61 protein-coding genes and 9 pseudogenes are annotated in these 86,087 nt (G+C 58.2%); 42 read left to right on the top strand and 28 right to left on the bottom strand.

Annotated features, from left to right (window positions below):
* Window positions 1-406 precede the first annotated feature (406 nt).
* A pseudogene (locus tag QTL95_RS24605) lies at window positions 407-1,179 on the bottom strand (Glu/Leu/Phe/Val family dehydrogenase); the annotation flags it as partial.
* A 52-nt stretch (window positions 1,180-1,231) separates the two neighbouring features.
* Window positions 1,232-1,540 carry a DUF982 domain-containing protein gene (locus tag QTL95_RS24600; RefSeq protein ID WP_289722533.1) on the bottom strand — a complete coding sequence of 103 codons (309 nt, stop codon included), beginning with the start codon at window positions 1,538-1,540 and terminating at the stop codon, window positions 1,232-1,234.
* Window positions 1,541-1,834: 294 nt separating this feature from the next.
* Between QTL95_RS24600 and QTL95_RS24595 the strand changes: the two genes are divergently transcribed.
* The 6 genes from QTL95_RS24595 (at window position 1,835) to QTL95_RS24570 (ending at window position 11,274) form a co-directional block, all read left to right on the top strand.
* Complete coding sequence (locus QTL95_RS24595) at window positions 1,835-2,011, top strand: hypothetical protein (protein ID WP_289722526.1); 177 nt, start codon at window positions 1,835-1,837, stop codon at window positions 2,009-2,011.
* A 701-nt stretch (window positions 2,012-2,712) separates the two neighbouring features.
* Entirely contained in the window at window positions 2,713-4,668 is a 1,956-nt protein-coding gene (locus QTL95_RS24590) for a hypothetical protein (RefSeq protein WP_289722525.1), read from the top strand.
* 97 nt (window positions 4,669-4,765) lie between these two features.
* Entirely contained in the window at window positions 4,766-6,751 is a 1,986-nt protein-coding gene (locus QTL95_RS24585) for a peptidoglycan-binding domain-containing protein (RefSeq protein WP_289722524.1), read from the top strand.
* A gap of 181 nt (window positions 6,752-6,932) precedes the next feature.
* Window positions 6,933-8,078, top strand: coding sequence for a DUF2235 domain-containing protein (locus QTL95_RS24580; protein ID WP_289722523.1), 1,146 nt, complete (start codon window positions 6,933-6,935; stop codon window positions 8,076-8,078).
* A gap of 765 nt (window positions 8,079-8,843) precedes the next feature.
* Entirely contained in the window at window positions 8,844-10,916 is a 2,073-nt protein-coding gene (locus QTL95_RS24575) for an SUMF1/EgtB/PvdO family nonheme iron enzyme (RefSeq protein ID WP_289722522.1), read from the top strand.
* Between the two features lies 1 nt (window position 10,917).
* Window positions 10,918-11,274, top strand: coding sequence for a Pepco domain-containing protein (locus tag QTL95_RS24570; RefSeq protein WP_289722521.1), 357 nt, complete (start codon window positions 10,918-10,920; stop codon window positions 11,272-11,274).
* Window positions 11,275-11,296: 22 nt separating this feature from the next.
* Here the strand turns inward: QTL95_RS24570 and QTL95_RS24565 are convergent, their stop codons facing one another.
* Window positions 11,297-11,599: a hypothetical protein gene (locus tag QTL95_RS24565; RefSeq protein ID WP_289722520.1), complete on the bottom strand. Its 303-nt coding sequence runs from the start codon at window positions 11,597-11,599 to the stop codon at window positions 11,297-11,299.
* A gap of 128 nt (window positions 11,600-11,727) precedes the next feature.
* On the opposite strand from QTL95_RS24565, the pseudogene QTL95_RS24560 reads away from it, so the two are divergent.
* The 5 genes and pseudogenes from QTL95_RS24560 (at window position 11,728) to QTL95_RS24540 (ending at window position 14,768) form a co-directional block, all read left to right on the top strand.
* Window positions 11,728-12,563 (top strand): annotated as a pseudogene (locus QTL95_RS24560) (SDR family NAD(P)-dependent oxidoreductase).
* Between the two features lie 172 nt (window positions 12,564-12,735).
* Complete coding sequence (locus QTL95_RS24555) at window positions 12,736-13,059, top strand: DinB/UmuC family translesion DNA polymerase (RefSeq protein WP_442981352.1); 324 nt, start codon at window positions 12,736-12,738, stop codon at window positions 13,057-13,059.
* A pseudogene (locus QTL95_RS24550) lies at window positions 13,046-13,402 on the top strand (hypothetical protein); the annotation flags it as partial. The gene QTL95_RS24555 and the pseudogene QTL95_RS24550, both read left to right, overlap by 14 nt.
* A 143-nt stretch (window positions 13,403-13,545) precedes the next feature.
* A complete protein-coding gene (locus tag QTL95_RS24545; RefSeq protein ID WP_289722519.1) occupies window positions 13,546-14,214 on the top strand; it encodes a hypothetical protein in 669 nt (222 codons plus the stop codon).
* Between the two features lie 50 nt (window positions 14,215-14,264).
* Window positions 14,265-14,768, top strand: coding sequence for an RES family NAD+ phosphorylase (locus QTL95_RS24540; RefSeq protein ID WP_289722518.1), 504 nt, complete (start codon window positions 14,265-14,267; stop codon window positions 14,766-14,768).
* Window positions 14,769-15,002: 234 nt separating this feature from the next.
* On the opposite strand, the gene QTL95_RS24535 is transcribed toward QTL95_RS24540, so the two are convergent.
* The 3 genes from QTL95_RS24535 to QTL95_RS24525 are packed head-to-tail and all read right to left on the bottom strand — an operon-like array spanning window position 15,003 to window position 20,453.
* Window positions 15,003-18,260 (bottom strand): error-prone DNA polymerase, encoded by a 3,258-nt coding sequence (locus QTL95_RS24535; RefSeq protein WP_289722517.1) that lies wholly within the window; start codon window positions 18,258-18,260, stop codon window positions 15,003-15,005.
* Window positions 18,257-19,768 carry a Y-family DNA polymerase gene (locus QTL95_RS24530; protein WP_289722516.1) on the bottom strand — a complete coding sequence of 504 codons (1,512 nt, stop codon included), beginning with the start codon at window positions 19,766-19,768 and terminating at the stop codon, window positions 18,257-18,259. Before QTL95_RS24530 ends, QTL95_RS24535 begins: the two co-directional genes overlap by 4 nt.
* Window positions 19,689-20,453: an ImuA family protein gene (locus QTL95_RS24525; protein WP_289722515.1), complete on the bottom strand. Its 765-nt coding sequence runs from the start codon at window positions 20,451-20,453 to the stop codon at window positions 19,689-19,691. Before QTL95_RS24525 ends, QTL95_RS24530 begins: the two co-directional genes overlap by 80 nt.
* Before the next feature lie 379 nt (window positions 20,454-20,832).
* Between QTL95_RS24525 and QTL95_RS24520 the strand changes: the two genes are divergently transcribed.
* A complete protein-coding gene (locus QTL95_RS24520) occupies window positions 20,833-21,972 on the top strand; it encodes a Fic family protein (protein WP_289722514.1) in 1,140 nt (379 codons plus the stop codon).
* Window positions 21,973-22,171: 199 nt separating this feature from the next.
* Here the strand turns inward: QTL95_RS24520 and QTL95_RS24515 are convergent, their stop codons facing one another.
* Window positions 22,172-22,804 carry a hypothetical protein gene (locus QTL95_RS24515; protein WP_289722513.1) on the bottom strand — a complete coding sequence of 211 codons (633 nt, stop codon included), beginning with the start codon at window positions 22,802-22,804 and terminating at the stop codon, window positions 22,172-22,174.
* 332 nt (window positions 22,805-23,136) lie between these two features.
* Between QTL95_RS24515 and QTL95_RS24510 the strand changes: the two genes are divergently transcribed.
* On the top strand, window positions 23,137-23,304 hold the full coding sequence (locus QTL95_RS24510; protein ID WP_289722512.1) for a hypothetical protein: 168 nt from the start codon (window positions 23,137-23,139) through the stop codon (window positions 23,302-23,304).
* Between the two features lie 139 nt (window positions 23,305-23,443).
* On the opposite strand, the gene QTL95_RS24505 is transcribed toward QTL95_RS24510, so the two are convergent.
* Window positions 23,444-24,100, bottom strand: a complete 657-nt coding sequence (locus QTL95_RS24505) for a transcriptional regulator (RefSeq protein WP_289722511.1) — start codon at window positions 24,098-24,100, stop codon at window positions 23,444-23,446.
* A 286-nt stretch (window positions 24,101-24,386) separates the two neighbouring features.
* Between QTL95_RS24505 and QTL95_RS24500 the strand changes: the two genes are divergently transcribed.
* The gene (locus QTL95_RS24500; protein WP_289722510.1) at window positions 24,387-25,160 is read left to right on the top strand and encodes an SOS response-associated peptidase family protein; all 774 of its coding nucleotides are present in this window, start codon (window positions 24,387-24,389) and stop codon (window positions 25,158-25,160) included.
* 308 nt (window positions 25,161-25,468) lie between these two features.
* On the top strand, window positions 25,469-26,557 hold the full coding sequence (gene dinB / locus QTL95_RS24495) for a DNA polymerase IV (protein WP_289722532.1): 1,089 nt from the start codon (window positions 25,469-25,471) through the stop codon (window positions 26,555-26,557).
* A 113-nt stretch (window positions 26,558-26,670) separates the two neighbouring features.
* Here dinB and QTL95_RS24490 read toward each other — a convergent pair whose 3' ends face one another.
* The 3 genes from QTL95_RS24490 to QTL95_RS24480 form a co-directional block, all read right to left on the bottom strand.
* Complete coding sequence (locus QTL95_RS24490) at window positions 26,671-27,657, bottom strand: 3'-5' exonuclease (protein WP_442981350.1); 987 nt, start codon at window positions 27,655-27,657, stop codon at window positions 26,671-26,673.
* Window positions 27,658-27,730: 73 nt separating this feature from the next.
* Window positions 27,731-27,928 carry a hypothetical protein gene (locus QTL95_RS24485; RefSeq protein ID WP_289722509.1) on the bottom strand — a complete coding sequence of 66 codons (198 nt, stop codon included), beginning with the start codon at window positions 27,926-27,928 and terminating at the stop codon, window positions 27,731-27,733.
* Window positions 27,929-28,489: 561 nt separating this feature from the next.
* Window positions 28,490-29,611, bottom strand: coding sequence for a flavin-containing monooxygenase (locus QTL95_RS24480; protein WP_289722508.1), 1,122 nt, complete (start codon window positions 29,609-29,611; stop codon window positions 28,490-28,492).
* 78 nt (window positions 29,612-29,689) lie between these two features.
* Between QTL95_RS24480 and QTL95_RS24475 the strand changes: the two genes are divergently transcribed.
* Window positions 29,690-29,980, top strand: coding sequence for an acylphosphatase (locus QTL95_RS24475; protein WP_289722507.1), 291 nt, complete (start codon window positions 29,690-29,692; stop codon window positions 29,978-29,980).
* 191 nt (window positions 29,981-30,171) lie between these two features.
* Here the strand turns inward: QTL95_RS24475 and QTL95_RS24470 are convergent, their stop codons facing one another.
* Window positions 30,172-30,444 (bottom strand): hypothetical protein, encoded by a 273-nt coding sequence (locus QTL95_RS24470; protein WP_289722506.1) that lies wholly within the window; start codon window positions 30,442-30,444, stop codon window positions 30,172-30,174.
* Window positions 30,445-30,484: 40 nt separating this feature from the next.
* Window positions 30,485-30,662, bottom strand: a pseudogene (locus QTL95_RS24465) (molybdopterin-dependent oxidoreductase); the annotation flags it as partial.
* Window positions 30,663-30,825: 163 nt separating this feature from the next.
* Here QTL95_RS24465 and QTL95_RS24455 point away from each other — a divergent pair.
* Window positions 30,826-30,999 carry a hypothetical protein gene (locus QTL95_RS24455; RefSeq protein ID WP_289722534.1) on the top strand — a complete coding sequence of 58 codons (174 nt, stop codon included), beginning with the start codon at window positions 30,826-30,828 and terminating at the stop codon, window positions 30,997-30,999.
* A 299-nt stretch (window positions 31,000-31,298) separates the two neighbouring features.
* Here the strand turns inward: QTL95_RS24455 and QTL95_RS24450 are convergent, their stop codons facing one another.
* From QTL95_RS24450 to QTL95_RS24435, 4 genes and pseudogenes are all read right to left on the bottom strand, one after another.
* A complete protein-coding gene (locus QTL95_RS24450) occupies window positions 31,299-32,228 on the bottom strand; it encodes an HD-GYP domain-containing protein (protein ID WP_289722505.1) in 930 nt (309 codons plus the stop codon).
* A gap of 97 nt (window positions 32,229-32,325) precedes the next feature.
* Window positions 32,326-34,026 carry a methyl-accepting chemotaxis protein gene (locus tag QTL95_RS24445; protein WP_289722504.1) on the bottom strand — a complete coding sequence of 567 codons (1,701 nt, stop codon included), beginning with the start codon at window positions 34,024-34,026 and terminating at the stop codon, window positions 32,326-32,328.
* Window positions 34,027-34,538: 512 nt separating this feature from the next.
* Window positions 34,539-35,134, bottom strand: a pseudogene (locus tag QTL95_RS24440) (Fic family protein); the annotation flags it as partial.
* A 179-nt stretch (window positions 35,135-35,313) separates the two neighbouring features.
* A complete protein-coding gene (locus tag QTL95_RS24435; RefSeq protein ID WP_289722503.1) occupies window positions 35,314-36,375 on the bottom strand; it encodes a LacI family DNA-binding transcriptional regulator in 1,062 nt (353 codons plus the stop codon).
* 524 nt (window positions 36,376-36,899) lie between these two features.
* Here QTL95_RS24435 and QTL95_RS24425 point away from each other — a divergent pair.
* Genes QTL95_RS24425 through QTL95_RS24410 form a run of 4 tightly spaced genes read left to right on the top strand, consistent with a single transcriptional unit; the run spans window position 36,900 to window position 42,256 of the window.
* Entirely contained in the window at window positions 36,900-37,850 is a 951-nt protein-coding gene (locus tag QTL95_RS24425) for an ABC transporter permease subunit (protein ID WP_442981351.1), read from the top strand.
* A complete protein-coding gene (locus QTL95_RS24420; RefSeq protein WP_289722501.1) occupies window positions 37,847-38,692 on the top strand; it encodes a carbohydrate ABC transporter permease in 846 nt (281 codons plus the stop codon). The genes QTL95_RS24425 and QTL95_RS24420 overlap by 4 nt, the downstream gene beginning before the upstream one ends.
* Window positions 38,693-38,710: 18 nt before the next feature.
* The gene (locus QTL95_RS24415; protein ID WP_289722500.1) at window positions 38,711-40,165 is read left to right on the top strand and encodes a sulfatase family protein; all 1,455 of its coding nucleotides are present in this window, start codon (window positions 38,711-38,713) and stop codon (window positions 40,163-40,165) included.
* 18 nt (window positions 40,166-40,183) lie between these two features.
* Entirely contained in the window at window positions 40,184-42,256 is a 2,073-nt protein-coding gene (locus QTL95_RS24410) for a glutaminase domain-containing protein (protein ID WP_289722499.1), read from the top strand.
* A gap of 631 nt (window positions 42,257-42,887) precedes the next feature.
* Here the strand turns inward: QTL95_RS24410 and QTL95_RS24405 are convergent.
* Entirely contained in the window at window positions 42,888-44,069 is a 1,182-nt protein-coding gene (locus QTL95_RS24405) for a GNAT family N-acetyltransferase (protein WP_289722498.1), read from the bottom strand.
* A gap of 435 nt (window positions 44,070-44,504) precedes the next feature.
* Between QTL95_RS24405 and QTL95_RS24400 the strand changes: the two genes are divergently transcribed.
* The 5 genes from QTL95_RS24400 to fhuB are packed head-to-tail and all read left to right on the top strand — an operon-like array spanning window position 44,505 to window position 51,237.
* Window positions 44,505-46,622 (top strand): TonB-dependent siderophore receptor, encoded by a 2,118-nt coding sequence (locus QTL95_RS24400; protein ID WP_289722497.1) that lies wholly within the window; start codon window positions 44,505-44,507, stop codon window positions 46,620-46,622.
* Between the two features lie 29 nt (window positions 46,623-46,651).
* Window positions 46,652-47,572: an alpha/beta hydrolase gene (locus QTL95_RS24395; protein ID WP_442981349.1), complete on the top strand. Its 921-nt coding sequence runs from the start codon at window positions 46,652-46,654 to the stop codon at window positions 47,570-47,572.
* Between the two features lie 23 nt (window positions 47,573-47,595).
* The gene (locus QTL95_RS24390) at window positions 47,596-48,381 is read left to right on the top strand and encodes an ABC transporter ATP-binding protein (protein WP_289722529.1); all 786 of its coding nucleotides are present in this window, start codon (window positions 47,596-47,598) and stop codon (window positions 48,379-48,381) included.
* 10 nt (window positions 48,382-48,391) lie between these two features.
* The gene (locus tag QTL95_RS24385; RefSeq protein ID WP_289722496.1) at window positions 48,392-49,273 is read left to right on the top strand and encodes an ABC transporter substrate-binding protein; all 882 of its coding nucleotides are present in this window, start codon (window positions 48,392-48,394) and stop codon (window positions 49,271-49,273) included.
* Window positions 49,270-51,237, top strand: a complete 1,968-nt coding sequence (fhuB, locus tag QTL95_RS24380; protein WP_289722495.1) for a Fe(3+)-hydroxamate ABC transporter permease FhuB — start codon at window positions 49,270-49,272, stop codon at window positions 51,235-51,237. The genes QTL95_RS24385 and fhuB overlap by 4 nt, the downstream gene beginning before the upstream one ends.
* 411 nt (window positions 51,238-51,648) lie before the next feature.
* Here fhuB and QTL95_RS24375 read toward each other — a convergent pair whose 3' ends face one another.
* The 3 genes and pseudogenes from QTL95_RS24375 to QTL95_RS24365 form a co-directional block, all read right to left on the bottom strand.
* Window positions 51,649-52,803 (bottom strand): GGDEF domain-containing protein, encoded by a 1,155-nt coding sequence (locus tag QTL95_RS24375; protein ID WP_289722494.1) that lies wholly within the window; start codon window positions 52,801-52,803, stop codon window positions 51,649-51,651.
* A gap of 225 nt (window positions 52,804-53,028) precedes the next feature.
* Window positions 53,029-53,778: a transporter substrate-binding domain-containing protein gene (locus tag QTL95_RS24370; protein WP_289722493.1), complete on the bottom strand. Its 750-nt coding sequence runs from the start codon at window positions 53,776-53,778 to the stop codon at window positions 53,029-53,031.
* A gap of 145 nt (window positions 53,779-53,923) precedes the next feature.
* Window positions 53,924-54,296: pseudogene (locus QTL95_RS24365) on the bottom strand (DUF2147 domain-containing protein).
* A 153-nt stretch (window positions 54,297-54,449) separates the two neighbouring features.
* Between QTL95_RS24365 and QTL95_RS24360 the strand changes: the two are divergent.
* The 5 genes from QTL95_RS24360 (at window position 54,450) to QTL95_RS24340 (ending at window position 58,708) form a co-directional block, all read left to right on the top strand.
* Window positions 54,450-55,250 carry a DUF1295 domain-containing protein gene (locus tag QTL95_RS24360; protein WP_442981348.1) on the top strand — a complete coding sequence of 267 codons (801 nt, stop codon included), beginning with the start codon at window positions 54,450-54,452 and terminating at the stop codon, window positions 55,248-55,250.
* Window positions 55,247-56,275 (top strand): SAM-dependent methyltransferase, encoded by a 1,029-nt coding sequence (locus QTL95_RS24355; protein WP_289722492.1) that lies wholly within the window; start codon window positions 55,247-55,249, stop codon window positions 56,273-56,275. Before QTL95_RS24360 ends, QTL95_RS24355 begins: the two co-directional genes overlap by 4 nt.
* Window positions 56,272-56,799, top strand: coding sequence for a hypothetical protein (locus QTL95_RS24350; protein ID WP_289722491.1), 528 nt, complete (start codon window positions 56,272-56,274; stop codon window positions 56,797-56,799). Before QTL95_RS24355 ends, QTL95_RS24350 begins: the two co-directional genes overlap by 4 nt.
* An 89-nt stretch (window positions 56,800-56,888) precedes the next feature.
* The gene (locus tag QTL95_RS24345; protein WP_289722527.1) at window positions 56,889-57,374 is read left to right on the top strand and encodes a lipocalin family protein; all 486 of its coding nucleotides are present in this window, start codon (window positions 56,889-56,891) and stop codon (window positions 57,372-57,374) included.
* 1,112 nt (window positions 57,375-58,486) lie between these two features.
* The gene (locus QTL95_RS24340; RefSeq protein WP_289722490.1) at window positions 58,487-58,708 is read left to right on the top strand and encodes a hypothetical protein; all 222 of its coding nucleotides are present in this window, start codon (window positions 58,487-58,489) and stop codon (window positions 58,706-58,708) included.
* Window positions 58,709-59,364: 656 nt separating this feature from the next.
* On the opposite strand, the pseudogene QTL95_RS24335 reads toward QTL95_RS24340, so the two are convergent.
* Both QTL95_RS24335 and QTL95_RS24330 read right to left on the bottom strand, forming a co-directional pair.
* Window positions 59,365-59,881 (bottom strand): annotated as a pseudogene (locus QTL95_RS24335) (IS5 family transposase); the annotation flags it as partial.
* A gap of 80 nt (window positions 59,882-59,961) precedes the next feature.
* Window positions 59,962-61,008, bottom strand: coding sequence for a LacI family DNA-binding transcriptional regulator (locus QTL95_RS24330; protein WP_289722489.1), 1,047 nt, complete (start codon window positions 61,006-61,008; stop codon window positions 59,962-59,964).
* Window positions 61,009-61,307: 299 nt separating this feature from the next.
* Here QTL95_RS24330 and QTL95_RS24325 point away from each other — a divergent pair, with 299 nt between their 5' ends.
* The 9 genes and pseudogenes from QTL95_RS24325 (at window position 61,308) to QTL95_RS24285 (ending at window position 77,891) form a co-directional block, all read left to right on the top strand.
* Window positions 61,308-62,441, top strand: a complete 1,134-nt coding sequence (locus QTL95_RS24325; RefSeq protein WP_289722488.1) for an ABC transporter substrate-binding protein — start codon at window positions 61,308-61,310, stop codon at window positions 62,439-62,441.
* A gap of 20 nt (window positions 62,442-62,461) precedes the next feature.
* Entirely contained in the window at window positions 62,462-64,111 is a 1,650-nt protein-coding gene (locus QTL95_RS24320) for an acyltransferase (protein WP_289722487.1), read from the top strand.
* Between the two features lie 246 nt (window positions 64,112-64,357).
* Window positions 64,358-64,495, top strand: a pseudogene (locus tag QTL95_RS24315) (IS30 family transposase); the annotation flags it as partial.
* A gap of 251 nt (window positions 64,496-64,746) precedes the next feature.
* Window positions 64,747-66,159: a TolC family outer membrane protein gene (locus QTL95_RS24310; protein WP_289722486.1), complete on the top strand. Its 1,413-nt coding sequence runs from the start codon at window positions 64,747-64,749 to the stop codon at window positions 66,157-66,159.
* A 363-nt stretch (window positions 66,160-66,522) separates the two neighbouring features.
* The gene (locus QTL95_RS24305) at window positions 66,523-72,345 is read left to right on the top strand and encodes an Ig-like domain-containing protein (protein WP_289722485.1); all 5,823 of its coding nucleotides are present in this window, start codon (window positions 66,523-66,525) and stop codon (window positions 72,343-72,345) included.
* Between the two features lie 25 nt (window positions 72,346-72,370).
* Window positions 72,371-74,671, top strand: a complete 2,301-nt coding sequence (locus tag QTL95_RS24300) for a type I secretion system permease/ATPase (protein WP_289722484.1) — start codon at window positions 72,371-72,373, stop codon at window positions 74,669-74,671.
* Window positions 74,668-75,864: an HlyD family efflux transporter periplasmic adaptor subunit gene (locus QTL95_RS24295; protein ID WP_289722483.1), complete on the top strand. Its 1,197-nt coding sequence runs from the start codon at window positions 74,668-74,670 to the stop codon at window positions 75,862-75,864. Before QTL95_RS24300 ends, QTL95_RS24295 begins: the two co-directional genes overlap by 4 nt.
* 42 nt (window positions 75,865-75,906) lie before the next feature.
* The gene (locus QTL95_RS24290) at window positions 75,907-77,643 is read left to right on the top strand and encodes a hypothetical protein (RefSeq protein ID WP_289722482.1); all 1,737 of its coding nucleotides are present in this window, start codon (window positions 75,907-75,909) and stop codon (window positions 77,641-77,643) included.
* 122 nt (window positions 77,644-77,765) lie between these two features.
* The gene (locus tag QTL95_RS24285; protein WP_289722481.1) at window positions 77,766-77,891 is read left to right on the top strand and encodes a hypothetical protein; all 126 of its coding nucleotides are present in this window, start codon (window positions 77,766-77,768) and stop codon (window positions 77,889-77,891) included.
* A 268-nt stretch (window positions 77,892-78,159) separates the two neighbouring features.
* On the opposite strand, the gene QTL95_RS24280 is transcribed toward QTL95_RS24285, so the two are convergent.
* From QTL95_RS24280 to QTL95_RS24270, 3 genes are all read right to left on the bottom strand, one after another.
* A complete protein-coding gene (locus QTL95_RS24280; protein WP_289722480.1) occupies window positions 78,160-80,010 on the bottom strand; it encodes a cytochrome c biogenesis protein DipZ in 1,851 nt (616 codons plus the stop codon).
* Between the two features lie 18 nt (window positions 80,011-80,028).
* On the bottom strand, window positions 80,029-80,514 hold the full coding sequence (msrB, locus tag QTL95_RS24275; RefSeq protein ID WP_289722479.1) for a peptide-methionine (R)-S-oxide reductase MsrB: 486 nt from the start codon (window positions 80,512-80,514) through the stop codon (window positions 80,029-80,031).
* 272 nt (window positions 80,515-80,786) lie between these two features.
* A complete protein-coding gene (locus QTL95_RS24270) occupies window positions 80,787-81,575 on the bottom strand; it encodes a class I SAM-dependent methyltransferase (protein ID WP_289722478.1) in 789 nt (262 codons plus the stop codon).
* A gap of 150 nt (window positions 81,576-81,725) precedes the next feature.
* Here QTL95_RS24270 and QTL95_RS24265 point away from each other — a divergent pair, with 150 nt between their 5' ends.
* Together QTL95_RS24265 and QTL95_RS24260 are read left to right on the top strand one after the other, a co-directional pair.
* The gene (locus tag QTL95_RS24265; RefSeq protein ID WP_289722477.1) at window positions 81,726-82,613 is read left to right on the top strand and encodes a LysR family transcriptional regulator; all 888 of its coding nucleotides are present in this window, start codon (window positions 81,726-81,728) and stop codon (window positions 82,611-82,613) included.
* Window positions 82,614-83,045: 432 nt separating this feature from the next.
* The gene (locus QTL95_RS24260) at window positions 83,046-83,816 is read left to right on the top strand and encodes a hypothetical protein (RefSeq protein WP_289722476.1); all 771 of its coding nucleotides are present in this window, start codon (window positions 83,046-83,048) and stop codon (window positions 83,814-83,816) included.
* A gap of 111 nt (window positions 83,817-83,927) precedes the next feature.
* Here QTL95_RS24260 and QTL95_RS24255 read toward each other — a convergent pair whose 3' ends face one another.
* Window positions 83,928-85,877, bottom strand: coding sequence for an acyltransferase family protein (locus QTL95_RS24255; protein WP_289722475.1), 1,950 nt, complete (start codon window positions 85,875-85,877; stop codon window positions 83,928-83,930).
* A pseudogene (locus QTL95_RS24250) lies at window positions 85,874-86,087 on the bottom strand (UDP-glucuronate 5-epimerase); the annotation flags it as partial. The gene QTL95_RS24255 and the pseudogene QTL95_RS24250, both read right to left, overlap by 4 nt.

The following is an 86,087-nucleotide window of genomic DNA, read 5'->3' as shown; positions in this document are numbered from 1 at the left end:
TCCATGTCGATATGGGAATAGGTGCGGTTCATTGCAGCTTCCTTGCGAGTGACAACCCATTGGTATCATTCGCAAGTCGCACTTCATCCTTGAACCCACCCCCCTACAGATTGGTGTCGCATAACATAGATTATGGAACTTTTGAGTATGGGCCATATCGCGTAAGCACCATCATCTCCGTAATCGCGGCCACGACCTCTTGGAGTAGTACTGCCCGAGGACGAATTTTCTCCGATAAGTGGCCGGATTCCAACATGCCAATTTCCCGCGCATTCTCTGATACTTTGGGTATAGCGAGAAAACATAACTCGCAGAAATTTGGCCTGCCAGATCGGCAGGCCTGCCAAAATCGCAAGTCGTGCCACTGCCTTGACGGCGAAAGCTTCGCATTCCAGTCGGACCAGGTTCAAATACCAATCGCTTTGTACGCTTCGGCAATCCGGTTCAGCGCAATGCAATAGGATGCGGTGCGGAAATCCTTGGTGTCAGCACGTGCGGCAAGGGTTGCGGAAATCTGTTCGTAGGCGGCCCTCATCACATCTTCCAATCCAGATCGCACGAGATCGATCTCGCTGCCCCCCTCCAGGAATTCGTTGCGCATTGACGGCGGAAAGTCCTGGCCCGTCATCGTCTCCAGAGCACTTGCGATGTTCAGGTTGCGACGTTCGCGCCTCCTGCGTTCCATGAGCCCGAAGGGAATGTGGGTGATGTTCTTGACCCACTCGAAATAACTGACGATCACGCCACCTGCATTCACGAACAAGTCCGGGAGGATGACTGTGCCTTGGAATACAGGATGTCTTCCGCTTCGAAAGAGATCGGGCCGTTGGCAGCCTCCGCGATCAGAGATGCTCTGATGAGATGAGCGTTCTTTCTCGTGATGACGCTTTCCATCGCCGCGGGAATGAGAATATCGCAGGGCGTCGTAAGGCCCTCGGAACCGTCGGTATGGCTCTTCGCGCCGGCAAACCCGAGGATTGAGCCGTGCTCCAGATGATGTTGCTTTAGCGCCTCGATATCCAGGCCCGAACGGTCCAACACGTATCCGTCGCGTTCGACAACGCAAATGATCTTTGCGCCGTCCTCCTCGCTGAGAAACTTGGCAGCGTGATAGCCCACGTTGCCAAAGCCCCGAATCACGACAGTCATCTTTGAAAGATCTCGGCAACCGTTGATGCCGTCCCTGGAGCGCGGGGCCGGGTGTGCAGCGCCCGCCCTCCTCCCCCGCCTCCTAGATCTTCAAGTGGTCCGATGTGGGCTGCATAGGCTTGTAGCCCAGCGACTTTGGAAAGATGCCACCTCTAATGACGAAGCCGGCTTCCAAGCACGCGGAGGAGAACAACTCCCGGCTTACCGCTGGTGGTGTCTGGCGGGCGAGTGCGTGCCGACAACTCACCAGCGCTGCATCATAGTAATCCCCTCGTTGCGTGGGCCACTCGTTCTCGAGAAAATCGATCGTGTCGTGGATGCTAGCGAATGATTTTTCGGTGCCATTCTGCAGTCGCACGATAACAGAATGCGTCCATAGGATATCAAGCATCGGCATTTAATCCTCCATTCCTTATCGGCATATCAGGATAGGTGAATATGACTAATTCGGCATTTAAGTTTGACAATCGGATGCTGAAAAGGCGCTGCAACGCTGCGGGGCATCGGCGTCCGGATAGGAACCCAGTTAGATAACTGAGCGATGGCTTCGTGCCGTGCGCCGTCTCATATGTTGCATTGCGGGAACCGGAATCGCAGACCTATGATACAGTGCCTCCCAGCAATATTTTCGGCCATTGATTGACGACCGACCTCAACGCATGTTTCTATCCTGTTGGAGACGCGAATGAGCGAGATTGCAAACCTGATAAATACGTTGCGTGCGCTTCGCGACATAGCCGACAAGGAGCGGGCCGCGGCAGGGCTTCATTTTCTCATCACGCAAGCGCTCAATGAAGCGTTGCTGGTAGCCCAACGCCGAGAACTACCGATACCGCCTGAAGCCAATCCTACAAAACACTGATCTTCCCTTGCGCGCAACACGTAATGCTGCTCGTGGCAAGCTAGGCATGTCGTCGGTTCATCTTGCCACGTTCCCGGTCATCAGCCGCGCGCCCTAATTCCTCACCTGCACCTTGTAGGCCGAGCAAGCGGGCGAAGGGCTAGGGTTGGTCCGCACTTTTGTTGAGCATCCCGTCGATGCTAGGCCTGCGCCGCTTGCATGCAGGACGAAGGGCAAAGTGCTTGATAGCTCTTCAATTCGACGAGTGTTCGAAAATGGTCTGGCCAATCAGCGGGCGGGCGATCGAGGGTATTCTTGGCCGTGCCTTTCAAAACCAGGCTGGCATCCATCGTTGAAAAGGCCGTAGTACCCGTGCGTGCTATTGGGCCAGCAGACATTTTCGATCAGGCCCGGCATGTCAATGCGACGCAGCATGATGCTGCCTGCTGTTTAGACTTCCAGTGCGCGTACTGACTGCACCAGCAACCACTCAGACGAAGTATAATAGGGACGGAAGACCACTCAGGGGAAATAACTCGTGGTTGCATGTATTTACACGGCATGGTTCTGTGCTAATGTATTAGCTTCCCCTAAAGTGAGGATACAAGTAATGCGTATGATTATAGGGATGCTGATCGCGGTAGCGCTGGTATTCGTGACAACCCCACTCCAAATAGCGCAAGCCGCCGGGTGCAATCCGACAGCACAAGTCCGGTGCTAGAATGGCCGGCGAGGTAGCTGCAGAGATTCCGAAGGTCGCTGAGTTGTTCGGACGGGATTCGTTTGCTTTTTCTTTCATCTTCGGTGCGGTCGTCATTGCCCTCTACGCAGGCAAACGACTGGGCGAGCTGATCTCTCCTCCAAAGGATGAAGAGTATGATTTCACGAAGATGCTCAGCCTGTCGACGATGGTGGGTCAGGACGTCTATTATCGTTCGTACGTCTTCTATGTTTTCCTTCTGGAGTTCTTCTACCTGATCCTTTGCATGTTTCAGCCACTTACGGATGTGTTGCTGGACAAGACGAACAAGATCGTTTTCGAGGGAACGACATGGCCACTCGCTGCAGCTCTGCTGGTTGTCGGCGTATTGCCCGCGACGCCTGTCGTTGTACAGATTGAGCAATCTCTTCGACGCTTCGCTCACAACATGGCGCAAATTCCGGATGACTTTTACAATCGAGTCACTGCCCTATCGACCCAGGACATTGAGGCAATCGTCAGCAATGTAGGGGAGTACGCGCCGGAGGGTGAGCTATTCTGGACCGTGAGAAACCTCCTGATTATCACCGGCTTTGATCAGGATGAAGCCGTCCGCAAAGCGCGCAAGTGTGCCTCACTGAGGTTGTTCGGTGAGTGGACTCTGGATCGGAAAGAATTGTGGTCCCAATCTGAATATCAGAAATACCGGGACGTCATCGATCTTCTGCGCCCGCGCTACGAATTGCTTAGTGAACAGCTCGCAGAATTGATCCGATCATCTGAAAACACCGACTTCGTGTCAGCGGTAACAGCGACGGTTGGAGTCGATATCCGTCGCAAAATCGATGATCCGGAAAGCCTTGAGCGCCTGAGAACGCCCGCCGAGAATTTTCTCTCCGGCTCAAATCGCAACCATGCGAACTCGCTCACTCCGAAGGACGTCGAGCAGTTGAAACACATGCGCGACTCCTGGAGCAAACTGACCAAGGAGTGCGATACAGCGGCCAAACGGCTGATGGCTCTGTTCGCGATCATCGCACGTAACGATAGGAGGACGTTGCGCGAATTGGAAAGACCAGTCGATGCAGCAATGCTGACAACCGGTGGCATTGCCGAACGCGACGGGCGGTTCAAGGACCCGGTCCTGCGCGCATTTGCGCAGTTGATCAGATCGGACGGAACGACCAAGGAACCGTGGTACAATAGCCTTTTGATGTCGAGTGTACTGGTTGTCGTGGTCTCTGCGTTGGCAATTGGTATCTACAGGATTGCGACGGAAAACTCTGCGTTTCTTGATCTAATCCACGTCGATGGTGGCAGAAGTACAATAGACGTAGTCGTACGGACCGGTTTTCTAAAGGCCGGGCTTGATGCGGTCTGCCTGACACTCGCATTTTGGTTTGGTGCCGCGACAGCACTGTTCCTACGATCCGCCAAGCTTCGAAATCAAGAATGGCTGACATTCTATGATTTTCAAGGGATGCCTATCTCGTCCTACGGCGGCATTCTGCTGGCCTCAAGCGTCGCGGCATTTCCCGCGCTCATGCTGCAGTACGTTGCCTACTACAAGTTTGTGATGTTCGAGACCGGTGCATCCGACCTGCTCCACACGATGCTGACGAATATAGGGGTTGCCGTGAGCATTGGCGTCTATTCCGTGGGACTGTGCATCCTCACTGACATTATCAGTCTGAAGCTGCCTCGCAACGAAAAAACCTTGTATTTGATCTTGAGTGTAGGCCCGATCGCGTTGAACGCCTTCACGCTGATAATAAGCCCAGGATATCTGGCCCAACCCGTCTATCTGCTCAATCAGGTTCTCCTTTTCATCATAGTCTGCGTCGGCGGACTGATCGTCTACGGGAGGAGCTTGGAGTCCAGAATGATCAAGCCGACGATAACCGCTTCCGACGGCCTTTCCAAAATACCGGACGCAGTAATTGTCGGGTCCTCGCTCCAATCCGGATCGGTGCCGTAACGGCCGTATCGACAATCCAAGCGCTTGCTTCAATGCCCTTTGCGTACGCATGCCAGCCGACCGTCTCCATAGTTTGATATGTTGGGAGGATGTATTAGTGGACTATGTTCTGATTGCAGCAACCTCGCTTCGACCAGATCCGGACGATACGTCACCGGAGGTCGCCAGACTCAAAATCGGCGATGCTGTGTCGAGCCTACGCGAAGTCAAGCCATGGATGAAGGTCGCTTTTGCCGGCGATAAGGGAAAGCAAGTCCTTGGTTGGGTGCATTCCGATGCACTTAAAGAGGACTCCGGGCATGAGATCCAGCTGTTCGATGAACCGGCGGGTAAGCCTTCGGTCATTTCGGGTTCGATCGTCAGTGTTCGCTTGCAGCTTCCACCCTGGCAGAAAGTCGACATACGATTGGCGGATGGAAGCGTTGTAAGCGGATGGATAGATTCCGCCTCATCAGGCGCATCGGAGGAAAGAGCCTCGGCTGATGATCAGGCTATCGACACGACCTATAGCGAACTCGTCCTTGGTCCAAATGAGACATATCGTCCGCATCTGTTGACCGCGGAGAAGCGTACGGACATCGCTGCTGCAGCACTCGCCGCATTGATTAATGCAGAAGCAGCCAAGCTTCCAAACGGCGAGTGGGACAGGAACTCGACGGCTTCCACCAGCAGCGCCGCCGGCCTAACCCAGTTCCTCGCCGCGACCTGGCTTGGGGAGGCAACGAAGAAACTCACCTATCTGAACGAGCACGCACGGATCGCTGGCTGCATTGCGCCCGGCAATCGAATTGTGCCGGGGATGGAAGAGACGCTGCTTTCGCTCAGGTTCGACCCCGAACTTTCCATCATCGCGGCTGCAGAATACGGAGCGTCCAATCTCAAGGCTCTTGTTGATTCTGGTCTGGTGAACGAAGAAATCGGTGACGATGAGAAGGCGGCGTTCATTTACCTTGCCCACCACGAAGGATTGGGAGGCGCGCAGGCGTTCCTGAAGGGAACAAAGGCCTATACCTTCAGTGATCTTGCCAAACAGGTTGGCCAGAGCAAAGCACAGGCTTATGTCGACGCAGCCGCAGGCAATTCAACGAAGGCATACAGGAATTGGCTGAATGACTACCTTGCGAAGAACATCCAGCCATCGAAGTTCAGAAAATCTGCAGCCAGCGGACCGGTTTCAGGCGGAGAAGGCACAAGGGCGCTCTCCCAATACAATGGCCCCCCTGTTCTCGTCGCTGAACTGAGCGGGAATGAAGCGCTCGCAAAAGCGGTTCAGTGGAGACTCAACGAACTGGGATATCTCGACCCCCCGGCAGACGGGATGTTCGGGCCGGTATCTTCGTGGGCGCTCAGTGAATTTTGCGATCTGAATGGCGTCTCCCTACAGGACGGCTTTAATGTGGAGATTGCGCAGCGACTAGCAGCCCCGACCGCGTTCCTGCCAGACGTCGCAGCGAGCGGAGCATGGTTTGACAAGGTAATCCGATACATGCGGAGCAGAGGCTACTTCATCAGCCAACACCCCGACTGCAAGAACATCGTCTATCTCGAAGGAGTGAACCCAGATGGCACGCTCAATGATGACGCGCCGAATAAGTTCAATGACCTTCGCGTTGTCTTTTCACTCGATGCGGGAGGGAGATTGGACTTCCAAGCCTCGACATGGGATGGCACGACCGAACCAGGTCGCTATTGGACGGTTCAGCCAATGAACCGGAAAGGCGCGGCCCGCATCGCCTTCAACCAGTACAAGGCCTGGGTTGTTGGAACCCATCACGCAAACTCCCCCTCGGCTCATGAGGCGCTAGTTCAGGTCGAGCCGATTACCGTTTGCAGAGATCTTAACATGGACTTCCGGCGAACTGGGGACGAGGTCGATACCGGTCTGTTCGCAATCAACCAACACTGGGGGTACGACGCACCCAAAGATGACCTAGGTCGAACCAGTGCCGGGTGCCTGGTCGGACGGACCAAAGAAGGTCACCGGAAATTCATGTCGATGATCAAGAGCGATCCCAGATACGTTGCCAACCATTCGTATCGCTTCATGACAGCGGTCATGCCTGGCGATGAAGTATTTAAGTAGAGTTTTCAACTGTCACGCATGGGCAGACAAGCGCTTCTGAAGCCTTTTCGCAAGGTGGGTCTACCACAATGGCGAACCATGCCCGTCGCAAACCGAGCGCAACCAAGTGCAGAGAGACTGGCTGCGTTTGCAAGCCCTGTAACCACATTGAGACACGTCCTTTCATGAGAGGCTAATTGCTATGAAGAAAAGGCTCATCATCTGTTTCGATGGAACCTGGAACAGCGCCGACAGCGGCGGAGCGGAAACCAACGTCGCGCATATCGCGCGGTCGATCCATGCAACCAAGAATACAAGGGGAATTCCACAGATAGTTTTATACCTTCGTGGCATAGGCGCGGCGGGACTTCAGATCCAGAGGATTGTGGAAGGGGCAACCGGTCTGGGGATAGATGAAAATATCAAGTCCGGCTACATGTTCCTTGCTCAGAACTATCTGCCCGGTGACGAGATCTATCTGTTCGGCTTCTCCAGGGGAGCGTTTACGGCGCGGAGTCTTGCAGGACTGATAGGTTCATGTGGATTGCTGAAGCGCCAGACGCTGGCGGACCTCGACAAGGCCTGGCGGTATTACAGGGATAAAGATGTGCGAAGTCCAGAGGACTTTGTTCGTGTCGCATCGACCGAAGCACACGTGCGGGTAACAATTCAGTTTATGGGTGTCTGGGACACAGTCGGCGCGCTAGGGGTGCCGAGCCACCTCTTAAGCTTTTTAAACGACAAAGAATACGGCTTCCACAATACAAGCCCCTCAAAAATTGTGAAAAATGCCTATCACGCCTTGGCGGTCGATGAATTCAGAGACGAGTTTGTGCCCACTTTATGGACTGGCATCCAACCGCCAGATACCGACATACAGCAGGTCTGGTTTGCGGGCGCTCACGCTGATGTCGGCGGCGGATACAAGGATCGGGCACTCGCGGATATCCCGCTGATCTGGATGGCCAGGATGGCAGAAAAGTGTGGCCTTGTCATAGACTGGAGCACGCTGCCGCAAGGCCTCGACACAATCTCGCCTCGTCACGATTCTCGCACGAGCTGGTCGGGAAAGGACCGATTAACGCCAACCATCAGGCAGGTCTGCGAAACACCGATTCACGTCGATTTCTACGAAACCCTGTATCGTCCACGCAACGGGGCCGGAGCGCCTGTAGCGACAATAAACGAATATCTCCATGCCAGTCTCGTTGAGCGGTATGGGCGGCAATCCAACGTCTCAGCGGACGACAATTCAGCGACGCGCTCCCAAGAGACATATAACCCACGCAACCTCGCACCGTTCTTCACAAAAGCAGGAGTGAGAAAGTCCGTAAACGTAACGCCGTAGATACATTGAAAACGCGGTTCTCCCGTGTCGATTGGATCCAAGCTCCTTAAGGCAGTTGCGGGACGCGTGCGGTCCAACAAGAAATCCGGATTGAAGCAATAACTGATGGAACCTGCACACAAGCGTGACCCTTCGTCGGCCTTCCGTCTGGGTGACGTCAAATATCAGGCCCATGATTGTCCGAGCCCGCCTCGCAACATCGTGTGGCTGCTTCCGCAACATCCATTGTCAACGCTCTTCGTTCGGTGTTGCTGCCGCCTGTATTCCTCACTGCCGACCTATACTTGCCTTGCAAGCTGCTCGTCGTGGGATCAATGCACGACGAGGTTACGTTCATAGTTTTTTTGCTAGCAACTCTTGGTATGTGAGAATACACTAAATTACCGTTGCCACAGGAGGGTATTATGGATGTGATAGTAAGTAGTGCTTTCACCGCCGGCGTGCTTATGGCCATTGGAATAGTTTCAGCAACTGCTGCACCGGCACCAGGCGGTCAACCGGTTAAACCGACGGCCGATGCTGCCATGTTCCAGCTTGTGAAATGCAAGGCTCCGAAGAGCGGATCGAGGAGTGGCACAGGTTGCACAGACAAGCCCGGCAGCGCCGCTTTCCAGCAGGGTCAGGGCCGCAATTCGGGTGGGAACACCAACAGTTCGTCATCTACGAGGTCTTCGTCAAGCCAGTCGCCGATGGGACCCGGTAGCGCTCCCATGAATGATGGGTCGGCACCGATGAGAAACTAGGTTTTCAGGACCTGTGATCCAGATGAGTGAAAACTGGGCAATCTGCGTCGGGATCAACAGATATGACAACATAAAGTCCCTCGGCTTCGCGAAGCAGGACGCTGAGGCAGTTGCCGGCTATTTCAGGAGATCCGCCAAGTTTAATAACATATACCTATTTGGCGAGGGCGCGGAGCCGATAGAGGCTGACTTTGGTCATTCACTTCAGGCCACCCCTACGTTCATTAATTTGAGACGCTTCCTACGCGTACGCTTTGACCAGCCCTTTCTGAGACCGAGTGACAATCTTTGGTTCTTCTTCGCGGGTCATGGAAAACGTTCGGGCGAACAGGACTATCTGCTCCCCATGGACGTCGATCCAGGAAACGTCGACGAGACGGGAATTCCCGTCCGATATGTTGTGGAGCGGCTGCGCCGAAGCGGTGCTGGCAACGTTGTCATGTTGCTCGACGCCTGCCGAAATGAGGGCGCGCGCGATGGACAGGGAGCCGGCCTGGAAAAACTCAAGGGTACCGTTACGTTGAGCTCATGCTCAGCATCCGAGTTCTCCTATGAAATTCCGGAACTTGGCCACGGCGCGTTTACATACGGGCTGCTGGAGGCACTGGAACTGAGGGGCGAACACAACTGCGCTACCGTTGAGCGATTGGACAGCTACCTGCAGACGCGTGTACCCGAGATATGCCGCCTTTATGGAAAGCCCGTACAAACTCCCTGCACCTTCGCGGAGCCGCTTTCGAAGCGGAAGTTTATACTTCTGCCTTCGGTCGCTGTGGTCGACGATCTTGAACCACTGAAGCTGGAGGCCTACCAGGCGGAAGAGAGTGCCGATCTCGCTCTTGCCGATCAGCTATGGTGGCGCGTTCTGACGGTCGATCCCGGCGACGCGTTGGCGCAGTCGTCCATCAGGCGAATTGCGGCAAAGCTCCAGCGAATAGATGAAGATGACGTCGGCGAGCGGAGCAACGTTCACGACCCCGCGACCTCACCGCGCACGCGCCAGCTTGATCCGACCAACAAGTTTGCCGAACCCGCCCTGGGTCCCAGCCGACGACAGGTGCTGACGGGCCTCGGAATCGGATCCATTGCGGTGGCCGGTGTGGCTGCCGGAGTGGTTCAGTGGAGAACCCGGAATTGGGCTGGGAAAGCTCCTCCCATTAACGCCATGAGCACCTATGTTGATGTCAAAACGGTAAACGCGGAGGGAAAGCCGCTTCCCACCTTTCGCCAAAGAATTCGATACTTTGCCGAAAATATTGACGACCAGACGACATTTGAAATGAGTCTGTTGCCCGGCGGGGAGTTCCAGATGGGAGCTGCTGTCGGTGAGTGGCCTGCCAAGTCCGCCGAAAGCCGTCGAATGCAGCCGTTACGTATTGCCCCGTTCGCGATGAGCAGAACGGTCGTGACGCAACAGCAATGGCTTTCCGTCTATGATGGTCATCCGGAGACTTTAAACTGGCCACTGTCACCTGATCCCTCCTCCTTCAAAGGCGGCGACCAACCAGTGGAAACCGTTTCCTGGCAGGAGGCGACAGAGTTCTGTGCTCGCCTAAGCAACATCTCGAGGCGTCGATACCGATTGCCCAGCGAGGCGGAGTGGGAATACGCCTGCCGTGCAGGAACGACGACTGCCTTTCATTTCGGGCCGACGCTCACCGATACACTTGCCAATTATTGTGGTGACGGAGGCGCGGTCTGCGGTACAAGTTTCGAAAGAGAAATTGCATCGACCACATATGACGGCATCGAATACCCTTCCGGTACCTATGCAGGTGGACCACCGGGCGTGTTTCGCGGCAAACCTACGCCCGTCGCATCCTACCCTCCGAACGGATTTGGTCTTTTCGATATGCACGGCAACGTCTGGGAGCATTGTCTGGATAGGTGGTCCCCACGGCTCGATTGGTTGCCAAGCGACGGAAGCGCCTTCGACACAGAGGACGGTGATAACCTGCGTGCCTTGAGAGGCGGCGCCTGGTCTCACAATCCCGCGCTCTGCCGCTCTGCGTCGCGAGATCGGATGGCCCAAGACTCAACCGGATGGGAAGGGCGTGTCGGATTCCGTGTTGTTTGTGAACTAGAGGACATCTAGCATGACGAAAGAGATATATGTGATTACCTCGTCGTCCCACCTGAATGCCGACGCAAGAAGCGGAGATGATATCGGCGGGGGGTTTGGTTCGGGCGTAATATCCGCCGGGTCGAGGATGGTGAAAGTCAGTGGTGATACATTGCGGGAGCAATTCGCCAATTTGGCCGAGGTCGTCGAGTATGCTTTCGATAGGGCGGCACCTGCTGTTCACCTGGAGCAGATTGAACTATCGGTCGAAATCACTGCCGAAGGGAGAGTGGGGCTACTCGGTAGTGGTACCAGCGTTGGAGGCACTGGCGCCATAAAGCTCACCTTTAAGCGAAATGTCGCTGACGCAGGCTCCAAACCCGTCGGCTAGGGGCCAGTCGGGAATTTTCTTGTCAACCCCGAAGTATCAGTTGACCGACGACGAGGCGCTTTTCTCGGATGGGGTGGTCGAAATCGGCACCCGCTCGAGAAGGCACGCACAGGCGGCGCTTTTGCGGGAAGGCCTTCCAGTGGACGAGAAGCTCGTTGACCTTCTGGTACATCAACCATGGGAACGACTTCACTCCGCGTTTCAAGATCGGCGCGGTGCCCTCCAGGCTTTGGAGCGCTTTCGACGTCAACAATTTTCGAAGCTGATTGTAGAACCCGAGCCACGGATAGCGGAGACGGTCGGGCGCACTCTCGACGAGATGCATGGTTTCCGACCCGCCCTTAATGGGGATACGAGCTTGCTTGGGACTTGGCGGACTATAAGTCTGGTCTGATCCGTTGGCGAGATGTCGATGCTGGGGTCTTGATTAGCGGGCCGCCGGGCGTCGGCTAGATGATGTTCTCAGCCGCGCTGGCGAACACCTGCGGAGTGCCGCTCATTTATGGGTCTGTTTCCCGCGGATCACGCCGCAGCCCCATCATGACTAGACTAGCCGGCAAAATTGCAGTCATCAGCGGTGGAAGCAGTGGCATCGGACTGGCAATAGCTGAACGCTTCGTCAAGGAGGGCGCCTATGTCTTCATCTTTGGCCGCCGCCAGGACGCTCTCGACGAGGCTGAAAAGTTATTGGGAGCAACGTTACCGCGATCCAGGCGGATGCAGGCAAACTCGAGGCCCTGGACCGGGTTACTGACATCGTCCGAAAGTCGAAGGGCAAGGTCAATGTGGTGGCCAGCGCCCGGTTTACCGAGCAGGTGCCGCTCCTCGAAATCACAGAGGATCACTATGACCGCACCTTCCTTCTGATGGCGAAGGATCCTCTGTTTCTGACGCAGAAGATGCTGCCACTGATGCAAGGCGGCGGATCGATCATACTTGTTGCGTCTGCTGGGCACTATATGGGGCTTCCGAACCATTCCACCTATTCTTCAGCAACGCTGTCACTCATGCCGCTAGTCATTGCTGCTATTGTACTCGCATTGACTGGCCTGACAGGCGCCATGATGACCCTAGCGTCGCTCACCGCTGTTTGGGGCCTCGCGTACGGAGCAGTTCCCGTCGCTTGGTCCACTTGGATGGCCAAAGCCGCACCCAATAAGACTGAAACGGGCGGCGGCGTTATCTATGCCTTGGCAGGTGTCGTCGGTGTGTTCGTAACCGGCGGCATGCTGCTGCTTGTTACGTCTGGCCTCATCGTGACAAATGTGAAGTTGGAAGCCACGACGTAAGGTGCCACATCTGCTTCCCAGGGCAGCGCATGTGGCTGTTGCCGCCTGCGCATTCTCCTGCTTTTCGAGGATAAGCTCCGCTCTCACTGGATGAGAGACGTGATCACCGGCTTCGACGCTTCAACTAGCTTGGATTGGATGGGACTGCGGCGGTCTTCCGCCTATTCGTTAGATCCAAAATGCTCTTGAGCGGAATCGAACCATCGACCCTCTACGCCGCATTTTATGGCGATATTGCGAGTCCGATGCCATACGGGCGAAAACCGTCACTTTGAAAGTGAAGTACGCTGACTTCACGCAGATCACGCGGGCCCAGACGGGTGAGCGGCCATTCCTGTCGGCCCGCGAGATCGAGGAGACCATCGGCTCTCTACTCAAGCCTGTTTTCCCGCCACCAAAGGGCGTGCGCTTGTTAGGTGTGACCCTGTCCTCGCTCGAACAGACAGATGTCATTCAGGCCGACCAGCTGCAGTTGACGCTCTGGCGAGGCGGATGACCCAAGAACCTTTTTCGTGAAAACGGTGAAGCTAAGCAGCACTGATGCATCATACAACCAGACGACCTTCTACGAAGCGTGGCGGCTCGTGATCCAGCGCTACGGAATTTACAACCCATACACAGGTCGCGGAGCAATCAAAGGACTATTGCCGCATGGGCCGCATAATGTGCGCGATGTGCTCGCAACGCATATTCTGAAGCTTACCGGATCCTATGAGCAGGCAAGTTACGCAATCCAGGACACGCCAGACATGATTCAACAACACTACGGGAGATTTCTGCCGCAGGACAAGGCAGCCCTGGCAGCCAGAGTTCTAAATGAGGTTTGGCAAGCAGCTTGATAAGGAGCACAGCGGATGAGAAACGAGTGGCAACTTTAGCTCTGGATCAATGGCTCTGCACTACGAGTAGTACAGAGCTCTAATTTGGCTGACGAAGTTGACGAACCTGACGAGATGCGCCATATTCTATGCGGAGGTGCCCTATGGCCATGACCGATAAGAAGGGTGGTTCCCGCAAGCGCACCGAGCGTCGCGGCAATCTAATTACCGGATATGCTGGTAAATGGGAGCCACTCTTCGAGAAAAAAGCAGCGGCCCGTGCGACCGCCGCGCGAGTGCTTTCTGGCGTTTCCGAAGGCGTCAAACGCGCCAAGAACACAGGTGGCACTGTTCGTGTGACATATGTCATTCGATCCTCGGACGAAGAACCCGAAATCGAGATCGAGGAAATCACACCACAAAAGGACGCACTGGATATAGCCCTCGCGGCCGCAAAGCGGCGCGGAAGCGAGCGTGTCGCTGAGATCCTTAAACGGCCCGAGATGTTGTCTGCAGACGAGTTTGCCGATGAGATTGGCTCGACACGCGAGACGGTGAACAAAAAGCGCAAGCGCCACGAGGTTCTCGGGCTCGAAGGAGCGAAGCGAGGCGTGCGGTTTCCAAAATGGCAGATTGGAGATGACGGCCAACTGCTTGGTGGCCTCGCGCAACTATTTGAGGCTTTGAACGGGCACCCTTGGGCGGTGTACCGGTTCCTTTTGCAGGAAAGCGGTAGCCTTGGCGGTCGAACAGGTCTCGAAATGCTGCGCGCCGGTAGGATCGAAGACGCAGTGGGAGCAGCATACTCGATTGGCAAGGGTGATTTCTCCTGAGCAACTCATCGAACCTGCTTCCGCCAACTGACTTTGGTTCGCGCGAACTGGTGATTCATGAACTGACCTCTGTGGCATCGTGGTACCGGCTCTACCAAAGCCGGTATCCCGATCCGCTTGGGTACGGCTTCGGATCGAGCCGCTTCAGTGATCCTGAAATTGCCCTCACTCCTCCTGAACGTTTCGGCGTCGTTTATTTCGGCAGCAGCATCAAGGTCTGCTTCGCAGAAGCGATCTTGCGCGAGCGCGCAATCGGATCAAAGGGCACCTTCCCTATCGGCATGGGGGAACTTCTCGAGGCATCCTGCGCCTCTGTCGCGACCATTGAACCTACTCGGCTGGCGGACCTGCGCTCGGACAATATGCTGCGGATGAGGATTCCAACTGATGCCGCCCGTGCCGCTTCGCACGAACTCGGGCAGAAATGGTCAAGAGCACTCTGGCTTCACGACGAGAAACCCGATGGGATCATTTACGATTCTCGCTTGAATGGCGAAACCAATGTTGTCCTGTTCGATCGCGCGCTTACAAAACTAAGGGTAACGACTGCCTGACCGCTGCTGGATTTTCGAGATGAAGTGGCGCAAATCTTGGACGACTTCGCGATAGCTATCGTCTGATCGTCCGTGCGTTTCAACGTTGTAGTGTCTTGATCTCTTCGCACTCGACACCTGCAGCACGAATTTAAGCGCCACGTTTGTTCAAAGGCGACTGCTCAATGAGTTTCACACTCATCATCACGCCGTGATGCGATATGAACCGCGGACCCGCAATTTCATCTTTGAATTTCAATGAAAATTTCGCGCCTTCACCTTCAGCGTGTCGATATGGAGATCGCGGACAAACATATCCCGCGCCTGAACGACCGGCTTCGGCGTATCGCGTGGATCGGGACCACCGCCATGCGCAAACTCATCACCCCTGCCCGTCGGTAACCTGAACTCGGTGTCGCGATCTGCCAGCCCCGAAAGATCGCCCGATAGATCGAACAGCTGTTGCGCCACCAGGTGCACCACCTCCCCTTCCCGCTGAATCCGCCCATTGATCGCCATCATCGAGGATCCAAGCACGACGCGGCGACGTTTCTCAAACAGCGTTGGCCAGACCACGATGTTGGCCGGCCCGGTCTCGTCCTCGATGGTGATGAACATTACACCCTTGGCCGACCCTGGTTTCTGGCGCACGAGGACGAGGCCAGCTGTATAGACCCATCGTCCATCGCGCGCATTCATCGCCTCGCTGCAGGTGATGATGTTGCGCTCCTGCAGGTCTTGCCGCAGGAAGGCAATTGGATGCTGGCGTAGTGTCAGCCCGGTATGGCTGTAGTCCTGAATGACGTTGTGGCCATCGGTCATCTGCCGAAGCGCCACGTCCGGCTCCTGCTGTTCGGCGATGGTCTGCATCTCGCGCTCAGCGGCCGCGGCAAACAGCGGCAGGGGTTCGTCGCGCAATGCCTTGACCGCCCAGAGCGCATCGCGGCGCTCGAGCTTTAACGACGGCAGGAAGGCATCCGCCTGGGCGAGCTGAACGAGAGCTTCAGCGGGGACACCGGACCGGCGCCAGGTGTCATCGACCGACTGGAAGTCGCGGTTCATGCGACCCGTGACGATGCGGGCAGCATCGGCGACCGCCAAGCCCTTGACCCGCCGGAAGCCCAGCCGGACGGCATGCCGGTCGCTATTGCCGATCCTCTCCAGGGTGCAGTCCCACCGAGACCGGTTGATGCAGACGGGACGCACCTCGACGCCATGGGCTCGAGCGTCGCCGACAATCTGGGCTGGCGCGTAAAACCCCATGGGCTGACTGTTGATCAGCGCCGCGCAGAATGCCTCCGGGAAATGGCGCTTGATGTAGTTCGAGGCATAGGCAATCAAGGCGAAGGACGCCGCATGGCTTTCCGGAAAGCCGTAGGAGCCAAACCCCTCAAGCTGGCTGAATGTCTTCTCGGCGAACTCATGGGTGTAGCCGTTCCTCACCATGCCGGACACGAGCTTGTCCTTGAAGCGCGACACACCACCGGTGAACTTGAAGGTGGCCATGGATTTGCGCAGCTGGTCTGCCTCGCCGCCGGTGAACCCGGCGCAGACCATGGCGACCCGCATGGCGCTTTCCTGAAATAGCGGCACACCAAGCGTCTTGCCAAGAACCGCCTCAAGTTCCGGCGTCGGATAGACGACCTCCTCCTTGCCTTCGCGTCGACGCAGATAGGGATGGACCATGTCACCCTGGATAGGCCCGGGGCGAACGATCGCGACCTGCACGACGAGATCATAGAAGGTCCGCGGCTTCAGTCGCGGCAGCATGGCCATCTGGGCACGGCTTTCGATCTGAAAGGTCCCGAGCGTGTCTGCCTTGCGGATCATCGCATAGGTCGCTGGATCCTCTTGCGGGATCGTTGCGAGATCAATGTATTGATCCCTGTGCTCGCGAATGAGCTCGAAGGCCTTGGCCATGCAGGTGAGCATGCCGAGGGCCAACACATCGACCTTCATGAACTTCAGCGCCTCGACATCATCCTTGTCCCACTCGATGATCTGTCGATCCTTCATGGTCGCCGGCTCAATTGGAACGAGATCATCGAGCCGGTCATGAGTGAGGACGAAGCCGCCAGGATGCTGGCCGAGATGGCGCGGGGCCCCCATCAGTTGCTGTGCCAGTTTCAGGGTCAGGGCGAGACGCCGATCCTCCGGATTGAGATTGAGTTCGCGGACATTGCGATCGCAGACCTCTTCCGACCAGGACCACATGCCTGAGGAAAGCGCCTTGATCACGTCTTCAGGCAGCCCGAGCGCCTTGCCGACATCGCGGATGGCGCCGCGGGCTCGGTAGCGCGTGACGGTGGCACAAAGCGCTGCTTTCTCCCGGCCATAGGTCCGGTAGATCCATTGAATGACCTCTTCGCGGCGCTCGTGTTCGAAATCCACATCGATGTCAGGCGGCTCGTCGCGCTCCTGGCTGACGAAGCGCTCGAACAACAGGTTGCCGTTTATCGGATCGATGCTGGTGATGCCGAGAATATAGCAGACCGCGCTGTTGGCGGCCGAACCGCGACCCTGACACAAGATCCCCTGACTGCGAGCGTACCGGACGATCGAGAAGACGGTCAGGAAGTAGGGCGCATATTTCATGGTGCGGATGAGGTCGAGCTCGTGGCGCACGATCTTCAGGACATCCGGCGGGAGGCCTTCCGGGTAACGATCGGGCACGCATTCCCAGACATAGTGCTCTAGCGAGGACTGGGCGTCCTTGCCTGGTACAATCGCTTCCTCCGGATACTGATAGGTCAGCTCCTCGAGCGAAAACGTGCAACGCCGCACGATCTCCATCGTCCGCGCCAGCGCTTGCCGGTAACGCGGAAACAGCCGTTGCATTTCCTCTGGTGGTTTCAGATAGCGATCGGCGTGCCGCTCGCGCTCGAAGCCGACGTCATCGATCGTTGTCTTATGACGGATGCAGGTGACGACATCCTGCAGCTGTCGTCGACCCGGTTCATGGAAGAGCACGTCATTGGTGACCACGGCTTTGACCTTGAACCGCACGGCCATGTTGGAGATCTCGTGCAGGCGCAGCTGGTCGTTCGGCCGCCGGCGCAGACAGAGCGACACATAGGCACGATCGCCAAAGATTTCGGCCAGCTTGCGCAGCTGCACGGCGCAGGTCTCGTCAGCGAGATCAGGCACCAGAATGCCGAGCATCCCGTCGCAATAGGCGACGACGTCGTCCCAATGGAGAATACAATTGTTCTTGCCACCCCGGCTCTTTCCAAGGGTAATCAGGCGCGTCAGCCGGGAATAGGCGGCGCGATCGGTCGGATAGACCAGCACCGACATGCCATCGACAAGATCGAGTCGGCAGCCGACGACCAGTCGCAGGCCGGTGGCGCGAGACGCTTCCAGTGCGCGGACGATACCGGCCAGGCTGTTTCGATCGACGACCCCGATCGCCTCGATGCCAAGCTCTTTTGCCCGGGTGAAGAGCTCGTTGGCAGACGACGCTCCGCGTAAAAACGAGAAATGTGTCGTGACCTGGAGCTCGGCATAGCTCATGCGAATATCCCGTGCATGAACCAGCGATGGTCACCGGTCTCGGGATCAACACCATCACCTGCTCGAAACACCCAGAGCCGTTCGCCGGATTCATCCTCGATGACGAAGTAGTCCCTGACCGCCTCCATCTCGGCGTCGCGCTGCCACCACTCGCCGAAGATGCGCTCCGGACCATCGGCACGCTTGACCTTTCGCCGCCGGCCGCGCCAGACAATCGAGGCCGGCGGGTGATCCGGCATTAGGGCGATGGCGGTGATCAGTTCCGGGCGCGGCAGAAGGCGGACTGGCCGGCGCCAATGACCGACCCATGCGAATTCGAGTGGATCCGAGGCGGCGGCAATGCGCTGAACCGAGCGTTCGGGTACATCGGAGGCAACCGGCGCCACACGATAGACCCGTTGTCCGCGATTGCCATAAATGTCGATCAGCGGCGTGACATCCCTCACGTCGTCTTCGACCAGGGACGAGACCCTTTGCATGTCCTCGAGCGGTTCAGCCATGACGGCAACCAGCGTCAATTTCTCGATCCCGAAGCCAGGCTCGATCTTTTCCGTCCGGTCACGAAACAGCTTGGTGAGCCAGGCGACATCACGGGCGGACTTGGCCGTTCCGGCGCGGATCGCCTGCCTGCTGCCGTCGACCTTCTCGACGATCAGGTCGGCGCGGCGCACGCCCAGACCGCGCTTCTGCAGCTCGCCAATCAGCTGTACGACCAGGCGGCCGACATATTTGTCGATGGTCTCGGCAGCCCCGATTGGCTCTGCGAAGGCTCTTGTGACCTCGATCAGCTCTGGCGTTCGGATCGGATCGATCGGCTCTGCGACGCGGCCGAACATCTGGTCGAGGCGTCGGGCGATTTCCGGTCCGAAACGCAGCGTCAGCGGCGCGCGTGGGGTATTGGCCAACTCGCCAACAGTGTGGAAGCCGAGCGTGCGGAGATCACTGAGGATCTTCTCCGGTAGCCGCAAGAGCGTGATCGGCAGCTTTTCGACGGCAGCAACGGTCTTGCCAACAGGTACGATGACGGTCTCGCGGCTGATCGCCCGCGCACAGGCGTGCGCCGCACCCCAGGTGTCGGCGATCGCAACGCGCGCTGTCAGCTTGCGCGCCAGGAACTGGTTGGAGATCTTCGTGACCATGGGTAGTTCGCCACCCTGAAGATGATCGGCGCCTTCCGTGTCGAGCACGATGCCATCAGTGCCGTCGACGGCAACGATTGGGGAATATTGGGTGAGCGCCCATAGCGTTATCCGTTCAAGTGCCGCCGCATCGACATCAGGCTCAGCATCGACCAGCATCAGTCCGCGAAACAGCGCCTGGGCCTTGGCCGCCGGCATGCCAACACGCAGGCCGGCTTTGCGCGCAGCCGTATCCACTGATGATACCCAACGTTTCGAACCGCTTTTGGCGATCACCGCGATTGCCTGCTCAGCCGGAATTGTGGGATCGTCGCGTCTGATCCGATCGGTCGGCAGATCCGGGAGATAGATCGATACGACCCTTGTCATCACATGCCCTTACGAGAAACTCAGCACATTCACCCGCTTTCACGCGCATCAGTTCCAGAAACCACTGCGCCCGACCGACGCCAGGCACCGGAAGGTCCTCGGACGGCATGACGCTGACACGCCACCGTGTCGTCGAGGCCGTCGGCTGACCAAAGTCGTTTGCCTCCGTCTGCCGTCGCCATCGCCGCACCGCGAGCGCCATCGTGCTCGTGCGTTCCGCGGCAAGCTGCAGCCGCCGGGAGCTGACCATTGGCAATCGGACGAGTTCGCCGACCACGGCGCCGAGGCCACCGAAGGCCAAGCCCTCCTCCATATTGGCAAGCACGTCCTCTTCCTTGTCGGACTCGACGAAGATCACCCGGTCGGGATGAAGACCAACCTGTGCCAGGGCGGGGAAGAACAGGTCGGGCCGGGTCAGGCACCAAACGATCGGGCCCTTGGTTCGCGCGGCGATGCCGGCGGCACACAATGCTGCGGCAGCACCGTCAACAGTCCCTGCCCCGCCACCGGCGAACTCGTGCAATGCGCCGTAGGCCAGCCCACCGCCGGGCAGGATCGCATCGATCTCGGGAACACCGAAGGCAAGACAGCCGGCTTTCCTGGCCGATACGCCTTCCATCGTTGAGATCCGCCCACGCAGATCTGAGATCACATCCGATATCCCTCGGACTCGGGCAGCAGTCATCGTTCACGGCTCTCTTCAAGGTCGTGTGGAGGAGATTTTGGACCAGCATCATGCTGGACAAATGCGGATGTTCTGTTTCTGTTCCTGCCGCAGCGAAGAGTCAAGCAACCGAAGGGATGGGAATATTATCCTGATGATTGAAAATTCGGCGAATAGTTATCGGAATCAGGCAGCTAGCTACCTTGAGAATTTTTTCCGCTCTTGCCCGCTCAAATTACAATCCGCTTGGATTCGGGGATAAAGCTGAGATCGTCACACTGTTCTTGTCGAACTCTCCATATGACTTTTTTTGAAGGGTTGCGGAGATAACACGATTTTACTCCGCATGTTTGCGGAGAATAAGCTTGCTATTCTCCGCATCAAGTCTCAATCATGGAGTATGACCTATATTTGGCAGTCTCCAAATTGGCCAAGTTTTGAATGGCAATCAGACGAGCTTGCGACCTCGCTCGCAAACGTGCGCCTTGACCAGGGCCGCCTTATTGGTCGCGTAGAGAGCCTCGGCTTTCGAACTCGTGAAACAACATTCCTGCGGGCGCTGACGGACGACGTCGTAAAATCGTCAGCGATTGAGGGGGAAAGGCTGGATGAGCAACAGGTCAGATCCTCATTGGCTAGACGACTTGGTATTGATATCGATGGCTTCGTGACGCCCAGCCGCTCGATCGATGGAATCGTTCACATAACACTCGACGCAACGATTGACTGCTTCAAACCTTTAACATCGGAACGTCTTTTTCAGTGGCACGCCGCGCTATTTCCCACCGGTCGCAATGAATGGGGACATCGACTTCGCGTAGGCGATTGGCGTGACGATTCCGGAGGCCGCATGGAAATAGTGTCCGGAGCTTTCGGGCATGAGAAGGTGCACTATGTCGCGCCGCCGGCCGATCGCCTGGAGGCAGAGATGAAGGCATTCCTCGATTGGTTCAATGGATCACAGCAGATGGATCCTCTCCTCAAGGCAGCTATCTCGCATTTGTGGTTCGTCGCCATCCATCCGTTCGGCGACGGCAATGGCCGGATAACCCGCGCGATTGCCGACATGGTCCTTGCGCGCGGTGGCGGGGGCGCTCAACGGCTTTATTCCATGTCCGCAGCAATCGAGAAATCGCGTGCCGGGTACTACGAAGCATTGCAATCAGTGACCGCCCAGGAGAACCTCGATATCACAAAATGGATTCAATGGTTTCTCGATCGTCTAAGCAGTGCGCTGAGCGCCGCCCTTCTAACTCTCGACAATGTCATGCTGAAGAATGCGTTCTGGCAGACCCATGTCGCGCGCGACCTCAATCCCCGACAGGCCAAGGTTCTCAATCGGTTGCTGGAGGGGAATTTCGAAGGGAAGCTCACATCGACCAAATGGGCGAAATTGACGAACGCATCCCAGGACACCGCGTCGCGTGACATCGCAGACCTTTTGGCAAAAGGCATCCTGCGCAAAGGGGAAGCTGGCGGCCGCAGCACGGCCTACGAACTGGTTATCGGTGTCGCTTCGGACACTCAATCGCTCTCTTGAGAGCCGAAACTAGGGAAACACCCGACCGTCTGCATTGGGGGCAAGAGCCGCTTGCGGACCCGGCTGACGCCGCGAATGTCATATAACCGCAAACGACCGTAATTGCGGAGATGCAGTTCCTGCCGGAACGGCGAACGGAACGCTTCACCATTGGGACAGCGCTAACGTCTTCCGCAACGGCTAAAGAGTGCCTGGACAATCAATCGCCAGGTGTCGCAATCCGCACAAGATCGGCAAGAATAGCGCGCAGCTGCGGCCACGGCGCTTCCTGCAAACCCGAGCCTGGATCCTCCGTCTCCAAAACGCAATGCAGCTTTGCTGCGATGCCGGCGAACGACTGGGGTGCAGCGCCCCATAGTGCATCGGATAGCTCATCCTCCCGGTCAGCGTTTTCCGCTTCAGTCTCCTTGGCTTTGGAATATCCGATGCGAACATCGACCGCGTTCCAATCGAGGTTTTGTGTTGCTAATTCAGCCCATGCCTTCCGTCGCACGTCCTCGTTTCTGGAGTTCGGCAGAAGGCGATCGATCTCTTCTGCGGTGTACGCCCAGACGAATCCCTCGTCCTCGGAAAACACGATCTTAACTCTCGGAAAACTGCGGAGTTCGCGAAGCATTTCCGTTTCAAGCGTCTGCTGCCGACGGCAGGCTTCGCCGAAGGATTTGTGCGCCACCAGCCATTCCTGCCACAGTGACACAACCGGATCGGCGTCACCAACGCCGTTCCCGCCCCGTGCGATCCGACCAGCTCCCGCTGCCTCAGTGATCGATGCGGCTGCGCCTGTCAGGAAGCTTCGACGCGTTGTTTCGACTGCGTGCTGCGAATTGGTCATTCGCCCGATCCTCCATTTGAGCACATCAGCTTGGATGCACTGAACAACCTCCAATAGAGGCGCCTTTCTGCGCAACGATCAGCCCGATGCGGTCGCTTGGGCGCACATCAGGGAAAAATGCAGTTCTATTCCGATCCATTATACTGGCCAGCGATGCGGCGAACTCAACTGTGCGGCTCACCTGAAACGCCGCGCTACTGTACCGGCGCGAGTGTTAGCTTCTCAAATTGTTAGCGTTTGTTAGTATTTGTATATTGATTGATTTCATGGCGGTCAACGCCGAAGTGCGATAAATGTTCGTAGATTGCAAACTTTGATTTTTGAGGGAAAGAATGGCGAAGACTGCCGCAATAGGCATTCGCGTCGATCCGGAGTTGAGTGAGGCCGTAAAGGCAGCCGCCAAGAGCGAGCGCCGCTCGGTAGCTTCATATATCGAGAACCTGATTGCCGAAGACCTAGAGAAGAAAGGGCTGCTGCAAAAAAACGGCACCGGCGCATAACAATCATCTTTTCGGCAGCTTTTAGCTCGCGAGGGGATCAGAGCCCTTCGACGCACTGACCAAATATTTGAGCTTCAGCCTCACTGTGGCGGTCGCCGGCCCGAGAAGGCGATACGCCTGAAGTGCCAATCGCTTTATGTCAGTTGCATTGCAGCATCGAGCGCAGGATGGCATTCTCCGCACGAAGCTTTTCGGCCAACAGCACGCGCAATCGCCGGTTCTCAGTCTCCAACTCCGCTAGGTCCACCCGTGCGTCACTGGCTGAAGTCAACTCAACCGTTGTCTCTCGCAAATTCTTCGGCGCACGGTTGACGGTCTTGCGTTGGTCGATGTCGTCGCTCGCAAACTTGTTTGTCCTTCCAAGCCGCTTGTTCAACCGGCGGGCACTGTTGGTGCCGATGGAAGCCTTTGCTGCCACGTCCGGCTTTGGCTCATGATGAACAATATCGAGAAGATGCTGCTTAGGGGATGAAGTTACGTCTTCCACGATGGCAGGCCCCTCAACTTGGGTGACTGGCCCCGCTTCAATTGCGGAAGGCATCGCTTGGCCATTTGTCGGGATTTCTGCCTTTTCCACCAGACGGGTCAAATCCCTTTGACTATCTGGCAGCACAGAAGTGTCCTGTGCCGAGGCTTCCTTGAGAGGATTGGGCGAGAGAAACGGAATCCCCTCGGCTTCAACCGCCCGAGCGGCAGACTTAAGGTCCACATTGCCCCAGATCGAGCTGGGCTGCGCGCCGATTTTGCGGCGACCGGATTTGTACTCGATCGTGAATGTGCGTTGTACTTTCTTCAATCCGTAGCCTCTTTGAGATGATTGGATAATCGACCACGTGTTTGGCCGAACTGTGGGACCTGGAGATAGCGAATAGTCCTAGGCCCGTCCAGTTTTACGCCGGCAGCGTCTGGCAGCAAAGCCGGCAGCCGAGCGGAAATCGAACCTTGACCGGCGACAGGAAGCTGAGCCGACTTTAGCAAGGATTGCGCGAGTGAGAGGGCAATTCCGACGTCTCGATCGACTGGCGATCGGCACGACATCCGCTAAGTTAGCCCCCGGTTCTATTGGAAGGCGATGGGCGCTGATGTGCAATCTATATCGAATGGAAGACAAGGACTGGGTCAGCAAATGGGCGCAGGACGTCGAAAGCCTGATCAACATGATGCCGTCCTACCAGATGAACCCGGACCAGATAGGGCCAATCATCCGCAATACAGCCGATGGCCGCAAGCAGCTCGTCCACGCGCGGTGGGGCCTCCCCTCCCCGATCTTCGTCCAGAAGAAGGCGGCGGAAACCCGCGCCGTAAAACTCAAAGCCAAAGGTCAGGCGATCGATATGAACGAGCTCATTCGCATGGAGCCAGACCGCGGCGTCACCAATATTCGCAAGCTTAACCTGCCCCATTGGAGGCGGTGGTTCGGCGTCGAGCATCGATGCCTCGTGCCGGTCACCAGCTTCGCAGAGCCCGACCCCGCTAGCCAGGAGGACGGCGGCAAAGTGCCGAATGCGTGGTTCGCCCGTGACGGGGCAAAGCCGCTGATGTTCTTCGCCGGCATTCATATGCCGCAATGGCAGAGCGTCCGGAGGGTGACGGACGGGCTGACCATCAATGACCTCTACGGCTTCCTCACGGCGGAACCGAACGATCTGGTGAAGCCGATCCACGAAAAGGCGATGCCGGTGCTGCTGCTGACGCCGGAGGAGACCGACGTGTGGATGCGGGCGCCGTGGGACGAGGCGATGCGCCTGGCGCGGCCGCTACCGGACGAGGTGCTGATCGTATCGTCTCGCGAGCCATACGGATCATCGATCGCTGCAAAAGACGGCGAACCGCTTCAGCAGGCAATGCTTTTGTGATCACGGCAGTTCTCAATCGACATTGTGCCATTTGACTCTCGCCAAAGATGTTCTTATTTTGTTCTATACAGAAGAAAAGAATATGGACATGAGCTGGCTCAAACTAGATCCCGCAAGATCGTCGATGTCGCAACCTGAATTTCGTCGGGCAGTCCAGGATCCCTGGGTCGAACTGCGAGACGACACCCGCCCTTATCCGGAATTGGCCCAAGAGTTCGACGAAACCGAGACCAGGTACTGGGAGGACGTCATAGGGCCGGGCGGCAAGCGCGGACCCAATCATGGCTGTCCCGCCTGAGGTTGCACCGATGGATGTTATGGCTGCCGCGACCATCAGAAAGATTATCCACGTCGACATGGACGCCTTCTACGCGTCGGTGGAACAGCGCGATAACCCGGAGCTGCGCGGAAAGCCGGTGGCGGTCGGTGGAGCTGCCGCGCGCGGCGTGGTTGCTGCAGCCAGCTATGAAGCCCGAAAATTCGGTATTCATTCGGCGATGCCTTCGGTCACGGCCGCCCGCAAATGCCCTGATCTGATTTTTGTGACGCCACGCTTCGAGGTCTATCGCGCCGTCTCGCAGCAGATCCGTGAGATCTTTGCCGAATACACGCCGTTGATCGAGCCACTGTCGCTTGACGAGGCCTATCTCGATGTCACCGAGAATCTGAAAGATATGAAGATCGCCACCGAGATCGCGCTGGAGATCCGCGCGAAGATCAAGGCGGTCACAGGGCTGAATGCTTCGGCCGGCATCTCTTACAACAAGTTTCTCGCCAAGATGGCCTCCGACCTCAACAAGCCGAACGGCCAGGCGGTCATCACGCCGAGAAATGGCCCTGCTTTCGTCGACGGGCTGACGGTAAGGAAATTCCATGGTGTCGGGCCAGCCACGGCCGAGAAGATGCACCGGCTGGGGATCCAGACGGGGGCCGACCTCAAGGCCCAGTCACTGCAGTTCCTGACGCAGCATTTTGGAAAGGCTGGCCCCTACTTTTACGGCGTCGCCCGAGGTGTCGATGAACGCCGCGTCAAGCCGGACAGAGTTCGCAAATCCATAAGCGCCGAGGACACGTTCGCCCAGGATATTCATAGCTATGATCCGGCACTCGAAGGAATGCGGCCACTGATCGCCAAGGTTTGGCGATATTGCGAGGTCAACGCTATCCGGCCGAAGACGGTCACCTTGAAGGTGAAATATGCTGACTTCACACAAATCACGCGGGCCAGGACAGGAGAACGATCGTTTTTATCGGCAAGCGCGATTGAGGAGACCATCGACTCACTGATCAAGCCCATCTTCCCGTCGGCAAAGGGCGTGCGTTTGCTCGGTGTGACCCTATCCTCGCTTGAACGAACAGATGGCCTTCAGACCGATCAATTGCTGTTGATGCTCTGATCCGATATCAAACCGCCGACAATCGCTGCTGTCTACTTGAACTTCTTGCTGAGGGATCCGCCAAGCAGGGCCCGGCCTGGGCTGTCGCGGATGTCTGCTGTCGATGCAAACAGCTACGCCTTGAACCTGTCAAAGGCGGTGAGGTACCGAATGGGTGGATCGGCATCGTAGCGGTAAATATCCGTACGAAGATAGCGAAGCTCGCTTTCCACGCTGGCCTCATCCACCTCAATCCACCAGCATTTTGGACGACCTTCGCTGCCGTCAGACCAACGATAACCGCGTGCTTTCAGATGGTCCTTGAGGTCGAAAGGGCTGTTTTCCGCAAAGATTCGCGCACGGGACCGCTGACTCGATTCATAGAGTTCAGCAAAAGGCGTCGCTCGGTCGAGTTCGCTAGCCCGATCCAGCACTTCCAGCAGGGCAAAGCAGTCATCCACAGCGCGGTGGCTCTCATGGAAAAAACCTGCTTGGCCGACGAGGTAGCCCAGCTTCGTTCCCTCAAAGCCGCGAGCCGACCAGTCAATTTCGGCATTGGAGCAGGCCCATGCCTTATCCGAGAACATAGGCGAAAAAGCCTCGCAAAACGGCCTGTCGAAACTGGCATTGTGCGCAATGATCAGATCAGCAGGATCAACCAACGCTCTCAGCGCCTGGATATCGATCAGTTGCCCGGCCACCATCTCGTCTGTAATGCCAGTGAGCTTCGTGATCTCCGCTGGTATTGAGGCGCTAGGCTCCTGCAGGCCTCCATAGATCCCCGCTACGTCACCGACGATGCCACTCTCATCAAAGGTAAAGGCGATCGCTCCGATCTCGATAATCTCGTCCTTGCGACTGCTAAGCCCGGTAGTCTCGGTATCGAGGATGACACCCCGCAGCGGAAATCCAGGCCTGAGATTGAAAGCGATCGGGCGAGGATCCAATTTTCGCAAAATGCGGTAGCGGCCCGTTGCCTGCAGATAGGCCAACATCTGTTGCTCGCTCATGGTGTCGTGACGAAATCGCGCGCCCGAAGGCTCGCGACAAGTCTTGCCCTCAGGTAGTGCCGAGAACATGTCGATTTGTGTGGGTGAGCCCGCGCGGTGGATTTCTACCATTGGCGGAACATCTACCATGGGCGAGCGATGCCGTCACCGTAAAACACCCCTAAGCAGTGAGGATTCGCTCGAGCTATGTTTTCTTCGGCTCCACTAAAGATGAAGCGATATCGCCACGTGTCTTATCCGTTCGGCCAGCGATGGTCGGCGCGCCACGAATGGTGTCATCGGCTTCAACTATCGCCATGTCCAACAAGTAGACAAGCATCGGAGCGTCGATGCGTGAGGCGCGGTCACGCAGTCCAATCAAAAGCTCTTTAATATGATCCATTTTCCGCTCTCTCCCCCAGAGAGCGAGGACTTTAACACGTAACCAGAAAGTGAGATATGCTCAGAATTTAGGGGTTTGGAAAGCGATTGTCCTCATCCTTGAAGTCGCTGGATTTCGAGCGGGATGACGTCGAAGGTCGCCAGTCGCGCGCGCCAATCCTATGTAACCCGTTGCAGACGTCGTTGCATTGGTTCCACAGAAAATTCTCCGGTCATGGCCGCCGACCGCAAATAAGCTAATGGGGGAGATGCCACATAACACACAAGTTCTTAAATGGGCGCTGCCGCAAACCCGGAACAATCATGTTTATGAAGCACTGCGGTCGGACTTCGCGTGTGCGTCGCGCCTCGGCCTTTTGTCTTTGGCCACATTCATGAGGTACGCATCCGTACCCCGTTTTGATTTATCGACGTCCCGCCCTTGAAACGGTGCAGACGCAATCGCAAAGTAAGCCCATTTGTGAATAGCTTGCCACATGTGCCCGGTAGGCTCATACACGTCGAAACCGCCCTCTACTCGACCCTTAGCCAACGTGCCTCTCGCCGATAGCGAAGTGGCACGCTAGCCGAGGCGCCGCAAAATCGAACACGCTATGGCGTCCGCCTCGATGCCGATCTGCCTAAGCAATCCCGCCGCGGCGGGATTGAAACCGCAGAAATACAAGCCATCGCCATGCGGATGGAGATCACCTCTATTTGGCCTCGACGTTTCCGGAAACCTCTTAACAATGTCAGGCAGCAGACCACTCAGCGCTGGAACATAGCCCGTCGCGAGCACGATCGCGTCGCATTCGAACGACTGGCCGTTTTCGAACTGGACGGTCGACCCGGCGACGCTGGATATGCCCGGGAACACCCTGATATCGCCTTTTCTGATCGCGGCGATGGTTCCTATGTCGATCAGTGGCGTACGCCCACGCTCGACCATCGTCCTCAACGGACCCTTGTCTGCTAGTCTTAGTCCGAGAAAAGCGAGATCACTATACCGCAAGCGAAGCAGTGGTGCGTTCAATCCGTCAGCGACGCGCGACGGTAGATATCGTTGCGCGATCGCAATCGTAGCGCTAGGTATTCCAAGCAATTCCCGCGGCACGACATTGACCCCTCCCCTGACTGACATGGCGACGGTGAGTCCTGCAGAGGCGCACTCCAAGGCGATTTCCCCGGCAGAGTTTCCAAAACCCACGACAAGTACCTTGCGCCCGTTCAGCGCTGCCGCATTGTGGTACTCCGAGGAGTGCATAATGACGCCATCGAACGACGTTTCGTCCGCCCAACGAGGCTTGATGGGCGTGTGTGACAATCCAGTCGCGACGATGACCACATTCGTTCGAAGTTTCTCTCCGTCATCGATGCCTACTACCCAGTTGCCCTCCCGTTGGACGAACGTGACCCTCTTGTGTATCCGGATATGAAGTTGCTCGGCGCACGCATACTCCTCCAGATATTCGATAACTTGCAGCCGAGACGGATACCGAGGGAACGATGTGGGCATCGGCCGCCCTGGCAAGGCGGAGTGAGCCTTTGATGTATGAAGATGCAGCCTGTCGTAGTGACCATGCCAAGACGCGCCAATACGATCGGCCGCCTCGAGGATGATGGAGGCGCGCCCTCGAACGCGCAGCGCCGCTGCACAGGCAAGTCCTGCAGGGCCCGCTCCAACGATGACGATCTCGCCTGCCACGACAGCATCCTCACGCGCTTGCCATTTGTACCTCGAGCAGCATCTTATACGAGATCGAGAGTTCAATCAGGAGACCTCATGAGTGTCGATCTGTTTGCCTTTCACGTCAGGATAACAGGAAAAGTCCAGGGAGTGAGCTATCGCGCATGGACCCGCGACGAAGCGGTCCAGCTCGGACTGACAGGCTGGGTAAGGAACGAGGGCGACGGGTCTGTGTCCGCGCTCATCGTTGGAACGTCGAAGTCGACGTCTGCAATGCTGGAGCGGTTATGGGACGGGCCATCCGGTTCGAAAGTCAGGGCGGTTGATCCGCAGGCGATCATCCTGGACCGAGCGCTGGACGGCTTCGTGATCGCAGACACGGTATAGACCGCCGCGATGCGAGTTGATTGATGCGAGCCAAGTTCAGACAGTTGTAGTCCGAGGCAGTTTGCCGATCTTGCACTGACGTTTTTCGTCTCGGCGACACCCCCCTTAAAGTCAATACCGCTCTAAACCAAGAGTGTTTTGATGAAAACGGGGGCAGGTGGCAACTAGACCACCTGTCCCCGATGCAAGCATCACATCTTACCGATGCTCTTCATGGCGTTGTCCATGTGCATCTTGCAATCATCCATCTTCTTCGCCTCCATGGAATCATGGGCCATCATCATTTCCTTGGCAGCCATTTCCTTCTTTTCCTTCATCATCGGGTCTTTCATGCCGTCGATCTGCGCCTGCATCTTCATCATCGATGCATCGTCGCATTTCGCCATCATCATAGTCTCCGCCGCGAGGACCGGCACTGCCGATACCGATGCCAGAACGATGGCAGCCAGAGTACACTTCAACATGGTCTTCTCCTCCATAAGGGCTTGATTGCCCGAGAGCTCGTCAAATTCCCGCGTACCATTCATAGCCACGATCCTCCCAGAAACCGCCCTTGCCTCCCCATAGCGAGGCAAAGCTGACACTGATTTCGATCCGCATCAGGTATTTCGCGTGCTTGTAGCCAGGATGCCGCGACCCTCAGCCGCAGTGGCGCACCGTGCGCGATTCCCAGGTCCTCGCCGACCCCCTCGATTGATAGCCAGGACGGATCGGCTTCGGCACTGTACTGGCCCCGGTAGAGCGACGGATGTGCGTAGAAGATGTGCAGGCCGCTCATCAGCAAGTGCCTGAGACAAAGGGCGTTGATCCAATGCGTGATGCAGGTCACGACGGAGTGGCGTCGGATGAATATCCTTTTGAGCGGAGCAGGCGGTGTTTCGCTGAAGTCGTCGAGTGTCGCCATGATCGTGCTCAATTTTTCGGTGTGCAACGTCAAGGGCAACTACGGCGTTCCGGGTGTGTTTGTTACAGCACTCAGCGAACTATTTCCGAGGCCCACCCTGCTGCCGGTTTCCTAGACACAAGGTCGGGATGGATGGTATTAAAGGCCGAACATGCTTGGGCGGCGAAGCTGATCATCAAGCGATGGGTGGCCGTTGCACAGACTGCCTGTGATCGAAATGTCCGCGACGAGATTTGTACAGGTCGGTTCGGGAGCAGAGAGACGACTGAGGCATTGTCTCGGCAAGATAGCCACGTTCGTCTATGTGGGCTTCACCGTCGATCTCGACCAAGCTGGACGCATTCGAATGCCTTAGGATGGCTAAGGCAACTCCCTTTCGCGCCGTCTCTGACACAACAGCCTCTCCGGCGCGTCTCAGTCAGCCAAGACTGTCTCGGAAGGCAGGTCCAAACTACAAGCGAATGCCCACAGTAGCTTACGGTCGAACACTCCATCCGCGCTCAGCATCCATCTTATAGCCTGGGCGGTCGTCCACGGTTTTTTGTATGGCCTGACAGATGTTACCGCATCGAAGACGTCGCATATCGTGCTCATCCTTACGAATTTGCTGATAGCTTCGCCGGAAAGTCTATCGGGGTATCCGTACCCATCGAGACGTTCATGATGATGGCGACATATGTCCAGTACCACGGGCGGAACGCCTTCCGCATCTCTAAGTATCTCGTGGCCTTTAATCGGATGGTCCTGGATGACTCGGCGTTCGTCAGCTCCAAGTGTGCCGGCCTTGTTCAGAATTTCGGAAGCGATAGAGAGCTTTCCAATGTCGTGCAAGAGACCCGCAATTCCAAGGTTTTTTGTGGTGGCCTCATCGAGTTCCAGGGCATCGGCAAAATGCATCATTAGTGCACTCACCGCAACGGAATGCACAAACGTGACGTCATCTTTGCTCTTGAGCCGTGTCATGCCGATCAAGAGAGCTGGGTGGCGCTGAACCGTTGTTTTGAGCGTCGCGACCACCGGTTCGAACGCCCCCAACGAAACTGACTTGGCTTTGATGGCGCCTTCAAATGCGATGTGAAGATTCCTGACGGCATCTTTGATCGCGTGCTCGACGGCAGCCAGATCGGCCGTTGGCACAGCCGCTTGAACGGCGTTGGCCACATCAATACCGAGCGCGGTGTTGATGAAGACGCCCTCAAAATTTCCTGCTTTTAGCCGAGCTACCTCATGATCTGACTTGAGCAAGAGTCGACGAGCGGCCGGACCACCGTTAACCCATTCCCCCTTTATGGACTCAACGTACATTCCTGTTCTCAGCTGGCTCTTCAGGATCAGTTTGATCAACCTAGTACACTCGTGCTGTGGGCTTGGAGAAGAAATGAAATTTGGCAATGAACCTTGCCGAACCCTGTTTCGGATCCGGCATCGCTCAGCCGACGCGTTAGGCCCGGCGCGCGAACGGTATAGGCGCTGGTGCATTCGCATTCGAAGACGCATCGCTGCCCACCTTGAACTGATTAATCAGAGCAAACAACGCTTCTGCTTCCCGCGCCAAAGCCACGCTCGCTGCAGTGGATTGTTCGACCATTGCTGCATTTTGCTGCGTTCCCTGGTCCATTCCATTTACGGCTTGGTTAATTTCCTTAAGGCTCATCGATTGTTCGCGAGAGCTTTCCGCTATCGCGGATACATTTGCGTCGATCGCCTGCACCTGCGAGACCATCTGCTCGAGCGACTGTCCGGTCTGGTCGACAAGTGCTACGCCGGCACGGACGTGTTGCGCCGAGGTGTTGATAAGCATCTTGATCTCCCTTGCAGCACTTGCCGAACGCTGGGCGAGCTCACGAACTTCTTGCGCCACAACCGCAAATCCCTTTCCGGCCTCACCGGCTCGCGCTGCTTCGACGCCGGCATTCAACGCCAAGAGATTAGTCTGGAACGCGATGTCATCGATTACACCAATTATGCTCGATATCTCTTGGGACGACCGCTCAATCTCCGTCATCGCGCCGACCGCCTTGCGAACGACTGTTCCCGAATGCTCTGCATTTTCACGCGCCTTTGCGACCAATTCACCTGCATCGCCAGCGCGATGACTTGATTCCAAGACTGTCTTCGTAATCTGCTCAACGGCGCCTGCCGTTTCCTCGACCGAGGCTGCTTGTTGTTCCGTCCTTCTTGAGAAGTCGTTGGCTGCCGCGCCAATCTCTCTCGATCCAGCGGCGATCGCTCGCGCATTTGCCGTCACCGACAACATCGCCGCCCGAAGCTTGCCCGCTGCTCCATTGTAGTCCTCACGTAGGCTTTCAAGTGAATCTATGAAATGGTGATCGATTGTTCGGGTGAGGTCACCTTCAGCGAGTTCTTTGAGAGCGCGGCCGAGGCGGCCGACATTTTCCACTCTAGAAGTGACATCGGTTGCAAACTTGACAATCTTGAAAACTCGCCCGCTCATGTCGAATATCGGGTTATAGGACGCCTGAATGAAAACGCGGTTCCCTGCCTTGGCAACGCGCTCGAATTCGTTAGCGACGAACATGCCAGCGCGCAGTTCCTGCCAGAAGCGATCATAATCCTTGCTCTTCGCGTATTCTGGATCGCAAAACATTGAGTGATGCCTTCCGGCGATCTCGGACAAATGGTATCCGACCACAGCGAGAAAATTCTCGTTCGCCGTCTGGATTATTCCGTCCGGAGTGAATTCGATGATCGCTTGCGCCCGAGAAAGCGCGTCGAGCTTGCCGCTCGCAGTCGCCTCGCTGATTTTGGTTATGGTAATGTCGGTCGCAAATTTCACGACCTTGTATGGCTTTCCATTTTTAAGGACGGGGTTGTATGACGCTTCTATCCAAACTTCCCGACCCCCTTTTGCAATCCGCCTATACTGCCTTTGATCATGTTCGCCTTTTGCAAGCCGCTGCCAAAACATAAGATACTCTTGCGACGATGCTTCGGCTGGCTCGACGAAAATGCGATGATGCTGTCCAATGATTTCGGCGAGTTCATACCCGACCGTCTTGCAGAAATTTTCATTGGCGGTGAGGATTTTACCTGACAGATCGAATTCAATGATTGCCTGCGAGCGAGCGACGGCCTCAAGAACACGATTGGCTTCAGAAGGAATGCGAATGAATGCGCTCATTTCTAATCTCCCGAGACATAAGGTAAAAAATGCTTCCTTGAATACACAATCGGAAAGAATGGCTTAATTTTATGTAAAACTTACTATACATCATCATTACCAAGTTTTTTGTGATATCACTTTCTCTATCTATACATGTTTATCACCACCATATTCAGAATAGGCGACATCTTATATTTCTCTCCAAGGTTGCGATCCTATTGCCAATCGCCATGTTCATTCAATTGCTTGGGCGTTGCGCCGGATTTGCCTAATCGATCGGCCGCTACGTGGCTGTGCGCCACCGTGACAAACAAGATGCGTTTGTAGCCTGGATGGGATTGCCCGACTTTCACAGGGCGCTCCACAGGACGACATGCACGGTATCGGATATCAAGCCCATTCCTTCCTCTCAATCTTTTCAATAGCTTCGGAATTTTTGTAGATTTGCAAGCCCAGCCCTTGAAAGGTTTCGAACAATCAATCGCTCACCTAAATAGTGATCTTGGTGGCTTTGATTAAACTTGCAGTACCTACTTCTGGAACAAAAGCGAATATCGGGTACGCCGAGGTTCGTCCCTACGCGTAAGCGCACCAATCTCCACGAGTTGCTGAAGGTCGCGTGTCGCTGTGGCGCGGGAAGTGTCTGTGATCGAGATATAGTTTTCTGCACTTAGCCCCACCTTGAAGCCTGTAGTGCCCTCCTTGAAGATGCGAGCAACTACCTTTTCCTGCCGCTCGTTCGGCCTCGAAAGCGTTCGTAGAACTTAGCTTCTGAATGAAGAAATCTATGCGCTGAAGCGTACGCGCTGAGCGTTCAGGATAGTTTCCGCGAAGAAAATGACCCAATCAGTGCTCAAGCTGGGAATAGTAGGCCTTGCGTTCTTTTTCAATTGTAAAGGCGAGTGATATGAGGCATGGCTGCCCTATGTTTTGCGCCAGGGATTTCTCAGCGAGCGCGCGCCAATTCGACCGTTGCCGTCCTCAAAAGGATGTACGCTTTCAAAGTAAAGATGGCCCACTGCCGAACGCGTCAAAGCTTGAAGTGGAAATTGCCCCCCAGCCCGGATTGATTGAACCACGCGACGAAAATCTCCATCTCAGCTATAACCCGGCGAGATGGGGGAGCAAGAGATATTAGACTGTTCGCGTCAGTCACCTGGGTCGTCACAGTTGCGAGGCCTATTTCGCCCGGAAGCTCGAGCCTTTCTTGACAAATGTGCTTAGATCGGCAGCTCAGATCCGTGAGGCAGCGACCCAATCCAGGCCTTAAGCTTTGCATGGGCGCCGATGAGTTGAGGCAGGGATTTACGATGTGGCAATTCCATTGGGAGGGCCGACCGAAGCCCGTTCCAGGAGAGGGCAATCGATCTGTAGCCGCCCGGTAATGATCTCGCTTTGCCTGTCGCTGTCACGCTTGGCAAAGAGATGGGTGATTGCTCTCCGACCCATGTCGTCATGCGGCACAAGTATGGTGGTAAGCGGCGGCTCGAGGTGGCGGGACGAAGTTATGTCATCGAAGCCAATCACCGAAATATCGCCAGGAATGGTAAGTCCGGCTTCCTTGATCGCTTCATAACACCCGATAGCCATTTCGTCGCTAGCACAGAAGATAGCCGTTGGTGGTTCTGGCAGGGCGAGCAGTTTTATGGTGCATTCGCGCCCGCCCGAAAGTGTCCAGTTGCCAGAACGGACAAGCCTAGCGTCAAACCCGATACCAGCCGTCTTAAGACCGCGTCGATAGCCGCGCAGCCGATCCTTGCTTGCCTCCATCCAGCTTTCGCCATTGATGAAGGCAATGCGTTTATGTCCGGCTGTCGTCAGATGTCTTACCGCCGTTTCTGCTCCCAGCGTATGTGCAGGTAGGATGGCGGGGGCAATGTCGCCTTTCGTGTGGCAATTGATGAGCACGACTGGCACCGAACTCAGTTTTTGCGGCAGGCTATATTCGCGGGTGAAAAAGGCAGCGAATACGACGCCGACGACGCGATGGGCAAAGAGAAGTTCGAGTGCGGCCGTGCGAAGGCGTTCATCGTTCTGCGTCGGAAGAACGACAAGGACGGCACCGTTCTCCCAGGCGATTTGGCGAGCCGCGTCGATCGCCTTGTTGACAATAGGATTGGAGGTGCTGTCGTCGATGATGAAGCCGATGGCCTGCAGGCCGCCGCTGCCCACCGATGCGCGCATCCAGACCCGATATCCCAATTGCTTGGCTGCTGCGCGCACGAGCATGCGCGTCTTTTCCGTGACTCTCGTGCCACCGGTCCCATTGAGCACCATGGACACGGTGGCCTGGCTGACGCCGGCAAGCTTGGCGACATCACTCATGGTCGGTCGCGCGCTGGCTTTCTCAGTTTTTCGTCTGTTCATTTGGCCTCCACATCCACGAGATACCGCAGCTTGTCACGAAAGAAAACCGAGCGATCAGTCAACTTCGTCAAGTTATACATAACTTACCAAGGCTTGACACAGTTATAAATAACTGGCAGCCTCTGTATGCGCTGGAGGAGCGCGTCGGCCCCGAAATGGAGTAAGGTCAGCACACACCGTCATCCGGGAGATGGCGAGGGAGAGGAAAATGAGCACTTCGGAACGTTATGCTGCGCCGGTTTCCGGCGTTGGCCGCCGCACGTTTTTGCAGAGCCTGGCTATGGTCGGGGCAGCCGGCCTTTTGCCGCAGAGCGGGTTTGCGCAGGCTGCGGCAACTCCCATCAAGTGGTGGGACATGTTCCAACCGCTTATCCCTTTACACGAAAAGGTCTGGGCCGATTTTGCCGCTACCAATCCTGCCAAGGTCGAATACACGCCGGGCAATCCGTCGGACATGATGCAGTCGTTGCAGCTCGCCTTTCGCAGCAACCAATTGCCCGACGTCTTCAACGTGCCCAACGGTGATGCTGCGACCGTCAATTCGCTGCAGGCGGCCGGCTGGTTCCAGCCCCTTGCCGACAGTTTCACCTTCGACAAGCCGTTCCAGCGGGAGGCCTTGGTCGAAGGCTTCACCAACTTCGGCGGCAAACTCTATACCTTCCCCATTTTTTCCGTTCGACAAACCTCGACCACGCTCTGGTTCTTCAAGGAAGGCGTGCAGGCGGCAGGGGTGGATCCGGACGTTGGCCCTGCCACTTGGGATGAAGCGCGCAAGGCTGCGTTGGCTGACACGACAGGCGGCAAGTACGGCCTTATCTTGCCGGGTGGGATTGGCACTCATACTCGCCGTGGTCCTCAACGCTCATTTTCCGCTGGTGCGGGTCTTCCGTACCGCGATCTTTCTGCCTGTCGTGACGACTGCGGCCATCGTTGGCGTGGTCATGCGCTATGTACTCGACCCCACGAGGGGGCCGCTCAATATCGTGCTCCTCAATTCCCATATCCTCTCGCAACCGCTCAACTTCCTCGGCAATGCCGGCTTTGCGCTCTATAGCGCTGTCGGCATCTGGGTTTGGAAGTGGCTGGGCATCACGCTGATATACTGGTTAGCGGCCCTGCAGACCATTCCGCCCGATCTTTACGAGGCCGCCGAACTTGACGGTGCTTCAGCCTGGGACCGGTTTCGAGCCATTACTTTGCCGTTGCTGACCCCGTTCACCATCATCATCACCCTGATCACGGTGATCGAGGCTACCAATGTGTTCGATCTGCTGTTGACGCTGACCGGCGGCGGCCCGTTCTACGCCACCGAAGTCATCGACATCTTCGTCTATCGGCAGGCCTTTACCTCCAACATGCCACGGCTCGGTTATTCCTCGGCGGCAGCCATCTTCTTCGGACTGAGCTTTATCCTTTTTGCCGGCCTACAACTGATCTTGCTGCGCAAGGTCCGCAAGAGGAGGCACGACGCATGAAACGCCTCGTCAATCGACGGCCAAGGGGCTGGACAATTCTGCGCTATGCTGCGCTCACCGCGCTCTGCCTCGTCTGGATCTATCCCTTTCTCTGGCTGGTTTCGGCCTCGCTGAAGACGCCGATTGAGATATTCTCCAAGGGGCTCAACCTGCTGCCCAACACGCCGGTCTGGAGTAACTATATCCGCGCGTGGGGGCAGGCGGGCTTCTCAACCTACATGCTCAACACCATCATCGTGACTGTCGGCACTGTCGCCTTAGTTGTTTTGCACACAGCGCTCTCCGGCTATGTACTCGGCCGTTATCAATTCGTCGGCCGCAAATTCGTCATCGGCGTTCTGGGAGCAACACTGGTCGTGCCCGCAGGTCTCACCATCGTCCCCATTGTCGATCTCACCAATGCGCTCGGCCTGCTTAACGGTCACGGGGGCATCATTTTGGCGCTGGGTGGCAGCGGGCAGTCGGCGGCGATCTTGCTTTATGCAGGCTATTTCCGCGGCCTGCCGCGCGAACTCGAAGAGGCCGCCACGATGGATGGGGCAGGGTTTCTGCGCATCTTCTTCAGCGTCATGATGCCACTGGCTGGCCCTGTCACCGCGACCGTCACAGTGCTGACCTTCCTTGCCGCCTGGAACGCTTTCCTGGTTCCGCTGGTCTTCACTTTTGGCACGCCCGAATTGCGAACTCTGCCGGTGGGCATGCTGGCCTTCGTCGGCACCAATGAAACCGACTGGTCAGGCATGGCGGCGGCAGCCACCATTTCGCTACTGCCAGTCATCGTGTTCTTCTTTTTCGCTCAACGTTACTTCGTCGAAGGCATCGCCGGCGCCGTCAAGGCCTGACGCTCCCAGGGAACTATCATGACCAAACCCAATATTTTGTGGATCTGCACCGACCAGCAACGCTGGGATACCCTTGGCATCACCGGGAATCAGCATGTACGCACGCCGGTGCTCGACAAACTCTTTGCCGAGGGTGCTTGGTTTTCAGAGGCCTATTGTCAATCGCCGGTATGTACGCCTAGCCGTGCAAGCTTCCTCACCGGTCGCTATCCGCGCACGACGCGGACCCGCCAGAACGGACAGGACATGCCCGCCGACGAGGTACTGGTAACCCGGTTGCTGGCCGACGACGGCTATACCTGCGGGCTTTCGGGCAAGCTTCACATCTCCGCCGCTCATCCCAGCGTGGCGCCGGTCGTCGAGCCGCGCATCAGCGATGGTTATGCCGCCTTCCACTGGTCGCATCATCCGGGCCACTACGGCAGCGCCCACAACTGGCCGCTCAACGAATACAATCTTTGGCTGCTCGAACGCGGTACGGATTACAAGGCCAATCCCTATCGTGGCTCCAAATATGTGAGTGCCGGGCCGGAAACGCAGGACCACCAGACGACCTGGTGCGCCGATAAGGCGATCAATTTCTTCAGGGCGCATGAGGCATCCGATCGACCGTGGCTATTCTCCGTCAACTTCTTCGATCCGCACCATCCTTTCGATCCGCCTGCCGAATATCTCGACCGTTATCTCGATCGGCTCGACGGGATCGAACTGCCCAACTACCGGCCGGGAGAGCTCGACGACAAGCCGGACTTCCAGCGCATCGACCACGAGGGTGCCTATGGCGGCAATGCGGGCATGCCCTACGACGAGATGTCCGACAACGATCATCGCCTCGTGCGTGCTGCCTATTTCGCCATGTGCGACCTCATCGACGTCCAGGTAGGACGTATGCTCGATGCACTGCGCGAGACCGCACAGCTGGACAATACTATCGTCATCTTCATGTCCGATCACGGCGAGCTGTTGGGTGATCACGGCATCTATCTCAAGGGCCCGTTCTTTTACGAGCCGAGCGTGCATGTGCCGCTGGCGGTCTCCTGGCCCGGTCATATCCCCGCGCGCCGAATCGATGGCCTCGTCGAGCTGATGGACTTGGCCCCGACCCTTCTTCAGGCGGCTGGGCTAGATATCTGGCCGGGCATGCAGGGCAAATCGCTCTGGCCATTGCTCACGGGGAGCGAAATGCAAACCGGCAACGACGACGTCTACTGCGAATATTACAACGCCATGCCTTGGCACCGGGAGCCGCATCTGCCGTTCGCGACAATGCTGCGCACCGATACCATGAAGCTTGTCGTCAATCATGGTGGCCGACGTGGCGAACTGTATGACCTGCAAACAGATCCCGATGAAAGCGTAAACCTCTGGGACGATCTCGACCGCCTTCCGGAGAAATGCCGTCTGTTGCAGCGCCTTTGCGATCGCATGGCCTTTACTGTCGATCCGCTCCCCATTCGCCGTGCCTCCTGGTAAATCGAACAAGAGACAGCAATGACCGATCCCCGTTCCGCCCGCATTCCCGCCACGCCGCTTGTCGTCCACGATCCCTTCATGAGCGTGTGGTCGCACACCGACGAGCTCACGCAATCCTGGCCAATTCACTGGACCGGCAAGAACCAGTCTATGGCGGGCATGGCCTTCATCGACGGTAAGAGCTATCGCTTCATGGGCCTCGTTACGCGCACCGGCATCGAAGTGCCGGCAATGCGCCAGACCGGGCGTGAGGTGACGCCGCTGCGGACACTTTATCGGTTCCAGGCCGACGGCGTGGAGCTGACACTCACGTTCACGACTCCGACCTTCCCGAAAGACCTGGAACTCATGGCCCGGCCTGTGAGCTATATCGATATCGAGGTTGCATCCCTTGATGGCAAGTCGCACACGGTTTCCGCCTATATCGACTGGAGCACCAACTGGGCGACCGGCAATCCCGAGACCGATGTCATCTGGGGTCGCCACCGCGCTGGCCAAGTGGAAGCACTGTTTGTCGGTGCGCGCGAACAGATGCCGCTCCATCAGTCCGGCGATGAGGTGCAGATCGATTGGGGTTATCTCTATACGTCTGCCGAGCCAGGCACGCCGGCCGTCAGTGCGTTCGGCGACGCGCGCACACTGCGCGATAGCTTTGCAGCCACTGGCAGTATCCCGGCTCGTGACGACGTGCGCGATGTTAAGCCGCTTGCCATGCCCGAACACGGACACCGAGGCCTCGCTATAAAGGAGGATGGCATTCATCAGGAGCGGCCGGCCTATAATGTCGCTGCGTGGAGCCGATCTTTTGGTGCCGTCGACGTCGATCTTCAGGCCTTTCGACTTTTGGTGGCCTTCGATCAGGTCTATGGTCTTGAGTATTTTCACCGGCGCTTGCGTCCGTTCTGGCGCCGCAACGGCCAATCGGCCATCGGGCTTGTCGAGCTCGCTTGGAATGAGCGGCAAGCACTTTGTGCCCGTGCGATCGCTTATGATGACGATCTGATCGCCCAGCTGATCCGCTCAGGCGGCGATACCTATGCCCGTATCGGCATCCTGGCCTTCCGCCAATGCCTGGGCGGCCACGTACTCGTCGCCGATCTCGATGGCAAGCTGCTCTACTTCTCCAAGGAAAACTCGTCCAACGGCTGCCTGGGCACCGTCGACCTCACCTATCCCTCCGCTCCCTTCTTTCTCCATTACAATCCAGCACTGCTCGAAGCCCAGATGCGCCCGATCTGCGCCTATGCTTCTGGTGGCCGCTGGCCATTCCCCTATGCGCCGCACGATGTCGGTCAGTTTCCTCTCGCCAACGGTCAGGTTTATGGCGGGGGTGAACTCACCGGACACAATCAGATGCCTTATGAGGAATGCGGCAACATGTTGATCCTCGCAGCGGCACTTCTGGGGCGCACTGGCGAGACACGGTTCATCGAGGAATTTTGGCCGCTCTGGGAAAAGTGGGCGACCTATCTCATCGAGAGCGGCGTCGATCCGGAAAACCAGCTTTGCACCGACGATTTTGCCGGACACTTGTCACACAATGCCAACCTCTCACTGAAAGCCATCGTCGGAATTGGCGCTTACAGTCTGCTGTGCGATCGGCTCGGCAAGATCGAAGAGGCCGGAAAATGTCGCGCTCTCGCCCGAGACTGGGCCGACGAATGGGTGAAGCTTGCCGACGATGGTGACGCCTTCCGCCTTGCCTTCGACGCGGCCGGCTCATGGAGTCAGAAATACAACCTCATTTGGGATCGCATCCTTGGCCTCAATCTCTTCCCCGCGGAGATCGCAGCTAAGGAAATGTCCAGCTATAAGCGCAATCAGGATCACTACGGTTTGCCGCTGGACAGCCGCGAACATTATACCAAGCTCGACTGGCTGGTCTGGACCGCCTGCCTTACCGACAACCGGGCAGATTTCGATGCCATCTTGGCACCTGTAGCCAATTGGCTGGACGACGCACCCGAGCGAGTGCCGCTTTCGGACTGGTTTCACACGCAAACTGGCCTTCAGATCGGTGTTGGTGGTTTCCGTTCGCGTCCGGTCGTCGGCGGCATCTACATCAAGCTGATGCTTGATCGCTCGATGTGAGCTTTCAGTAGGTTGTCCATTCGGAGTGGTTTCAGGAGACTGGAGTTACCACACCTCAGTATTCTGGGTCGTCCCGAATGAACATCCGGTGCGTCGAAAGGAAATGGCGATTGCTGTTCTCGGCGTCACGCGAAAGGGAATGCGCGGCTCGCACCTTTGAACCTGTGTTGGCAGGGACATCCATGCCCACTGCTGACGTAAGTGGTTTGTCCAGTCCTCTGCCAGTCATTGCGCCGCGTTATCAACGTAGCATTTCCTTTCCGGTTCGCAATCTGCGTGAAATTGACCGATCGTAGATGGCTGTCGAGCAGCGAAAACGTCGATGAGTGTTGATTTGCGCTGAGAGTTGACCCGGGATTGCTGCACGCCAAATTCGGACAGTTTCCAGCACTGTCTTGTGCCTCATTATTCGGGCGCGCAAAGCGCACGTACGTCACGTTACAGAACGTAGCTTCTACTGCGGCGGCTACTCGCAGCGTTTCACCAGCAGGGGGGGGAGCTGATCGTTGCCGGGAAGCTCGATCACGCCATCTCTTTCAGAACATAGAGCGCGTTGAGCATATTGTTCTCGGTATGACCGTGGGCGACCACGGGCGGGCCCATCTTTCAAAGCGTGATCGGAACGCCGGGTTCAACTCCCAGCGTGGGCCTTACTTGGCCGTTCTCTGAGCTCCGCCATATGCTGCAGGGCTATCCGCTTTAGCCGCCACAATCGTGTAACCGTTCTCCCCACGAGCGTCTGAGGGATGTGGTAGCTCGCAACATTGATCCTGGCGTTGCTGGACCAGAAAAGTTTGTAGGGTTCGTCGCCGACGCCAAAGTCAACGTTCAGGTGTTTCTCGAACGCAATCTTCATCCAATATTCATCGAGCACGAACCCGGGCGAATATTTTGCGTACCGCGGATCGGAGTGGAATCCGGCTATGTTAAGGTCTATGTGCGAAACACCGAAGGAAGCCAGCTTCACCGCGATCGGTGTTCTGTCAATCAGGATGGCAAAAACGCGCATACTTTGGACGTTCCGGGGATCAGAGATCCATTTGTACAGAAAGCGCCGATATTCGGGGGAAGTAATCCAGACCCCACGTTTTCCAACCCTTTCCGCCCAGACCTTCTTGTGGGAGAACATGCATTCCAAGAGTTCCCTCGCATATTCGGGAGTGGTCACTGGATCGACTTCGACGAACTCCAGATCGCCCATTTCCGAAAGCCTCCTTCGCTTCCGGTTTAGCTGCTGCCGGGTGTTTGCGCCGATTGCCAACTCATATTTCTCCCAGTCGGGGAATTCGTGAAGATCAACAAAGGGAGCAACATCCCGATCGGTGAGCAAATTACGCCCGCGGCGGATTGAACGATCGAGCACTGAACCAACCTCGACGAATGGCATATGAATGATGTCGGCTTTCGATACGGTCTCTACGGCCTGCCATGCCAAGCGGACATTCTCTTGACTTTCTGACTCCGGATCCACCAGGATCGCTGTGCCCTCCGCGGCGTTCGGCCCGAGGGGGCGAAGCATCCAGCAAGGCCCCTTTCGATATCGCAGCAAGGGAAAAACCAAAACCAGCCGACCACCTTCGCGCACGACAATGCAGAAAAGCGATCGGCCCGCTGGTGCCGCTACTTCGTTCCAACTGTGAAAGGCTAGGGAATAGGTTTGGGAGAACGATCCCTTGGCCTTCAGCCAAAGTGCGTTCCATTCTACTTCCAATTGAACCATTTCTCTTACACTGGAAATAATGACGCAGGACTTGTCAGTGGTGGCAACTCTACTCGGCAATCTCATCTCGCATCCCCCCAGAAACAGGCGCATTAGCGATTGCTTAAGTCGTGGCGAGGTTACTTAGATTGTGTGCGGTGACAATACCACTGATAGGCGTATGCCGTTTTGCTAATGCGCGTGCGAGTTTTCACGTCTGCTATTCGCTGACAAGGGATTAGGGTCGGGAGCTTTCCACCCGGCCGTCATCATCAATGACCCGCTTCGCTGGGGAGTGTGTCAACTTCAACGAATTGCCGGATACGACTTAGTTCCGGCGATGTCAGCTGAGCGCCGAAACCTTGTGGTATTTGAGCGACATAAGCGAGGATTGCGAAAACAGCGACCACGATATCTTGACTCTTTTGGTAATGTTTTTACTGATGCGCCCGAAGTCATCATATTTCGGCAGCCACGATGTGCGGCCCCGAAAATCTATCTTGCGCCAGCGATTTGCCGGCGCGTCTGCTCTCCAGGAAGGGTCGCGCAATGTCATTTTCTTTTAAACACAATCGCATGAACCGCGGCCTCCTGGCCTCCACGATGCTGGTCGGCATCATCGCGGTTGTCGCGCTTAATGCGCACGCGACCCTGGCTCAGGACGACAACAGCACAGAACTGCAGAAAATTACCATCACCGGCAACGGTTCGGATCCTCAATCCATCAAGGAAGACAACGCCACGGTGGTACCGAGGCGCACGATCTCAGCCACGAAGACCGACACGCCGCTGGTTGAAACTCCCCGCTCCGTATCGGTCGTCACGCGCGAGGAAATGGACGAGCGTGCCGTTACAGACATGATCCAGGCCGCTCGCTACGCCTCGGGCGTCACAACCGGTGCGTTTGGCTACGATCCGCGGTTCGACCAGATCTACATCCGAGGCATCGAGACGACGACGACAGGCGACTTCCGCGACGGCCTGCGCCAGCCGATCATGAACTACGGTTCGTTCATGACCGAGGTTTACACGCTGGATCGCATCGAAGTTCTGAAAGGCCCCGTATCAGTGATGTATGGCGCGGCGAGCGCCGCCGGCATCGTCAACCGCATCTCGAAGCTGCCGCTCGACGACGAGCACCACGAGGTCGAACTGCAATATGGCACCATCGGCCGCAAGCAGGCCGCCTTCGATTTTGGCGGGCCGATCAACGACGAAATCGACTATCGCCTCGTTGGCCTGGCCCGCGCCGGCGAAGGAAGCTACGATATCGACGACGATCGCTATCTCCTGCAGCCATCCGCCACCTGGAAGCCGAGCGACAACACGACCTTCACCGTCTATGGCTTGGCTCAGAAGACCGAGACCGGCGCTAGCGCCTGGAGCTACCTGCAGGACGACAATGTCTTCCTCTACACAGACCCCGATTTCAACAGCCAGAAAGTCGAGCAATATCAGCTCGGCTACCAACTCGAGCACGAGTTCGACAACGGCATGACCTTCCGACAGAATGCGCGCGCCGGCGATGTCGATCTCAAGGCGCACTACACCAACCGCGTTCTCGTCAACACGGATGGCAGCTGGCCGACATACGCGGTGACGGAGGATATGCGCAGCTACCAGATCGACAACCAGCTCGAAGGCAAGTTTGACACTGGCGGCATCTCTCACACCCTGCTCGGCGGCCTAGACTACACCTGGGTTTCGTCCGACTTCGCCATGGGCACCGGCAGCGTCGCCGCCAATACGCCCGGCGGCAGCATACCCATCCCCGCGCTCGACACCTTCAGCGGCAGCAGCCTGAACCAGACCGGCATCTATGCCCAGGACCAAATGGAACTTGGCAACTGGCGCGCGGTCGCAGGCCTGCGCTATGACTGGGCGCATCAGGAGTCGACTGACAAGGACGCGGGAACCACCGACGAGAAGGACGATGGCGTGCTTTCCGGCCAGGTGGGCCTACTTTACCTGTTCGACAACGGCATCGCGCCTTACATCAACTACGGTACGTCGTTCGTTCCCTCCACCGCTCTCTCCGAGGACGGCACGGTTCTTGACCCGACCAAGGGTCGCCAGATCGAAGTCGGCGTTAAGTACCAGCCCGAGGGCGAGAACTACTCGCTGAGCGGGGCCGTCTACCGCCTGGTCGAAACCGGCAAGCCCCAGTATGCCTCGACCTTCCTGTACTCCGAAAATTCCGGAGAAAACACCTATACGGGTTTCGAGCTTGAGGGACGCACCCAGTTCGACAACGGCATCAGCCTGATCGCCGCGTACACCTATGCGCACGCCGAGATCACTGGCAACATCGACACGACCTTGATCGGCAACGTGCCATCGACGGTACCGCGTCACGTGGCGTCCTTGTGGGTAAACTACGCAATGCCCGAAACCTCGGCCATACCAGGCCTGACCATTGGTGCGGGTGTTCGCGCCATGAGCAATTCCTTCACCAGCGACGCGAACACGGCCCGAAACCCCGGCGCCGCCTACTTCGATGCGGTCATATCCTATGACTTCGGCGTCCGCTCCCCGGACCTGAAGGGTCTGTCGCTCTCCGTCAGCGCCACCAACCTCGCCGATCGCCGTGAGCCGGTTTGCACCGATGGCTATTGCTACACCGGCCAGGGCCGTACGGTCATGGGCGCGCTGAAGTTCAAGTGGTGACGAGCCGTGTGACGACGGGCGGAATGAACATGACTGAACAAGTGTACACCTTGCCTGGAACGGTTCATTTCGACCTGGAACCCATGGACGGCGGCAATCCCTACCGGATTTTCCTGTTCGTGCCAAAAGGAGAGCCGCCCGCGGACGGCTGGCCTCTTCTGGTCACGACCGACGGCAACGCGACCTTCCCTTTCGCAGTTGCCAGCATAGTGACGCAGGCGCCTTATCCGACCGGGACCAACGTCGATTGGGGCGTGATTGCCGCGATCGGCTACCCCACCAACGAACCCTATGATGCGTTTCGCCGAGCCTGGGATCTCGGCCCTCCGCCGATCAAGTCCTATCCACCCTATGTCGAGGGCGGGCCTCCGGTTCGCATCGGCGGGAGCGGCCAACTCCTCGACTTTATCGAGCACCGGCTTCTTCCCAAACTCGACGCGATGACGCGCATCGATCCGACACGCCGGTCGCTTTTCGGGCACTCTTTTGGTGGGCTTTTCGCGCTTTACGCTCTCTTTGAACGCCCATGGCTTTTCGCCAGGTGGATTGCCGCGAGCCCGACGATCTACTGGGAGGCAAGCGAAATCCTGAACAACGAGGCAGGCCGGCAGCCGGTTTCCGGGCCTGATGTCTTCTTGTATTTGTCGGCCGGCGAATATGAGGGCGATGAGCTTGCTCCTTTCCAGTACCGCAGCGACGACGCCGCATCTCGCAGCGAGAAAAGGAAGGTCGAACGCACGGTATCATTGGCGCGCGAAATGGCGGATCGGCTGGGCGGCCCCGCAACGGGAATCCGCACGCAATTCGAGCTCTTCGTGGGACAGACGCACATGTCGGTGCTTGGGCCAGCGGTCAATCGCGCCGTAGGGGTCGCATTCGAACACGCGCCGCCGATGACGGTAACCGACCAAACGACAAGCAAAGTTAATATCCGGAAGGAAAAGCCGTGACCTCGCCTACGCCCGTGCAACATATGCCCGAAGCGACGAATGCCTTTGAAGTCGGAAGTCTCGGGCTTTCTATCGAGGGCAACACGATCCTGTCCGATGTCAGTCTGGATTTTCCAGCAGGCGAAGTGGTCGCCTTGGTGGGCCACAACGGATCAGGCAAATCCAGCCTTTTGAAGATCCTCGCCCGGCAGCTTTCCCCGACGTCGGGGACTGTTGCCTGTGGCGGCCGCGAACTGAAGCACTACGGCGACCGCGACTTCGCGCGAGCCGTTGCCTACATGCCGCAGGATTTGAGCGCCGGCTCCGAGATGACGATCCGCGAGCTTGTCGGCTATGGACGCTATCCGTGGCACGGCGCTCTTGGCCGCTTTTCCAAGATCGACAGGGAAAAGGTCGATGCAGCGCTCGCGGCCACGCATATAGAGCCGTTTGCCGATCGCGTCGTCGGCACACTATCCGGCGGGGAGCGACAGCGGGCCTGGATCGCGATGTTGATCGCTCAGGATGCACGCTGCCTGCTGCTCGACGAACCGACGGCGGCACTGGATGTCGCCCATCAGATCGAAGTGCTCTCGCTCGTCCGACAGCTGGCGCACCAAGGCGGCCGGAGTGTCGTGATCGTTCTCCACGATGTCAACATGGCGGCGCGCTTCTGCGACCGGATCCATGCGCTGAGTCGCGGCAAGGTCGTTGCCAGCGGTACCCCGGCCACAATACTCGTGCCCGAGAGGCTGCACGATATCTATGGGATCGACATGAACGTTATCTCGGCGCCCAACCTGAACCACCCTCTCGCCTATGTCTGCTAGGTCTGGTTCGATGCTCGTGTCGCGAAGGGCAGTTTTGCAATATGCCGCGGCGATGGCGGTTTCCCCCACGCCGCTATTGGCCGAAACGGCTGGTCAAAGGATCGTCAGCCTGGATTATGGTTTGTCATCCACCCTTCTTTCGCTTGGTCTTCAGCCTGTCGGCATTTCCGATCTCGCCGACTGGGGCCGTTGGGTGGTTGAGCCGGAAATGCCGGATTCCGTCGTCGATGTTGGCAGCGCATTCGAGGTGAACCTCGAGATCCTGCTGCAGTTGAAACCCGACATTATCTTGACGACGCCTTATCTCGACGAGTTGACCCCAAGGCTAAAGCCTTATGGGAAGATTATCCGATTGGCGATATTCACGCCCGACAGCGGACCTGTTCTGCAATCGGCGATCGCCGCGACACGCAAGCTGTCGGTGGAGATCGTGCGAGAGAAAGAGGCCGAGGCGTTCCTTTCGCGATCCGAAGCTTTCTTCGACCATTGCCGCGCGCGTCTCGCGGGGAAAGACCTGCCGTCCATCGCACTGGTCAACTTCATGGATGCGCGCCACCTCCGCATCTATTCGAGCCCAGGCTTGTTTCACAACGTCTTCGAACGCATTGGCGTCCGCAACGCCTGGACGCGGCAATCAAATTTCTGGGGCTTCGAAACCATCGGCATTGAAGATCTCGCCAAGATAGAAGACCAGAACGCTCGCCTGGTGGCGTTCGATCCCGTTCCACCGGATGTTCTTCCAAAACTTGCCGACAGCCCTCTCTGGAACAGGCTTCCATTTTTCCGTCCCGGCCATCTGTCGATCCTGCCCGCCGCGCTGATGTTCGGAATGGTCAACGAGGCGGTACGATTTGCGGGCCTCCTGACCGACCTCCTGGAGCGCGAGGCATGACCATCTCTCGTCGAGAAATCTACGGGCCTGTGCTCGTCGTCGCCCTGTTTCTTGTTGCCGGTGCCTGCGCATCCCTGGCGCTTGTGGCGCCGTCACTGTCGGCGGCGCCCGAGGCGAGCTATAACGCGAGCCGGCTGGTGCTCTATTACGCGACGCTCCCCCGTCTGGCGACAGCGATGCTGGTGGGGGCGGCGCTTGCGCTGGCTGGCGCTCTGTTCCAGCAGGTCCTGCGCAATCCGCTTGCGGACCCGACGACGCTCGGTGTGTCGGCGGGCGCAAACCTCGCTCTGGTCGTTGCGTCGCTATTTATCCCGGACTTGCTTGGAACGAGCCGCGATCTCGTCGCGCTGGCGGGAAGCGCAATCGCCGCACTCATCGTTGTCGGCCTCGGCGCGCGGCGCGGCTTTTCGCCCTATTCTCTCGTGCTGTCGGGGCTGGTGCTCAGCCTGTGGTGCGGCGGCCTCGCCGCGATCCTAACCTATCTGAACCAGCGTTATCTCGCGAGCCTGTTCATTTGGGGAAGCGGTTCGCTGTCGCAGCAGAGCTGGGCCATTCCTTTGTCCTTGCTGTGGAAAACGGCGGCGGTTGCGGTCGTTTGCGCCCTGATCGTCAGACCGCTCTCGATCCTCGATCTCGGCGACAACAGTTCGTCGGCGCTTGGCATCAGAGTGGGCCGGTTGCGTTTCATCGCCATAGCCTGCGCCGTGGCCCTTGCCGCATTCGTCACGAGCGCCATAGGGGTTATCAGTTTCATCGGCCTGGTCGCGCCGACGATTTCGCGGCTGGCGGGGGCGCGACGCCCCAGCCAATTGATCTTCTGGTCTCCGCTGATAGGCGCAAGCCTCCTGTTCTGCGCCGACGCCGTTTTGCAATTGGTCGCCGGCGGACTTGGCGACTTTCTTCCTACCGGTGCGGTGACGGCAATCTTCGGCTCACCGCTTCTGCTGGCGTTGCTGCCACGATTGAAGATCCGTCACCGTATTCAGCAATCGTTCGTGTGGACAAAGCCGCCCCCGTTCGGCGCGACTGCATCGATCGGCTTGGCCGCCATCGGACTTTGCGTGGTCCTTGGCATCAGCATTCTGGTTGGACGCGGCATCGACGGCAGCCTCTCGATGCTGTCCGGCGATCTCGCTTCGGACATGCTCGCTATTCGCCTGCCCAAGGTTCTGGCCGCCCTTGCCTCAGGAGCCATGCTTGCTGTCGCCGGTTCGATCCTGCAGCGGCTGACCGGCAATGAAATGTCGAGCCCAGAGGTGCTGGGCATCAGCGCCGGCGCAACCTTCGGCGTCGCCATCGGCCTGTTTGCGATTGCGCCAGGTCTGTTTGGCCAGTTCACCTTCGCCGTCACGGGTTCGATTGCCGTGCTTGCGATCATTTTCCTGAGTTCCCGGCGGTCCGGCTTTTCACCGGAGCGCGTTCTGCTTGCCGGCATCGCTCTAAGCGCGATGGTAGATGCTGTCGTCGGCGTCCTGAGTTCGACGGGAGATCCAAGGGCGGCATTGCTCATGCGCTGGATGAGCGGCTCGACCTATCTTGTCGACGGGCCGACCGCGCTGGCCGAAGCAGGCCTCGGCGTCGTGTTTATAGCCCTCGCCTTTGCCACGCGGCGTTGGCTGGATATTCTTCCACTTGGGCCGTCACCCTCGGCGGCTGTCGGCATATCCTTGGCAAGATCGAGATTGATTCTGTTCGCGCTGGCGGGTCTGCTGACGGGCGCCGCAACACTCACCGTGGGCCCCCTCTCCTTCGTCGGCCTGATGGGACCGCATCTGGCGCGAGAGGCCGGCCTGACGCGGGCTCTGCCGCAAATGGTCGGGGCCGCGCTGATCGGCGGGGCCTTGATGGTAACCGCCGATTTCCTGGGACGGACGATCGTATCTCCATATCAGATCCCTGCCGGCCTGGTTTCAGCTATGATCGGCGCTCCGTTCCTGATGTTCATGATGCGGAAGAAGGCTTAATTCAGACACCGGCACACAAGGTGCTGTCAGAGACGCGCGTCGAAAGAATAATGTTTTTCAGGAACAGAGCTAAGCCCGACAGCTAGCTCGATCCGTAAGGAATGCTTTTGCTCTCGAAAGCATGAAACTCGCGCCAGCACAGGAATGTCCTGCGGCGCACACGGAGTGGAGCTGAAGCCGCGCCTTCATCGTCCGGGCCAATCTCCTGTCTGAGTGCATCGAGGTCTGCCAATGAGCGTCTAAGCCCTATGACCACAGCTTCCCTACCAGCCAGCATGAGTGACGTTGCCGTGCCGATGCCTTTGCCAGCATCGATTACCAAGAGTCGTTCGTCTCTCCAATCCATAATTCGTCTTTGATTTCACTTGCTGATTGGAGCCCGTTCAAAACCAAGAATTGCCATACGGATCGCTACCGGGCAGTCTTTTCACCTGCTCGCGAAACATGTCCTTTCGCATAAGCCGAGTGATAAGATACGACCCGGTTCCGCCCCCCGCTCTTCGCAAGGTAGAGCGCCTTGTCGGCGCGGGATATAAGTTCACCCATTTCGGCAGGATCGTTCTTCGACGTAAAGGACACGCCGATACTTGCCGTCATCGTCATTGACTGCTCGCCTTCCAGCGGGATGCGGGTGGCTTCTATGCGCCGGCACAGGAACGCTGCATCCAGGAGCGCCTGCTCCTCGCTCTCCGCATTATAGACAATCACAAATTCCTCGCCTCCATATCGCGCGGCGAGGAATTTTGACAATCCATCGACCGACAACAGCACGAGGGCCAAGTTCTGGAGGCACTGATCACCAACCTGATGTCCATACCGGTCATTGATCGACTTGAAGTGGTCGAGGTCGATCATGAGAACCGCAGTTCCACCGCGCCGGGTGCCATCGGAAAGCGAGGCTTTCAAGAAGTTTTCAAACGTCCTCCTGTTTGCCAGTCCTGTCAGCGGATCTTCCTCAGCGAGAGCTTGCAAGACAACATTTTTCCGACGAAGCTCCGTGGCCGTTTCGCCGTAGGAGCGGACCGCATCGGCGATCATCGCAAGTTCCGTCAGGATGGGGCGGGATCGAGGTGCAATGGTCGCCGTGTTGTCGTTTATTCGGTTGAGATTGGCGATGGCAGAAAGAATAGGCTTGGCGAGATGTCGGCGGGCCAACCACAGTAGGACGATGCAGAACAGGCCCGGCATCAGCAGTGTGAGGATCACCGTAAAGCGTGTTCTGGCAGCCCCGGACTGGATTTCCTCCGCGAGTTTGTCGGCGGAAAGTGCCGCGTCCCCGCTCAGTTCCTTGCCCATCTCGTCGACCGTCTTGATCGCCTCGCTATAGGCGGCGGTCGCGCGCTCTTCGAAGGTGAAAGCGGTCGTGTTCAGGACTCCACTGTCGCGGGCTTGCTGCCGCGCCGCCGCGATCTCCTTTGCCAAAATAGCGACACGCTTGGATCCAGCAACCACCCGATCGCCGGCATCGAATGGGAAACCCTGTGCCAGCGCCTGGATTTGAAGCTGGACCTGCCGTTCAAGTCGTCTGTCGCGAGCAAGATAGATTGCCCGCACCAGAGACGCCATCCTCTCCGCCTTAACGGCGTTTCGCGTTTGCGACAGGATAAGAGGAATCTGGGTTTCGCGCGTAAACCTGGCTTCGCTTTCGATCTTCGAGAGCAGAACACCCGTAAAGATAGCCGCCGCGCAGGTGTATATCGCTGCCAGAGCGAACAAAGCGCGACCGGCCGCCCTAAGCGAAACTTGACCAGTCGATCTCCATTGGGACCATAGCTTCTGCATTGTCAGCACTCAATAAATGCTGAACGGAAAGTAGGCGTCGTTGATCCGGTCGTACGTACCGTTCAACTTAATTTCTTTCAGCGCAGCGTTCACACGGGCGATGAGAGCCTGATTACCCTTATGAGCGGTAATGTGGGCCGAGCTTTGAAGGAAATCGCTAGAGATAGGGTCACCGACATAGCTATAGGCCGATCCCTGGGGCGTCTCCATGAAAGTGAGAAGTTCGATGGCGTCGCCGATCAGAAGGTCAGCCTTTTTCTCGATCAAAAGACGCTGTGCGGCGGGCTGGTCTGCAGCAAGAAGGATTTCGCTTTTGGGGTAGGCCTTTTTGAGATAATCCGCCTGGATCGTACCGCTCTCGGCGGCGATGCTAACGCCAGCGAGCGCTTCCGGTGAACTATCCTGGTACTTTTCGTTTCCAATGAGAACGGAATGAGATCGGTAATAGGGATCTGAGAAATCGATCCTCGCCGCACGCTCTTTGGTGTACGCCATGCTCGCCACGATCAGATCGTACCGGTCGCTTTCAAGGCCCCCGATGATATCGTCCCACGGCACAGCCTGGAACGTGCATTCAACGGCCATTTTTTCGCATAGCGCCTTGGCGATATCGACGTCGAAACCTTTGAGCTCGCCGGCCTCGATGAAGTTGAACGGCGGGTAAGCACCTTCAGTCGCAATCCGAAGTGTTTCCGCATGTGCTTGCCCCAAAGTGGCAAAAACCGTCAAGCCGAACGTGATACAAAGGCTTCGAAACATTGGATGATCTCCTCAATGCCCCATTTTAACAACGAACAGCTAATAAGGATTTTCAGCGATCACTAAAGTTTTGTAGTCTGCGCAGAGGGTTGCTTCCCTCTTTTTCAGGTCAGCCGTGCTCACCACTCCACCTCCACCTCCACCCTCAATTGATCCGTGGCCAGTCGATGCCCTTACATAGGAGCCCAGCGACGATGCAGCCCTTCGTCGTCATCTTGTCTCCCTGGACTGTCACCGACAGCTTATAGGTCATGTCGCGCTGCGGATCGAAGGCGGTGCCGACGTAGACCCCGTCTGCTCCAGGCGTGATGGACATGACCAACCGGTCTCCTTCTTTTTTCATTGGGCGTGCCTGGCTTGATCCAGGTGTTCGTCGCGCAGATGTCCGATCCACATGGCGCGATCTTCACCTTGGCATTGCCGTCTCCACGCGCCCATTGACCGTCAATATCGGCGGCATGGGCCTGACCGATTGCGCACAGGGTCGATGTGACCGCAGCTACGATTTTCTTCCTCATGCTCTGTTCCTTCTCCCGTTTGATACCGATACGCGCGCCCGCCGCGAACAGTTTCGTCGGGGACTTAGATTCGAAAAGAAATATCCGCCGGGATGAAACCGAGGGTGCTTGCCGTCCGTACAGACCAAGTCGTCAACACAAACGGACAGGCTGATGAGTATCTTGCCGCTAGTTCTCATCGCTGTATGGCTATCGGTAGCCATGGCCGGCGCGTGGGCGATTCAACGGACAAGCGGGCAAAGCGGATGGATCGACACAGTATGGTCGATGGCCGTGGGTATCGGAGGCGTTGTCGCGGCCATACTCGGGGGCGGCGACTTTGACCGCCGGATTATCCTCTTGATCGTGATCTGCGCTTGGTCGCTAAGGCTCGCAAGCTTCATCGGCTCGCGCACCAAATGCGGTGGCGAAGATCCTCGTTATGCAAAGCTCATCGATGAGTGGGGCGACGGCGCGGCCTTGCGACTGTTCATCTTCCTGCAGACACAGGCATTCGCCGCGTTCGTTCTCGTCCTGGCCGTCTATCTCGCCGCCGCCAACGACCAACCCTTTCTCCGGCCCATCGATGGTCTGGCCACACTCCTCGCCATGGTCGCGTTGGGCGGCGAAGCCCTCTCCGATGCACAGCTCGCCCGCTTCCGCAAGACGCCCGAGGCAAAAAAGGAAGTCTGTGAGATCGGGTTCTGGCGGTACTCCCGCCATCCCAACTACTTCTTTGAATGGCTTTTCTGGTGTTGCTGGCCGCTATTTGCGTGGGATGCGCCCATATGGAACGGGCTGTCGTTGCTCGCGCCACTGATGATGTATTGGCTGCTGGTTCACGTCTCCGGCATTCCACCGCTTGAGGACCACATGCTGCGCTCACGCGGCGACAAATTCCGTGCCCTGCAGCGCCGGGTCAACGCCTTCTTCCCAGGTCCTCGCAAACCCACCCTTCAAGGACATCAAGAATGAACATGCTGGCACTCGCCATCAACACCGCGGAGCGCGTGCCGCTCACGGACGCAATGACACTGGCCGGCATAGATTTTCTCTGCGCACGCACCAGGCGCAAGCTCGCGACAAAGACAACGGATAGTGAACGCAACTTCATCCAGATCATGAACCGGTTTCCAGTCGCAACCCACACCGACGAGGCCAATCGGCAGCACTATGAGGTGCCGGCCGACTTCTTTGCGATAGCCCTTGGCCCGCAACGCAAATATTCCTGTTGCCTTTACCTGACGCCCGATAATACGCTAGCGGACGCAGAAATGCTGGCGCTCGCGGAGACGGTTGCGAATGCTGCGATCGAGGATGGCATGACAATCCTAGAATTGGGTTGTGGATGGGGTTCGCTTTCGCTTTATCTCGCACGACGCTTTCCGAATTCACGCATCACTAGCGTATCGAACTCGGCCTCGCAGCGCGCCCATATTCTCGACATTGCACGACGGGATGGCCTGCCGAACCTCGAGATCATCACCGCCGACATGAACCATTTCACCACGGATATCCAGTTTGACCGTGTCGTGTCCGTGGAAATGTTCGAGCACATGTCCAACTGGCGAATGCTTCTCAAACGTGTACGTAGTTGGTTGAAGCCTGGCGGCAGACTTTTCCTGCATGTCTTCACTCACAAGGACCGCTCCTACAGGTTCGACCCGAATGACCCATCCGACTGGATTGCCCAGCACTTCTTCACGGGTGGGATCATGCCCGCCCACGACCTGCCGCACCGATTCGGCGATCTGTTCAAGGTACAGCAGGAATGGCGTTGGTCGGGAACACATTATCGCCGGACGGCGCTGGACTGGCTTGCGAATTTTGACCGCGACATCGATCGGATACAACCTATCCTTGCAAAGGTGTATGGCGAGAATGCAGCCATCTGGATGCGCCGCTGGCGGCTATTCTTCCTGTCGACGGCTGGCCTCTTCGGGCATGACAACGGCAAAGTCTGGGGTGTCGGTCATTATCTGCTGGCGCCGGCCCCATGATGTCACAGGCGCGCAATCAGCTCGATCCGATCACCCAGGCAACCGTGACGGTTGCCTGGGTGATCGTGTTGAATAAGCCCTTCTATCCTGTCTATATCTGGTATCTGGTCGGCGATGGCGTGTCGGCATCGCTCGGCACATTGCTCCTCGCCCCGCTTTTCTTGACGATCCCGTTCGTGGCCAGACGATCTTCGCTATCAGCCCGGATCGCGCTACCCCTGATCGGCGCGGTCGACACCTTGTTCGAGACGAAGCTCTTCGGCTCGGCTTCGGGCACGGAATTGTACTTCGCCGCCTGCATCATGCTTGTCGGGCTGTCATTCCGAGCAGACGAAAAGTGGTGGCAACGTGGAATGGCTGTTCTCGTCTTTGCCGTGTTCGTGTTCTCGCGCAAATTTATCGGTGCGCCACTACATATTTGGACTGCACTGGAATTCGGCACCCTCTTCAACTTGAATGCCTTCGCCGTCGCCAGCTTGTTGGCGTTTATTGCCCTACGCTATGCGGGAATACCGAGGACTTGAAGACAATCCAATCGGATGACAGCCTGAATGAATGGGAGCGAAAGATGCAGAAGATCTCTTACTGGTGTTTTGCTACGGCAGTCGCACTGATGTCATCGTTTAGCCCAGCCACGTCGGCCGAGGTCGAACCGCGACCAGTTGCGGTCGGTATAGACCACTATCATGGAACATGGCTTGAGATCGGCCGCCGGCCCATGTGGCTGACCGATGGCTGCGTTGCGGGCTACTCGACCTACAAACTCGGAAAGAAGCGGGGCGAGGTCCAGGTGGAAGACGGTTGCCACGTCGCCACCCCCGGCGGACGACTGAAGACCGTCAATGGCGATGGACGGATCCTCGACCTCGGGTACGGAAATGCCAAGATGCGCGTCCGCTACCCTTTTTTCATAACGTTCAATTACTGGGTCCTTTACACATCCCCCGACAAAGCGTGGTTCATCAGTGCCGATCCTAAGATGCGCAACCTTTGGATCTACGCGCGCACCGTGCCGTCAAAGGCAAAGTTGAACATGATGACCCGCAAGGCAAAACAACTCGGTTACGACGTAAGGAAGCTTGAATTTCCCGGGCAATAGAGGCGGTAACGTGGCTGCTTTTGGCGCCATCCCGTTCAAAATTTGGCTGGCATCCATCTTCGATGAGGCCGGCGTACCCTGAACTTCCCGCTGGCGATCCTGCCTCGCCGGAGGGGGCTGATGTGAGCGGTGATTTCGCGATCGCCCCGCAGTAGCGGAGCGATACATTTGCTGTGCTGGGCAATATTCACAATTCCAACAGCCCGCTCCTACGGACATGAGTAGATTATCCGTTCGAGGTGGAGCGCTAGCTCTCCGAAAGCCCAAGGCGCAAGCCAGCGAACGCCCTAGTGAAATCTGCAATGCAGGGCAGACGGAGCACGGCACTTATGCAGAATCTCGCCGAACGCTGCACTGGTAAATTGGCAGGCTAGCCCGAGCGACTGGCAGACAGCGTCTTGCGAATGTTTACCGAGCATATTGCCTTGAAGGGAATGGAACCCGAGGCCCACTATCATCGAAGTCTTGCAAGGTTCAAGAATGCCAATTCCAGAATTAGTTCACGAGCTGCCCCGAATGCTCTGCCAAAATGCGCAGCAGGCGCGGCATTTGAGCAATCTACTCGATTTGCGCGACATCGCGAACGTCGCGTTGAACGATCGCCTGGATATAGGCCGCATACCAGTCCTGTCCGCGGCTCACGGTCTTGCGGCCCAATCCCTCGGGATATCCCCTGCCAGAACAGCAGCCACAAGGTCGTCTCCGAAGATTGGCTCTCCGGCCTTGTCTTAATTTTGAAAGGCTTCGCGCAGGAAGCTGCTGCCAGCCGTTCTGATCTCGCTTTGCGCGAGCGGCAGCAATCGAACGACCTCCATGCGCCCTGCAAGCGAGTCTGCCACGCGTGGCAACGTCATGAGATTGGCTGAACCGGTCAGAAGGCCAAGTTGCGGAAGACAGGCTAAGCTAGACACGATCGCGACTGTCTCGTGTTCAGAAAGCCTTCGGCCCTAGCCCTGGTGAACGAACTCGTAGGACGACATATCCAGCTGGTACAGCACAACTTGGTGCGTCCTCACGCGCTATGCTGCCAATTATCGTCTAACCCTGACGGAACATTGTGCGGTACATCGGCATTATCGGCACCGCGACCACAATTTATTTGCGAGGCATTCTTGAAAAATCTTGTTCTTGCCGCCGTAATCGCGGCGTCTTCCATCCTCTCTTTCACATCCTCTTCCGAAGCCGCGAGCGTGACCGTTCGCACCGTCGAGCGTGTCGACCACCACGAGCGGCATGTTCGTCCGCGTGACCATCGCGAAAAGTGCTTCGTGAAAAAGGTTCGCACGCACCACCATGGCCGAACCGTCGTGCGCACCACTCGCGTCTGCCGTTAAGCGGTAGCGAAAAACCAGCGTCGTCGCTGCGCTCGAACCAGCGACAGCGCCTTTTTGACGAGATTTGTCTTGGCTGCGCCAATCTACCTTGGTCGTCCCTCGGAAAGCGGAATCGGTATTCCGCGCGGGCGGGACGAGAGCAGGATCCGAGCGCTTCGACCGGCCGAGACCGCTTTCTCGCTCGACCCGGGCGATCCCAGGCTGCAGTATAGGATCGGCTATATTTCCATGATCTGGCATGCCTTCAAGCGAACGGAGCGTCACCTCGAGCTGGCGGGGGCTATGAACCCAAACGACGCCGCGATACTAATTTTGTGGTCGGCGATGCAGGGAGCGGTCGGCCGCCCGGAGCGTGGTTTGGATGTTGCCGATATGGCCTGCCGACTAAACCCACTGCATCCAATTGGTAAAACTACTACAAAGCGCGGTTTTCATTCTTGGCTGGTCGCTACCGAGAAGCCGCCCTTCTTCTCGAACAACGGACGTTTTCGACACCTGATAGGGACACGCGCGATCTTGCGTGGCGCGCGGCGTTTTATGCGATGCTTGACCGTCACGCGGACACAAAAGCATCTAGTGAAGGTTTTGTCCGTGCGATCAGCAGACGATGGAAGGGTAGTCCCACAGCTGGATCGGCGGCCTATGTCGACTGGCCAAGCCGATGCCATGTCATTCTGTTGTCCAGGGCCGAGTTGAAAGCGAACTGACAATCCCAATGCATCGACTGTCGCATGGATTTAGCTGCCAATCCACCTCGGGGAGCAGCCGAGAGCCTAGGTTTTCGCTCCCTTTTTCGTCGCCTGCCGGCGGCTTGGGCCCACGCCCGGATAAAGGTGGCGTCGATGGACAAACACTCCACCGCTGGATCGACAGGAACTGCTTCGAAAATCCGGTCGAATATGCCCTGCTCGATCCAACAGTAACATCGCCGTTTGACCGTCTGATAGAGGCCGAAACGGTCTTCCGTCAGATCACGCCAGCGCGCCTCGGACCGGGCAAGCCACAATATCGCGTCGAAGAACCGGCGCCAATCACTGCGACCACCGCGCCTACTTTTGGACCACAGGTCACAAACGGCTTCAGCCGCTCCCACTGGACATCTCGAAGAGCCTGACCATCCGTCACCAACCTCCAAAAGTCAGCGTTGAATCTGATTTGCGACTCGAATGGCATCCTGGATCGTTGAATTGTCACCACAGCCTAGTGCAAATTAACGAAGCTGCATCAAACAGCACCCCAAGGTCAGATAATACTCAACGCGGCGCCCGAAGATAGACCCGAGGAGCCCCGATCGATCCCCGCTCGATCAGCTGGACCGCCAGCCCAAGCCTGCAAGTCCGTGCCTCGCGATTGAGAACGCGTTCCCGCAATATCTCCCATCCGACGCGCCCAAGCTCCTCCCGCTCGATCCTCAATGTCGTCAATGGCGGATTGCTGTGACGGGCAATGGAGATGTCGTCCATCCCTACGACCGAGTAATCGGCTGGTATGCTGGCACCTTGGGCGCGAAGCCCATCCATGACCCCCAGCGCCATGATGTCATTGCTGCAGACGAAGGCTGTCGCTTTGGAGAAGCGCTTCTGTCGCATCGCTTCCAGCAGCGCGGTGGAGGTATCGAACTCCAGGAACCCCGCCGTGGACAAATCGAGCAGGTGCCTGTCCGGATTGATCGCAATGCCCGCCTCCTGCATCGCATCGCGAAAACCATCGAAGCGTTCCTTCAGCGACGTCCGGAACAACCGACTGACATGCACAATTTCGGTATGCCCCTCCGACAGGAGCCGCGTCGTTGCCAGCCAGCCAGCGGAACGGTTATCCGGGAGCACACAGGACAGCCGCATGGTTCGATCTATTCCGTTCACGATCACGGCAGGTGCCCGGCTCCTGACGACCTGTTCGATCAAGACCGGATGATCAAGGCCGACGAGAAGAAGGCAGGCACCCTCTTCCGCAGCGAGGCTCTCGACGTTGACGCTCCCGGTCTCGATATTCGGTGTGAGAAGATGGACCTCGGCGGCAACGCCGGCCTCTCTCGCCGCATCCAAAGCACCTTGGATTATTCCTTCGTAGAACTGCGAGTTGTGGTAGAGCGCCGCGGTGGTAACGAGGGTTACCCCGCGAGGAAAGGCCTCGTGGGCTTCCGCGGTCTTGGGCTTGTAATCGAGCCGGGCCGCCGCCTCCAGAATTCGCTCTCTACTCTCAAGGCCGACGCCGGAGCGATTGTTCAGTGCCTTCGACACCGAAGCAACCGAGACGCCGGCAGCCTGGGCTATGTCGGAAATTCTTGATCTGCGCGTCATCGGCTCTCCTCTCGGATGATCTAGCACGAGATTCAATCAGTCACCAGCAATCCAAAAATTGCGAAAATTTCGCAATTTTGCGAAATATTTCTTTTATTGCATAAATTTTCGTATATGTTGCATTCGTCACCGCATAGGCGGGGGCATTGACCTGGGAGGGGAAGATGCTGAGACGCAGACAGTTCATCGCAACTGCACTTGCCACTGCTTTCGTTGATTTCAGCGGAGTTCATGCCGCCGATAAGGTTCTCAGAGTCTTCTGGTGGGGGAATCCTGATCGAGCAAAACGAACAGGTGACGTGATAAAGCAATTCGAAGCTGCAGCGCCGGGCGTCACGCTCACCGGACAGGTCGCGACTGCGGATTATTGGGTGAAGCTGAGCACCATGGTTGCGGGTCGCAACGTTCCAGACGTCTTCGCCCTGGAGCCGGTCACTTTTGCAGACTATTCGCGCCGCGGCGCAACGCTCGACCTGGCGCCTTTCACAGACAGCATAATCAAATCACAGGATTTTGCGCCCGGAGCGCTGCAGCTTGGAACGGTAGACGGCAAGCTGACAGGCATTCCCACCTCACTGAACGCTGCAGCCTTGATTGTGAACAACGAAGCGCTTGAGAAAGCGGGCGTTGCGGTTCCCACCGCTTCTACGACGTGGGAGCAATTCAAGTCGATCTGCATCGGCTTCAGGAAGGCGGTCGGCTCCGGCAACGTCTTTGCCGTGGGTAACGGCGCGCGATACAGCTTCGTGTTCGAGGTCTGGCTGCGGCAACGCGGCAAGACGCTCTTCACGCAGGATGGCCATCTTGGCTTCGAGGAAGCCGATGCCGCGGAATGGTTCGATTACTGGGATCAAATGGCCAAGGCCGGGGGATGCGCAACAGCCGACATTCAAGCGCTCGACAAGGGAAACATCGAGACCAATCCCGTCGCGACCGGCAATGCCGTAATGGCGTTCGCCTACTCCAATCAGCTCGCGGGTTATAGCGCTCTGGCGAAGTCGGAGATGTCGATTGGCTCCTTGCCGATCAGGGATAGTGCCGCACCGTCAGGATTGTTCTATCGGCCGTCGACATTGTGGTCGATCTCGCCATGGTCCAAGTCGCCCGAGACTGCTGCCAAGTTCATCGACTTCTTCGTAAATAACGCAAGTGCCGGTCACTCTCTCGGAACCGAGCGAGGCGTTCCGGTAAACACGAAGATACAAAGCGATGTCGCAGCAGCCGGCGAAAAGGTATCGAAGCAGGCGATCGATTACATCGTATCTTTGAAACACCGGGTTGGCGCCTATCCGCCTGCCATTCCGATAGGTGCTGCCGAGTTTTCGCAGCAGGTGCTCACAGCAACCGCCGACGCCCTTGCCTTCGAACAGATCACGCCGTCTGATGCGGCCAAGCAGCTCATGTCCGAAGGCAAGCGCATACTTGGCGGTTAAACCGTCTCGCGGGGAAGCATATGGATCACGCAAAGAGTTCGAATGTGTCCACGGAAGACGCCAAGGAAGCACGCAGGCTGCAATTTCTGCCGTGGGAGCGCGTCGCTGCCGATCTTCGCAATCCAGCTCACCTCGCTCGGAAGACGGAACTCCAGCGAAATTGCGGGGCAGAGTTCGCAGAGACGTCGTATATCGCCGAACACGCCGCCGTCTTCACCGAACGGCTCAGGATGGGCGAGCGTTCCTGGATCGCGGGGCACGCACTGGTCAGGGGCGAGATCACGCTTGGCGCCGACTGCACGATTAATCCGTATGCCTGCGTGTCGGGTAAAGTATCCTGCGGCGACGGCGTACGCATCGCCTCGCATGTCTCGATCGTCGGCTTCAACCATGGATTTGACGATCCCTCCACTCCGATCCATCGTCAGAAAGTCACAAGCAAAGGGATCGTGATCGGTGACGACGTCTGGATCGGAGCCAACGCCGTTGTTCTCGACGGCGCCGTGATCGGCGACGGCGCGGTAATTGCCGCAGGCGCCGTGGTCTCTGGTTCAATCCCGCCGATGGCCATTGCCGGCGGTGTCCCTGCCCGTGTCATTCGCGTGCGCGGCGCACAGGGCCGACAGCTGCATGATGGCGTTGCCGCCACGCTGGAGAAGCTCGGCGAAAAGGCGAAGCGCCAATGGCCGGAGATACTGGAACGCTGGAGGACGGAGGAGACCTTCGAGTCGCTCGAATCCGATGGCGTCAAGCGGCCTGCTGCCCGTCACCTGTGCGACGCGATCGAGATCGCGGCGGGTTTCGGATCGCTGCCTCCGGGACTGGATAAAGCGGCCGTTATCGAACGGCTGCAGAGCTTGCAGCATCGCGAGACCGGGCTCTTCCCTGAAGGCTTCATGGCGAGGGAAGGAATCGTATTGAGGCAAGATCCCAAGGCGCTCTACAATGTGCTCGCGGTCGGCTACGCGCTTGAAGCGCTCGGTTCCCGCCCTGCTCGGCCAATCGCCGCGGTGCAGATCGACGCGGGAGAACTGCATGAATGGCTCGACTCATTGCCGTGGTCGACATCGGCTTGGTCTGCCGGAAGCGTCGTGGACGCGATCGGGACAGCGATGTATTTCAACGCGCGCTATTTCGAGGTGGAGCAACCAAAGAAAGCCCTTTTCGATTGGCTAACCCGCAATGCGGACCGCGCGACGGGAGTTTGGGGGGAGGCAACCCCGCTGGAAGGATGGCTCCAGCCCGTTAACGGGTTCTATCGCCTTACTCGAGGTACCTATGCCCAATTCGGAGTACCGCTTCCGATGCCGCAAACGTCGTTCGAGACTGTGGTTCTGAACTATCGCAATCACCGAGGCTTCGAGGGACGGAAATATACGGCGTGCAATCTCCTTGATACAATCCACCCTCTCCTTCTCATCGGCCGTCAAACTGACTATCGTCGTAGCGACGGCGAAGCTATCGCGCGAAACATCATCACGCGGGGATTGAGCCGTTGGCATGACGGAGAAGGGTTCGCTTTTGCGGATGGAGATGCCCCAAGCCTGCAGGGGACGGAAATGTGGCTCTCTGTCATCTATCTCGCAGCGGAATACCTCGGGCTTGCGGATAACTTTACGTTCTCGGCCAAAGGGGTTCATCGAACTGCGATAGTTGGACTGGGCCTGTAAGTCGGCGTCACCGCGAACTCGTGTGGGTAGCCCTAAAACTCTGCCAGAAAAATCGCTAACGGTAGTTCATGAGTGCAACGGACAAGCTGAAAGAAGGCAACCGTTCATTTCGAGTTGCGTCCCTTTCACGGCACGCTACGAGCGCGCTTGGCGCTATCAATCCCGATTTGGCAATAGCGCCACAGCCGCACTACATGGCTCGGGAGGATATCGCAGTGCTAAGCGAGGCACACGGATTGCCCGAGTTGGGCACCGCAGCAGACCACCGGCCGAATGCCACTTGAGCAACATCCTGTCTCGGTGAACCACGAAACGATCGACAAGTTCGCTTATTCGGCCGATGGTCAAGCGATAAAGTTGTGGCAACATTTGCCCGAACAGCGGCTGGTTCCCGTCAGCATCTGCGATATTTCTACAAGAGCTAGCTACCTTGTTCCCAAACATCCCCGATTCATCTGTCGCGGTTTACCGGCGGGAAGCGTCACTACCTATGCTTGTTGTTTCCCGACATATTTCCTTTTGCGCATAGAAGCGAATCACCTATAGTTGCATCATCCAAATGCGTGGATATTTGCCAGCCGTTGGTGTCGCGTGGGCCGGTTGCAGTCTTTATCTCCGGTCTAGGGAGCCCCGGAATGCATTTTGGCCGCTGGCCGCTGGGCCTCATCGCCGCGATCGCGGCAATGCAGGTCTCCTGCGCGCAAAAACCAACGCCTTCGACCGCAGAGCCCAATCATACAGGATCGATCCCGGCCTCTGGCACGAGCTCCGCAAGCATACCACTGAAGGTATCGGAGGAAGCGGCTATCTCCAACATGCAATCGGCGGTACGCCGCGCTGTCGACTGGCACCCGGCCATCCGGGAAGCCGCCGGCAGGATAAGGGAGCAGGGTGAGAATATCGTCGACGCCAGATCAGGGTATCTTCCCTCCGTCGGCGGCGGCGTGAACTTCGGCCTTGAGAGAGATGATCGCGGCTCTTGGGCGCCGCGCTTCAACCTCACGGCCAGCCAAATGATTTATGACTTCGGCAAGGTATCGGGCCGAGTGGAGGCGGAAACGGCCGTCGAAGATGTCCGGAAAGCCGAGTTTCTAGCAAGCGTCGACGACGTGATCAAGGATACGGCCATGGCATCCATGGAAGTCCTGCGTGCCCAGAACCTGTCCGGCGTAGCTGAGAATCAGATCGACGACGTGCGATCGATCGCAAAACTCGTCGAAGCAAGGACGGATCGCGGCGCGAGTACGCGCTCCGACAAGCTGCAGGCCGAAGCGCGTGTGCAGACGGCCGAATCCCGGGCGATCGAAATCAACGCGCAAAAGCAGCGGTGGTCGAGCACACTCAACGCGCTTGTAGGCGCGATGCGGCCGGTCGAGCTCTCATCGGCCTTACCGGCGAGACTGGACCGTGCCTGCGCCGGCACACCGCCGCCCTGGGATACGGTACCGGCTGTTGTCGCGGCAAAGTCACGCAAGCGGGAGGCGGACGCGCGCGTCAAGCTCGCCCGCGCCGAGATGCTACCTACCCTTGCGGTGGAGGCAACAGGCCAGGTCGACATGTGGGACAGCAAGGAGGGCCCCGACTACATTGTCGGCCTCAAGATAAAGGGCGATCTTTATAATGGAGGCGCCTTCAAGGCTCGACAGAATGCCGCGAAATACGCTGCGCAGTCATCGGAAGCCGCACTTGCCGCGGCAACGCTCGATGCCCAGACGAGCTGGAACCAATCCAGCGCACAGGTACTGAGCCTGACCGCACTGCTGAAATCGCTGGAGTCACGGCAGCCAATGATGCGCGAGACGCGTGATCTCTATCAGAAGCAGTTCCTGGATCTGGGAACACGTACATTGCTCGATGTCCTCAATGCCGATCAGGAACTCCATGCAGCACGCTTCGACGCGATCAATACGCGCTTCGATCTCTATAAGCTGAATATCGAGTGCGCCTACGCTGCGGGCCGGCTGCGCGATCTCTTTGGGCTGACATCCGGCTCCACGAGCCGTGTCGACGATGCCCGCGGCAAGCCCACGGCACATGGACCAGCATGAATGCTGGCCCTACCACACTAATCCGAAGATGGGCTACTTGCTAACGAATGCCATAAGAAAAGCGTCGAGCATCGTTTTTGGCTGTGCCGTTGCGGAACGCTTGCCCTTAAGCCTAACGAGCTATTTCATGATCTCTAAATTGTAAGTTACATCGCACTCATTCTTGCGGTTGAACCTGACGCGTATTGTGACAGGTTCTAATATACACGGATGCTCCCCGGGCAGTGACCCGAAGCCTCCCGTCGCTTATGGGAGGCGGCAAACACGACAACAGGGCACCATGTTCAAACGCCACCGCGCAAGCGGCGGCGGTACCGAACGATTGCCTGCCGATGCGATACAGTACTGATGAGGAGCCTGTCGATGGTCGTAAGTGTTTCGGACAAGATTACCGGTAAGACAGCAACAATGGCGGAGGACAGGATTGTTCTCGAAAGACCGAGCACGGTGAAGCTCTCCTTGTCTCCCAGCGATATAGCCTCGACCACCCGCTCGGGCAACGATCTCATCATCCACCTCAAAGATGGCCAGGCCATCGATATCCACGGATTCTACAACAGCCAGGGTGGCGAGCAGAGCGAACTGCTTCTTCAAGACCCTTCCGGCAAGGTGTGGATCGGCGACGTGACCGATGCGGCCGGCGACATCGCCTTCGAACCCGCCGGCGTGGTCGACCAGCTGATTGGCGCGGGAGCCGGCACCGGCGCCGGATCCGTTCTCGGGATCGCGCTGCCGCTCGCGCTTGCAGCGGGCGGCCTCGCGATGGCGGCCGGCGGCGGCGGTGGCTCTTCGGGCGATGACAGCGACGCCGACGCAGACTCGGATGCAGATGCTGATGCGGACGCAGACGCTGATGCCGATTCGGACTCCGACTCCGACGGAGACACGGACCCACCGCCGGCGGCCACCAACCTCAATGTTAATGGAACCGGCACGGTTCTCACCGGACTTGGCGAAGCCGGGGCCACGGTATCCATCACCAATGCGGCCGGGCAGGTCGTCGGAACGGGGACGGTCGGCGCCAACGGCGCCTTTTCGATCACCCTCGGCCCCGCGCAGGCGGATGGCAACGCGCTTAAAGTCACGCTAACGGACAGCGCCGGCAACGTATCGACCTCGGCAAGCCTCGGCACGCCGGATCTGATAGCGCCGGATCAAGCAACCGGGCTCGCCACCGCACAGGGCGGCGCGGTGCTGACTGGCCATGGCGAGGCGGGCACATCGGTTACTATCACGGACGCCAATGGCGTTACGATTGGACGCGGTACGGTTGCCGGTGACGGCAGCTTTAGCGTCACCTTGTCCCCGGCCCCGACACAGGGCGGCGCGATCGGCGTCGTGCTGACGGACGCTGCCGGCAACAAGTCGGTGCTCGCAACCCTCAACCTTACCGACCAACAGGCGCCCGACGCGCCGACGGGTCTGCTCGTCAACGATGCCGGAACGACGGTAACGGGGCACGGTGAGCCGGGCGCCACCGTCACCGTCACCAACGCCGCGGGCGTCACGCTCGGATCGGACACCGTCAACCCGAACGGCACCTTCACTGTCGCGATTGGCCCCGCGCAGACCGACGGCGTCCCCCTCACCGTGGTGTTGACGGATGCCGCGGGCAATCACTCGCTGCCCGGCTCGGTGCTTGCTCCCGATTCCGACGCCCCCCTGGCACCGACGGAACTCTCCGTCAGCGCGCTCGGCACAATACTGACCGGCGAAGGTGCAGGCGGAACCACGGTCAAGGTCACCAATGCCGCCGGCGTCGTGGTTGGGACAGGCCTCGTCTCGGAGGCCGGCACGTTCTCGATCACGCTGACGCCGCCGCAGACCAATGGCGGCGACCTGCATGTCGTACTGTCGGACCAGAACGGCACCTCGCAGCCCGGTATCATCGCATCGCCCGACCTCATCGATCCTTCGGCCGCGACCAATCTCGATGTCAACGATGCGGGAACGCTTCTCGTCGGCCGGGGTGAACCGGGAGCAGCGGTGACCGTCAAGAACGCCGCCGGAGATGCAGTCGGTACGGGAACGGTCCTGCCGAACGGTACCTTCGTCGTCTCGCTGGCGCCGGCACAAGCCAATGGCGGTGCGCTGCAGGTCACGCTGACCGACGCGGCTGGTCACAATTCGCCCCCCGCGACCGTGACGACCCCGGATCACCTGGCTCCCACCGCCCCAACCGATCTCAACGTCAACGCGGCCGGAACACTTCTCACAGGGCGCGGCGAAGCGGGGACCACGGCGAAGGTCACGACCGCCGACGGTGTGTTAGTCGGAACCGCACTTGTGGCAGCCGACGGAACCTTCAGCGTCGCGCTCACTCCCGGCCAGGCGGACGGGCGCCCGCTTAACGTCGTCCTCCAGGACACCGCCGGCAACACATCCGCATCACAGGCGATCGGCACGACGGACAGTTCTCCCCCAGCCGCCGCATCCGATCTCAGCGTCAACGCCGCTGGAACGGTACTCACCGGGCATGGCGAGGCCGGGGCCACGGCGACCGTGACCAATGCCGCTGGAACGGTGGTCGGCACGGCGACGATCTCCGCGGGTGGACTTCTCACCGTCGGGCTCTCGCCCGCGCAGGCCGACGGCGGCGCACTGACCGTCACGCTGAAGGATCCTGCGGGCAACCAGTCCGCCACCGCCAACGTCTCCACACCCGATCTTACCGCACCGGGTCAACCGACAGCGCTTGTGGTCTCCGACGACGGAAAGACCTTGAGCGGTCAGGGCGAGCCGGGCGCAAAGGTGACAGTGACATCGGCAAACGGCGATCCCATCGGAACGGCAACGATCGGCAACGACGGCCACTTCACCGTGACGCTCACGCCTGCACCGACCGACGGCAGCAATCTCGGCGTCGTGGTGACGGATGCCGCGAGCAATGCCTCGCCTCCCGTGCAGGTACCATCGGCAGACCTTCTCGAGCCGGATGCTCCGGCCAATCTTTCGCTCAACGCATCGGGAACCCTGGTGACGGGGCGCGGTGAAGCCGGCGCGACCGTCGTCATCACCAATGCGGCGGGTGACCCGGTCGCCACCGGCAGCGTCGGCACCGACGGCACCTTCTCGATCACGCTCAATCCGGCGCAGGTCAGTGGCGAGGATCTCTCCGTGCGGCTGCAAGATGCTGCCGGAAATCCCTCCGACGCCGTAGCGATCACGACGCCCGATCTCACCGCGCCACTGGCGCCGGGTAATGTCGCCGTCGATGCAACGCGCGCGATCCTGACCGGCAGTGGCGAGCCCGGCGCGGCCGTCACCGTCAAGGACGCCGACGGCGTCACCGTGGGCACGGGGGTTGTCGCGAGCACCGGCGCCTTCACGATCTCCCTCGATCCGCCGCAGACACAGGGCGGCACTCTCGAAATCATCCAGCAGGATGCGGCCGGCAATGCCTCGCCGGCCGCCACCCTGCCACTGACCGATATCCAGGCACCGGATGCGGTGACGGCCTTGATGGTCAGCGGCAATGGTCTGCAGCTGACAGGTCTCGGCGAGGTCGGCGCGACTGTCACCGTCACAACTGCGAGCGGAACGGTTCTCGGAACGGCGATCGTCGGCGCCGATGGAACCTTCAGCGTTCCTCTGTCACAGGAGCAACTCGATGGGCAAACGCTGACCGTGACCCAGGCCGACCTTGCCGGCAACAACTCGATCGCATCAACCGTGCTGGCCCCAGACCCGGGTGCCCCCGCGGCTCCCGGCAACCTTGACGTCAACGACACCGGCACGGCGCTGACGGGAAGTGGGCTGGCCGGCAGCGCCGTCACCGTATCGCGCGCCGACGGCAGCGTCATCGCGACCGGCACGGTGGCGGCAGACGGCACCTTCGAGATCGCTCTCAATCCACCGCAGGTCGATGGTGGTGATCTTCGGGTGACGCTGACCGGCAGCGGCGGAACATCGCAGCCTGGAACAATCGGCACACCGGACCTCACCGCGCCCGACGCGGCCACCAACCTGGCCGTCAACAGCGCCGGCACGGTGCTGACGGGCCGCGGCGAAGCGGGTGCCACGGTAACGGTAAAGAACGCCGCCGGCGACGAGGTCGGCACCGCAACGGTTGGCGCCAATGGTGTCTTCACCGTGCCGCTGTCGCCGTCGCAGGCGACTGGCGGACACCTCTCCGTGGTTCTCGCCGACGCCTCAGGAAATCCATCCGCGCCGGCCACGGCGACCACAACTGACCTTACGCCGCCAAGCGCCCCGACCGGGCTTGGTGTCAATGCAACGGGAACGTCGCTGACCGGCAGCGGCGAGGCCGGCGCCACCGTGACGGTGACCAACGCGGCCGGCGTGGTGGTCGGAACCGGCATCGTAGGGTCGAACGGCGCCTTCACCATCGGGCTCTCCCCCGCCCAGGCCGACGGCACCGCACTCCAGGTCGTGCTGCGGGACGCCGGCGGCAACAACTCGGCGCCAGGGACCACGAATACGCCCGATCACGTGGCGCCGACTGCTCCAACCGATCTTGTGCTTGGCAGCGGCGGCTTGACTCTGTCAGGACACGGTGAGGTCGGCGCGACGGCGACGATTTTCAATGCGCTCGGCGTTGCCGTCGGCACCGCTCTCGTCGACGCCAATGGTGCCTTCAGCGCCAATCTTTCTCCGGCACAGGCCGATGGTGGAACGCTGACGGTCGTGCTCCAGGACGTCGCCGGCAACATCTCCGATCCCGGCTCGATCGGAACGACCGATTTGCTGCCGCCCGACGCTCCAACGGGCCTTGCCGTCAACGCTTCGGGAACCGAGGTGACGGGGCATGGCGAGGCCGGAGCGACCGTCAACATCGTGAATGCCAGTGGAACGATCGTCGGCACTGGCCTGGTGGGTGCCGATGGGGCGTTCAGCATCGGGCTGTCGCCGGCACAGGTCAATGGCGGGCAATTGGAGGTCACGCTGCATGACGCGTCCGGAAACATCTCGCTTCCCACAGACATCCTCGCCCCAGGTCTCGACTTCGCTCTCGCCAACGCCAGCAACACGGCCTTTCTCGATCGCACCGTCACCGAGGTGCCGGAGGCGCAGCCATCGACCGCCCACGACACACAGTTCGACCTGCTGGGGCTGAACATCGGAACGCTAGCGAGCGTCAACCTCGGCTCGGCAAACCAGCCCGTCGTCAACTTCGATCTCAGCCAGAACACCAATAACGTCTCCATCGACCTCGGCATCGCCGGTCTTTTGCAGATCGGTGTGCTCAGCAGCTACACGGTCATCATCGAGCGTTTCCAGGGTGGCACTTGGATACGTCCCGGCGATCTCGGCAACCAGGTCCAGAACGGCATTCTCGCTCTAGACCTTCTTGGACTGGGCGGCACCCATGGGACGATTGCGTTGCACGACATTCCAGCAGGCACCTATCGTGCAACACTGGTTCCCGACGCAGGGGTCAATATCGGCGTCGCGCTTACCCGCGACATTTCCGTCGTGGCCACCGACCTGACCGAGCACGTAACACTTGCGGTCGGCGAAAAGGCGACCGGCAACTTCATCGACAGCGCCGCATCCGGTCCAGGTGTCGACGACCTGCAGATCGGCTCGGTCGCCTTCGGCGGACATGCGCATGCGATCGCCAATGGCAGCGTCAGCGTGGCGGGGAGCTTCGGCACGCTGGTGATCAATGCCGACGGCAGCTACACCTATACCCCCGATGCTGGCGCGGCTTCGGGCGGCACGGACCATTTCACCGTTACCGTGTTCGACCCTGATACCGGCAACGCACTCAACGCCGACCTCAGCATCGACGTAGGGGTGCACGATACGTCCACCGCCACCGCTGCAACGGCCGGGGTCACGAGCCTTACCCTGGCAGACGGTGACGCGGTGGACGCCAGCGACCACAGCACGCATATCTCAGCGGAACAGAGATCCGACAACACCACGCACGAAACCGATAGCACGGCGCATGCAGCCGACGATGCGGCGGTACACCCATCCGCGGATGAGACCGCTGCCCTCATCCCCGACCAGGGAGGCCAGGAGATCGACCTGTCGGCCCTCGCAAGTCTGTCGCACGACACTGGCGCTCACGACGCCGCTCCGGAACCTGCTCCCGCTGTTTCCGACACGCCCGCGCCGGTGATCGCCGCCGAGCCGGCGGTGTCCGCGCCGATCGACCCGTTCGAGCCGATCAAGTTTGACGATGACCTGGCATCACACAAGCTGCCGGTCGTGTAGACGGTCCGGGAGATTTGCGATGGGCATGGCAGAGAACAGATCGACGAAGGGCAGTGCCCGGCAGCATGCCGGTGAGCACAGCCATCCTGTCCGACCTCCAATGGCACAAACCGACCTCGCCGCCGCACCGGACGACGGGCGCGCCTTGCGCTGGATCGAGGTAACGGGGCTGCTCGCCAGCCACTACGGCATCACCCATTCGAGATCGGCCAATAGCTATCTGCCGATCATGCGCGAACCAATGGCGGCCTTACGCCAGATCGAGAAGCTGGCGCGCCGCTTTGGTCTCGACGTCAAGCCGGTGGAGCCTGTTGAGAGCGGCATCACCACCCGGCGTCTGCCGATGCTTCTCGAACTCACCGACGGCTCGGTCGGCTTGATCACCGAGCTTGGCGACGGGGAGGCGAAGATCGCCTTTGCGGAAGACAACGGGCAGTGGACGTGGATCCCGCTCGCGCATCTCAAGGACGGTATCGCGCACCTTCTGGTCGCCCGCGACGCACGTACCCGCACGGACGAGCGTGTGGATGCCTATATCGCGCCGGACACGCATGGCTGGTTTCGCAAGCTAGCCCTGGATGACCTGCGCCCTTACGGCTACGTGCTGCTCGCGTCCCTGGTTGCCAACGCGATGTCGGTGACGGGCGTCTTGTTCTCGATGCAGGTCTATGACCGCGTCGTGCCGGCCAACTCCATGAGCACGCTGATCGTCCTTTTCATCGGCGTCATGCTGGCCGTCGTCTTCGACTTCATCATGCGCAAGATCAGGACGCTGATCATCGACATCCTCGGCAAGCGCGCCGACATCAATATCTCGGACGTGGTGTTCGGGCATGCCCTGCGGGTGCGCAACCAGAACCGGCCCAAGGCGACGGGCACATTCATCGCGCAGTTGCGCGACCTCGAGCAGGTGCGTGACCTGTTCACATCGACGACGGTCGCGGCGATTGCGGATTTGCCTTTCTTCTTCCTGTTTCTGGCTCTGATGGCGCTGATCGGCGGCTGGCTCGCCGTCATCCCGGCAGTCGCTCTCGTCCTGATGATCGCGCCGGGGCTGGTCGCCCAGAGGCGGCTGAAACAATGCGCCGGCCAGGCGATGCGCGAAGCCTCCTTGCGCAACGCAATGCTCGTCGAAGCCGTCCAAGGGATCGAGGACATCAAGGCACTGCAGGCCGAAGGCATCTTCCAGGAGAAGTGGAACAGTTTCAATAACGCAAGCGCCGATGCACAGGTCCGGTTGCGCTATATCACCAGCATTCTAACCGGCTGGGGGCACAGCATCCAGACAAGCGTTTTCGCCGTTATCGTGTTTTGCGGCGCACCGATCGTGATGAGGGGAGACATGAGCACCGGTTCGTTGGTCGCCTGCTCCATCCTCGGTTCGCGGATGATGGCGCCGATGGCGCAACTGACCCAGGTCTTGAGCCGCTTCCAGCATGCCAAGATCGGGCTCCACAGCCTCAACATGATCATGAAGATGCCCGTCGATCACCCGCCGGCCGAGACCCGGCTCTCGGTCGGCTCGCTACCTGGCCATTACCAGTTCCGCAACACGCAATATTATTACGGGCAGCCCTCGGGCAAACCCGCCTTGTCACTGACGGAGCTCACTATCGATGCAGGCGAGACCGTCGCACTGCTCGGCAAGAACGGCGCCGGCAAGTCCACGCTGCTTCAGGCACTGTCCGGCCAGATCGAGCCGGCATCGGGCGAGGTGTTGATCGACAACCTGGCGATGGAACAGATCGACCCAAACGACCTCAGGCGCGAAGTCGGCCTGCTGACCCAGAACTCGCGGCTGTTTCACGGCACGATCCGCGAAAACGTGCTGCTAGGCGCGCAGAGCACGTCGCAGCAGGCTGTTCTCGAAGCGTTGCAGATGACGGGTGCCGACGATTTCATCCGCACCATGCCGAAGGGTCTGGACCACCTGATCGATGAAGGCGGACGCGGGCTCTCCGGCGGACAGCAGCAGGCGCTGCTTTTGTCGCGTTTGCTGATCCGCAATCCATCGGTAGTCCTGCTGGACGAGCCGACGGCCTCGATGGACGAGACGACCGAACGCCTTTTCATCCATCGCTTTGCAACATGGTGCCGCGGCAAGACAGTGGTGATCGCCACGCACCGGATGCGCGTCCTCGACCTTGTCGACCGGGTAGTGGCGCTCGACCAGGGCCGCGTGGTCATCGACGCACAGAAGGAAGAAGCCCTTCGCCTGCTCAGGGGCGAGCCCGCGACGCCTCCGCCAGAAAGCGCACTCGGCCAGCGGCAAAAGCTCAAACAGGTTTTCGAGCAACACCCCTCGCACGGGAGCGGCACGCCATGAGCACATCTTTTTCCCGTGCCGTTGACGATAGCTGGCACTTCGGCGGCGATGATGCGATGCGCCTTTCAGGCGCTATCAGGGTCGTCAAGCTGCTGGCACTCATCCTTGTCATCGGGGTGGTCTGGGCGAATTACTCCGTTCTCGATGAAGTCTCGACGGGAGACGGCAAGGTGGTTCCGATCCGCCGTGAGCAGGTGATCCAATCGCTGGAAGGTGGGATCGTCTCTACGCTCATGGTTCAGGAAAACCAGATTGTAGAGGCAGGACAGCTGCTGGCCCAACTCGACCCGACGATTACCGAGTCTGCCGTGGGTGAATCGACGGCCAAGTACCGCGCCGCCTTGGCGAGTGCGGCGCGCTTGACGGCCGAAGTCAACCAGGCATCGCTCAGCTTTCCGGAGGAACTGAGTGAATATCCCGACCTGATCGCCACCGAGACCAAGCTCTACGAGGCTCGCCAGGGAAACCTGAAGGAAACGTTGCGGTGGATCGAGGAGGCTTTGGGACTGATCCGTCAGGAGCTCAGTGTTAACGAGGGGCTCACCCAGATGGGGGCTGCCAGCAGCGTTGAGATCATCCGACTGAAGCGTGAACAGGCCGAGCTCGAACTCAAGAAGGTCGAGGCCGAGACACAGTATATCGTCGAGGCGCGCGAACAGCTTTCCAAGGCGAATGCCGATGTCGCGTCGCTTCGATCGGTCATCAAGGGACGCGCCGACAGCCTTTCTCGGTTGACCCTGCGCTCGCCCGTTCGCGGCATCGTCAAGAATGTCGAGGTATCCACCATCGGCGGCGTCGTGCCGCCGAACGGCAAGCTGATGGACATCATACCGCTCGGCGACCAGCTGATGATCGAAGCGCGCATGTCCCCCCGCGACATCGCCTTCGTCCACCCCGATCAGCGCGCGACGGTGAAGATCACTGCATATGACTACGCCATCTATGGTGGCTTGGACGGCAAGGTGGTGACGATCTCGCCCGACACGATCCAGGACGAGGTCGATCCCAAGATCTATTATTACCGGGTCTTCGTGAAGACGAACAAAGACGCGCTGAGAAACGGCGCCGGCAAGGAGTTTCCAATCTCGCCGGGAATGATCGCCACCGTCGACATCCATACAGGTGAGAAGAGCGTGCTCGATTACCTGATCAAGCCTTTCAACAAGGCGCGTGAAGCTATGCGGGAACGCTGACGCATGAGCTCGAAAGCGATAGCGGCAGGCGATCTGGAGACGTTGCGCGAGCATGTCCGAGCAAACCGGCAGGAATTGCCCCATCCCTATCCCGCGGTCGTCTTGTTCTTCTCGTTCACCGACGGAAGCGAACGGGCGGTGGTGACGACGGTGCTCGGCGCAGACTTTGACGCCGCCTGGAACATCGGCGTCGAGAGGGTGATGGATCTGCGTCGCTGTCTAATTGGCGATTGTTTCTGGCTGCGCGTCGATTGGCCAATGGCAGTGGCGCCCTCGTCATTTGGAGCGCTAGACAGGATACTGGCCCAAACCAAGCGCAATTATTTTCGCTTCGGTCTGAGCCTGGACAACAGGTTCGATCGGGCGTTCATCGAACAGGAGTTGAACGCCAATGCCATGCTCGACCGTGGCGGCGGCGAAGCTATGGCAGGCATCAATGCGACCAACTTCAGCGCCTATGCGCGCCGCCGCTTTCCCGACGACCCCCCTCTCAGTCTAGAGGATACGGCGCCTGTCCACATTTTCACATCAAAAGGTGTTTTCTTTGACGGCGATCTGATCCACGATCTCTACCCGACCGGCCGTAATGCTGGCCGGCGGGTCGTCGACCGCCTCACGGTTCCAATGGTGACATCGCTCATTGACGACGGAGCAGAATATCTGGCGCGGCAGGTCGACGGGGACGGCCGCTTTTACTACGGCTTGCATGCCGGCTTCGGCCGCAGCATCGAAAACTACAATGCGCTCAGGCATGCCAGCACGACCTATGCCATGGTCGAAGCGCTTGCGGTTACCGAAAGCACGATACTGGCAGAAGCGATCGAGCGATCCCTGTCCTTCATGGTCTCCAAGCTGATCCGGGACGTGATCCTGCCCGACGGAAAGAAGGCGGCATTCGTCGTGGAGGCCGACGGAGAGATCAAGCTCGGCGGCAACGCAGCCGCGATCATCGCACTTGTCGAACACGCGCGAGCGACCGGCGATCGCGGTCATCTCGGGCTGATACGCCGACTGGCGGCCGGACTGTGCTTCATGCGGGATCGTGATAGCGGAGGCTTCCGTCACGTGCTGAACTATCCGAGCCTGCATACCAAGCAGACCTTTCGTATTGTCTACTACGACGGCGAGGCAGTTCTGGCACTTCTGCGGCTATATGGCCTGACCGCCGACACGACGTTGTTGACAGCAGCGCGTGCCGCCTTCGACACCTTCATCGCAGCTGGCCACGCCCGTTATCATGATCACTGGCTGGCCTATTGCGCCGAGGAGCTCACGCAGCACTGCCCGGAGGAGCGCTACTACCGCTTCGCGATCGACAATATTGCGGACCGCCTGGATTTTGTTTCGCGGCGCATCACCACCTTTCCAACGCTGCTCGAGCTGATGATGGCGACCTGCGAGGTCTTCGCACTCTTGAAGAGGGACCCGATACACGGGCATCTTCTCGCACGCGTGGATTTCGGCGCGTTCGATAAAGCGCTCACGCGACGGGCGCACCATCTTCTCAACGGCCATTTCTGGCCAGAACTTGCCATGGATATGCACGAACCAGCCCGGGTCTCTGGGTCATTCTTCATTCGCCACCACGCATTTCGAACGCGTATCGACGATGTCGAGCACTATCTTTCGGGTTTCATTGCCTATCGCCGGCACCTGCTCACTCAGGACGAGCACTGCGGCGCTGCCGCACTTGGAACCGAGCAAAAGACGAACCCTGGGAGACAGACGATGCAATTTGAATGCTTCACCAAGTTCCCCACATTTCTTTCAGGGCGCTGACCTATCGATTGCGTTGGATAGTCAAGACGCTAAATTGCGCGAAGCTGAAGACGAACTCATCGTTGAGTTGGCTAACAAAACGCGGAGCAGGTTCAAGATCATCGAGGCCGATGAGGAAAACCATGATCATCGAAAGCGAAAACCTCCGCTACAAGCTCACGCCAGCAGTTGCGGAAGAAGAGGTCAACGAGGCTCCGGCTCCAGGCTTGGATATTAGCGTATGGGTTGTGCGGGCCGCGGAAGCATAAGTGAGGATACACTCAATACGCCGCCATTTCTGCGCCTCGTGTCAGCAGATCTTCGCCCTCGCAAGACGACGGACCGCAAAGCTCAGCCAGAACCAGACACCCGCCGACAGACCCGGCATTGCTGCGGGGCTCAGACGCCGTATGGGCGTGGGGGATGGAGCCGTTGCTGCGCTAGTTGAGAAATTCGATGGCACTCCGGATTCAATCCGGACCGTGATAGAGATGCTTTCTGGCAGTCGATAAGCTGGCCGGTCATGATTAGCTCATTTCAGCCGAAGGTGAATGCGAATGCCTGAACGCCGGGATCGAGGAAGCGGATTTCGAAAGTGTGGTCGCCGACTGCCCCTGCCTCACGAACGAGCTGGTAGAGCCGCTGCTCTGTCACCGTGCCGTTGCCATCTGCATCGGTATCGCCTCCGTGACTGGTTCCCGGAGGCTTGCCATCGACGGTCACCTGGAAGCGGACCGGCTTGCCGTCCTCTCCGGGCCCGAGAACGAGATGCAAATCGCGCGCATGGAAACGGTAGTAGACGCTGCCATCCTTGTTGTTTAGCTTCGCCTGTTCCGCGCCGACCGTCCAGTTACCTGTCAGGCCCCATTCGTTAAGCCGCGGCGTCGCAGCGATGTAGGTATGCGCTGCATCGTTGACCGTTCCGTTGGTATCAACGAAGTTCTCCGAGCGCTGCCATCCGACGTAGGTTTCCGGCGATTGAACGTCCGCCTGGTTAGATGCCGCCTCGGCGCCGGTTGCTTTTACATCGATAATATCCGAGGCAACGTTCGCCTTTCCTGCTTCTGCAAGGAGCTCCTGTATATTCCGCTCGGACTGATCATAGTCACCCTCGCCGAAATGGTGATGGCGTATCCGCCCCTCGGCGTCGATGAAATAATGCGCCGGCCAGTATTGATTGTCGAAAGCGCGCCAGATGGCATAATCGTTGTCGATGGCGACAGGATAAGTGATGCCGAGATCCCCGATCGCCTTCTTCACATTGTCGACATTCTTCTCGAAAGCGAATTCCGGCGCATGCACGCCAATCACAACCAGTCCCTGATCGCGATATTTCTCCGCCCAGGCTTTGACATAGGGAATGGCCCGAATGCAGTTGATGCAGGAATAGGTCCAAAAGTCGACCAGCACCACCTTGCCCTTAAGGGTTTCAGCCGAGATCGGCGGCGAGTTCAGCCACTGAACAGCGCCGTCGAGCGATGGCAGCTTTCCTTCGATCGGCAGGGCCGCCGAAGCCGATTTTGCCTTCGCTCGCATCGTCATTGCGTTAGAGCCAGCCATCGCCGCGTTGTTACCCGACATCATCATCTGGTTGTTGCCGCCGCTCATCATCCTCGCGCCAGCATCATCGTCAGCCATGAAGACAGACGACGGCTTCCGCGGCTGCAATTTGTCGATCAATCTTTGCTCAAGTGATGCAGTGCTGGCGACCGACGCCTGTGTCAGAAAGCCGGTATCGAGGCCCGTGCCGATCGCCGCAACAGCGATGAGAACCGCAACGCCGACACCGCGCCGCAACCACTCGCCAACACCGAGCGACCGCTTCATTTTCTGGTAGAACCTGCCGCCGACAAGAAGCGCCATAGCGAGCGAGGTCGCGGCGCCAAGCGCGTACGCAAGCAGCAGAAGCGTTGTGCCGACGCTGGCGCCCTGCAGCGCGGCGCCCGTGAGGACAAGCCCCAGGACCGGTCCGGCGCAGGGCGCCCAAAGTAGACCTGTCGCAAACCCAAGGAAAAGCGAAGCGATGACGCTGGAGCCGCCGCTCCGGTTCTCCCTGTCGGCAGATTGCGTCAGACGCGCGCCCAATGAGACGAGCGGACGGGTGAGATAGTCCGAGAGTGCCGGAAACAGGAGAACGACACCGAAGGCGGCAAGTAGCAGCAGCGCGGCATAGCGGCCATACTCGTTCGCCTGAACCGCCCAGCCTCCGCCAACGGCAGCAAGCGTTGCGACGCCTGCGAAGGTGGCAGCCATCCCGACCAGCATCGGGAAAGTACTGCGCATGAAGGGTTGTCCCGCGCGGGCGAAGACGAACGGAAGGACGGGTAGAATGCAGGGGCTGACGATCGTCAGCACGCCGCCAAGATAGGCAAGAATGAAAAGGATCATGGAACCGTCTCTGGTCAATCAGGCCGAAGCCGGATGAAATTTCATGGCGACGCCGTTCATGCAGTAACGAAGACCTGTGGGTTTGGGGCCATCGTCGAACACGTGGCCGAGATGGCCACCGCAGCGACTGCAATGGACCTCGGTCCTGTCCGTGCCCACGGAGGTGTCTTTCGCCGTGCCGATCGCACCGTCGAGCGGCGACCAGAAGCTCGGCCAGCCCGTACCGCTCTCGAACTTGGTGGCCGACGAGAACGCGTCCTGATCGCAGCCCGCGCAGGCAAAGTTGCCTTTTCGGTGTTCATTGAGGAGTGGGCTGGTGAATGGGTATTCCGTTCCTTCCTTGCGAAGGACGGAATATTGGTCTGCAGAAAGCAGTTTCCGCCATTCTGCATCCGTGTGAGACACGGGATAGCTTTCTGCCGCTGCGGCTCGGTCCGCGAAGCCGAAACGAAGCGCGAGCACACCAACCCCCGTGCCAATGAGAACATTGCGTCTGTTGACCATAGTCGTGATCTCCTCACCTCGCCTGCCCGCCAGACATGGACGCTCTGACGGGCACCGTGTTCCGAAGCGCTATATCGTTATGAATATAGCGTCGCTTGCCTGTACGTGAGAAGAGATCGCTTTGTTTCGCATATTGGAGCGACGACACTAAAATGTGATCGGAGCAACAACCTTTCGAAGCTTGTTTTGCGGGCGAACGCTTTGATGTGCGGCGGCGCCCACAGGCCCGGGAGAGGGGCCTGCAAGCGACGGTGGGGCAGTCAATTCGCCTTTCAAGCGGCATCTCCCGGCCTTACGACTATGAGACGTAGCGATCCCTCGAAAAACGGCCGTGTGCGTAGTCCGCCATGGCGCGCATCCCAGTTCCCGTTCGCCAAATCCCGGCTCAGATCGGCGACAAATCGCTCACCGACGCTCTGGTCAACGAAGCTCCATGCCGAATTGGCAAGACGGGCGCCGGGTTCCAGAATGCGCTCGGGCCGGCCGTAATAGGCTTCGCCGAACCCATCGACGCAGCCAAGCGGAATGGGGACAGCAAGAACCTCGGCATCACCGCCCAATTGCTCGCATATCGCACTGATGGCCGGATAACGCCGGGCCTCCACGGCGATCATCTCGGGCGCATAGTCGTTCAGCCAGCATCGGGTGAGTTCATTCGGATCGCAAGTGAGAACGAGGACCGGCCCACTCGTAACGCGGCGCATCTCGGCAAGGCCGGCGGCCAGATTTGACCATTGGTGAACGGTGAACGAAGCCATGCTGGCTTCGAAGGACTTGTTGGCGAAAGGCAGTCTCTCCGCGACAGCATCGATCGCGACCGGAAGATGAGCCGGACGCTGCGCGCGCATGGACGCGGAAGGCTCGACGGCCGTCACGGTACGATCCACGGGCTCGTAGGAGCCGGCGCCCGCGCCGACGTTCAACACCGTGCGCGCATCGCCGAGAGCTCGCCGAATGAATTCCGCTATATGAGGCTCCGGCTGGCGGTAGCTTGCATATCCTCCACCGATAACGCCGTAGTTCGCATCACCCGCGCTGCCGTCTTGATGTCTCTCACTCACCGCTTTCAACCTTCTCTTATGAAAACACCCGGCCACGTCAGCCCTTCATGTTCATTAATCGAAGAACGACGTTCCGTGGTCGCCATATATGGCTATGCAGAACGAGCTGAAAACCGATATGATCGAACATCCTATGTTCGGAAATCTCACATGAGCAGACATATTCCCTCACTCAACGCGCTGCGCGCATTCGAGGCTGCAGGCCGTCATGGACGAATGACGCTTGCCGCAGATGAACTGAACGTGACCCACAGTGCCGTGAGCCGCCAGATACAACATCTCGAGGCTCTGCTTGGCGTGCCTCTGTTCGAAGGTCCAAAGAACCGCTTGAGGCTCACCGAGGCCGGCCTCACATTGCTGGCTGGGCTCGGCACGGCCTTCGACCAGATCGATGCTTCAGTGCGGGCGGTTGCCGATACGGACGAGGGAGCTATCGACGTCTCCTGTCCGGGAACCTTCACCATGCGATGGCTTATTCCGAGGCTTTACCGTTTCCAGTCGGATTACCCGAAGATCGAAGTGCGGTTGACCGCATCCTCGAAGCCGGTGGACTTCGAGCGGGATGGCTTCGATGTCGCCATTCGCGTGGGCGATCCTCCGTGGCCGCCTGGGGCAGACGTGATTGCGCTGTTTCCGGAGCAGATCGGACCGGTCATGGCCGTCCACCTCGCACAAATTCACGCGGGAAGCTTCGGTATAAACCCGGAACTTCACACTCGGACAAGGCCGCATGCCTGGGACGATTGGCGCTCTTGCTCAGGACGCCAGCTTTCCGCAGGGCCACGAGTAGACTACGAGCACTTCTACTTCATGCTGGAGGCAGCGCGGGCGGGGCTTGGCATATGCGCCGCACCCTGGCCTTACGTCGTCGACGACATCCATGCAGGTCGCTTGCTCGCACCGTTTGGCTTCGTCGACAGCGGGCACCACTATGTGGCTCTGAAGCGGTCGAGGCGCAATCACAAGGCGAGCCTGTTTTGCGACTGGCTTGCCGCGCAAGCCCAGGAATTTCAGACATTGAACCCGGCCCCCACTTGACCCCTTGCCAACCGTGGGTGTCGATTGGAAGGCTACGTCGCACCAACAGCAATCATGCCGAAGCCCCCGGCCTAGCGATGACCGGGTTAGTCCAACTCCTCGCCTGAATTCGATATGTCCCATTATCGGTCCCCAAAAGCGGCCGGGTGGTAAATCCCATTGCGATGTACGGCATGTTTGGAAAAACACTCGTCATAGCTGTTTTCAGTTTATGCTCTGGGTGGCCACTCCCGCTTTGCACATGCTGAGAGGGGTAGCTTATGCCTGCAGTGCTGCGATCGCATCCTCTGTGACAGGCTGTTAGCCTTTTGGCCAGGCCGCGCCCAATGACAACGATGCCCGCTAGCTTTCTCTTTTCGACCTTTCGGCTAGACAACCCTAGATATAGGGCCTATTGTCATCGCTGGAGGTTCAAACGCTACGAGGTCCGTTATGGATACTGCAAGTGCGCTTGATGAAAACACCCCCGAAATTTCCGATGCCCAGCTGCAAACGCTTTTCGCTGCAATAGAGCACGACGGGTACTGCTGTGTGCCGGATTTCCTGGCACCCGCCAGTCTGGTGACAATGCAGGAGTTCGTTGAATCGTCCGTGCGCGCCTCGCGGAATGAATATGTGGCCTTCAAAGGCAGCGAAGCCGTCAAGGGGTCCGGACTCGATCAACTGGCGTATTCTACGCGCTTCCAGTCTATCTTTTCGAGGCTTTATGTGGCGAGCTGCAACAAGCCGGCCCCTGCCGTAGAATTCTACCAAATACTTAGATGCCTGACCGGCAAGGGAATGATGCAGCATTCTCTAAACTTCCACTACGACTCCTATCTGCTCACAGCCCTAATTCCCATTGTTATACCCACCGCCGGTCGGGCTGGCGATCTCCTCCTCGTCCCGAACACCAGGCCCGTGCGGGAAACCTATGCAAGAAATCTGGTCGACAAAGTAATGGTCGATAAAATCCGGCAGGGGTCGTTGAAAAATCGAGCTGCGAGGAATCCATTGTCATTTACGAGAATCAAAATGGTTCCAGGAAATCTCTACCTGTTCTGGGGCTACCGCACCATTCACGCAAATGAACCATGCGATCCCAACACCGTTCGCGCGACTGCCCTCTACCACTATTTCGATCCCCACGCCGATAGCAGGTTGAAGGCACGCCTAGGGCGTCGAGCACACGTCAATGAGGTTGAACCCAGCGTCGTTCGTTAGGAGCGGCGTTTTCTGTGCCTCATAGGAAGAGCACAAGGTGAGCGATTAAGTCCAACTTCGAGGGATAGTTTGCCTCCCATCAAGGCGCCCTCTCCTAGGCAGCAGCCCCTTTCACATCGTCACTTTGAGCGCCCCCAACACCTTCGGTCCAAATCTCTGCTCGCCCGCAACGCTCCAGTGGTCGGCATCGATAAAGTAGACATTCTTGCAGTCGACAAGATCGCGCCGCGCGTTGAAATTCAAAGCGTTGATCGTCGACACGTAGGCTATTTGCCTTTCGCGAGCCAACGCGTTCACTGTCTGGTCGAGGTGCGTGTAGGAAGGGATCACAAAGGGATTGGGCAGATCTGTCGAGCCGTCGCAGCCGTTTGCAACAAGCTGGTTATGCGTAACGTGCGGATCTATCCACGGACCTACCCACACTACATTCACGTGACTCGCAAGTCTGCTGAGATATGTCAGCGTCAGCTCGATACGAGATTGACTGACGGGGAACGGCCGGTCGGTGTAGCGTTGGAACATGTCCCGACTGCCGATGGCACCGTCTGGGTCATCGAGGAGATAGAAACCTGCCTGCATATAAATAATTTTGTCGATCAAGGCAGCGTTGGTTGTGACGAAGTCAAACAATTCCCCATAAAAGCATTGGGGATTGGATTCAACGGCGCGGCAAAAGCCCTTGTTTATCCCGATGACAAACGGCCGACCCGACAACGGCGCGATCGCGTCGAACAGGTTACCGGCATGTGAATCGCCGACAATGATGGTCGCGGCGCCATGCTTTTTTGCACAGTCACCGAATTGGTGGCGAAAGGTCTCGCTAAGTTCACCCGTGCGGAATATGCATTCAGCGAATCTGTTGTTGTCAGCGACCCTGTCGATGCGACCTCGTTCTTCCAGTAAATTTCGATAGACCACGGCCTGCTGCGGAGAAAGCCGTGCAAGCGTCCAGGATGGGAAGCCGGCATTCACGTGCACTACTAAGCCAACTGAAACCAAAGCAAGGCTGCCACATGCGGCTGAAGCAAAGACCGTGCGTGACCGAAAGCGGACCCGTCGGAATGGTTGTTCGATAAGTTTCCACGAAATTGATGCCAACACAAAGCTCAACGCGATCAGGGCCATCATCTCGAATCGAGAAGGCTCAGTGATACGAGCATATCTGTACAGCGCAAAGATAGGCTGGTGCACCAGATAGAGACTAAAGCTGATCAAGCCAATGGCGACTGGAACCGGCGAACCGAGCATCCTGCCGATCAGATTGGAGGCCTGTGCGAAATGCAGGACCAACAAGGCCCCGCAAACGGGAAGCAACGCCCATCGCCCCGGAAACGGGGTCTCAAGATCGAGACCGACCACGGAATAGGCAATCAACAAAAGACCGATGGCCCCACCGAACGACGCGATACGTCCAGCCGGCCGTGCTCGTCCATTTTCATAAAGTGCAAGCAGAGCACCTGCCGACAGTTCCCAAGATCGGAAGGGCAAAAGGAAGAACGCGCTTGCTGGAGAACGCGACGCAGCAACCTCGGCTGCTCCAAAGCTTATGAGGGTTAGAACCGCAATCACTGCGAATCGGCCGCGGCGGCCCCGGTGAGCAAGAACGGACAAAAGCAGCGGAAAGAGAACGTAAAACTGCTCTTCAACCGCGAGCGACCAAGTGTGCAGCAGCGGCTTGAATTCTGCATTTGGAGCAAAGTAATTAGTTTCATGCCAAAACAAGACGTTGGACATGAACGTAAGCGTTGCTACGACACTTTGCCCGAAGTCCTTGAGATCGTCAGCATAAAGAACGAACGCGGCGGCTATCGCGGTGACGATGATAGTGGCAAAAAGTGCGGGATAGATGCGTCTGATCCGGCGATCATAGAAGCCGACAACTGAAAAGCTGCCTTGCTCAATCTCCTTCATCAAAATGCCGGTGATAAGGTATCCGCTGATGACAAAGAAAATGTCGACGCCGACATACCCTCCGCTAAAGGGATAAATCGCGGCATGAAAAAGCAGAACTGGAACAACGGCGATCGCTCTCAACCCGTCAATTTCGGCGCGATAGTTCATCGGATAAACTCCGGTTGACGGTCGAGTTCACGGTGCGCTTCCAGGTACCAGTCGACGAAGGCCTTGACTCCGACCTCAAGCGTCGTATCGGGCTTGTAGCCGGTGAGGGCCATCAGAAGATCGGGGCTCGCGAAGGTGCGCGGGACGTCGCCTTTCTGCATCGGCAGCATCTTGCGCTTGGCCGGACGACCGAGCGCCTTTTCCACCGTG

The sequence above is a fragment of the Rhizobium sp. S152 genome, assembly GCF_030380735.1.
Classification (GTDB): Bacteria; Pseudomonadota; Alphaproteobacteria; order Rhizobiales; family Rhizobiaceae; genus Rhizobium.
This window is presented reverse-complemented; position numbering and strand designations above follow the sequence as displayed.

Coding starts and splice junctions, on each gene's coding strand:
- QTL95_RS24595 (WP_289722526.1), top strand. CDS start 1,835: ATGAGCGAGATTGCAAACCTGATAAATACGTTGCGTGCGCTTCGCGAC.
- QTL95_RS24285 (WP_289722481.1), top strand. CDS start 77,766: ATGATCATCGAAAGCGAAAACCTCCGCTACAAGCTCACGCCAGCAGTT.
- QTL95_RS24385 (WP_289722496.1), top strand. CDS start 48,392: ATGCTCGTGTCGCGAAGGGCAGTTTTGCAATATGCCGCGGCGATGGCG.
- QTL95_RS24435 (WP_289722503.1), bottom strand. CDS start 36,375: ATGAACAGACGAAAAACTGAGAAAGCCAGCGCGCGACCGACCATGAGT.
- QTL95_RS24305 (WP_289722485.1), top strand. CDS start 66,523: ATGGTCGTAAGTGTTTCGGACAAGATTACCGGTAAGACAGCAACAATG.
- QTL95_RS24600 (WP_289722533.1), bottom strand. CDS start 1,540: ATGCTTGATATCCTATGGACGCATTCTGTTATCGTGCGACTGCAGAAT.
- QTL95_RS24345 (WP_289722527.1), top strand. CDS start 56,889: ATGTCATCGTTTAGCCCAGCCACGTCGGCCGAGGTCGAACCGCGACCA.
- QTL95_RS24280 (WP_289722480.1), bottom strand. CDS start 80,010: ATGATCCTTTTCATTCTTGCCTATCTTGGCGGCGTGCTGACGATCGTC.
- QTL95_RS24300 (WP_289722484.1), top strand. CDS start 72,371: ATGGCAGAGAACAGATCGACGAAGGGCAGTGCCCGGCAGCATGCCGGT.
- QTL95_RS24515 (WP_289722513.1), bottom strand. CDS start 22,804: ATGACCAATTCGCAGCACGCAGTCGAAACAACGCGTCGAAGCTTCCTG.
- QTL95_RS24390 (WP_289722529.1), top strand. CDS start 47,596: ATGCCCGAAGCGACGAATGCCTTTGAAGTCGGAAGTCTCGGGCTTTCT.
- QTL95_RS24295 (WP_289722483.1), top strand. CDS start 74,668: ATGAGCACATCTTTTTCCCGTGCCGTTGACGATAGCTGGCACTTCGGC.
- QTL95_RS24470 (WP_289722506.1), bottom strand. CDS start 30,444: ATGTTGAAGTGTACTCTGGCTGCCATCGTTCTGGCATCGGTATCGGCA.
- dinB (WP_289722532.1), top strand. CDS start 25,469: ATGGATGTTATGGCTGCCGCGACCATCAGAAAGATTATCCACGTCGAC.
- QTL95_RS24410 (WP_289722499.1), top strand. CDS start 40,184: ATGACCGATCCCCGTTCCGCCCGCATTCCCGCCACGCCGCTTGTCGTC.
- QTL95_RS24265 (WP_289722477.1), top strand. CDS start 81,726: ATGAGCAGACATATTCCCTCACTCAACGCGCTGCGCGCATTCGAGGCT.
- QTL95_RS24535 (WP_289722517.1), bottom strand. CDS start 18,260: ATGAGCTATGCCGAGCTCCAGGTCACGACACATTTCTCGTTTTTACGC.
- QTL95_RS24485 (WP_289722509.1), bottom strand. CDS start 27,928: ATGGATCATATTAAAGAGCTTTTGATTGGACTGCGTGACCGCGCCTCA.
- QTL95_RS24545 (WP_289722519.1), top strand. CDS start 13,546: ATGGCCATGACCGATAAGAAGGGTGGTTCCCGCAAGCGCACCGAGCGT.
- QTL95_RS24565 (WP_289722520.1), bottom strand. CDS start 11,599: ATGCATCTCGTCGAGAGTGCGCCCGACCGTCTCCGCTATCCGTGGCTC.
- QTL95_RS24370 (WP_289722493.1), bottom strand. CDS start 53,778: ATGTTTCGAAGCCTTTGTATCACGTTCGGCTTGACGGTTTTTGCCACT.
- QTL95_RS24355 (WP_289722492.1), top strand. CDS start 55,247: ATGAACATGCTGGCACTCGCCATCAACACCGCGGAGCGCGTGCCGCTC.
- QTL95_RS24400 (WP_289722497.1), top strand. CDS start 44,505: ATGTCATTTTCTTTTAAACACAATCGCATGAACCGCGGCCTCCTGGCC.
- QTL95_RS24575 (WP_289722522.1), top strand. CDS start 8,844: ATGAGTGAAAACTGGGCAATCTGCGTCGGGATCAACAGATATGACAAC.
- QTL95_RS24570 (WP_289722521.1), top strand. CDS start 10,918: ATGACGAAAGAGATATATGTGATTACCTCGTCGTCCCACCTGAATGCC.
- QTL95_RS24320 (WP_289722487.1), top strand. CDS start 62,462: ATGGATCACGCAAAGAGTTCGAATGTGTCCACGGAAGACGCCAAGGAA.
- QTL95_RS24425 (WP_442981351.1), top strand. CDS start 36,900: ATGCTGCGACCGTCAATTCGCTGCAGGCGGCCGGCTGGTTCCAGCCCC.
- QTL95_RS24445 (WP_289722504.1), bottom strand. CDS start 34,026: ATGAGCGCATTCATTCGCATTCCTTCTGAAGCCAATCGTGTTCTTGAG.
- QTL95_RS24405 (WP_289722498.1), bottom strand. CDS start 44,069: ATGCGCCTGTTTCTGGGGGGATGCGAGATGAGATTGCCGAGTAGAGTT.
- QTL95_RS24490 (WP_442981350.1), bottom strand. CDS start 27,657: ATGGTAGAAATCCACCGCGCGGGCTCACCCACACAAATCGACATGTTC.
- QTL95_RS24350 (WP_289722491.1), top strand. CDS start 56,272: ATGATGTCACAGGCGCGCAATCAGCTCGATCCGATCACCCAGGCAACC.
- QTL95_RS24415 (WP_289722500.1), top strand. CDS start 38,711: ATGACCAAACCCAATATTTTGTGGATCTGCACCGACCAGCAACGCTGG.
- fhuB (WP_289722495.1), top strand. CDS start 49,270: ATGACCATCTCTCGTCGAGAAATCTACGGGCCTGTGCTCGTCGTCGCC.
- QTL95_RS24330 (WP_289722489.1), bottom strand. CDS start 61,008: ATGACGCGCAGATCAAGAATTTCCGACATAGCCCAGGCTGCCGGCGTC.
- QTL95_RS24520 (WP_289722514.1), top strand. CDS start 20,833: ATGACCTATATTTGGCAGTCTCCAAATTGGCCAAGTTTTGAATGGCAA.
- QTL95_RS24475 (WP_289722507.1), top strand. CDS start 29,690: ATGAGTGTCGATCTGTTTGCCTTTCACGTCAGGATAACAGGAAAAGTC.
- QTL95_RS24395 (WP_442981349.1), top strand. CDS start 46,652: ATGACTGAACAAGTGTACACCTTGCCTGGAACGGTTCATTTCGACCTG.
- QTL95_RS24255 (WP_289722475.1), bottom strand. CDS start 85,877: ATGAACTATCGCGCCGAAATTGACGGGTTGAGAGCGATCGCCGTTGTT.
- QTL95_RS24310 (WP_289722486.1), top strand. CDS start 64,747: ATGCATTTTGGCCGCTGGCCGCTGGGCCTCATCGCCGCGATCGCGGCA.
- QTL95_RS24500 (WP_289722510.1), top strand. CDS start 24,387: ATGTGCAATCTATATCGAATGGAAGACAAGGACTGGGTCAGCAAATGG.
- msrB (WP_289722479.1), bottom strand. CDS start 80,514: ATGGTCAACAGACGCAATGTTCTCATTGGCACGGGGGTTGGTGTGCTC.
- QTL95_RS24530 (WP_289722516.1), bottom strand. CDS start 19,768: ATGACAAGGGTCGTATCGATCTATCTCCCGGATCTGCCGACCGATCGG.
- QTL95_RS24375 (WP_289722494.1), bottom strand. CDS start 52,803: ATGGCGTCTCTGGTGCGGGCAATCTATCTTGCTCGCGACAGACGACTT.
- QTL95_RS24580 (WP_289722523.1), top strand. CDS start 6,933: ATGAAGAAAAGGCTCATCATCTGTTTCGATGGAACCTGGAACAGCGCC.
- QTL95_RS24360 (WP_442981348.1), top strand. CDS start 54,450: ATGAGTATCTTGCCGCTAGTTCTCATCGCTGTATGGCTATCGGTAGCC.
- QTL95_RS24510 (WP_289722512.1), top strand. CDS start 23,137: ATGGCGAAGACTGCCGCAATAGGCATTCGCGTCGATCCGGAGTTGAGT.
- QTL95_RS24260 (WP_289722476.1), top strand. CDS start 83,046: ATGGATACTGCAAGTGCGCTTGATGAAAACACCCCCGAAATTTCCGAT.
- QTL95_RS24590 (WP_289722525.1), top strand. CDS start 2,713: ATGGCCGGCGAGGTAGCTGCAGAGATTCCGAAGGTCGCTGAGTTGTTC.
- QTL95_RS24420 (WP_289722501.1), top strand. CDS start 37,847: ATGAAACGCCTCGTCAATCGACGGCCAAGGGGCTGGACAATTCTGCGC.
- QTL95_RS24455 (WP_289722534.1), top strand. CDS start 30,826: ATGAATATCCTTTTGAGCGGAGCAGGCGGTGTTTCGCTGAAGTCGTCG.
- QTL95_RS24525 (WP_289722515.1), bottom strand. CDS start 20,453: ATGACTGCTGCCCGAGTCCGAGGGATATCGGATGTGATCTCAGATCTG.